Here is a 115,343-nt window from a genome sequence, read left to right as displayed (position 1 = left end):
ACCCGCGGCTTTCAACGCCGCTCCCAGGTCGCCCTTGTCTTCCAGCGCGGCGAGCACGAACAACTCGCTGGCGATGAACTGATCGCCACGCTGTTGGGCAAGCTTGTCGGTGAGATTGAGTACCCGGGTCAGATCGTTGCCGGCGTGGATGTTGCCTTCCTGCCCGCTCACTTTCGGCAGACGTTCAAGTATTTCACCCACGCGCTGGCGAAACGCCGGCACATTGACGTGAGCCTGGGTCAGCAGCGGCCCGGTGGAGCCGCCTTGCTGGTCGAGCAGCGCCGCCATCACGTGCACGGGCTCGAGCATGTTGTTGTCGCGTCCCACCGCCAACGATTGCGCGTCGGCGAGCGCTTGCTGGAAACGCGAAGTCAGTTTGTCCATTCGCATCGGAGTATCCCCAAAAAGGTTTGGCGGACACGCCGCCACTGCCCGGAGAGATGCGGACAGCGCGGAACGATTCAAGCGAAATCGAGCATGGCACCCTGCCTGGCTTCAGCCAAGAGCAGGGCTGCCGGTTCTTAGCCTTCGGCCAGCCAGATCAGGCTGGCGAAGCGGCCGCTGCGGGCGCCTTCCCGGCGGTAGGAATAGAAACGCGCATCGCTGCGAGTGTCGAATCCGCCGCCATAAATCCGGGTCACCCCGGCCGCTTCCAGACGCTGCCGAGCCAACAAGGCAAGATCGCAAAACCAATGACCGGGACGGGTAGCCACAAAGGCGCCTTCAACCGCAGTCTTTGAATGATGGAAGGCTTTGTAGACGTCTTCGCCTACCTCATACGACGCCGCACCGATGCAAGGCCCGATCCATGCCATCAGATCGGCGGCGTGACACTGCATCTGCTCGATGGTCTCCTCAAGCACACCGGCCGCCAACCCACGCCATCCCGCATGCGCGGCACCGATCGCACTACCGTCACCGGCGCACAACAGCACCGGCAGGCAATCGGCGGTGAGAATCGCCAACACCGTGCCCGGCAGGCGCGATACCGCAGCATCCGCTTCCGGTTCTTCCGAGGTCGGCAACGGGCCAAGTTCCGCCACCACGGTTCCATGCACTTGCCGCAGCCAGCGCGGTTCGGCCGGCAGACCCAATGACTGTCGCAACGTGCTGCGATTGCCGCACACGGCCTGCGCATCGTCGCCACTGCGCAGGCCGAGATTGAATCGACCGAAAGGCGGCTGCGATATGCCCGGACCATCGCGCGTGGTGACCGCCGCGTGCACGGTGCGCGGAGCGGGCCAGTCGGGGAAGATCCATGCATCGTTCATACGTATCAATACTCGTCCGGCCCATTGGCGGCCAAATCCGCGCGGAGCGTGGCAATGAGTGCATCTATATCCGCCGGGCGCGGTGATTCGAACGTCAAGTTTTCACTACTGACGGGATGTACGAACGCCAAGCGCTCCGCATGAAGCGCCTGGCGCCGGAAGCTTCTCAGCGCGGCAGCGAGCTCGGGTGTCGCTCGCTTGGGTAACTTCAAACCGCCGCCGTACAAGGGATCGCCCACGAGCGGATGCCCGACGTGCGCCATGTGCACGCGAATCTGATGCGTGCGCCCGGTTTCCAGATTGCATTGAATCAGCGTGTGCGCGCGAAAACGCTCGCGCAGGCGGTAATGCGTAATCGCATGCTTGCCGTCCTCTTCATCCCTCACCGCCTGGCGCAGGCGATCGCCGATATGTCGACCGATGGGAGCATCCACCGTGCCGCCTGCGATCAGTGTGCCGATCACGATGGCCTCGTACTGCCGCTCCACTTCGTGACGGGACAGCATGTCGACCAGGGCGGTGTGCGCGGGCAGCGTTTTCGCCACCACCATCAGGCCGGAGGTGTCCTTGTCCAGCCGGTGCACGATGCCCCCGCGAGGCAGTTCGGCCAGCTTCGGGTCGTGGTGCAGCAAGGCGTTCAGCAGCGTGCCGGCCGGGTTGCCGGCCCCCGGATGCACGACCAGGCCGACCGGCTTGTTCAGCACCAGCAGGTGCGGATCCTCGTGGACGATGTCCAGCGCGATGGCCTCGGGCGCGCTGGTGACCTCCGTTTCCAGTTCCGCCTCCAGCCGGACCTTCTCGCCGCCCCGCAACAGGTGGCGAGGGGCTGCCGGCACCCCGTCGAGGGTCACCGCCCCGGCCTTCACCCACGCGGTCAGGCGCGAGCGGGAATAGTCCGGGAACATCTCGGCCAAGGCCTGGTCGAACCTTCGACCGGCGGCCGACAGAGGCACCACCGCCTCGTGACGAATGATGGTCATGCCGAGACCCCCGGCTGGGGGCCGGTTTCGGCTATCATCCCTTTTCTTTCAAACATCTGAACCCCTTAACTCATGCGCGTAACCAAGCTGCCGGCAACCCCGACGCCTGTTTTGAAAGTACTCATCGTGCTCGTCCTGGCTTTGACGATGAGCGCCTGCTCGTGGTTCGGGCACCGCGGCGATCCGCTCGACACCTTGCCGCTGCCGCAGCTTTACGCCCTCGCGCACAATGATCTGATGCATTCCGATTATTCGGCAGCCGAGAAAGCCTACCAGCGTCTGATCGCCCGTTTCCCGTCCGGCCCGTTCAACGAGCAGGCACAGCTGGAATTGGCCTACGCGCAGTACAAGAACAACAAGCCGGATGACGCCTATTCCACGGTCAACCGCTTCATCAAGTCCAATCCGCTCAACAATCATGTGGATTATGCCTATTACCTGCGCGGTCTGATCAACTTCGATCGCACCACCGGCGTCTTCGAGCGCGCTTTTGCGGGCGAGCACCGGAGCGCGCAGACGCGCCGCGACCAGGGTTACAACCTGAAGGCGTTCGACGATTTCTCCGAACTCAGCCGCCGCTTCCCCGACAGCGCCTATGCGGCCGATGCGCGCCAGCGCATGATCTATCTGCGCAACGTGCTGGCACAGTTCGAAATCAACGTGGCCGAGTTCTATATCCGCAACAAGGCTTATGTGGCCTCCGCCGATCGCGCCCAGTACGTGATCGAGCACTATCAGGAATCGCCGCAGACGGGTGATGCGTTGGCCATTCTGTGCCGCAGCTATCTGGCACTGGGCCAGAAGGACCAGGCCACGCAGGTGCGCCAGGTGCTCGCACTCAATTATCCGGATCATCCGTACCTGAAAGATCCCAAGTGGCCGCACTCGCCGTCGATCCTGCGCAAGATGATTCCGTTCTCGGGTCACTACTGATCACACGAGAACGTCGCGAACAAAAAAAGCCGGCGAGCCTCAGGGCCGCCGGCTTTTTGTTTAGGGGCGCGGCACTATCGGCGCATGACCTGGGCGCCTGGCTCGCCCATCACTTCCATCCTGAAGTAATCGGATAGCGTCGCTCGCGGCCGAACGCACGCGTGGTGACGCGAGGCCCCGGCGCCGATTGTCGGCGCTTGAATTCGTTCACCAGCACCAGCCGCACCACGCGATGCACGGTTTTTTCGTCAAAACCTGCCGCGATGATCTCCGCCTGCGACTGCTCCTGCTCGATAAAGCGGGCGAGGATGGCATCGAGTTCGTCGTAGGGCGGGAGGGAGTCCTGATCGGTCTGGTTGTCGCGCAATTCGGCCGAAGGCGGACGCTCGATTACTGCCGGCGGGATGATCCAGTCGCCGGCATGGCCCGTGGTGCGCGCCTCGTCCTCGTTGCGCCAGCGCGACAGACGATAAACCTCGGTCTTGTAGACGTCCTTGAGCGGCGCGTAAGCACCGCACATGTCGCCGTACAGCGTGGCGTAGCCCACGGCCATCTCGCTCTTGTTGCCGGTGGCCAGCAGCAGGCGACTGTGCTTGTTGGACAACGCCATCAGCATCACGCCGCGCGTGCGCGATTGCAGATTCTCTTCGGTGATGTCCGGCTGCTTGCCTTCGAACAGCGGTGTGAGCGCGGCAATGAAGGCGTTGTAAGTCGGCTCGATGTCGATCACGTGATACGCCACGCCGAGACGCTCCGCCTGCGTTCGCGCACCATCGAGCGAGAGCTGCGATGTGTAACGCATCGGCATCATTACGGCGGTGACGCGATCGGGCCCCAATGCGTCCACCGCCAGTGCGAGCGTCAACGCCGAGTCGATGCCGCCGGAAAGCCCCAGCAACACCCCGCCGAAACCGTTCTTGTCGATGTAATCGCGAATGCCACGCACGAGCGCCGCGTACAGCGTTGCCTGGCGCGAACCATCCGCCACGGCCGGCCAGTCGCGGGCATGCAAGCTGCGGTCGGCGGAATCGAAGTCGGCCCACAGCAAGGCATCGACGAACGCAGGTGCGCGCGCGGCAATCGTGCCGTCGCCATTCACCATCAACGATCCGCCGTCATAGACAACCTCGTCCTGGCCACCCACGAGATTGAGGTAGACCAATGCGCAACCGGTTTCCCGGGCACGGGTCACCAGCACTTCTTCGCGCGCCGCCTGCTTGGCATCGTCCCAGGGCGAGGCGTTGATCACCACGATAAGCTCCGCACCTGCGGCCGCCGCATGGGCAGCAGGCTCGGCCTGCCAGATGTCTTCGCAAATCAGATAGCCCACGCGAACGCCATCGATCACCGCGATGGCACTGGTGCGGCCCGCGCGAAAATACCGCTTGTCGTCGAATACGCCGTAGTTGGGCAACGCCTGCTTGTGCGTGATCTGCTCGATCTCGCCACCCTGCAGGAACGCCGCGGCGTTATAGACCTCACCCTGGCTGTGGGGAAAACCCACGATGGCGGTCAATCCATTGGTTTCGGCGGCCAGCGCCTGGATGGCCTTCTGGCAGGACGCAAGGAAGCTGGGGCGAAGCAGCAGGTCTTCGGGCGGATAGCCGCTGATGGTCAGCTCCGGAAAGACCGCGAGCGCCGCGCCACCCGCACGCGCCTGGGCCATCAGGTTCCGCACTTTGGCGGTGTTGGCGGCCACGGCGCCGACGGGAAAATCGTGTTGGGCCAGTGCCAGGCGAATGACAGCCATCGTTGTATCGATCCAGGGGCGACGGGGGCTAAATGGTAGTCGAACGGCGCTGCCACAAGCCCTCCTCCCTATCGCTAAACCGAGACAGGCAAAGACACCCCGTTTTCTCCTACCCGGCCGGCTCGAAATTTGTTGCGCAGGAGTTGCAAGGCCGGTGCTACCATCCTCTGACGCAGACTGGCAGAGGGGCAGCTTTGCGCCATCACACGCACGCGCCGGAGTTCGCGTCGTCGCGGTCGCTTGGCCGAGGCTGGGCAGGACTGCTTTTATTTCTCGTAAGCATGCTCGTGGGTTCAGCCTGCCGCGCGGAACAGCCGTTTCCGTTGTTCGGCCCCGCCGCACAGGAACCCTCCCTCACCACCTACAAGGCAGCGCCCGGCGAGCAAGCGCCGCAAAGCTATGCCGAGCTGAACGCATGGCTCGCCCAACGCACGCAGGTGCCGCAGGTCAGCATGCTCGGCGGCAGTTTCTGGCTCGTCTCGCCATTCAGCCCCACGCAGCGCGACTCCGATTGGGTCGTCGCGTTCGACAACACCTATTACGGCCACGCCCACATCGTTGTGCTCGGCGACGATGGTCTGCACCAAACCTTCGACACCGGTAGCGATCTTGGTACGAGCGACGTCCCGCGCGGCGCGGCCGCCGTGACGCTTGCACCGGGCCATCACTACGCAGTGATCATTCACGTCACCTCGACCTTTTTCACCGCGATGCCGCGCATCGACGTGCAGACGCGTACGCAGTTTCGCAAACGCCGCATCAACGAATCCGCATTGATGCTCGGATCGCTGGGTGTGCTGTTTGGCCTGGGCGTATTCATTCTGTTCGTGGGTCTATGGATCCGCGATCGCAGCTACACCCTCTACGGCTGCCAGGCATTGATCCTGGTGCTGGGATGGGGTTTCTTTTTCGACCTGCCGCAAACGTGGCTGGGCATCAGCACCGGGCCGATCAATTTCACGCAGTGGTTCATCCTGCTGCCGGTGGTGCATGCACGGTTCACCATTCGCTTTCTCGATCTGTGGCGGCATGCACCGCAGATGGCACGCGTCGGCCATGGCATCGTGGCGGCTTCGATCATCGCACTGCCGTTTTCGCTGTTCTTCCCGTCACTCGCTTTCCTGATCGCCACCTTCGCGGTGTCGATCATCGTGTTCTATTCGGCATGCATGGGCTGGTGGGCGCTGGTGCGGGGCGTGCGGCGAGCCCGTTTCTTCACGCTGGCGTACATGGCGGTGGTGATACCGGGGATGATCATACTGCCCGTCAATTTCGGACTGGTTCCCAGCGCCGTCGACAACGCCGACCTGCTTACGCTGATGGGCAACAGTTGCGAAGCCATGCTGTTGGCCTTTGCGCTGGCCGATCACGTGAAACTGGTTGAAGACGGCCGCGAACGCTTCCGCCGCGGCATGCAGGAAGCCATTGCCAAAGCATCCATCGACGCACTGACCGGACTGGGCAATCGCCTCGCCTTCAACGTGATGATCGAGGAGATCACGCGCCGCGAAAATTCCGATCCCGCGCAAGGCACCTGGCAAATCGCCATGATCGATCTGGACGGACTCAAACTCGTCAACGACAGCCAAGGCCACGAACGCGGCGATGAGCTGTTGCAAAAGGTCGGTGAAGGACTCGCGCGGCTTGGCGATCTGATTCGCGCCTTCCGCCTGGGCGGCGACGAGTTCGCGGTGATCGCCTACGGCGACGAACTCAGTCAGCAGCGTCTCGCGCGTTCGCTTGCGGAATTGGACAAGTCGCTGTGCGAAAGCGATTTTCTTGGCGCCGGCGTCAGCTACGGCATCTGCAGCGCGCCGGTCGACCAGCGTCGTTTCAGCAACGCGGACTTCGCGGAACTGGTGCGTGAAGCAGATCGCTCCATGTACGCGCACAAATCGCGCCGCCGCATGGAACGTGTCGCCGAACAGCCGCTGCCTGAAGTGGGCAGCGGCGATTAGCGCTGCCGATCATCACCAACCGTGCTCGCCCTGAATATTTTCGGGCAACCCGCAGATCGCCCTGCTCGCCTGCATCCCGCCCATGACGGCCGCTTCCACGCATCCGGCGTCGAGGCCGGTCTTCAACCAGTCGCCGGCAAGAAATAGATTGGCGAAACCGGATTGATCGGCATGCAAGCGATAACGGCTTGTGTCGACCAGCGACAGAACGTAGCGTTCGGAGGGATCGATGTTCGCGCGCCAGAACTGGCTGTCGAAACGCGTGACGCCCGATCCGCCGGCGGGATCGACCAGCCACGACCACGGAAAAGCATTTGCCTCGACATTCGTCCACAACGCCTGAATCTGCGCATCCAATTGATGGATGGCAGCGACCTTCACCAGCTCCGCGCAGCGTGCCGGAAAACCGTGATCGTCCGGCGACGGATAGGCGGCAAGCGATAACGCATTGCAGAAGTACCCGATGTTTTTCGGCTCGCTGCCGGATGGCCAGGTTTCCCTGCACAGCAATTGATCCATCGAGGCCCAGGTATCGAAGGGCTCGGTGAAACCCGACAACACCGGCTCTTCGCCGTGCTCGCTCGGATAGTTCCAGCCGATGCCCTTGAGATCCTGATTCAGCCACACCTGATACGCCTGTGTCGCAACCGCCGCCACGTTCTCACTGCATTGCCGCAGCGGCGCGTTGATGGCGAGCAGCGGTTTCGCAACATGCTCCAGGCTCGCCACGGACAAACCAAATACGATCTGGTCGAAATCCACACCGAGACGCAACGTTTTGCGCGGCAGCGCAGTGCCGAAGGCTTGCCGATAGACGTCCGGCCAGTCCGACCAATGGCATTCCAGATTGATCCGGTGCTGCTGCAACAGCGCTGCCTGACGCGGATCGATCTGTGCGTAAAGCGGTTGCGATGGCCAGCATGGCAAGCCGTTGACGTCGACCAGCGGATCGTACGCATCGCCGATCAAAGCTGCCTGTTGCTCAAGCTCGATCTCGCCCACGTTGCGGCCTGCCGCATCCGGACGCAGCTCGCAGAGCTTGTTGAAATAATGAAAACGCACACCGCGTCGCTTCAGCACTTCGTATAGCGGTCCGAACACCACATCGCCCATGCCGGCCTGCATCTTGTACATCAGCGCGCCGCGATAGCTCAGACCGACCTTGAGCATGCCGCGCAACATCGTGCCCGCCTCGATGTCGGGCTGCATCGGATCGCCGTCGCGGTACGCAAAGACCAGATCGTAGAAGCCGCGCACCGGCGCACTGTCGACGCTCACCGGCTGCGCACCATGGCGTGCGATCCAGGCGCGGAAGTCGATGTGATTGATCGCTTCGAAACCGTCGCCGATCACATCGTCCACCAACATGCCGATGCCCACGGCGAGCGACAAATCCATGGCGAGATAAAGCCTGCGCCAGTCGTCCGACCATGTATCGGGATTGCCGAACGGGGCGGCGACGTCGTGCAGCGCATGCTGCAGATCCTGGAGCAGCTTGAGCACGGCCGGCCAGTCCGCCGTCGACGCGCCTTTCGCCGATGCCGATCGCGACGACGATCGCGCCAGATCGCGCGCCTTGCGCGCCACGACCAGCGGATCGCCCACGTCTTCGAAAGCGGTCAATCCAGCACGTGCCGCAGTGAGAATGTCGTGCAGCCGGCTTTCGCGGTGCTCGCCCATGCGAAACGGCGAACCTTTGTGCTTGAGATAAGTGAGCGCCCAGGATTCTATCCACGAGCGCTGCCACTCCATCAATTCGGCAATCGCTGCGCCGGGTGTTTCGGGCTCGCGCGGGGTGCCCGGCGTGCCGGGCAGTTCCGGCGTCTCGACCGGCCACACGCGCCAGTCGCTTTCGATCAACTCCGCCAGACATACGTAGTGCTGCGGCTTGAACGCATCCGTCCATGCCGCCAGCGGACTGCCAGGAGGCCGGCCCAGTTCCTTGTACGCCTGCTGCATCACGTTGAAGGCGTTGTCGTAAAAACCGAACCAGATATGCAGGCCGTGTTCTTCGATGCGCTGGGCGATCTCGGCATTGCGGCCGCTCGCACCTTTGCCACCCAATCGCCAACCCATTTGATAGACATCGATCTGATAGCGTTCCTGCCAGTTGTCGCCGCTTGTCAGCCAGAATGCCGCCGTCATGGCACCGACACCGCCACCGAGGATGGCGATGCGCTTTGGTTGGTTCACCATCAATCTTCCTCCGTGACGATGGAATTATTGACGAGTTCGACGCCGCCCTCGACGTTGAAATCGAAATCGATGCGGAACCCGCAATGCGCCGGCTGCTCGCCGATGGCCCAGCCGAGCGTGCGGTGCAACGGAAAACTGTCGAACGCGTGCAGCCGCAGGTCGTATCGCCCCGTCAGCAGGGACAGTGCGCGAATTTCCTTGACCTTCGCCGGTGCGGCAACGATGGCCTGATACACCGCGCGATGACCGCTGCCATCGGGAAACTGCTTGAGAAACACCTGGTCCACGCCCGGAAAAAATTCGAACCATTGGTCGAAGGTCTTGCGCCACGCAGGATGCGTATCCCAGAAACCTGGGGTTTCGTGCATGCAGGCGACCAGTCCGTCACGCCATGCAGTGACATCGGTCGTCGGTTCGTCCTTGAGGCCTGGCTTGGCATCCAGATCGATCAGTGGATGCATCGCCAATTCCGTTCTCGGCGAAAACGGCTGGAAGCCTTTCGCGGCAAGACGAAATGTCGTGGGCAATTCGTCGGGACCGGGCATCGCATACAGGCATTCGTATTTCGGATATCCGTACAGCTCGCGGCCGTTGATCAACGCCATGCAGTCGTCGACCCAGATGTGCAGCGGATACGCATAAAACGTGGGCCACACTTCGCCGGGTTTGGTCGCTCCCACCATCACCCAGGTGACGATGTCGATCTCCTTGCCCCACCCCTTCACGATGTCCATGGGGTAGGCGCTGTGCGCGTGGCTGATCTCGGCAAAACTCAGCAGCACGTAATGGGTTAACACGGTGAAATGCAATTCTCCGCGACTGCATGCATTGAGCGTGTGATCGACGCTGGTCTGCAATGCGGTGAGATCGCCGGCGACCCAGAAACCGTAGAGGCGCGCTTTGTCCAGCGCCAACGGCGGATGCATCAGCGGCGAACCCGGCGGATACAGGAAAGGCGGACGTGACGAAGCGGTCATGCGAAGCACCCCCCAATGCCAATCATGCGCAGACCTTTACGCTGGCACGAAATCCTGCGCTTGTCGATTTCCTTTCGATGTCAGCTGTGTTTCAGCACCTATCGGCGTCGTGCAGCGCTTCAGGGCAAAAAGAAAGGGCCGCGTTTCCGCGGCCCTTCGCAGATCGTTCGAAACGACCGGCTTACTTCTTCTTGTTGAGCAGACCAGCCAGCGTCTTGCCCAGGTCGGCCGGCGACTTCACGGTCGTCACGCCAGCCTTTTCCAGCGCCGCGAACTTGGCCGCGGCCGTGCCCTTGCCACCGGAGATGATGGCGCCGGCATGACCCATGCGCTTGCCGGCCGGAGCCGATGCGCCCGCGATGAACGACACCACCGGCTTCTTGACGTATTCGCCAATGAATTCAGCGGCTTCTTCCTCGGCGCTGCCGCCGATTTCGCCGACCATGATGATGCCTTCGGTCTGCGGATCGTCCTGGAACAGCTTCAGGCAGTCGATGAAGTTCAGGCCGTTGATCGGGTCGCCGCCGATGCCGATGCAGGTGGACTGGCCCAGGCCTTCATTGGTGGTCTGGAACACGGCTTCGTACGTCAGCGTGCCGGAGCGCGACACGATGCCGACCTTGCCCGCCTTGTGGATGTGACCCGGCATGATGCCGATCTTGCATTCGTCCGGCGTGATGATGCCGGGGCAGTTCGGCCCGATCAGCACGGTTTCCGGATGCTGGGCCAGCACGTTCTTCACGCGCAGCATGTCGAGCACCGGGATGCCTTCGGTGATCGTGACGATGACGCGCACGCCGGCGTCGATCGCTTCGAGGATCGAGTCGGCCGCGAACGGCGGCGGCACGAAGATCACCGACGCATCGGCGCCGGTTTCGTCGACCGCTTCGGACACGCTGTTGAAAACCGGCAGACCGATGTGCTCGGAGCCGCCCTTGCCCGGGGTCACGCCACCGACGATCTTGGTGCCGTAGTCGATCGCCTGTTCGGCGTGGAAGGTGCCCTGCTGGCCGGTGAAGCCCTGCACGATCACCTTGGTGTTCTTATTGACGAGAACGCTCATGCTCGGTTGCTCCTCACTTCGACTTCGCGGCGGCCACGGCTTTCTTCGCCGCGTCGTTGAGATCATCGGCCGACGTAATCGCCAGACCGGAGTTGGCCAGCAGTTCGCGGCCCTTTTCGACGTTGGTGCCCTGCAGGCGCACCACCACCGGAATCTTCAGGCCCACTTCCTTCACCGCGGCGATGATGCCGTCGGCGATGAGGTCGCAGCGAACGATGCCGCCGAAGATGTTGACCAGGATGGCCTTCACCTTGTCGGAGGAAAGAATCAGCTTGAACGCTTCGGTGACGCGCTCTTTCGTAGCGCCGCCGCCGACGTCGAGGAAGTTGGCCGGCTCGCCGCCCGCCAGCTTGATCACGTCCATGGTGGCCATGGCCAGGCCCGCACCGTTGACCATGCAGCCGATGTTGCCGTCCATGGTCACGTAGTTGAGGTTGTGCTGCACGGCAGCTGCCTCAGCAGCGTCTTCCTGCGTGAGGTCGCGCATCTTGGCCAGGTCCGCATGGCGGAACTCGGCGTTATCGTCGGAGTTGACCTTGCCGTCGAGGGCAGCGAGGTTGCCGTCTTCGAGAATGGCGAGCGGGTTGAGCTCGACCAGCGAAAGGTCCTTCTCGTTGAACAGCTTGTACAGGCCCAGCATGATCTTGGTCAGCTGCGCCACCTGCTTGGCGTTCAGATCCATCGCAAAGCCGAGCTGGCGGCACTGGTACGGCTGCAGGCCTTCCACGAAATCCACCACGATGGTGTGGATGTCGTCCGGCGTTTCCTTGGCCACCTGTTCGATGTCCACGCCGCCGTGCTTGGAAGCGATGAAGGTGACGGCCTTGCTGTCGCGGTCGACCAGGATCGACAGGTACAGCTCCTTGGCGATGTTCGTGGCATCGGTGACCAGCACCAGGTTCACCGGCAGCGCGCGGCCGGCGGACTGGTACGTTTCCATGTTCTTGCCCAGCATGCCCTTGGCGGCGGCATGGACGTCATCCAGGCTCTTGCAGAACTTGACGCCACCGGCCTTGCCGCGGCCACCAGCGTGGATCTGGGCCTTGACCATCCACTGCGAACCGCCAAGGTGCTTGGCGGCGTCGACGGCGGCGTCGGGGGAGTTGGCGACTTTGCCCGGCGGTACGGCGATGCCGTAGTGCGCGAACAGCTCTTTAGCCTGGTACTCGTGGAAATTCATTCGATACCTCGAGTGAATGGGGGAAGATCGGGCCTGCGCGATGGCAACAGCACAGGCAGGGGAAGAACGAACGGCGGTGTACGGCACTGCCGGCTTGCAGTGCGCCGCACGCATGCCTAGGCATGACGAAAACCGCGCAATACGGCCCGGTATTTTCGCAGCAGCCGGACCCGATGGAAAGGGGCCATGAAGAAAGGCTTTTGCGTTCGCCTCCTCTCCCCTTGGGGGAGAGGATTGAGGTGAGGGGCCAATCTTGCGAAAGTGGCGCATCGAAGTCCGCTTCAAGCTAGCGATTTTCGCAAGATTGGCCCCTCACCCCGACCCTCTCCCCGGAGGGGAGAGGGAGAAAGTGGCTAATGCCTCCTTCCTATCCTGCTGCCGAGTGCCCACAACCGTGTCCAGCCGCGCGATGTCCGACTCGCCCAACAGCACGACGACCCGCCACGAATTGTTGTTCCTGAATTATTTCAGGCTGGCTCAGGCATTGGTTTACGTGGGGCTGGCCTTCACCCCGGCCGGGATGGGCTGGCCTCACCTGGACAGCGCCGGCCTGGCGCGCCTGGTCGCGGTGGTCTATCTGCTGTTTGCGATCGCCATCGTGTCGATCAACCACATGACCCGCGCGCTGGGTTGGCTGGCGATCCTCGGAACGCTGTTCGTGGATATCGGCGCCGCGGTTCTGGCGATTGCCGCCATGAACGACGCGCGCATCGGCATCGCGATGATGCTGGCGGTGAACCTGGCCGCGGGCGCGCTTCTATTGCCTCTCCGGCTCGCGCTGTTCCTTGCCGCCCTGGCCACGTTGGGGGTACTGGGTCGCACCTTGCTGTCCTTGCCGCACATGGCCTCCGCCGATGACCGCGATGTCCTCGAGTCGGGCTTGTTCGGCATAGCCTATTTCTCGATCGTCGTACTGTGTAACGTGCTTGGCCGCCAGCTGCGCGCCAGCGAGGCGCTGGCCGAGCAGCGCAGCATCGATCTGGTCAACCTGTCGCAGGTCAACGAGCTGATCATCCGCCGCATGAAAACGGGCGTGATGCTGGTGGACGATGCCAATCGCATCCACCAGATCAACGAATCGGCGTGGATGCTGCTGGGCAATCCGTCTTCCGATCAGCGCGATCTTGGGCGTGTCGCGCCCGAACTGTCGCGCCGGCTGTATCACTGGATCACGTCGGGCAAATTGGACGAGACCGCCACGCAGCTGGCCGACGGCATGCCGGAAGTGATTCCGCGCTTCAGCCGCCTGGCGCCGAATGACGATTCGCTGGTGCTGATCTTCCTGGACGATACCTCGCTGGTTTCCCGTCGCGCGGAAGAACTCACGCTCAGTTCGCTGGGACGCCTGTCGGCATCGATCGCGCACGAAATCCGCAACCCGCTCGCCGCCATTCGTTACTCGGCGCAGTTGCTGGCGGAGTCGACCGACATGAATCCCACCGATTTGCGCATGGTGGAGATCATCAACAACCACTGCAGCCGTCTCAATGAAATCATCGAGAACATCCTGCAGCTGTCGCGGCGCGAACGGTCGCGGCCGGAAACGCTCAATCTCGGCGATTGGTCCCACTCCTTTGTCGAGGAATACAAGCAAGGCAACGACCTGGGCGCCGATTCGCTGCGCGTGATCGACAACAGCGCCTCGCCGGTCGTTGCGGTGGCCGATCCGCAACAGCTGCAGCAGGTGATATGGAATCTGGTGCAAAACGCGCTGCGCTACGGACGCATGCCGGGCGAGTCCGCGCGCGTGATGGTGGTGGTGCGTCACGGTGAACACGGCGTGCCGATCCTGGAAGTGATCGATCGCGGCCCCGGCATTGCGCCGAAAGTGGCGGCGCAGATTTTCGAACCGTTCTACACCACGCACGAATACGGCACCGGTCTCGGGCTTTATCTGGCGCGACAGATGGCAGAGGCCAATCAGGCTGCGCTGGAGTACGTGCGTGTGGCAGGTGGCGGGAGTTGTTTCCGATTGGTGCTGACGCCACCCGCGCGCATCGAGCCGGCCGTCTAAATGTTTAGAACAGCGCCAAACAATCTTGATGTCCCATCTGTCATACCGGCGAAGGCCGGAATGACGAGAAACGCTTAAGTTGACCTAACCACCAGCGTCGTCGCCATCATCTGCGACGTCACGGGCTGATTGTGGATCATCGCCAGCACTTTGCGCGCCAGCAGAATGCCGCCTTCCTGCCAGTTCTGCCGCACGGTACTTAGCGGCGGCAGGAAACTCGCCCCCAGCGGCGTGTCGTCGTAACCGATCACGGATACATCGTTGGGCACCGACAAACCCAGTTCGACCAGCGCGCGTATCGCTCCCATCGCAAGCAAGTCGCTGCAAGCGAAGATGGCATCGAAGCGCACCTTGCGTTCATGCAGGGAACGCACCGCGTCGATGCCCGATTCGAGCGTGAAGTCGTCGCGACGCAGCAGCAGCGGCTTGATGCCGTGCCCCGCCAGCTCGTCGACAAAACCGAACAGGCGCTGTGCCATTTCCGGATGGTCCGGGTTGCCGATGAAGACCGGATTGCGCCGCCCGATCGACAGGAACCGCTCCGCCACGCTGATGCCGCCCTGGCGGTTATCGCTGCCGACCACGATGTGATTGTCGCCGCCCTGCCCCGCGGCACCCCACACCACCATGGGCAGCCCCACTTTGTCGTAGAGGCGAACCGCATCCTGGCGCACGCCCTGGCCCAGCAGAATCAGGCCGTCGGCTGCCTGCACGGACGCATCGGCCGCTCCCTGGCGCGTGGTAAGCAGCACGCTGTACCCGGCCGACGTCAGCTCCTGCGAAATGCCGCCCAACAAGGACAGCGGGTACGGATCCCACATGGTGCGGCCCGAGGACGGCTTCATCTCCACGATCACCGCCACGGTATGGCTGCGGCGCAATCGCAAATTGCGGGCGCTGACATTGAGCTTGTAGCCGTGCTTGCGCGCCAGCGCCTGCACGCGTTCCCGCGTCTCCACATTGACCAGCGGGCTCTCGCTCAGGGCGCGCGAAACCGTGATCTTGGAGACCCCCGCCAGCTCGGCCAGGTCCGCCATGGTGAGGCTGGGGCGGTGCGCAAGGGGCTGTTTTTTCTTGGCGTTCGTCAAGATGCGGCCCTCAAAAAGGCGATGGCGGAGTGAATCGGCGCGGCACCTCCAGTTTCACCCGCAATCACCTTTTCCTCCAAATGCAACGACGTTCCCGACACAACCCAAGGCGCAGAATGGTGCAATGCGGCAAATGATATCGATATCTTGATATCGATATCATTCGCTTTTATGCTCGCCCCAGCCACAGGCCCCAAGGGCCGAAGAGAAGACCAAGCAGTCATGCCAAGGGGAGAATGCGTGCACAGCCACGATGCGCCAACGCCAGCCAAGGATTCGGCGCTCCATGGATCTTCGGACCCGTGGCGTCTGGTGTACTCCCGGCGTCCGACCGAAAACGACCGGGCGACGCTCGAGAGCCTGTTCGCGCTTGCCAACGGCGTCCTGGGTGTCCGCGGCGGACTCGAAGAGGGCGGCAGCCGCACGCAGGGCACCTTCCTGACCGGCGTCTGGGAACGCACTCCCATTGAATATCACGAGCGATTCCCGGGTTTTGCGCGCAGCACCGATACGCGTCTCCCCGTTGCCGATGGCACGCGCATCGGCCTGCGCCTGGGCGAAACCCTGGTCGATCTCGACGAGGGCGAATGGCTGGCCTTCGAGCAGGCTTTGGACCTGCGGAACGGTTATCTGCAACGAACGCTGCACTGGCGCTCCCCCACGGGCGTCACCCTGCAGATCGACGCGGAGCGGATCGTACCCCTGCACACCCCGAACCTCGTGTGCATCCGCTTTCGCGTCACCTCTATCGACTACAGCGGTCCGATCACGCTCGAATCCGCGTTAGTCGCCAACGCCACCGCCGCCGAGCAAGGCGACGATCCGCGCATCGGCGCGCGTGTCGCGGGTGGCCTGAGCATCACCGCGTCCGATTCGGACCAAGTGCTGGCTACGATCTGCCAGCGCACCCAGCACAGCCACATCCGCCTGGCGAGCGGCCAGCGCCATCACCTGCCGCAACCGGGACTGACGTTTGCGCGCGCCATCATCGAAGACGGCCAGGGCGTGCAGCAGCACTATGCCGGAGCATTGCGTCCCGGGCAGAGCGTTGCGCTGGAAAAATATGTTGCGTACGCGTGGAGCATGCCCGAGGGCGGCGACGCGGAAGCAGCACTTCTGAATACGGTCGCCACGTCGCTCGAAGATGCCTTGAATCACCGCTTCGACGCACATCGCGCGCAACAGGCCAGCGCATGCGCGAGCTTCTGGCGCGAAGCCGATCTGGCGATCGATGGCGACCCGTCGGTCGAACAGGCACTGCGCTTCAATCTGTTCCACCTGCTTCAGTCCACCAGTCGCGACGGCAGCGGCAGCGCGGCGGCAAAGGGCCTCACGGGCGAGGGTTACGAAGGCCATTATTTCTGGGACGCGGAGGCGTTCATCCTGCCCGTGCTTGCGCTGGCATCGCCGCAGCAGGCGCATGGCATGCTCCAGTACCGCGTACGGACACTCGATCGCGCCAGGGCGCACGCACGCGAAATGAACCATCCGGTCGGCGCGCTCTACGCATGGCGCACGATCAGCGGCGACGAATGCTCGGCGTACTTTCCTTCCGGTTCGGCGCAATATCACATCAACGCGGCGATCGCGTTTGCGATACGGCTATACGTCGACGCCACCGGAGACACCGATTTTCTCGTGCACGGCGGCGCGGAGGTGCTGTTCGAAACGGCACGGCTCTGGCATCACGTCGGCTTCTTCAACCCGCGCCGCAACCACGCTTTCTGCATCTGCCAGGTGACGGGTCCCGACGAATACACCGCGCTGGTGGACAACAACTATTACACCAACCACATGGCGCAGCAGCATCTGCGCTATGCGGCGGCGGTCGCCGCGCAATTGGCGGACGAACGCCCACAGGATTACGCGCGCATCGCCGAAGCGATCGGCCTCACGGAAAAAGAAATCTCCGCGTGGCTTGCCGCCGCCGATGCCATGTATCTGCCGGTCGACCCCGAGCTAGGCATCTTCCCGCAGGACGACGACTTCCTCGACAAACCGCGCCTGCCGGTCGCTCACTCCGGCGAGCACGGTCATCGTCCGTTGCTGTTGAAGATGCATCCGCTGACGATTTACCGTCACCAGGTCTGCAAACAGGCCGACGTGCTGCAAGCCTTCGTGCTGGCCGGCAACGCGATCGACAAAGACAGCAAGCGGCGCAACTTCGATTACTACGAAGGCGTCACCGTGCACGATTCCACGCTGTCGGCATCGACCTTCAGCATCGTCGCCTCGGAAGTCGGCTATGCCGACAAGGCCTACGGTTATTTCCGCGACACGTTGCGCGTCGACCTGGACAACTTGCACGGCAATACCTCGCATGGCGTGCACATGGCGGCGATGGCCGGCAGTTGGCTCGCACTCATGTGGGGCTTTGGCGGCATGCGACCCATGAACGAACGCCCCGGCTTCGCTCCGGCGCTACCGGGCGCGTGGAAGAGCTACCGATTCGGATTGCGCTGGCGCCATGCGCACATCCGCGTGTCCGTCGATGCAGCCGGCGTGGAATACACGCTGACCGACGGCGCACAAACGGAAATCCTGCATCATGGTCAACCCGTGCTGTTGCGCAACGGTCAATCCGTCAAGCTGCCGTTGCAGGCGCACGCTTCCGGGCCACTCTCTCTCAAGGGCGTGATCTTCGATCTCGATGGCGTGATCGCCGATACAGCCGTCGTGCATCACGCGGCATGGAAAAAACTCGCGTCCGAAATAGGCATTCCTTTTGACGACACCGTGGGCGAACGACTCAAGGGCGTGGATCGGCGCGCATCGCTCGACATCCTGCTCGAACAGTCGCCCCGCGCATTCACCGAGCCCGAAAAAGAAGCCCTCGCGACCCGCAAGAACGACTACTACCGCCAACAGATCGAACGCTTCGGTCCGCAGAATCTGCTGCCTGGCGCCAAATCGGCGATCGAATCGGTCCGTCGCGCGGGACTGAAAACCGCGCTGGCCTCGGCCAGTCGCAACGCACCGCTTTTGCTGGAAAAACTCGGCATCGCCGATTTGTTCGACTACGTGGTCGACGCCAACCACATCAGTCGCGCAAAACCCGATCCGGAGATTTTCCTGGCCGCCGCGCGCGGCCTCGGCCTGGCACCGGGCGAATGCCTGGGCGTGGAGGACGCCGCAGCGGGTATTGCCAGCATTCATTCCGCGGGAATGACAGCAGTGGGGATAGGCCAGCACCAAGCATTGGCCGAAGCGGATCTGCTTTTGCCGAACGTCGCCGCGTTCGACATCAGTTTGTTTACGGGACAAAGCGGCTAACAGAGAGACGTGGCTTACGCCACGCATTCACAAACAAAACCGTTGGGGAGAACGATTGATGAACAGCAAGCCACTCACACGATTGACGCTGTCGGCGGCGATTGCTGCGACGCTTATGTCCGGCGTTGCCTATGCGCAGCAAACACCTCAGACCCAGCCGAGCCCGGCACCCGCCACGACGACACCGCAGCAAAGCCCCGGCGCCCAGCAACAGGCCAACGCCAAGAAGGCCACGACGCTGGAACAGGTGGTCGTAACCGGCACGGCCACGTTTGGCGGTATCAAGAAGATCGACGCCAGCTATTCGATCACCTCGATGACCGCACAGCAGATCAAGGAGGCCAACCCCAAGAGTGCAGCGGATCTGCTCAAGGCCTCGCCCGGTATTTATCCGGAATCCTCCGGCGGCCAGACGGGTGCGAACATCGAAGTGGCGGGCTTCCCCGGCGGCGGCGACGCACCTTATGCCACTTACCAGTTGAACGGTATACCGCTCTATCCGATGTCCACGCTGTCGTTCATGGAAAACTCCTCCTTGTTCCGTCTGGACGACACCATCGATCGCGCTGAAATCGTGCAAGGCGGTCCGTCCGTGCTGTACGGCAACGGGCAGCCTGGCGTCACGGCGAACTTCCTCTTGCGCGAAGGCACGGACGTTCCTTCCGGTGACATCGGTTTCACGTACGGTTCGGAGGGGATGGAACGCCTGGATGGCTTCATCGGTTTCAAGGTCGCCGACAATTGGTACGGCAGCATCGGTGGCTGGTGGCGTCGCTCCGACGGTGTACGCGACCCGCAGTTTCCCGCCGATAACGGTGGTTCGCTGACCGCAACGCTGACACGCGACTGGGATAGCGGCTCGCTGATGTTCTACGCGCGTACGCTGAAGGATCACAATCAGTTCGTCACCGACACGCCCATTCTCAATCCTAGCCAGGGCAACTTCTCGAACTATCCTGGCTTCAGTCCGTTGACCGGCACGTTCGGAAGCAAAGCCGACCAGTACGAAACCATCCAGACCACACCCTGCTTCACCGCAGGCTGCACGCCCGGTGGCATTCCGGTGAACCTGGCCAAGGGTCGCGGCGCCGATATCCACATCCTGGGTGCAAACTTCGACTGGGACTTCGGCAACGGCTGGTCGATCTCCGACAAGCTTGGCTTTACGGGCGGTGAGATGAACACCGTTTCGTTTTTCAGCACAGGCAACAACCCCACCACGCTGGCTGGGTACATCGCCGGTGAGGAAACCGCCGATAAGCTCCCTGCCGGCCTGACCGCCACGGCCACGTACACCAATAATGGCGCGGCGGCCGACATGAACCAGAACGTCACCACCCAGGGCTTGTGGTACGTGCACAAGGTTATCCAGGCGATCAGCAACGAATTCCACGTCAGCAAGGAATTGTTCGACGGCAACACGTTGACCTTCGGCAACTACACCGCCGTCTACAACGACCACGACACCTGGTACCTGGGCAACAACATGCTGCTGCAGGCCCAGAACAATCCCAACCCGATCGCGGTGACACTGACCAACGGCACCAATACATGGGATCTGAGCAGCCCACAAGGCTTCGTGAGCGGCGCTTCGACGGCTGTTCGCGAACGCTGGAACGGATTCAACACCGCGTTCTTCCTGACCGATACGTGGAAGTACAACGACTGGACGTTCGACGGCGGCATGCGCGTAGAGCGCCAAAAAGCCGACGGCGCTATCGGCAATACCACGACGGGTGACCTGGATGCGAATCCGTATACGCTGTACAACAACGGGGCACAGTACTTTGCGCCGGGACAGAGCTACATCAATTATCTGAAAACGGCGAAGTCGTGGACGCTGGGTGCGAACTACGAGTTCAATCCGAACATGAGCGCCTATATCCGCGTGAACCAGGGCATCCACTTCCCCGGCTTCGACGATCTGCGCGGCTTGCCCAGCACGCCGGTGCAGAAGATCAAGAACTATGAAATCGGCTTCAAGTACCAGTCCGACTGGATCTACGCCGACCTCAGCGCGTATCGCCGCTTGTTCTACAACGTTCCGTACACCATCACGACCGACACCGGCCAGCAGACCTTCGTGTACGGCTCGCAGTCGAGGGGTGTCAACTTCACGACGACGGTCAAACCGATCGAACACACCTCGGTGACGTTCTCCGGCGACTACATGGACGGTCACTACTACCGTTACATCGGTTGCGTGACATACACCGCTCAGAACGGAACCACGCAGTGCGCGAGCATCAACGGCATGGAGTTGCAGCGTCAGCCGAAGTTCCAGTTCCGCCTGACGCCCGCCTACGAACTGCCCACGAGCTGGGGCAGCATCAAGGCATGGATCACGTACGAGTACGTGGGCAATCGCTACGGCGACCTGATCCAGCAGCAGCCGCTGGGCAATTTCTACGACCTGAGTTTCGGCGTGCTGGCGAACGTCGGTCAGCACTGGTCCTACAGCGTCCAGGGCACCAACTTGACCAACCAGATCGGCATCACCGAAGGCAACGCCCGCTTGTTCGGCTTCGCCAGTTCCAATGGCGTGATTCTGGCTCGCTCCATCGAAGGTCGCGAGGTGAACGGGCAGATCAAGTACAGCTTCTAAGCCGTTAGTCGCCCTCCCCTCCCTAGGGCACCCATGGCCGGGTGCGAAACACCCGGCCATGGACTTTCAGCTCGACGGACGTTGTAGAGTGGCCTTCGCCATGCGTGACGGTGATCGAATATCGGTCGGCATCCGCCGTGCAAGGCTCATCGGCTCCATGCGGCGTTGACGTTTCGCGTTTTCGCCCACGCACCTATCCAAGCAGGTCGCCATGAATCGATTCCGCATGACCGCTGCGTTGGCCCTGATCTACATGGTCTTCGCGATTCTGCTCAACAGCGTCGGCACGGTCATCCTGCAGTCGATATATACCTTCGGCGTCGACAAGCCACAGGCGAGTTTGCTGGAATTGTTCAAGGACCTGCCGATTGCGCTGACGTCCTTTCTGGTTGCTTCGTTTCTTCCCCTGCTGGGCTTTCGGCGCGCGATGATGATCGCACTGGGCATTGTCGCCTTCGCGTGCGCGCTGATGCCGTTGTATCCGGGTTTTCACACCACGGAACTGTTGTTCACCTGCGTGGGCGTCTCGTTCGCGCTGACCAAGGTATCGGTCTATTCGTCCATCGGCCTGCTCACCAACGACCGGGCCGAACACGGTCGTCTCACCAACACCATCGAAGGCTTGTTCATGGTGGGCGTGCTGATCGCCGGCTGGCTGTTCAGCGCGTTCGTCGATCGTCAGTCGCCTGCGAATCCATCCTGGCTCAACGTGTACTGGGTTCTTGTTGTCGTCTGCGTGCTGGTGATCGCGCTGCTTGCCACGTCGAACCTCGACGAATCCGCGGCACGCACGGAAGAAACCAAGTCGATGCACGGATCGCTGCTCGAGATGTTGCACTTGTTTCTGCGTCCGCTGGTCTACGTGTTCCTGGCTTCCGCTTTCCTCTATGTGCTGATCGAACAAAGCTTCAGCACCTGGCTGCCCACCTTCAACAACGAGATCCTCAAGCTGCCCAACGCCATGAGCATCCAGCTGGCGACGATCCTGGCCGCGGCATCGGCCATCGGCCGGATCGTGGCGGGGCAGCTGCTTCGCCGTCTGCCCTGGTATGCGCTGCTGAATCTTTGCGTTGTCGGCATGGGCCTGCTGGTCATGCTGACCCTGCCGCTTGCGCACGGCGTGACGGCGCGTGCGAACGTCGGCTGGTTCAATGCGCCGGTCGCTGCCTACCTGATCCCGCTGATTGGCCTGTTGATGGCGCCGATCTATCCGGTAATCAACTCGGTCGCGCTGAGCTCTCTGCCGAAACCTTCGCATGCCGCCATGACGGGCCTGATCGTCATTTTTTCGGCGCTGGGTGGAACGCTCGGCTCACGCATCACCGCCATCGTCTTCTCGCGCTTCGACGGGATTCACGCGTTCTATTTTTCGCTGGTCCCCATGTCGCTGATTCTGATCACCCTGTTCTTCTTCAAGCGCGAGACCGACCGCGCGGGAACGAAAACGGCGAGCATCACAAGCCTTATCGCCAAATAGCGTTGCGTGAACCGGAGAGTGCAACGCGTGTCATTGCTGGAGCTTCCATGACTTTTCGCAACATCGGCTTTGCCGCACTGTTTCTTTTCGCCGCCAGCTCTGCGCCGCTGGCGCACGCCGCGACGGACCCGAGCTTTACGCTCACGGCATCTTCCAAGGATTTCGGCACCTACTTTCCCAGCTATCTGGCGAACGGCTATTTCTCCACGATGACCTCGCCGCGCGGCACCGAGCCTTCCCGCGCCTACATGGTCGCGTTCATGGATTACAGCAAGGAGGACGTTTCACGTCCCGCCGCCATTCCCGGCTGGAGCGAGATCGACTACAACCCGGGCGGCGGCTGGATCAATTCCACGCGACTGGACAGCAAGATCTTCGCGGATTACTCGCAGACGCTGGACATGCACGACGGTACGCTGACCACGCGCTATCGCTTCGACTACGCGAACAAATCGACGGACGTGCAAGTCGTCACCTTCGTCAGCCAGGCCGACGCTCATCTCGCTGCCACACAAATCTCGATCACGCCGCACTTCGACGGGAGCGTCGAACTCACCTTCCCGATTCGACTGTGGTCCGAATATCAGCCGCGCCTCCCGATCGGCAGCATGACCGGCGATCAGATGATCGCCGCGGTCATTGCCAGCGGACAAAATCTGGACAACAAACCGGCACCGACGCCCGACCGCGCCGCCGTCTGGTATCCCGGCTACACGCAGGTGCTCTCAAGCGATGGCGACACCAGGACGTTGACACTATGGCTCGATGGCCGCGCCAAGGAAGGTCTCAGCATGGCGGAAGCCGCAGCCATCGCATTGCCGTCGGCGCTGACCGTTGAAAACGTGCAACTGGAAAAGACCAGCCATCTGCTCTCGCTGCACATCACGGCCAAGGTGACGAAAGGCACCACCTACACATTCACCAAATACCTTGCCGCATCTCGCCAGGACTGGGGTGGCACAGCCAAAGACGATGTGGCGCTCGCCAAGCAGGCGCGACAGACCGGCTTTTCGGCCTTGCTCGCCCGGCATCAGGCCGCATGGCACGAACTTTGGAAGTCGGACATCGTGGTGGATGGCGATCCGCAGGTGCAGAAAGCCATTCACTCCGATCTTTACTACCTGCTTTCCAACAGCACCGTGGGCACGGCATGGCCGATGGGCGCCTGTGCGCTCACGCCCAACTACGCCGGCCACGCGTTCTGGGACAGCGACTCTTGGGTATTCCCTGCATTGCTTCTGCTCCACCCCGAACGCGCCAAGCCGATCGTGATGTTCCGCAACCGCACCATGCAGCCTGCGCGCGAACGCGCCATCCAGTACGGCGCCAAAGGCACGATGTATCCGTGGGAAGCCGATCCGCAGACTGGCGTCGACAACACGCCACACTTTGCGTACGGCGTGTACCGCGAAATTCACGTCAACGCCGACATCGCCATCGCGCAGTGGCAGTACTACCTTGCCAGTGGCGACGATGCGTGGCTGAAGCAATACGGCTGGCCGGTGATCCGCGAGGTCGCGCAGTTCTGGGCCAGTCGCGTCACCTACGATCGGGCCAAGGACCGCTACGAGATCCTGCACGTCACCTCGCCCGACGAGGCCTACGACGACGTTCCCAACGACTCGTTCACCAATGCCGCTGCACGCAAAGCGTTGCAAATCGCTATCGAAGCGGCAAAGAAAGTCGGCGAACCGGCGGACCCGACATGGGGCGACATCGTGGCCAAGATGTACGTACCGTTCCTCGACCAGGAACAGCGCCACCTCGATTTCGATGCGTCCGTGCCGCACGACAAGATCACTTGGATGGGATCTTCGCTGGCATGGCTGATGTATCCGAATCTCGACTTGCCGATGTCGGAGGCAGTGCGCCGCAACGACTTCGACTTCCAACTGCACGAACTAAAGGTCCACGGCGACGATCCGAACGAAATGATGATGGTGATGCTCGCCGTCGGCGCTTCGGAGCTGGGCGATGCAAAAGCCGCCGGCGACTGGATTCAGCGCAATCTGGTGGGCTTCCTAAAGCCACCGTTCAACGTGCGCACGGAAACCGTGGCCAATAATGCCGGCTACATCCTCGCCACATCCGCGGGCTTCCTGCAGAGCATGCTGTACGGATTGACAGGCTTGCGCATCGACGACAAGGGTCTAGATCAGGCGTATGCACCGACGCTGCCTCCCACGTGGACATCGCTGACGCTGAAACGCGTCAGTTTCCAGGGCAAGCAGTACGACATCACCGTCCAACGCGGCGCCGATGGAAAGGCAACATTGGTTCGCAAGACGCTGTAGCGCGAAAACGCTGCATCACGCGGCCGACTACCGCCCACCACCATCGCCGACCGCCATGAATGGGGAACAGACATGAAAAACATCCAGCACACTGCCTGCATGAACGCCTCTCCATTTGCTTCGACGCACCGCACCGGATGGCGCCTTGCCACCTTGTTGTTGTCGGCAACCCTTGCGTCAACCGCCATGGCGGCAAAGCCCGATCCCGCCAAGACACGCGCCTATATCGACAAGGCCTGGACCACGTTGACGCGCTCCATGGACGATTGCGCATCGCTGGCGGACCCCAAGCTGCTGACGCGCCCCGTGCTTTATGTCCCGTCGCAATTCCCCATGTCGGCCGAGCTTGGCCAGATAGGCAAGCGCTGCAATGTCGACGTGCGCGCGTTACCGAAAGCCATCGACCAGCTTGGCGATATCGACGCAACCACGCTTCCGGTGCAAGGCCTGCTTTATCTACCTCATCCGTATGTCGTGCCCGGCGGCTTCTTCAACGAAATGTACGGCTGGGACAGTTATTTCATCATGCTCGGCCTGGTCGCCGATCATCGCATCGATCTTGCGCGCGACATGGTCGACAACGCGCTGTTTGAAGTGCAGTACTACGGCGGTGTGCTGAACGCGAACCGCACTTATTACCTCAGCCGCTCGCAGCCCCCCTTCCTCTCCGCCATGATGGTGGCGCTGCTCGACGATCCCGCCAGTTTCCATAACACCGAAGAGAAGCGTGCGTGGCTGGAGAAAGCGTATCCGCTCGCAGTGCGCAACTATGAGATATGGACGCGCTCCGAACACCGGGCGGGCGACACCGGATTGGCTCGCTACTACGATCTGGGCAGCGGTCCGGTGCTTGAGGCGCAGGACAGCGAGTTCTATCGCGGTGTGATCAAGTGGCTGATCGCGCATCCATCCGAAAATCCCGGCTATCTGCTGAAGGCATCCGAGCACCCGGACGATGCCGAGGCCGCTCGCCTGAAGACGGAGAGTTGCGATGTGCGCGCATCGAAAGTGTGCGCCGGCAACTGGGTGGATGGTTACCGGCTGACGGCCGACTACTACCACGGCGATCGCGCGATGCGCGAATCGGGCTTCGATACCAACTTCCACTTCGGCCCGTTCGGCGGCTCCACGCACCACTACGCAGCGGTGGGCCTGAACAGCCTGCTGTATCGCTACGAACTGGATCTGCACGATTTCGCCGTGCAACTGGGCAAGACAGCAGATGCCGAACGCTGGAGCCAGGCCGCCGCCGCGCGCAAAGCCGCGATGAACAAATACCTGTGGCGGCCCGAATCCGGCATGTATCGCGATTACGACTTCGTTGCGGGCAAACCTTCCGATGCGCCGTATCTCACAACGTTCTACCTATTGTGGGCAGGCGCGGCATCGAAGGAACAGGCGGCATCGGTTCGCGGCAAGCTTCCCCTCTTCGAATTGCCGGGCGGCCTGGCGATGGACAATCTGCCGAGCGGCGTGCAGTGGAACAGTCCCTTCGGCTGGGCGCCGACCAACTGGCTCGCGGTGTCCGGGCTGGATGCCTACGGCTTTCACGACGATGCGCAACGCATCGCAAAGAAATTCGATGCGACGATCGATCGCAGCTTTGCCGCCGACGGCACCATCCGCGAGAAGTACAACATGAAGCTGGGCAACGCCGATGTGAAGGTGACTGCCGGCTACTCGCAAAACGTCATCGGTTTCGGTTGGACCAATGCGGTGTACTTGAAGATGCAGGGAGTGCTTGACGGCGCAGCCGAAAAATCTTCCGCCGCCGGCAAAGCGACTGGAACCACGCCATAACCTGCCATCCCCTCACCGTCATTGACCCGCTTCGCTGTTGTGAAGCGGGTCAATGACGAGTAGAGGGAGCGCGGCGTTTCGCTGTCACCGAATCAAGGAAAAGGCATCATGCATGCATTACGCCTGTCGCTTGTTGCATCGTCCATCCTGCTATGTGCCGGCCTGATCGGCACAACGCTCCGCGCGCAAGAGGCATCGCCAACGCTATTTCACGCCGATGGCAGCGTCACGTCGCCTACAGGCACCATTCCGTATTCAAGCCTGGCCTCGCCCGAAGCACGCGCCTTCTTCCCGAAAATGCTGGCCGCAGGGAGCAAGGCTCCGCCGATCACCGCCCCCATCGAGCAGAGCCGCGCGTTCTACGACCGCATGAACAGCGACCGTGCCGCGCGCATGGAAAAGCTCTACCCGGTAAAAATCCGCAGCGAAACGATAGCCGGCGTCGGCACGGACGTCGTGATGCCAGCGCAAGGCGTGTCGCCAGAGAATCGCGACCGTGTGCTGATCAACTTGCACGGCGGCGGTTTCCTGTGGGGAGCACACAGCGGCGGCCTGGTGGAATCCATTCCGATTGCCAGCATCGGCCGCATCAAGGTGATCAGCGTGGATTACCGGCAGGGGCCCGAGCATACGTTCCCGGCCGCCAGCGATGACGTCGAAGCGGTCTATCGCGCGCTGCTCAAGCAATACAAAGCTGCCGACATCGGCATCTACGGCTGCTCGGCCGGTGGCATCCTCACGGGCGAGGTGGTCGCACGCCTCGTCACCGACAAACTCCCGACGCCCGGCGCCATCGGAATGTTCTGCGGTTCGCTCGTCGATGTGAAAGGCGACTCGGCCTACTTCTCCCCCGCGCTGAATGGCCAGGGTGTGCCCACGCACCCGACGGGCCTGGCAGACCTGCCCTACTTTCATGGCGCCAACCCGGATGATCCGCTGGTGCAGCCGGGGCTGTCGCCCGCCCTGCTGGCCAAATTCCCGCCCACCCTGCTGATCACCGGCACGCGCGACATGACCATGAGCTCGGTGATCTACAGCCAGCAACTGCTCGACAAGGCCGGAGCCGAGACGGAACTGCATGTCTGGGAGGGCATGTGGCACTCCTTCTTCTCCGACCCGGAGCTGCCGGAATCGAAAGATGCCTATCGCGTCATCGTCCACTTTTTCCTACATCACCTGGGTCGTTGACGCGACGCACACACTTCATGCTTTGCCACTTGCGAGTGCCGCGAGTATCCTGAACGACAACCCACCCTCGCCTCTGAATCATGAGCCAACAGACCGTACTGGTCATCGACGACGAACGCGATATCCGCGAACTGTTAACCATCACGCTTGGCCGCATGGACCTGAAGGTCGATGCGGTAGGCACTGTGGCGGAAGCCCGCCACGCACTGGCCGAGCGCCACTACGACCTGTGCTTCACCGACATGCGCCTGCCCGACGGCAGCGGCCAGGAAGTCATCGAGCTGATTGCCGCCGACTACGACCAGACGCCCGTGGCCATGATCACGGCCTACGGCAACGTTGACGCGGCCGTCACGGCATTGAAGGCAGGCGCTTTCGACTTCGTCTCCAAGCCGGTCGATATCCAGATGTTGCGCCGGCTGGTTCGCACCGCGCTGAAACTTGCCGAAGAGAAGCGCACGGGTGCGACCGCTGGCGGTCCGGCAACGGGCTTCAGTGATCGCCTCATCGGCGATTCCGCCACGATGCAGCAGGTGCGCAGCACCATCGGCAAACTGGCCCGCAACCAGGCGCCGGTCTACATCGCCGGCGAATCGGGCGTGGGCAAGGAGCTGGTCGCTCGACTGATCCACGAACAAGGGCCGCGCGCGACCGGCCCATTCGTGCCGGTGAACTGCGGCGCCATCCCTTCCGAACTGATGGAAAGCGAATTCTTCGGCCATCGCAGAGGCAGCTTCACCGGCGCGGTCGCCGACAAGGAAGGCCTGTTCCAGGCCGCCCACGGCGGTACGTTGTTCCTGGACGAAGTGGCCGAGCTGCCGCTGCACATGCAAGTAAAGCTTCTGCGTGCGATCCAGGAAAAAGCCGTGCGGCCGATCGGCGCGCGTGAAGAAATCGCCGTGGACGTGCGTATCCTTTCGGCGACGCACAAGAACCTGGCGGCGCTGGTCGACCAGGGACAGTTCCGCCAGGACCTGTTCTATCGCATCAACGTCATCGAGCTGCGCGTGCCGCCACTGCGCGAGCGCCGTGGCGACGTGCCGCTGCTCGCCGACTTCGTGCTCAAGCAGTTGGCTAACAAGAGCGGCGGGACGCCGGTGCGCCTGCTGCCTGAAGCACGCCAGGCGCTGGAGGATTACGACTTTCCGGGCAACGTGCGCGAGCTGGAAAACATTCTCGAGCGCGCCGTCGCCATGTGCGATGGTGATCGCGTCGATGCCAGCGACCTGATGCTCCCGCAACGTACACCGCGTCAAGCCGCGGAGCCTTCCGTAGCCATGCATGGGCACTCCGCGGTGTCCGGCGCGGCACACGGCACCATCCCCGCTTCGCCACCCGCGCATGCACCCGCCAGCGACGTGGGGTTGGACGACTACATCAGCAATCTCGAACGCACGGCGATCATGAAAGCGCTGGAAGAGTCGCGCTACAACAAGACCGCCGCGGCGCGAAAGCTGGGAATCACGTTCCGCGCCCTGCGCTACAAGCTCAAAAAGCTCGGGATCGACTGACCGCCGCTAAAAGGCGTCGCGGTGGCGGTGCTGTTTCGCTGCGTCGGCACGCAGCGATTCCCGCACGGCTTGCAGCAGTGCACGTGTGCTCACGGGCTTGTCCAGGCGACGCAATTGTCCGGGTATGGGCAGCAGTCCGGCATGGGGCGGATCATCCGCCCGGCAAAGCATGAGCACGCCGTTGTGATAGCCGTATTCGCTCAGCGCCGCCAGCGTGCGTTCGCTGGAGAAAAGGCTCATGTCGCCGTCCATCACCACCAGGTCGGGCAGACCGCAGGCTTCGATCCACTGCAGGGCCGCGGTGCCGCTCTGGCTGGCGTGCACTTCATAGCCCCAGGTATCGAGCGTATCCGTCAGCAGCGTGAGCTGGCCCGCCTCCTCCACCACCAGCAAAACGTGCTCGGCATTGCCATGCAGGCCGGCATCGACCTCGCCCCGTTCCGATGCGTCGACCACAGGGCGCGTCAGCGGGATATAGATATCGAAGCAGCTCCCTTCGCCAAGGATGCTATCCAGGCGCATCACGCCGCCGTGACTGGCCACGATACGCCGGCATGACAACAGCCCCAGTCCCGTACCGCCTTCCTTGGTAGTGAAAAACGGCTCGAACAGTCGCTTGCGCACTTCTTCGGACATGCCCTGTCCGGTGTCGGTGACCGACAATCGGGCGAAGTCGCCGGGCAGCGCTTCTTCGCCGTCCTCGAAAAAGCCGCCATCCAGATGAACACGACTTGTCACGACACGCAGCACGCCACCCTGGGGCATGGCCTGGATGGCGTTGAGGCAAAGATTGAGCAGGCATTGCTGCAATTCGGTGTGGTTGCCTTCGAACGCGAGTTCGGCATCGGCCACTTCGATATCCAGATGTACGGAGCGCGGCACGCTCCCTTGCAACAGCAGGGCAAGCGCGTCGACCAAGGCCCGCGCCCGCACCTGTTCGGCACGCCGCGCACCCCGCGCGAACGAGAGCATGGACTGCACCATCTCGATGCCGCGCCGCCCGCAGTCGCGCACCAGGGCACCCAGTCGTGCCAGACGCGGATCGTCCTGGTAATCCAGCAGGCTGTCTCCTGCCAGGAGCAGCGGCTGCAGCAGGTTGCGCAGGTCGTGGCTGAGACCGCCGGCAAGCATCGCAAGGCTTTCGAACCGCTGGACGCGGATCAGTTCGGCCTCGGCATAGGCGCGTGCGCGCTGCTCTTCGGCCTCGCGCAACGCGCGGCGCACGGCGCTCGCCAGGCGCGCCGGATTCTGCTTGAGGATGTAATCGGTGGCGCCTTCGCGCAACGCTTCAACGGCCGCTTCTTCGCCGAGCGTGGCCGATACGTAGATGAAGGGGATGCCCGCGCCATGATCCTGCAACAGCTCGAGCGCACGCTGGCCGGAAAAGCCGGGCATGCTCAGATCCGACAACACGATGTCCGGCCTGAACCGTTCCAGCGCCTGCAGGTAGGCCGGCTCGTCGTCGACCAGACGGACGTCGTAGTCGATGCCATCGGCCTGCAGCTCAGTGAGGATCAGCTCGGCGTCAAGCGGACTGTCCTCGACCTGCAGAATCCGTATGCGAGACAGCGAACGTTGATGGTTGGACTTGTCCGGCATCCTGCGGGCCTTCTTCGGTCACCCTAGCCATCATATTTCAACGCGCCGTGCCCGGTAGAACCCTACCTATTCCGAGTCCGGCGCCTGGTTGAGCACCCCCCAGAACTGGCCCAGCGTACGCACCGCCTGGAAAAACTGCTCGACATCGACCGGCTTGATGACATAGGCGTTCACGCCCAGATCCCAGCTGTGCACGAGATCGCTTTCCTCGCGCGAGGAGGACAGGATTACCACCGGCGTGCGTCGGAACCGATCGTCCGCGCGCATCTGGGTGAGGACTTCCAGGCCGTTCATGCGCGGCATCTTGATGTCGAGCAACACCACCGCCGGATCGTCTCCCTGGCGGTGAGCGAATGCGCCGCGCGCATACAGCCAATCCATGCAATCGACACCATCCTCGACATGAACGACCGGATTGGCGAGGTTGGCGTCGCGCAACGCATCCACCGTCATCTCGGCATCCACCGGGCTGTCTTCGACCAGCAAAATCGTGCGCAATGGACCGTGCCTCATGGTGATAACCATCCGTCAGCCGTCGGTGGATCGATCCCCGACAAGGTGAAGTGGAACTTCGCGCCCTGCCCGGGCTCACCTTCCGCCCGAACCTGGCCGCCATGACGCATGACGATGCGCCGGACGTTGGCAAGGCCGATTCCGTTGCCCGGAAATTCGCTGGCCTTGTGCAGGCGTTGGAATACACCAAAAAGCTTGTCAACGTAGCGCATATCGAAACCCGCGCCGTTGTCGGCCACGGTGAATTCGTAGTCGCCGGCACCATCCCGCTGGACCGACACATCGATCTGCGCCACATCGCGCTGGCCGGTGTACTTGACCGCGTTGCCGATCAGGTTCTGCCACACCGTGCGCAACATGCTTTCGTCGCCCACCACGACCGGCAGCGACTCGATGTTCCACTCGATACGGCGCCCATGCGCCTCTGCTTCGGCCAACAGGCGCGCCTCCTCGACCAGCGCCTGCATGTCGACCGCCTGTAGGCGCAACGCACCTCGCCCGAGGCGCGAAAAGACCAGGAGATCTTCAATCAGCTGCGCCATGCGCCGGGAGGCATCGCGAATCACGCCCAGGTAATGGCGCGTGGTCTCGTCGACGCCGTCTCCCAGGTGATGCTCAAGCTTTTGCGCGAAGGCCGTGATGTGCCGCAGCGGCGCGCGCAGATCGTGGGATACGGAATAGCTGAAGGCCTCCAGCTCGCGGTTGACGTCGGAAATCTGCGTCACTTTGCTTTCGAGCTGGTGATTGAGTTCCTTGATCTGCTGCTCGACCAGTGCGCGCGCGGTTACGTCGCTCACGGTCAGCAGCAAGGCCGGACTTTCGCTGTCTTGCTGCTGCAGGCGACGCGCATTGATCACGACATGCCGCTCGACGCCGTCAATGGTGCGCTGGGTGAGTTCGAAATCCCAGAGTTCGCGGTCGCGCGACAGCACGTCGCGCAGGCGCTGTTGCAGCACTTCGTCGGCCCACGCGCCCTGCCCGATATCGTCGAGGTGTTCCGTACGGCTGTCTTCGGCCACGCCGTACAGCTCGCTGAAAGCCGCGTTCACCAGCAGCGTGCACAGGTTGTTGTCGAGCAGCGCAATGGGTTCGCGCACGGCCTGAAGAATCATCTGCGAACGCTGCACGGCTTGCCGCTCGCGGATTTCCGCCTGCAGCCGCCTGCCGATCTGACGCTCGGACACCACCACTACGATGGTCAGCATCAGCAACTGGGCCGCAGCGGTCAGCGCCAGCACCAGGCGATTGTTGACGGACTGCTGCTGGGCATCCAGGTGACGCTTCTGCAGTGTCTGTTCCGCATTGCCGACGATCTTGTCGACGAGACCGTCGATCTCGTACAGCTCGCCGGCGTCGCGCAGCGCCTGCTCGGCACCGGCGCGGTCGTCCTGCCGATAGCGCTGCAGCGCCTGCTGCACCAACGCCAGACGGCCTTCCTCCACCTCGCTCAGACGCTCGACGAGGTGTTCCTGCTCCGGGGAATCGACGGCCAGGCGGCGCAATTCGTCCAACAGCGGCGGCACGGTTTTTCCCGTGGCCTGGGCAACCGTCTCGGATTGCTTGTAGGGATCGCCGGCCACGAGATGCTGCACGGCCGATTCGCCGTCGTGCGTCTGGTCGGCGATGCGATAAACGAGGGTCTGCACCTGCGCCGCACGGGTGACCAGTTCGCCTGCGGCAAGGGATTGCTGCGAGCCACCACGCGTAATCATGTACGGCAGGGCGACAATCACAAGTACGGCAAACAACAGCCCGCCGGTGCGCCAACGTAACGCTGCTACTTGTCGCACCCCCGCGCGGATCATTGATGGCCCCTGACCGACATGCGCATCCGGCATGATGCATGCATTCTGAGCATGTTCGCCCAAACTGACCAGCCCGTCGATGCCGGTGCGGCATCAACGGGCCGTAGAGCCTGTCCTCATAGTCCGCGTGGCCCGCGCCGGGAGCTGTTTGCCCGCAAGCCAAGGAGGAGCGAGGGAGCGTATGTCGATACGTAACCGAGCGAGGACGCAGGATGACGGGCAAACAGACCCGGCCCTTCGGGTTGTGTCGGAGTGGCCGCCATGCGGCAGCGCGCGGCTTGACCAGACAGCCAGTCTGGCGCTGCGCCACGCGCTACCACCTGACGGCCATTCGGTGACAACGCGGGCTACGTGGACTATGAGGACAGGCTCTTCTATCGTGCCAAATTCAGCGCGAATACGGGCTCATCGACGTCGGACGCGCGGAAATCGCCTGCCCCCAGCTCTTGTTGGGGTCGGCCTGCATCGTGAAATGCAGCTCACCGCCGGCAAGGATGTCGGCATGCTTCAGATAGACGCGATCGAGCGGCTTGCCGTTGAGCGTGACCTCGCCCACGTACGGATGCGCCGCGTCCATCGGCGAGGCGGTGATGGTAAAGGTGTGCCCGTTGTTCAAGTGGATCGCGGCACGCGGCACGAAGGGCCGGCCGATCGCGTACTCGTCGCTGGCCGGCGTGACCGGATAAAAACCGAGCGCGGTGAAGATGTACCAGGCCGACATCTGGCCAAGATCGTCATTGCCGATCAGGCCGGCCGGACCCGGACCATATTCGTTGTCCATGATCTGCTTGAGCCGCTGCTGCGTTTTCCACGGCTCGCCGGCGTAGTCGTACAGATAGGCAATGTGATGGCTCGGTTCGTTACCGTGCGCATACCAGCCGATCAGCCCGGTGATGTCTTCCACATTCTTGAAGATGGACGGATCGACCTTGGCATCGAACATTTCATCGAGCTTGTGATCGAAGGCCTGGTCGCCGCCCATCGCGGTGATCAGGGCGGCCACGTCCTGCGGCACATACCACGAGTACTGCCAGGCGTTCGCTTCGGTGTAGTCATCGCCATAGCCCGCGCTGGTGGGATCGAAGGGCTCGCGGAACTGGCCGTTGCTCAGTTTGGCGCGCATGAAGCCGGTTTTCGGATCCCACACGTTGCGCCAGTTGGTGGCACGCTTGTCGAACGTCGCCGCGATGTCGTTCTTGCCCATCGCCTTGGCCATCTGCGCGATCGCCCAGTCGTCATAGGCATATTCCTGGGTCTTGGAGCCGCCCTCCACTTCCTTGTCGATCGGCACGTAGCCGAGCTTCATGTAATCGGCCAGATCGCCGTAATCGCCATAGGTGGCGGTCGACACCATCGCCTTCATCGCCTTGTCGGCATCGAAGCCGCGAATGCCCTTGACGTAGGCATCGGCAATGATCGCGACGGCGTGGTAGCCCGTCATGCACCAGGTTTCCAGGCCTTGATACGCCCACACCGGCAACATGCCGAACGGACTGGCCTGCTGCGACGCAATCAGCGAGCGCACGAAATCCACGGTGCGATCAGGATGAAGCAGGATCAACAACGGCTGTTGCGCGCGATAGACATCCCACATCGACCAGCTGGAATAGAAATCGAAGCCGTCCGCGTGATGCACCTGATGATCCGGACCGCGGAATTCGCCGTTGACGTCCATGCTCAGGTTCGGCGCGATCATCGCGTGATAGAGCGCGGTGTAGAACTGCGTGCGCAAGGTCTGCGATCCATCGACATCGATGGGGGCCAGCGCCTTGTTCCATGCCACGGTGGCATCCGCGCGACGGGCATCGAAATCCCAGCCCTTGCCGTCCTGATCGAGATTGGCGATGGCATTGGCTTCGCTGACCGAGGACACCGCGACCTTTACAAGTAGCGGCTGCCTCAGATCGCCGAAATCGAAGACGCCGACCAGCGCGCGGCCGTTCTGCGCGTTCTGGTCCTGCGGCTGATTGCCGGGGCCCTTGAAGCCCTTGTAGACGAGATCGGTTTCGCGGTTGTAGAGCTCGCGCGAGGTCATCGGCTGGTTGAAGCGCATGGCAAAGCACAGCTCGCGGCCGGGAGCCCAACCGCGCGTCGTGCGGCAGCCGGTGACCGTGCCATCGGCCCGGACCTGCAGGTTCGACCACAGGACCTTGCCGGCGTAGTCGTAGATGCTGGGACGCAGATCCAGCAGCAGATGGGCCGGCTTCCCGACGGGGAAGGTGTAGCGATGCCAGCCCACGCGGCGGCTGGCCGTCAGTTCGGCGCGCACGTCGTAGTCGCTCAGGGTGACGGCGTAGTAGCCGGGGTGTTCCACCTCGGTCGCATGATCGAAACGCGAGCGATAGCCGCTGCCTGGCACCTTTTCGTCGTCCGGATCGAGCTTAACGTCCCCGGCGATCGGCATGACCAGGACATCCCCCAGGTCCGAATGGCCGGACCCGGAAAAATGGGTATGCGAGAAGCCCATGATGGTGGGATCGCCATACTGGTAGCCTGCCGCCCATTTATAGGCATGCTTGAAGTCCGGCATGGCCGTATCCGGCGAGAGCTGGATCATGCCGAAGGGCACCGTCGCACCCGGAAAGAGATGACCATCTCCCCCGGTACCTATGCGAGGATCAACCTCTGCCGCATGCTGCTCGGCGGCGTGGGAGGGGGTGACGAGCAACCCGCCGAGCGATGCCGCCATAAGTACGGAAAAACAGGAACAAATCGGGCGAAAGATCATGGGGAGGGGCCGATAGATGGTTTTGGATCGTTCTAAACGCGGCACGCTAGCATTGCCGGGTATTCTTGGCATGTTGCAGTGCGTGATCGTAAAAATGCCAATTCAGGTAAATTTGGATCGTTCCAAACGCAAGGATCAGGCATAAATGGGGAACATACCGCCGGTCGGCCGAAAGGTCACCCTTAGCGACATTGCCGCGGGTTGCGACGTCTCCCGCGCGACTGTCTCATTGGTCCTGCGGGGCAGCCCGCTGGTCAACAAGCACACGCGCGCCCGCGTGGAAGAAGAATTGCGCCGGCAGGGCTACGTCTACAACCGTGCCGCGGCGAATCTGCGCCGTCGCACCTCCTCGAGCATCGCCCTGGTGCTCAACGACCTGGCCAACCCGTTCTTTGCGGAGTTCGCGGCCGGTGTCGATGAAATCCTGGGCAACACGGGCTTCGTCACCCTGCTGGGCAGCACCGGCGAATCGACCGAGCGCGAACTGGCCGTGCTGGGTTCGCTGATGGAGCACGGCCCCGCCGGCATCATTCTTTCGCCGGCGGAAGGCAGCGACGCGGAACAAATCCTCGGCGCCGTCGGCACGCAGACGCCGCTGTTGTTATTCAACCGCGAAGTGAGCGGCGATATCTCCGCCTGCGATCACTGGGACCGCCTTTTCCTGGACAACCAGCGCGGTGCGCGCATGGCCACCGAACATCTGATCGCGCAAGGTCATCGCCGCATCGCGTTCTACGGCGGGCATCTGGGCTCCAGTTCCTGCAAGCAGCGTCGCGCCGGTTATATGGAAGCGATGCGCGCGGCAGGCCTGCCCGTGGAACCGCAATGGATGGTGGAGTGCATTCCCAATCGCCTGGATGCGGTGGCGCAATGCGATCAGCTTTTTACCGGCGCAACGGCACCCACGGCAGCGGTCTGCTACAACGATGCGGTGGCCTTGGGTCTGATGCTCGGCTTGCATCAGCGCGGGCTGCAGCCGGGGCGCGATTTTGCACTCACCGGCTTCGACGACATCGCCGAGGCTGCCGTCAGCGCGCCACCGCTGACCACCTTGGCCGTTACGCCACGCGATCGCGGTCGCCAGGCGGCCGAGTTGATCCTGCAGCGTGTGAAGGAACCTTCCGCCTCGCCTCGCCAGACCATCGTTCCCGTGCAATTGCTGGTACGCGACAGCAGCTGCCCGCCACACGCCGCCTGAGTCTTACGGAAAACCACATGGCATTTACCGCACCGCCGCCTACGCCGTCTTCCGCATCGTCATTGTCGGGCGAGCGCTACACGTATTACCCGATGGCATTGACCGTGATTACCACGGTCTTCTTCATGTGGGGTTTCCTGACGTGCCTCAACGACATTCTGATTCCGCATCTCAAGGCGGTATTCGAACTCAACTACGCGCGGGCGATGCTGGTGCAGTCCACGTTCTTCGGTACGTACTTCCTGATGTCGCTGCCGGCGGGACGGCTGGTGGCGCATCTGGGCTACAAAAAAAGCATCGTCGCCGGGCTGATCATTGCCGGCATCGGTGCAATCGGCTTCTGGCCAGCGGCAGGAATGCGCCTTTACCCGGCTTTTCTTGGCGCCTTGTTCGTACTGGCTACCGGTATCACGGTGTTGCAGGTCGCCGCCAATCCCTATGTCGCACTGCTGGGACCTGAAAAAACCAGCTCGAGTCGACTCACGCTGGCACAAGCACTGAATTCCCTCGGCACAACAATCGCGCCAAGGTTCGGAAGCCTGCTGATTCTGTCCACTCAAGTAAAAGGCGCGAGCGATATCGCGCAGATGTCCGCGCGGCAGCAAACGCTCTACCGCCTGCAAGAAGCACAATCGGTACAACTGCCGTATATCGGCTTGGCCGTGGTACTGATCCTTCTCGCCATCTTTGTCTGGTTGTTTCATCTGCCCTCACTGGACGAAAGCACCGAGAAGGCCGACAAGAGCCATCACACCTTGCTCGACGCACTGCGCTATCCGCACGTGCTATTCGGTGTGCTGGGCATCTTTTTCTACGTGGGCGCAGAAGTGTCGATCGGCAGTTTCATGGTCAACTATCTGTCGCAGCCGAACATCGGCCATATAAGCGAACAAGAAGCCGCCAACTATGTATCGCTGTACTGGGGCGGTGCGATGGTCGGCCGTTTCTTGGGTTCCTGGCTACTCGCCGCTTTATCGCCGCGTAAATTGCTGGCGATCTTTTCTCTGGTGAATATCGCGCTGCTACTGACCACCATGACCACCAGCGGCGCGCTCGCGATGTACAGCATCGTCGCAATCGGCCTGTTCAACTCGATCATGTTCCCGACCATTTTCTCGCTCGGTATCGAGCGCATGGGGCCGCTTACCGGCAAGGCGTCCAGCTTGCTCATCATGGCCATTGTGGGTGGCGGCGTGATGCCCTACCTGCAAGGTTTCCTGGCCGACAACATCGGCGTGCAACATGCGTTCCTGCTGCCTTTGCTGTGCTACGCCTACATCGTCTTCTACGGTTTGCGCGGCTCGCATATCCGCACTGCTCCAGTCGATGCGCAGCACGGATGACGTATCCGTGACGGTCGTGCAATCCATCCGCCGCCCATGCAAGCGGCATTACGAAGTTCCGGGGTTTAATTGATGAAACGTTCCGTCCTCTGCTTCGGCGAGGCTTTGATCGACATGCATGGCGAAGGCAACGACGGCCATGGCTTTGCGAAACATTTCCTTCCTTTTGCCGGCGGGGCGCCGGCCAACGCAGCGGTCGCGGTGGCGCGGCTTGGCGGGCATGCGCGCTTTGCAGGCATGCTGGGCGAGGACCGTTTCGGCGATTTCCTGCTGCACAGCTTGAAACATGCGGGCGTCGACACCGCCGATGTGGTCCGCACCGGCGAGGCCAACACGGCACTCGCGTTTGTGACGCTGGACGGGCACGGCGAACGCAGTTTCAGCTTTTATCGCCCTCCGTCCGCCGATCTGCTGTTTCGCGCGGAACATTTCCGTCCCGATGCTTTCGACAGCACGTCCGCGTTCCATGTGTGCTCCAACAGCCTGACCGACCCGAATCTTGCCGCGGCCACGATGGAAGGCATGCACCGTGCACGGCGCGCCGGCACGCTGGTCAGCTTCGACCTGAATCTGCGCCCCGCACTTTGGCCGCGCGACAGCGAACCACGACACTACGCATGGCCGGCGCTGCATCTTGCCGATGTGGTGAAACTCAGCGCGGAAGAATTCGACTGGCTTGCAACCGACGGCGCACAGGCCGTGCTCGATCGTCTCTGGAACGGTTGCACGCGCCTGCTGGTGGTCACTGACGGCGCAAAGCCGCTGCGCTGGTATCACCCGGATGCGGAAGGCGAACTGCCCTGCTTCAGCGTCCCCATGGTCGACAGCACCGGCGCGGGCGATGCGTTCGTCGGCGGCCTGCTGTTCCAGTTGGCCGCCCAGGACATCACACCCGCCAACCTCGATGCATGGGTGGGTGCACTACCTCGCCTGCACGCCACGCTGCGCTATGCCAGTGCCTGTGGTGCCTTGGCGGTATCGCGGCACGGCTCGTTCGCGGCCATGCCGAGCGCCAGCGAGGTAGAACGCTTTATGGAGACACACGCATGACCCAACCTGCCTCACCCGATTTCCGTTCCGAAGCCTTCCTGCGCGACCACATTGCGAAAACGATGGCGTTCTATCACCCCCGCGCCATCGACCCGAACGGCGGCTTTTTTCATTATTTCCGCGACGACGGCACCGTCTACGACGCCAGCCATCGGCATCTGGTGAGCAGCACGCGTTTCGTTTTCAACTACGCGATGGCATCGATCGAGTTCGGCAAGCCCGAATACATCGACGCGGCTCGACACGGCCTGCGTTACCTGCGCGATGTGCACCGCGATGCGACGACGGGCGGCTATGCGTGGACGATCCGCGACGGCAAACCCGAAGACCGCACCAATCACGCCTACGGCGTCGCGTTCGTGCTGCTCGCCTATTCCACCGCGCTGAAGGCAGGTATTCGCGAAGCCGCCGCATGGATGGACGAAACCTGGCAGCTGCTCGAACAGCGCTACTGGGATGCCGATGCCAAGCTTTACCGCGACGAAGCCGACGCGAACTGGCACTTCAGCACCTATCGCGGCCAGAACGCGAACATGCACATGTGCGAAGCGATGCTGGCGGCCTATCAGGCCAGCGACGAACCGCGTTACCTGGAGCGAGCACTCACGCTCGCGGACACGATGACCCGCCGCCAGGCCGCGCTCGCCGATGGCCTGGTGTGGGAGCACTACCACGTCGACTGGTCGGTCGACTGGGATTATCACCGCGACGATCCCAAGCACCTGTTCCGTCCCTGGGGCTTCCAGCCCGGGCACCAGACGGAGTGGGCCAAGCTGCTGATGATTCTCGAACCGCTGCTGCTCGAACGCGGTCGCGAGGAATCGTGGATCGTGCCTACCGCACGCCACTTGTTCGATACCGCACTTGCACGCTCGTGGGACAACCAGTACGGCGGCATGTGCTACGGCTTTGCGCCGGATGGTTCAATCTGCGACGACGACAAGTATTTCTGGGTGCAGGCCGAATCGCTGGCCGCAGCGGCGCTGCTGCACGCGAACACGGGCGACGCCAGCTACGACCAATGGTATGCAAAGCTGTGGACCTATGCATGGGAGCATCTGGTCGATCATCGCCATGGTGCGTGGTTCCGCATCCTGACGCGCGACAATCGCTCGTATAGCGACGAGAAAAGTCCGGCGGGCAAGACCGATTACCACACCATGGGTGCGTGCTACGAAGTGCTGGCGCTGATACGCGCCGGTGGCGTGCCCTGATACGTCCCGACGATCGTCATTGACCTCGAGGCAAGGAACCTTCGCCGCCCGGCTCGGGCGGCGTACGGATCGCGCGCGAGAAATCGTCCTGTGGGCCGGTTGCCCGCGCACGCGCGGTGATATCGCCCTGCTGGGTCAGCATCGCAAGCGTGTAGCGCGTATCCAGCGCGCCAATGCGATACAGATAGCTCGGCAAGTATGCCGTCAGCAGCAGGCGATAGTCGTAGGGAAGCCCGGGATCGATCTGCTTTGCCATGTTGTACACGATGGTGACGCAGTTCGATGTCGCCGTATTGTAGAACGCCGGCTTGGCCGCAAGCTCATTGGCTTCCTTGACGTAGGCGAGGAACAGCGCATGCATGGCTGGTTTGCTCATCTGCAGCCGATAGAGATGATCGTCTTCGCCGCGTACGTTGGTGCGTACACGGATGATGTCCCCCTCGTCCGCAGCGACGACGGTGCGCTCGAACTGTTTGAAGAACCCGCCCAGCGAGGAAAACGACTGTCCTCGCTGCTTGCGGATCTCCACTGAGAACACCACGTGGGAACCGTCGTCGAACCCGAACGACATCAGCGCATGCGAAATACCCGGCATGCCCCACGAAGAAAGAACGATGTCCGCGCTCGCGAGCTGTTCGAGGTTATAGCTGCGCGTTTCCCAGCGTGCGTCATAATCCTGGTCGGATCGCCAGTGGAAGTTGCGCACGTTATACAGCGTGACGCGATCGCCATCGACGCTGCCCGTCAACATGCGTGCGACATCATCGGACCAATCGCGATGATTGGATGGCGCAATCGTGCCCCACCACGCCAGCAGCACGGCGACGGCCAGCAGGTAGACGAACACCGGCACGCCGCCTCCGCGGCGGGACCACATCAACACCAACACGGTCAGCACCATGGCAGCCCAGGCGATGGCGACTATCGCGCGAATCGCGACGCTCGCACCCGCCTGATACCACAACGCCAGTGCCCCCCAAGTGCCGGAGATGGCGATAATCAAGGTCATCAGGATGTAGAAAATCCATCGCACGATCACGGGATACCTCACGAACCGCCGACCTTTGGATAATAGAATAGCAACGACCGCTCATCCTGCTTTCTTGCCAGGGAAGAATCGATGAAGGGCCGCCACCCCATCTGGATCATCCGAGTCGTTGCACTGGCAGCGTTATTGCTGGCGGCTGGCTGCGACATCGTAGGCGTGCGGCATATCACGCCGAAGGAATACGCCACTCAGCGTCGCAGCGACGTATTGAGCAACCAGGCGTTGAGCGACAGCACCGTCCAGACGCTCAATGTCGTGGCGCTGAGCCGCGACGACTGCGCCGCGAATTTCCCCCGTTGTACCAACACCATTCTCTATACCGACGGACTGGACGATGAGCGCCGTCTTTCCGCGTTATCGGAATTGTGGCTCGCCTACGCGCTGCAGACCGATCGCAACGCCAAAGGCCAGCCAGCCAGCGACCAGGCGCTGGATGAGTATCTGCAGTCGGCACGCTACGCCTATGCGTATCTGTTTTTCACCGCGCGCAGTCCGGGCGAGCGAGCGTTCGAGATGCGTCAATCGCAGGTGCTGGATTTCTACAACTACGCCGTGCAACAGGCGGTCGAGGGATTTTTCAAAAGACTTCCCGAGCTGGGCACCGGCTGGAACAGTGTCCCTGTAGCCGGATGGAACGTGCTCAGGCCCAGCACCGATGTCTACATGGGCTCCAGCGATTACATCCCCAAGGAACTGATTCCTGCCGAAGGCTTGCGCTTTCGTGGTCTGCGCAACATTTATCGGCGCGATGGATTCGGCTCCGAATTCGTTGCCATCGGCGCCATGCCGAGCGATACCGATCAGCCTTGGCGCGAACCGAACTACGTGCCGCTGACGGCCGTGCTCGAATTTCCCGGCGACAGCTTGAGCAGCGTGCTCATGACCAACGACGTACGCGTATACGCCAAAAATCCCTATCTTGACGGCGCCATCACGCTCGATGGCCAGTCGATCCCGCTCTCGGCCAATTTCACCGCACCTTACGGCGTATGGCTGGCTCGCTCGGGCTTCGCACGGCAATCGATACGCTCGCTGTTGGGACGTGGCGGGTTGACGAAGCCGGAAGTGTTGCTGATGCAACCCTACGACCCCAACCGACTCACCGTCATCATGCTTCACGGCCTGGCGAGCAGCCCGGAAGCATGGATCAACGTGGTCAATGAAGTGATGGGCGACGCGCAATTGCGGCGCACCTATCAGGTCTGGGAGGTGTACTACCCCACGAACGTGCCGGTGGCGGCGAACCTGGCGCAGATCCGCCGCGCCATCGACGACACCTTGCATCACTTCGACCCATCGGGCAACGCTGTCGCTTCCAACCATATCGTGCTGATCGGGCACAGCATGGGCGGTCTTATCGCGCGCCTGCTGGTGTCTTCGAGCGATGACAAGCTGTGGAGCGTGGTTCCTGCCCGCCCCGATCTTTCCGATGCCGACAAACAGAAACTGCGGCAGCGCCTCGCGCCGTATCTGCAATTCAGTCCGATGCCGCAGGTAACGCGCGCGGTGTTCCTCGCCGCCCCCCATCGCGGTACACCGGTGGCGCGATGGAAACTGGCACGCTGGATCGGCAACCTGATCCGCCTGCCGATCACGCTATTGGAAGAAGGCAAAGGCATCACCGACAACATGCAGGGCAAAGACACCATGCCCGGCAAACCGTCGCGCTTGCCCAACAGCATCGACAACCTCAGCGACGCCGACCCTTTCATCAAGGCCGCCAGCACGTTGCCCATGTCGCCCGACGTGCGCTATCACACCATTGTCGGCGTGTATAAGCCGGGTGTGCCGTTGTCGGATTCCGACGACGGCGTGGTGCCTTACGCCAGCGCTCATCTCGATGGTGCCGATTCGGAGCTGGCCGTTCCTTCCTGGCACGATGTGCAGGAAACGCCGCAAGCGATCATCGAACTGCGCCGCATCCTGCGCCTGCACGCGGCGGCGTTGAATTGCCTTCAGCCTGAAGGCACGCAACGGACACCCTGTCTTGCTCCGCCGCTTGCACATCCATGAAAAGAGCCGTCCCGCACGCGGCTAAGGCGTTGCACTGCTCGCGACATCGTGCGGCTTGTCGTGCTCGCGCAGGATTTTCAATGTGTCCGCAATGGCCTCGGGCTTTTCCGGCACCTTGTGATCGGAGCGAATGATCAAGGTCGTCGTGGAACCGGGCAGCAGCGCGCTGCTCAACGGCACGAAGCCATCTCCCGGCGGTTTGACGCCCGGAAGCACGCCGGCGATCGTGTCGTAGCGCACGCCAGCGGCTGGCATCAGCTTCTCGTCTGCGAGTGTGACGGGCTCGTCGGGCCGCAGGCTGGTGATGCTGGTGATGCGGCCGGTTTGAAGCAGCGATAACACTGCGGGTTGAATGGCTTTCGGGTTTTGCACGGCGATGCGTGCAAATCCCGCCAGCTCTTCGATGTGATGCCACGCCAACAGCCCCACCACACGTCCCAGCAATCCTTCCGCTGCGGGGCTGCCGCGCTGCGGCGCGGCCATGAAGATGATCTCATCGACACCTGGATACGGTTTGAACTGGAAAACGTTCTTGAGTGCGTCCAGATCGTTCGCATCGGCATGCAGACTTTCCACCGGAACGGAAAAAGCCGCGTTCCATACCTCCGGCGTGCTTTGCGCACAGAGCAATCGCGCAATCACACCGCCCATGCTGTGCCCGATGAGCACGACACCCTGCCTTGCCGGCGCGCGGCCGTCCGGATCGAGGATGGCCCAGGCTTGGTCGATGTAGTGCCGGACGCGATAGCGCTCCACCAACAGCGGCGCATTGGACTGATACACGATATGCCAGATCTGGTAGCGCCGATGAAGTTCCGGATCGCCCATGATCGCGTTGCTCAATTGCGTCCAAATCACAGGGCTCCCGGCAAGCCCATGGATCATGATGATGGGCGTCTTGTTCGGATCGTAGTCGTCCAGAAGAAACAGACCCGAACGCTTTCCCATTTCCGCACCGCCGAGCATGCCCCACCACGCTAGCCGCTTGAGGCTCGTCCGCTCCCGCAGCTGCGCAAACGGCGCCGATACGTCTTCGGCAAGCTCGTAGTGGTTTGCGCCCGCGACGTGCTCAGGCTCGACCACGGGGTTCTGCAGCACCAGGACAGGCGCGTCGTCATGATCACCGGAACCGGACGGCGCCTCCAGCCACATGGTTACCGGGCGAAAGACACCCTCCGGCGGATAGAGACGACAGATGGGTCGATCGGAGCATGGCAACGCAAACGCCACGAGCGGAACGCCAAAGCCGGTGTGCTGATGGCGAACGCCGTCCAACGCTGCCATCGGCACCTGATCGGCAGGCTCCAGATAAACGCTCTTGCCGAGGCTATCGGGTACGCCTCGGAATTCGACGTGGATAGCGAAGCCTCCCAAGTACGATTTACCCAACGTCACGGTGATCGGGTCACCTTGCGCCACCAGATCGAAGTAAGCGCGACTGCATTGCGTCGCGAGCAGCCCGGCCGCCGTTTCCGTCGCCGCTTTGTCGGCGGCCATGGCTTCGTGCGCCGACATGGCGCAATGCATCCAGGCATCCACTTGAGCGCGCACCGACTGTCCGCGGATGGCCTGGGCCTGCCAGTTCTGTGCTTTTTCGAGCAGCGCTTCGGCGGAAGGCCGCGAAAGATGTCCACCACCCTGCGATGCGCAACCAGGCAAACAAGCCACGCACACCATGCATGCGAAAACCCGCATGGCCGAAAGCCAACCGGATACGCGGACATGCTTCGTACGATCCGCCATCACCCGACTTTCTCCGTTCGCGAAGAATGTCCATCCACGACATGTGGCTATCGAACGCCGGCCGATAACGTCTCACCCCTGTCATATCCGGTCGGTGTAGCACAGGCAGTCTACTCCGCGCAGGCGTCAACCGCTTTTCACCGAGGTGATGCAAGGCGTGATCATGAACATGGTCCACAGCATCGGGCGCGTCTTGTGTAACGACGCCAGCATCAAAAAGCCCGCTCAAGAGCGGGCTTTGTCGAAAGTCGTCTGGTACCCCATCCGTCAGAACGGAATATCGTCGTCATCGAACTGGTTGCCGCTTTCCACCGGCGGAGCCGACTGGCGCTGGGGAGCGCTGCCGTAATCGCCACCACCCTGGCGCGGAGGACCGCCCTGCGGGCGCTCGCGATAACCGCCGCCACCACCGCCGCCCGTGCCGCCACCTTCACCGCCGCCGCCCAGCATCTGCAGGTCGTTGGCGATGATGTCGGTGGAGTAACGTTCGATACCGTCCTTGTCGGTGTATTTGTCGGTGCGCAGGGAGCCCTCGACATAAACTTGGCGACCCTTCTTCAGATACTCGCCGGCGATCTCCGCCAGGCGACCGAAGAGCTTGACGCGATGCCACTCGGTACGCTCCTGCTTCTGGCCGCTCTGCTTGTCGGTCCACTGCTCGGAGGTGGCGATCCTCAGGCTGGCGATCGCGGTACCGCCGCCGGTGTAACGGACTTCGGGGTCGGCGCCAAGATTGCCGACCAGGATGACTTTGTTGATACCGCGTGCCATGAAATAACCTCGAACGATGCCTTATTGCGGGCTGGTTTGGCATCCTAACATAGGGTCCCGGGGCCGATGCCGGACGGCGCCACGGCGGGTTGCCGTCCATCGCCTCACGCCGGCGGGAGAAAATCCGCCCGGAGTCACACGTAACGCGGCTGGCGCCTCTATAATCTGGGGTCTATGTCCAGTACCCGCCGCATGAGCACTTCCGTTCTCCAGACCATCGACCCCGCACTCGACTATTCGGGTGTACGCGCGCTCGCCGAAGGCGATATGCAGCGCATCGATGCGTTGATCCGTCAGCGGCTGGCTTCCGACGTAGTGCTGATCAACCAGATCGCCGACCACATCATCGCCGGCGGCGGAAAGCGCCTGCGTCCCATGCTGCATGCACTGGCTGCCCGGGCGGCCGGGTATGCGGGCGACAAGAACATCAAGCTGGCTGCGGTGATCGAGTTCATCCACACCTCCACCTTGCTGCACGACGACGTGGTGGACGAATCGGACCTGCGCCGCGGCCGCAAGACGGCCAATGCCCTGTGGGGCAATGCGGCCAGCGTGCTGGTGGGCGATTTTCTCTATTCGCGTTCGTTCCAGCTGATGGTGGAACTGGATGACATGCGCATCATGCGCATCCTCGCCGATACCACCAACACCATTGCCGAAGGCGAGGTTCTGCAGCTGCTCAATATCGGCAACGCCGACGTGAGCGAAGCCGCCTACCTGGCCGTGATCGAACGCAAGACCGCCGTGCTGTTCGCCGCCGCCACCGAACTTGGCGGATTGCTCGGCGGACTGCCCGACGCCCAGGTTGCTGCCCTTCGCCGTTATGGCATGCAGTTGGGCTACGCCTTCCAGATCGCCGACGACCTGCTCGATTACGTCAGCGATTCGCGGACGCTGGGCAAGAACATTGGCGACGACCTCGCCGAGGGCAAACCCACCCTGCCCTTGATCTACGCCTTGGAAAAAGCGGCACCTGAACAAGCGCAGTCGCTGCGCCATGCGGTTGAGCACGGCGAACTGGCCTCGCTCGACCGCATCATCGCGACCATCCGCGATTCAGGCGCCCTTGAGCGCACTCATCAGCGCGCCGCATCGCACGCGGCTGCGGCGCAGGCGGCATTGAGCGAGATTCCGGATTCGCCCTACCGCAGCGCCCTGATGGCGCTTGCGTCATACGCCGTGGATCGCACGCACTAACGTTCAGCGCGCCGTACAAACGTCTGCTTTAACACCACCCGATGGCAACGTCGTGAGAAAGGCGACAACGCGGCATGCGCCTTTCTCCGTTTACCCACAACGACGTTTACTTGCTCGACTCGGCTTCCGGCGGAATACTCTCGCGATATTCGATCCTTCGCAGAATATGCGACGTCGTTGAAACCAGAAGGTATTCGTTTTCTTCGCCCCGCACCCACATATAGCCGTCCATCGGCTTGTCGAGATGGTAGTGGCGATAGTTGGTGATGCGATGGTCGTCCGCGAGGTAGTTGGGCGGAACGGGGTGGCCCGTGCGGTAATGGAACTCGCCGGCATGCGACGCCGTCTCTGGAAAAGGATCCGCAGCAGCGGCGACCGAGGCCAGCATAAGGCCTGCCATCAATACCCTGGCATACATGTTCATGAAATACGCCTCCCTGTGTTTGTCATGACGTGACGATTGTCGAATCGATCCGGCAAAACCATTCAAACGGCTATTGTTTGAACTTCGGCGTCCTTGCCTGCGAATAGGCAAGCAGAACGCACCGACTCATCACGAGAAACGCTGCAACCCTCCCCATTCGAGCTGCAGACTTCCCTGGCACGGGCGCGGAGCCCGTCCGCGCGGTTATCGCACGGACGGGTTTGGGGATACAAGCAAGATTGTTTGGGTCACCCGTTCAGGGGGTATCGGCGAAGGCCGCATGCAACCAGTCGTGCATGAGTCGATAGCTCCTGGCAGCCGCACGTGCGTCGTACTTGCAGCCGGCGGAATTCTCACCCACCTCGGTGAAACAGTGGACGGCATTGCCCAGCACCACGAACTGCCAATCGGCCGGACTCGAACGCATTTCGTCCATGAATTTGTCGGCGTCGGGCATCGTGCCCTTGTCGTCGGCACCGTTCATCACCAAAACCCGCGCCTTGATGTTTTTTGCCAGGGCGGGATTGTCGGTGGTCAGGCCGCCGTGGAAGGACACCACGGCCGCCACATCGGCACCGCTGCGCGCCAGATCGAGCACGGCCGTACCGCCGAAGCAAAAGCCGATGGCCGCCAGCTTTGAGAGATCGATCGGTGCGGTGCCCGCTTGCGCCTTCAACTGGGCAAGTGCCGCGTTGATGCGTTTGCGCATCAGCTCACGATCGCCGTAGAGCGCCTTGGTGGCCGCTTGCGCCTGGTCGGCATGACCCGGCTGCGGACGCACATTTTCGCCGTACATATCGGTCAGCAGGATCACGTAATCCTTGCCGGCGATCATGTCGGCCTTCTGCACGGCCCCATCATTGATGCCATACCAGTTCGGCACCATCACCAACCCCGGACGCTTGGCGCTGCTTGCGTCGTCGTACACCAGAACGCTCTTGAAATGCGTCCCGTCCACCGTCCATTCCACCGGACGGTGAACCATCTTCGCCTGGGCGGCGAAGCTCAACCCTGCCAGCAATGCGAGACAACCCAGCCGAACAAAACGCATGACGTGATTCCTCTGCTTAAGGCCATGAAACAGGATCCGCCACGCGGGCGGATGCATGAAAGACGGTTAGCGCCCCGCGGCGTGAGCGGCGAGGCGTCGCTTCAACGGTGCAAGACGATCAAGGATGCGTACACCCAGACCACGCGCGGCAACGAGCGGCGTGGATTGCCAGCTGTAAATGCGCGCCAGTGTGTCGAAGCCGTAGGCGTCCAGCGTATCGGCACTGCGTCGCCTGCGCGCGTAACGCCGAAGTACGTGCGCCTCGGCCATGTCGCGCCCCTGCTCGCGCGCTTCGACAAGCGTGTCGCGAAGCTCGGCCACATCGCGCAATCCCAGGTTTACGCCCTGACCGGCGAGCGGATGCACCGTATGCGCGGCATCGCCAAGCAACACGAAACGTTCGGCCTGGTAGGTGTCGGCAAGTTGCAGTTTCAGGGGAAACGCAACGCGAGGCGTGGCAGCCGTGATTCGGCCGAGTCGAAAATCGCTGGCGATGCCCAGTTCGTTGAGAAACGCCTGGTCATCCAGCGACTGCACGCGACGCGCCTCCGCTTCCGGCAGCGACCACACGACCGAGCTGCGTCCATCCGCCAGCGGCAACAAGGCCAGCGGCCCGGTCGGCAAGAAGCGTTGCCAGGCAGTGCGGGCATGGGGACGTTCGGTGGTGACATGGGCCACGACAGCACGTTGCGCATAATCGCGCCCCCGCGTGGCGATGCCGGCGCGCTCGCGTAGCGGCGAACCGGCACCGTCGGCGGCGACCAGCAATCGCACCGCAACGCTCTCGCCGTCGGCCAGCTCGAGCATGACGCGATCGGATCGCACCTCGTAGTCCTTCACCGTCGCCGGGCACAGGCGTCGCACACCAGCCGCTTCCAGCGACTGCCAAAGCGTCCACTGCACCAGATTGTTTTCAACGATGTAGCCGAGCAGGTCGCGAGCTTCGTCGGCAGCGTCGAAGTCGATCGCGGCACCGTTTTCGGCATCCCATACGTGCATATGCGAATAGGGGCATGCTCGCGCCTCGCGAATGGCCGTCCAAACGCCCAATTCCTGCAACAAGGCAATCGACGAAGGCGCCAGCCCGACCACGCGAAGATCGACATCGTCGCTGGCGTTCCAGGCCGCCGGCGGCCTGGCTTCCAGCAAGGCGGTGCTGAATCCGGCACGGCTCAGTGCAAGTGCCGCGGCCGCACCCACCATGCCGCCACCCACCACGGCGACATCCAGTCCGGGACCACGGCGAAGGCTCGACGGGACCGTTCTCATGACAAACGCTCCAGCACGGCGCGTGGCGGTTCGCCGCGGAAACCCATGCCGCGCCGCGCCAGCACTTGTTGCAGCGGCGGGACTCGGTCGTAAGCGAGCAAGGCCAGCGAACGCAGCGGCGCAAGCAAGGGCTGTTGCATGCAAGCGAAACGCACCAGATCGTGACTCATCGCCATGGTGCCCTCGCGATCGGGAGCGCGGCGCGCGGCATAGCGCTCGAGCAGCGTCGATGAGCCCGGATCGGCGGCCTCGGCGACTAGCTCGGCGAGTGTCAGTGCATCGCGCAAGCCAAGATTGAAGCCTTGCGCACCGATGGGGTGCACGGTCTGCGCGGCATTGCCCACCAGCACCGCGCGCACCGCCGTCAAGCTGCTAGCAGCGACGCGGCGGATGGCATACGGATGACGTTTGCCGGGCCGGCTCAGCCGACCCAACTGCCATCCGAAGCGCTGCTGTGCGAGCGCGATGAATCCCGCATCGTCGAGTGCGGCGACTTCTGCGGCGGATTCCGACGGGACCGTGAGGACCAAGCCGCAGCGGCGCTCCGTCAACGGAAGCATGGCGATCGGTCCGTCGTCGGAAAAACGTTCCCACGCGCGGTGCGCGTGATCGCGCTCGGGTGTAACGGTGCAAACGAACAAAGTCTGCTCGTAGTCGTACGTTTCGGCCTGGATGCCGAGTTGCTTGCGCACGAACGACTCGGTGCCGTCGGCGCCCACCAGCAAGGCGGCGTCGATATGCTGCTCGCCGTGTTCCGTCCTGATCTGCGCACGCCAGCCATCGGTGTGCTTTTCGAGACCGGTCAGGCTTGCCGGCGCGAGGCGCATCAGGCGTTCGCAGGTGTTCAAACGACGCAGCAAGGCGCTGCCCAGTTCGCGGGCGGGAAGCGTCCAGCCAAGCGCATCGACGCCATGCCGTGCGGCATCGAGTCGGGCACTGCCGAATTCGCCGGCGCGACTCACATGAATATGTCGAATGGGCGTCGCCTGCGCGGCAACCAGCGGCCAGACACCGATGGCGTCCAGCCCGTTGACGGTGGCGCGCGCCAGCGCAAGGTTGCGCTCGTCGTAACTGGGCTGCGCGTCGGCGCGCGGGGCGGCCGCTTCGACCAGGGTGACGCGACAGCCGGCGATGTCGAGCGCAATCGCAAGGCTGGCGCCAACCAGGCCGCCGCCGATGATGAGCACGTTGCCGTTGGCGTCGAAGGGAGTAGGGGCAGTCATGCGCGGGATGATACGCGCAGAGCCTCACGGATGCGTCTGCCGGGTCCGCATTGGGCTAAACTGGGCGTCTTCTTTAGCCGTCAGCCTTTCACGGAGCTCTTCATGGCGATGACACAAACCCGACGCCTTGGCATTTTCGCCGCACTTGCCCTGCTGATGGCGCTTACCCGCGTGCATCACTCGATCCTGCATCACTTCGATGCGCTGCCGGATGCCAGCTGGGGGGTGTTCTTCCTTGCCGGATTCTGGCTGCGTGGTTCGGCTCGCTGGGCCTTTCCGCTGCTGATGGCCGAGGCCGTGGTGGTCGATTACTTCGTCATCACCGGCATGGGCATCGATTTCTTCAGCCACTACTGCGTCTCGGCGGGTTACTGGTTCCTGATCCCGGCCTACGGTTCACTGTGGCTGGGTGGCAGCTGGCTGGCGAAACACCAGGCAGGTCTGCGCCTGTCCACGCTGGCGCTGGCCGTCGTCGCGCTGCTGGTCAGCGAGAATCTGTGCTACCTGATTTCCAACGGCAGCTTCTACTGGCTCAGCAGTTCGGTCCCGTCACCACGCAGCTTCGGCGCCTGGTTCGAAAACCTGGGTGACTGGTACCTGCCGTTCCTGCAGACCACGGCGCTGTATGTGGGCCTTGGCGCGGTGCTGCATGTGCTGGCTGTCACCATGTCGCGCGCCGTCAAGCGCAGCGGACAGATGCAGCACTGATCGTGGGCAATCGGCTATCCAAGATCTACACCCGTACCGGCGACGACGGCAGTACGGGCCTCGGCGACGGTTCGCGCGTGGCCAAGGATTCGCTTCGCGTATCGGCTTACGGCACCGTCGACGAACTCAACAGCACGATCGGCATGGTGCTGGCCTGCGAGGGTGTCGACGACGCCATGCGCGAAACGCTGACCCAGGTGCAGCACGAGCTGTTCGATCTCGGCGGCGAGTTGTGCATTCCCGGCATGGCGATGATCGACGACGCCGACATCACGCGTCTTGAGCAGTCGCTCGATGGATTCAACGATCCGTTGCCGCCGCTGAAGGATTTCATTCTTCCCGGTGGCGGCATGGCGGCATCCTGCTGTCATCTTGCGCGCACGGTCTGCCGCCGGGCCGAGCGGGAAGTCATTGCGCTGGGACGCGAGGAATCGATTCGCCCACAAGCGCAGCGCTATCTCAATCGATTGTCGGACCTCCTGTTCGTGCTGTGCCGCGTCCTTGCGCGCGCCAGCGGTCACGGCGAGGTGCTTTGGCAGCACGAGCGTCGCCGCAAACCCAATCCCTGAATCATCGCCGATGATGGTGCAGCTCTTTACCCATGCCGTTTGCCTGCAACACGACCCGGGTCCGGGGCATCCCGAATCGCCGGCTCGCCTGCGCGCGGTGCTGCAAGCCCTGGACCAGGATCGTTTCGCCGCCCTTGATCGGGTCGAAGCGCCACGCGCGACGCGCGAGCAACTGTTGCGCGTGCACACGTCTGCACATGTCGACCGGATTCTCGGCATCTGTCCCGAATCAGACACGGTGCGGCTGGACGAAGACACACTGATGTCCCCGGCATCGGCCGAGGCCGGCCTGCGTGCTGCCGGCGCGCTGGTGGCTGCCGTGGATGCCGTCATGCAGGGCACGACAACGCGCGCGTTCTGCGCGGTCCGTCCGCCGGGGCACCATGCGACGCCCGATAGTGCGATGGGCTTTTGCCTGTTCAACAACGTCGCCGTCGCGGCGGCGCACGCGATCGCGGCTCATGGCCTCAAGCGCGTGGCGATCGCGGACTTCGACGTGCACCATGGCAATGGCACGCAGGATATTTTCCAGCGCGAACCGCGTGTGCTGTTCATTTCCAGCCACCAGTCCCCGCTGTACCCGGGAACGGGGACGACCGAAGAACGCGGCGTGGGCAACATCGTGAATGCCCCCCTCTCGCCCGGCGAGGGTTCCTACGAATTCCGGGCGTTATGGAATGACGCACTGCTTCCGCGCCTGCATGCGTTCAAGCCGCAACTGGTGCTGGTTTCAGCCGGCTTCGATGCACACAGCAATGACCCCCTGGCCGACATACGCCTTCAAGCCGAGGACTATGCCTGGATCACCGAGCGCCTGGTCGAGCTGGCCCGGGCACACGCCGGAGGTCGACTTGTATCGACGCTGGAGGGTGGCTACGACCTCAACGCGCTGGCGGTCAGCGCGAGCGCGCATGTCGGCGCGCTGCTCGACTGACTCACCCCTCACTTCATCGGCACGAAATCCAGCGCCAGCGAATTGATGCAGTAGCGCAGGCCCGTCGGCTTCGGACCGTCGGGAAACACATGACCGAGATGTGACTCGCAGGCCGCACATCGCACTTCCGTGCGATGCATGCCGTGGCTCTCGTCCGGCACAAGATTGATCGAGATGCGGGTTGCCGGCTGGAAGAAACTCGGCCAGCCCGACCCGGAATCGTATTTAGCTTCGGACGCAAACAGCGGCGCCCGGCAGGCCGCGCAAACGTAGGTCCCTGGCTCCTTGTGCCGATACCACTTGCCGCTGAACGGTGGCTCGGTGGCCGAGCAACGGCACACTGCGTATTGCTCGGGGCTCAGGCTTTCACGCCATTGCTCGTCTGTCTTGCCGGTCTTGGGTTGATTCATGCCAACTCCTCACTCGAACTGCGTGCCGTCCGAAGGGCCTTTCTGTTAGCTTAACGCCCTTCATTGCCGATTGACTGTCCTGTCCTCCGTGAAGACTACGCCGCCCTTGCGCTCCATGCCTCCACGCCGCTTACTGGCAATCGCCGCCGCCGCTGCCCTGATGAGCAGCCCGGGGGTCCAGGCTGCATCCCAGACCAAGCATCCCAAGGCCAGCCTGGATGGCTCTGAGGTGGTTTGCCCGCTGGGCACGTTCATCTGCCCCCCGCGCCCCGACAACTTCGCGCTATGCCGACCCAACGGCCAACTGGAATTCTACGACCCCTTCCTGAGCAAGGATTCGTCGCTGCGCAGCACGGCCAAGACCTTTGTGTGGGCCGACCACGTCCAGAGCCCGGACCAGACGGTCTACCACCTGACCGGCCACGTGAAAACGGTTCGCGCCGACCAGGAGCTGCACGCGGACGTCGCCGACTACAACAGCGATACCACCGACTACGATGCGCGCGGCAACGTGCACTATCAGGAAGCCATACATCTGCTCTCCGCCGACCACATCGTCGGCAACACCAACAACAGCACCGGCGTTGCCACCGGCAACGTGCGCTTCCAGATGCTGGACTCGCACGGCAACGGCACCGCCGTTCGTGCCGAAATGATCGATGAAAACCGCAATCGCTACAGCGTGGTCACCTATTCCACGTGCGACATCGGTCGCCACATCTGGGAAATCCGCGCGAAGAAGCTCGAGACGGACCAGACCACGGGAAGAGGCATTGCGCGCGATGCCACCATGAGCATGTACGGCGTGCCGTTCTTCTACTCGCCGTACATGTCGTTCCCGCTGAACAACGATCGTTCCAGCGGTTTCCTGTATCCGTATTTCGAGCACACGGGCAATGCCGGTTACCAGTTCCGCATTCCCTATTATTTCAACCTCGCGCCGAATTACGACGCGACGCTCGATCCCCGCTATTACTCCCTGCGCGGCGTCATGCTGAGCGGCGAAGTCCGCTACCTGTTCCCGAAGACCAACGGCACGTTCGAATTCGACTTCCTGCCGAGCGACAACTACAACGACCAGAAGATCACGCCTAGCGCGCCGGATACGCAAGGCCAGCAGCGTTATTCCTACAAATTCATCAACAACACGATACTTTTCCCGGGATGGTCGCTCAATACCAACATCAACCGCGCGTCTGATCAGAACTATCTGCACGATTTCGGTGACGACCTCTACAGCGTCTCGACGACGATCCTGTACTCCAGCATTTATCTCAACGGGTCGGGCAATTGGTGGAGCGCGCAGGTAGGCGGCGACATATGGCAGAACGTCGACCCATCGCAGCCCAACAGCGTCGAACCCTACAAGCGACTGCCACGTGCCACGTTCAATATGGATATCCCGTTCTGGCACTGGTACGACGCGGGTCTGACCAGCGAAGCGGTATCGTTCCACAAATCCAACAGTGTGGAAGGCAGTCGTCTGGATCTCTACCCCTATGTCGATGCGGACTACCAGGGCTCCTGGTGGTTCATCAGGCCGAAAATCGCCTATCGCTATACGACCTATGCGCTCGATGCGGGATATCAGGATTACTACACCGCCAACACGACCTCCACGACAACGACGATCTATAAGTTCAATGACGCAAGCCCGACTCGATCTTTGCCGATCTTGAGCCTGGACCAGGGCTTAATCTTTGATCGCAGCACGTCGTTATTTGGCACGAACTATACCCAGACGCTGGAACCGCGCCTGTATTACCTCTACGTGCCCTATCGCAACCAGAACAACCTGCCGCTTTTTGATACGTCGCTGATGAACTTTGACGACTGGATGTTGTTCGCGCCGAATCAGTTTTCGGGTGCCGACCGCCAAATGAATGCGAACAACCTCACCGCTGCGGTCACTACCCGACTGCTCGACGACGGCGGTGTGGAGCGGCTGACGGCAACCTTCGGACAGATCCGTTATTTCACGCCGCAGCTAGTGCAGGATGCGTTCACTCCGCCCACCTACTGGGCTGGTTCGGACTATGTGGCCGAATTGGGCACTCAGTTAAACGACCAGTGGACGATGAGCACCGAATACCTCTGGAATCCGAACACCAAGAAAACCGAGCTAGGCACATTCACGGTCCAGCGCCGCCTCGGATTCGATGGCGTGCTCAATTTCTCATACCGCCTCCGCCAGAATCTGGCGCTGACAGCGCTCAACACGGAGACCTACCAGAAAACGGTGGAACAATACGATATCTCTGCGGTCTATCCGCTCACAGACCGTTGGCGCCTGATCGGCGACTGGACCTACTCCGTGATGGACCACGAAACCGTGGAGGCAGTCGCTGGCGTGCAGTACGAGGGCTGTTGCGTGAAGGTCAGCCTGGTGGCTCGCCATTACGTGACCGGCTACGACGGCGTCGTCAGCAGCCTGCTCCCCGGCCAGACCACCCCAGGCAAAGACACTGCGGTCATGTTTGAGTTGGAATTCAAGGGCATGGGTTCGTTCAGTGGCCAGACGGACAGCATCCTGCGGCGTGATATCCTTGGCTATCAATAAGCGCTCCCAGGAGGTTTGGGGCGCCCTCAGCAAGGTGGCCGCCTAGGCCATTTTTCGAGACTACCGTTAATTCCTCGCCATTGGCGATAGAAGGCTGTTCACTGATGAAGCAGATTTTTGCATTGTTCCTGCTGACAATCGTATTGGCGATTCCGTCGCTGGCCCAGGCCCAGTTGCTCGCGCCGCAGGATTCGGCTGCCGCCGCAGGCCAGCAGCCGATCGACCGGATCGTTGCTGTCGTCGAGGACGATGTAATCCTGCAGAGCGAGCTGAACGACGCGGTCGCATCCATCCAGCAACAGTATGCGGGTCAGCAGGGGCAGCTTCCTCCGATCGACGTTCTGCGCCGGCAGGTGCTCGACCGCCTGATCCTGATGAAACTGCAGTTGCAGCGCGCGGACGACCAAGGAGTTCGCGTCTCCGACTCCGACGTCGACCAGGCGGTGCAGAACGTGGCCGCACAGAACAAGATGACCCCGGACCAGCTGCGCGGTGCCGTGGAACAAAGCGGCCTGAGCTTCAACGCTTTCCGCCAGCAGTTGCATGACCAGCTGGTCGTGCAGAAGCTGCACCAGAGCGTGGTGCGCGATTCGGTGTCGGTCACCGACAGCGAAATCAACAACCTGCTCAACAGCCCCAATTACAAAGCCGGCGAAGTGCACCTGGCGCATATTCAGGTCGGCATTCCCAGCGGCGCCAGCGCTGCCGATATTCAGGCTGCGCAGAACAAAGCCGAACAGGCGCTTGCGGCCGTCAAGGGCGGCATGGATTTCAAAGCTGCCGCCATCCGATTCTCCGACGCACCCGATGCGCTGGATGGTGGCGACCTGGGCTGGCGCCGTCTGGACGAAGTGCCGCCGGCCTTCGTTGACACCATCAACGGCATGAAGGCTGGCGAAGTGAGCGGCATCCTGCACGGTCCGACGGGCTTCCATATCATCCAGCTGATCGGCCAGCGCGAGCCGTCCAAGCAGATGGTGACCGAATACCATGCCCGCCAGATCCTGATCCGCCCGAGCGAACTGCTCTCGCCGGCGCAGGCCCAGCAAAAGGCGCAGGATCTCTACAACAAGATCGTCAATAAGCACGGGGACTTCGCCAAGCTCGCGAAGGACAGCTCCAGCGACGACACGACCGCCAATGCCGGCGGCGACATGGGCTGGTTCCAGCAGAACGATTGGGGCTCGCTGCTCGGCCAGAAAGTGAGCGAGCTGAAGGATGGTGAAATTTCCCAACCCTTCCAGAGCGAAGCCGGCTGGCACATCATCCAGCGCCTCGGCACGCGCAGCAGCGACATGACGACCCAGCTCGCCCGCGACCAGGCACGCCAGGCGATCGGCAACCGCAAGGCCGACCAGGCGTACGACGACTTCCTGCGTCAGCTGCGCTCTAGTTCTTACGTCAAGATTCTTGCGCCTGAGCTCGAAGACGCCAGCAACTCGGACAACAAGGTGTCCTCGTAATGGCATGGCGACGCGCAAGTAGGTCGTGAACACGCTCGCGCTACCTCGGCTCGCCCTCACCGCCGGCGAGCCGGCAGGGGTCGGCCCCGAACTGCTGGTCCGATTGGCCGCCACATCCCTGGCGGCCAATTTCGTTGCGGTTACCGATCGCGCCTTGCTCGAACGCGCGGCGGCACGATGCGGCGTCATGATCGAACTGATCGACGATGACGGCCACGACGCAGCTAGCCGTCCAGCGGGTACCCTGCGCGTCCGGCACGTCCCGCTCGCGGTGGAGGAAGTCCCTGGCCACCCCGACCCTCGCAACGCCGACCACGTGCTCGCCACGCTGACGGAAGGGGCCGATGGCTGTCTGCAGGGACGTTACGCGGCGGTGATCACGGCACCGCTGCAGAAGTCTTCCATCAACGACGCCGGCATCCCGTTCAGTGGCCACACCGAATTCTTCGCCGCGCACAGTCGCGCCGAAGTGGTCATGATGCTGGCCAGCCCCGAGCTGCGTGTCGCGCTGGCGACGACGCACTTGCCGCTCCATGCGGTGTCCGCCGCGATCACGCCTGCTTCGCTGGAACGAACGCTGCGTATCGTGCACAACGAGTTACGCACCAAGTTCGGGTTTACCGAGCCGCGCATTGCCGTACTGGGTCTCAACCCGCATGCCGGCGAGAACGGCCATCTCGGGCGCGAGGAAATCGACACCATCATTCCCGTGATGGAGAAACTGCGTGCGCAAGGAATGCACTTGCTGGGACCGGTTCCCGCCGACACCGCATTCGTACCCGCGCAGCGCGAACGCTACGATGCCGTCCTTGCGATGTATCACGACCAGGCGCTACCGGTACTCAAGAGCGAAGCCTTCGATCGCACCGTGAATCTCACGCTTGGCCTGCCCTTCATTCGCACATCGGTTGACCACGGCACGGCGCTGGATATTGCCGGCAGCGGCAAGGCGGACCCATCCAGCCTGATTGCGGCGGCGAAGATGGCTCTGGATCTGGTGGCACGCAGAGCAGTGAGTTCGCCCATGGACGGCGATCGGCAGGACGAACAGGCAACACCGCAAGGCCATCCATGAGCGCCCGTCCCAAGAAAAGTTTCGGCCAGCACTTCCTGCACGAGCGCAGCTACATCGAGCGCATCGTCAAATCCATTTCGCCCCGCCCCGATGATTTTCTAGTCGAAATCGGACCGGGCGAAGGTGCGCTGACCTTCCCCCTGCTGACCGCGGCCGGCAAGCTCACCGCGATCGAGCTGGATACCGATCTCCTTCCACATTTGCAGGCGAAGGCTGCGGGCATCGGCGAGCTCTCCATCATCCATGCAGACGTGCTGAAGGTAGACTTCACCGCGCTGGCGCAACGCCATGGCGTCTCGCGCCTGCGTATCGCGGGCAACCTGCCCTATTACATCTCCAGCCCGATCTTGTTCCATTGCATCGATCACGCGGCCGCGATCGCGGACATGCATTTCATGTTGCAGAAGGAAGTGGTCGATCGCATGGCTGCCGAACCCGGCAGCAAAGTGTATGGACGGCTGTCTGTCATGTTGCAACTCGCCTGCCGGGTCGAGCCGCTGTTCGACGTCCCGCCGGGTGCTTTCCGACCACCGCCGAAAGTCGACTCGTCAGTGGTGCGCCTGATACCGCTCACCGCGGAAGAGCGCCACGACGCCGACCCCGAGCGTGTGCATGCCATCGTGAAGGCCGCTTTCGCGCAACGACGAAAAACGCTCAGCAATGCGTTGCGCCAGTTGATGGACGCCGACACCATCCGCCTCGCCGACGTCGATCCGAAGGCGCGCGCGGAAACCCTGGCTCCACATGATTTCGTGCGCCTCGCCAAGACGCTGCCCTGACTTGGTCGAGGCCCCAGCCCGCGCGCTGCGGCGTCCGCGTGCGCTGCCTTTGCGCTCGGTTACCGCTTACAATCGCGCCATGAACGAGAAATCCCCCTACACGATCGACGTGCACGTGCAAACACGCTTCGTGCCCGATCAATCCGTGCCCAGCGAGAACCGTTACGTCTTCGCATACACCATCAAGCTGCATAACGCCGGTCACATTCCCGCGCGCCTGCTCACCCGTCATTGGGTGATCACGGACGCCAACGGCAAAGTCGAGGAAGTGCGCGGCGAAGGCGTGGTCGGCGAGCAGCCATGGATGCGACCGGGCGACGATTTCGAATACACCTCGGGCGCCGTGCTGGAAACAGCCGTGGGCACCATGCAAGGTAGTTATCAGATGGTGGCGGACGACGGCACCCGCTTCGAGGCGCCTATTCCGGCGTTCACCCTTTCCATTCCCCGCACTCTCCACTGAGGGCCGCACATGAACCACGCGCAGCAGGCTCCTGAGGCACGCTGCTGATGGCTACCTACGCCATCGGCGACGTTCAGGGCTGCTACCCGGAACTGCAGCGGCTGCTGGAAAAGCTGCGCTTCGACCCTGCCCATGACCGGCTCTGGTTTTGCGGTGACCTCGTCAACCGCGGCGGGCAGTCATTGGACACGCTGCGTCTTGTGCATTCGCTGCGCGATAACTCCATTGTCACGCTGGGCAATCACGACCTGAGCCTGCTTGCGATTTCCCTGCGCGGGAAAGATGCGCAGGAGCGCGTGAATCCGGAACTGCGCGAGGTTCTGTTCGCCGACGATGCACCCACGTTGTTCGAATGGCTGCGCTCACAGAAATTGCTGCATCACGACGAGTCGCTGGGCTGGGCGATGGTGCATGCCGGTCTCGCCCCGGTCTGGACGCTCAGGCAAGCACAGAAGTGCGCTTTGGAAATCGAGCGCGAACTGTCCAGCCCGCGCCATCCTCGATTGCTGAAACACTTGTTCGGTAATCGACCCGCGGCGTGGTCAAGCCGCCTGCAAGGCATCGAGCGCATGCGCGCATCCATCAATACGTTGACCCGCATGCGTTTCTGCGACGTCAACGGCCGCATCGATTTCGAAAGCAAGGGCGCTCCGGGTACGCAGAAGCCCGGCATGTATCCATGGTTTGAAGTACCCGGCATGCGTCGCCGCGACACGCGCATCGTGTGCGGCCATTGGTCGGCCCTCGGACGCTTCGCCGGCATGGACGTCTACGGCATCGACACGGGATGCGTGTGGGGCGGCAAGCTCACTGCACTGCGCCTGGACAGCGACGAGCCGCAGTATGTGACCGTGGACGCCGAGCCACATCGCACACGCCCGCCGGGCGGCGGCGACTGATCAGCGGATCAAGGGTTTGCTCGCCCCTGTTGTTGCGTGAGGGGCGATGACGTTGGTTTGAGCGATCAGCGCCTGAAGCCGAAGTGCCAGCGGTCAGGTCAACTGACCGTGGCAATGCTTGTACTTCTTACCGGAACCGCAGGGGCACGGATCATTGCGGCCCACCTTGGGGCCACTCACCGCAGGCTCGGCAGCCGCGGCCGTTTGCGACGGCGCCTCCAGACCCAGTGCTCCGCCAGCCGGCGCACCGCCGCCACTGGCCTGCATCTGACGCTGCATACGCTCGGCAAGGCGTTGCTGTTCGGCTTCCATCGCGGCGACTTCTTCTTCGCTGCGAATGCGGATGCGCGCCAGCATCTGCGTCACTTCGGTCTTGATGCGCGCCAGCATCTGCTGGAACAAGTCGAACGATTCGCGCTTGAAGGCCTGCTTGGGATCCTGCTGGGCATAACCGCGCAGATAGATGCCCTGGCGCATGTAATCCATGCTGGAGAGATGTTCCTTCCACGCGTTGTCGACCACGCTCAGCATGATGTGCTTCTCGAGCTGACGCATGGTTTCCGGACCAATCTGCTTTTCCTTGGCCTGGAACATGTCATTGACCAGCGTGCCTACATGCTCCTTTACAGCACGGGCATCCGCTTCCTGCTGACCGTCGAGCCAGTGCTTGAGATCGGCCGACACGCCGAAATCGCTTTCCAGCTCGCGCTCGAGACCGGCGACATCCCATTGTTCGTCGATGCTGTCGGCCGGTACGTAGCGGTGCACCACATTCTCGACGACGTCGTCGCGGATGTCCGATACCGTGGCCGAGACGTCGTCGCCTTCCAGCAGCTCGTCGCGCTGGCTGTAGATTACCTTGCGCTGGTCGTTGGCGACGTCGTCGTATTCCAGGAGATTCTTGCGGATGTCGAAGTTGTGCTGCTCGACCTTGCGCTGCGCCTTTTCGATCTGGCGGCTGATCATGCGGTCTTCCAGCGCCTCATCTTCCTTCATGCCGAAGCGCTTCATCCAGCGCACCAGGCCTTCGCCGCCGAAGATGCGCAGCAGGTTGTCCTGCAGCGACAGATAGAAACGCGAGGAGCCCGGGTCGCCCTGACGACCCGAGCGGCCGCGCAGCTGGTTGTCGATGCGGCGCGACTCGTGGCGTTCGGTGCCGACGATATGCAAACCGCCCGCGGCCAGCACTTGCTCGTGACGCTTCTTCCATTCCGCCTTGACGCGCGCGCGATCGGTTTCGCTGGCGTCTTCCGGCAGCGTCGCCAATGCGGCTTCCAGGCTGCCACCCAGCACGATGTCGGTACCGCGGCCAGCCATGTTGGTCGCGATGGTCACCGAGCCCGGCATGCCGGCCTGCGCAACGATGTGCGCTTCGCGCTCGTGCTGCTTGGCGTTGAGCACTTCGTGCGGAATCTTTTCTTTACGCAGCAAATCGGACAAAAGCTCGGATACGTCGATCGAAGCGGTACCCACCAGCACGGGCTGGCCGCGCTTGTGGCAGTCCCTGATGTCTTCGATCACAGCCTTGTACTTCACATCCTGGCTCAGGAACACCATGTCCGAGTTGTCCATACGGATCATCGGCTTGTGGGTGGGGATCACCACCACTTCCAGGCCATAGATCTGCTGGAACTCGTAGGCTTCGGTGTCGGCCGTACCGGTCATGCCGGCCAGCTTCTTGTACATGCGGAACAGGTTCTGGAACGTCACCGTGGCCAGCGTCTGGTTTTCACGCTGGATCGGCACGCCTTCCTTCGCTTCCACCGCCTGGTGCAGGCCGTCGGACCAGCGACGACCCGCCAAGGTGCGGCCGGTGAATTCGTCGACGATGATCACTTCGCCGTCGCGCACGATGTAATCGACGTCGCGCTGATAGATCGCGTTGGCGCGCAGCGCGGCGTTGAGATGATGCACGATCGCCAGGTTGCGCGCGTCGTAGAGGCTGCTTTCTTCGTCGATGACCTTCGCCTGACGCAGCAATTCTTCGGCGTGCTGCATGCCCTCTTCGGAGAGGTGCACCTGCTTCTGCTTTTCGTCGACCCAGTAATCGCCGGCGCCGTCTTCCACTTCCTGGCGCGTCATCTTCGGCACGAGCTTGTTCACCGCGATATAAAGCTGCGGCGAATCTTCGGCGGGGCCGGAAATGATCAGCGGCGTACGCGCTTCGTCGATCAGGATCGAGTCCACTTCGTCGACGATGGCGTAATGCAGGCCGCGCTGGCAGCGTTGTTCCTTCGACAGCGCCATGTTGTCGCGCAGGTAGTCGAAGCCGAATTCGTTGTTGGTGCCGTAGGTGATGTCCGCGGCGTAGGCGGCGAACTTGTCGGAGTGCTCCATCCCCGGCCATACCACCCCCACGGAAAGACCGAGGAAGTTGTACAGCTTGCCCATCTGGGCCGCGTCGCGCTTGGCAAGGTAGTCGTTGACCGTCACGACGTGCGTGCCCTTGCCTTCCAGTGCGTTGAGATACACGGGTGCCGTCGCCACCAGGGTTTTGCCCTCGCCGGTGCGCATTTCCGCGATCTTGCCCATGTGCAACACCATGCCACCGATCAGCTGCACGTCGTAGTGACGCATGCCCAGCACGCGCTTGGCGCCTTCGCGCACGACGGCGAAGGCTTCCGGCAGCAGCTTGTCCAGCGCCTCGCCGTTGGCAATGCGTTGCTTGAACTCGGCGGTCTTGCCGCACAAGCCCTCGTCGCTGAGCTTCTCGAACTCAGGCTCGAGCGCGTTGATGCGCGCGACGGTCTTGGACATCTGGCGCAGCACGCGGTCGTTACGGCTGCCAAAAAGGCTCGTCAGGGCACGGTTGAGCATCGATCTTCCGGATCAGGAAACTGAAGGACGCCCGCCGGCAAGGGGCCGGACGGGCAAAGAACCGATGATACTAGGGTCCGCCGGGTATCCCAAACGCGAGGCACCGGCGGTACACCCGGTCACACCGGACGTTCTGGTTAGGGGAGTGGCGGTATGGCGCCCGGCTTTCAAGGGCGCCGCCGCGAGCCGCTCAGCGATGGTTCTTCACGTACGCCAGCGGATTGACCACGCGGCCGTTGTACCAGACCTCGAAATGCACGTGCGAGCCGGTGGAACGGCCGGTGGAGCCGGCCTCCGCGATCTCATCGCCAACGCGCACGTGCTGGCCCGGATGCACCAGCAGTTTGCTGTTGTGGGCGTAGCGAGTCATGTAGCCGTTGCCGTGGTCGATTTCGACCACGTTGCCATAACCGCTGCGGACGCCGGCGTAGGTCACCATGCCTTCGGCCACGGTGCTCACCCGACTTCCGTAAGGCACGGCGATGTCCAGGCCCGTATGGCGCGCGGCAGAGCCATCGAACGGATCCGCGCGCACACCAAAGTAAGAAGAGATGTATCCGTCTGCCGGCATGCCCGTCGGCTTGAGGTTGGAGTCGATGCGGGCGTTGAGCAACAGGCTTTGCATCGCGCTGAGCTGTGCCTGCTGCGTGTCGAACTGGTTGGCCAGCTGATCGATGCTGGAGTCCAGCGTCTGCGGCAACGCATACGCGCTACCGCCAGCACTGACTTCCACGCCACCTACCGGCGGAGGCTGGTCGAAATTGAATTCATTGCTATTGAGCTTGCCGACCTGGACCAGGCGTTCGCCCAGTGCATTCAGGCGCGTCGACTGGGCTTGCAGCTGGCCGAGCCTGATCGCGAGGGCGTCGAGCTGGCGATGCGCGTCTTCACGCAAATCGCCCAGCTGCTTGTCTTGTTGTGTGACCTGCTTATGCAACGCATTGATTTCGGCAACCGCGCGATCACGAGGACTGGCGACGGCCAACGCCACGCCGGCGCCGAGGCTGCCGAGCGCCAGCATCGCGGCTGCACCGATACCCAGGACACGCCAGCGGAGTCGCTGGTTGGTGAGGTCCAGTGTTTTTGGCACCTTCCCTGCGCGTGAGACGAGTATGATTTGCATGTCGTTACCAATTCGAAGTTTTTACTGATGCAGCGCGACGCACCCGCCGCCTCCAGCCGCACCGGCCATGGACCACAATCCCTTGCCGATATCGGACCCGTCGCTGCACTGGCAGATAAAGCCGGCAAGCTCGAGGCCTTGGACCGCGCATTGCGCCAGACGTTGCCGTCGCCACTGCGAGAGCAGGTCAGATTCGCGAATCTACGCGACGATCGTCTTGTATTCCTGGCTTCCTCGCCGGCCTGGGCATCGCGGCTGCGCCTGCAACAAACGCAAATCCTCGCTGCCGCACGCGCCATTGGCGCGAATGCCGGCTCAGTTATCGTGAAAGTGGCCCCCCTTCCTCCGCCCGATCCCCAGCCGGAGCAATCAAAACCGCTTTCCGCCGCAGCGGCACTTCACCTGAAGGCTGCTGCGAAGTCGATCCAGGACCCTGAATTAAGGGCAATGTTTCTGGAGCTGGCGTCCGTCGCCGTGAGTGCGAATTCCAATCCCAACGGAACGCCCTGAGCTGAAGCGTCACAACCGGCAGATAGGCGGATAGCAGCCCACCCCCGGCACGGGATTCGGTTTTATACCACGCAATACCCCGTCGCAGTCTTTAGGCCACGTCGTAATAACGTGAATCGGAAGGCGACAAAAGTGTGATGTTCATCACATAAATGAACAAACCGGGCCAAAAGGCCCGGTTTGAGGGTGATGCGAGAGGCGAAATCAGATCGCCTGGGCGGGATGCGCGTAGGAGATCGGGGCCGTGGCCGGATCGTCCTGATAGCTGACTTCTTCCCACGCCGTGGCATCGGCCATCAGCGCGCGCAGCAACTTGTTGTTCAACTCGTGACCCGACTTGTGCGCGTAGTACGCACCGATCAGGCTGTGACCGAGCAGATAAAGATCGCCGATCGCGTCGAGGATCTTGTGCTTGACGAATTCGTCTTCGTAGCGAAGACCGTCTTCGTTGAGCACACGGTAGTCGTCGAGCACCACGGCGTTGTCCATCGAGCCGCCAAGCGCGAGATTGTGTTCGCGCAGCATTTCGATGTCGCGCATGAAACCGAAGGTGCGTGCGCGGCTGACTTCCTTGACGAACGATGTCGTGGAGAAGTCGATCTCGGCGCGCGAGGTGCGCTTGGAGATGATCGGGTGATTGAACTCGATCGAGAAACCGACCTTGAAACCTTCAAACGGCTCGAAACTGGCCCATTTGTCGCCTTCCTGCACTTTCACCGGCTTTTTGATGCGGATGAAGCGCTTGGCCACCGACTGCTCTTCGATGCCAGCCGATTGCAGAAGAAAGACAAACGGACCGGCGCTGCCGTCCATGATCGGCACTTCGGGTGCGGAGAGATCGACATAGGCATTGTCGATGCCCAGACCCGCCATCGCCGACAACAGATGTTCCACCGTTGAAACACGTACGTCGCCATTGACCAGCGTCGTCGACAAACGAGTGTCGCCAACGAGATCGGGACGCGCATGAATTTCAACCGGCGGATTGAGATCGGTGCGACGAAAAACGATGCCGGTATTAGGAGCCGCCGGACGCAACGTCATGTAGACCTTGTCGCCGGTATGCAGACCGACTCCGGTGGCACGGATGATGTTTTTAAGCGTACGCTGCTTGATCATTTATTTGGTACCTGTAGGGGCAGCAGCCAATTCGAGCTGGGATGCTAACACAGTCTTAACCTGCGGGAAAACAAACCGTACCGTACAGTCCGGCCAATCCTTCATTTTCCTTTCATCAACAAATGCGAATCATTCGCATCCCATTGCTGCAAGCACTACAGATAAATCAAGTACTTGCGATCCGACACAAAACCCCGCGCCGGGGACGGGAAGGTCCGGCAACGGGATTTTGGACCGGCAGGGCGGCAAGTCCACACCACACTGTCAATCGTGCGCCATCCTAAGGCGGCACTGTCTCTATCGCATTTAACGCACGAACGCGACGTCAGCCGACATAGCAATGTCGCCTTGCCGCAACCCATTATCGGAGGCGGCGAGGCAGCGGACATAGAGAGTACGCCTCCTCGTCCGGCACAGGGAACACTGACAAGTTAATACGGCGTCAGTTCATCAAATTCACAATTCTTTACGTATTAATCTGCCTGCCGGCGCAAGAAAGCGGGGATATCCAGGTAGTCGAAGCTCGGATCGGCACTCTTGGCCGAGCCGTCCCCGCCACGCGGATTGTTCGCCACCACCTCCGGCTGGGCGTAATCGACCACTTCGTTGCCGGTACCGGTACGCAGCACCATCGGGCGGGGACGCTGGCGCATCTCCACCTGTTGGGTCGCGACCGGACGGATCGGCTGGCGAGCAGCGACGCGGTTGAGGCCCGTGGCCACCACCGTCACGCGGACGTCATCCTGCATTTCCGGATCGAGCGAGGTACCGATCACCACCGTGGCGTCTTCGCTGGCGAAGTCGTGGATGATGCGGCCGATTTCGTCGAACTCGCGCATGGTGAGGTTCGGACCCGCGGTCACGTTGACCAGGATGCCGCATGCACCGTTGAGGTTGACGTCCTCCAGCAACGGATTGTTGATGGCGGCTTCGGCGGCTGCCTGCGCGCGGTCGTCGCCGCGGGCGGTGCCCGAACCCATCATCGACAGACCCATCTCGCTCATGACCGTGCGCACGTCGGCAAAGTCGACGTTGATCAGGCCCGGGCTGGTGATGAGATCGGCAATACCCTGCACTGCACCCTGCAGCACATCGTTGGCCGCCTTGAATGCATTGAGCAGCGTCACTTCGCGACCGAGCACCGAGAGCAGCTTCTCGTTCGGCACCGTGATCAGAGAGTCGACGTGCTGCGACAGGTCCTCGATACCCTTCAACGCGACCTGCATGCGACGGCGGCCTTCGAACGGGAACGGCTTGGTCACCACCGCGACTGTCAGGATGCCCTTCTCTTTGGCCAGCTGCGCGACTACCGGTGCCGCACCCGTACCCGTGCCGCCACCCATGCCGGCGGTGATGAACACCATGTCCGCGCCTTCGAGCATTTCCTCGATGCGCTCGCGATCTTCCAGCGCGGCCTGACGGCCCACTTCCGGATTGGCGCCTGCGCCCAGACCTTTGGTGACATTGGCGCCAAGCTGCAGGTGCATACGGCCACCGCAACCCTTCATGGCCTGCGCGTCGGTATTGGCGACGACAAAGTCGACGCCGTCAATGTTGGAGTTGAGCATGTGCGCCACGGCGTTGCCGCCGCCGCCGCCCACGCCAATGACTTTGATCACCGCATTGGGTGCCAGTTTTTCGACCAATTCAAACATTTCCCGTCCTCCGTAGAGCTTTCGTTGTCGTTGTAACCGCGGGACGACTCCTGTCATCCCTTGGTGGTGAGCGAACCTCCATTCGCCCGTACCGCGCCTCCTGCGCAGTCAAAACTTTTAGAAATTCTTGGTGATCCAGCCCCGCAGCTTGTCGACCAGACCGCCCATGCTTCCGCCCGCCGGACCGCTCGCGCGCATGCCGCCGGAACGCGCGCCATGCAGCAGCAAGCCGACACCGGTGGAATGCAAGGGATTGGCGATCACTTCGCCGAAGCCATTGACGTGTTGCGGCGTACCGATGCGCACCATCTTGTGGAAAATCTCTTCGGCCAGTTCCAGCGCACCTTCCATGCGCGACGCGCCGCCGGTGAGCACCACGCCCGCCGCGACCAGGCTGTCGTAACCGGAGCGGCGCAGTTCGTCCTGCACCATTTCGAAGATTTCCTCGTAGCGCGCCTGCACGCTCTGCGCGAGCGACTGCCGCGCCAGCCGACGCGGCGGACGATCGCCCACGCTCGGCACCTGGATCGTTTCTTCCGCATGCGCCAGCTGCGCCAATGCGCAGGCATATTTGATCTTGATTTCTTCGGCGTGCGCGGTCGGCGTATGCACGCCGTAGGCAATGTCGTTCGTCACCTGATCGCCACCGACCGGCAGCGATTTTGTGTAGCGGATCGAACCCTGCGTGTAGATCGCTATATCGGTGGTACCCGCGCCGATATCGACCAGGCATACGCCCAGCTCGCGCTCATCATCAGTGAGCACCGCCTTCGCGCTGGCGATGGCCGATGGCACCAGTTCGTCCACGGACAAGCCGCAGCGCTGGATGCACTTGCTGATGTTCTGCACGGCCGCGGCCGCACCTGTCACCAGGTGCACCGAAGCCTCCAGGCGCACACCGCTCATGCCGACCGGCGAACGGATGCCGTCCTGACCGTCGATGCGGTATTCCTGCGACTCCTTATATAAGACCTTCCGGTCGGCCGGGATCGCCACCGCGCTGGCCGCTTCCAACACCTGCTCAAGATCGCCGGGCGCCACTTCGCGATCGCGGATCGCCGCCGTACCGTGCGAGTTGCGCGTCTCCAGGTGGCTGCCCGAGATCGAAGCGAACACCGAGCGGATATCGCAGCCGGCCATCAGCTCGGCCTCCTCCACCGCGCGCTGGATCGAGTGCACCGTGGATTCGATATCCACCACTGAACCGCGCTTCATGCCGCGCGACACATGCGAACCGATGCCGATGATGTCGATCGGCTCGCCCGGCTCGTACTCGCCCACGATCGCCACCACTTTCGAGGTGCCGATATCGAGGCCGACGACCAGCTGCTTTTCTGATTTGCCTTTCATGTGCGGGGCGTGCCTCCGGCGATAGGAGCGGTCGGGGCGGCCGGCGCTTGCGGCCATTTCACGGCGAAACCGTTGGTGTAACGAAGATCGGCGTACTCGAAGCCTTGGTCGTGGCCGGCCATCACTTGCGGATACACATCGAGGAAGCGGCTCAGACGACGCCCGGCCTGATTGCGGTCGCCGATCACGATCTGCGCACCGGAATCGGTCGCCACGCTCCAGCTTCCGCGCTCGGTCAACGCCACACCGGTGATCTTCAGATGCGTGCCGGCAAACGCCTTCTGTACTTCCGCGAAGAAGCTCACCACTTCGGCGAGATGATCGTCCGGTCCGTGGAGATCAGGCAGTTGCTTGTAATCGGCCGCGTCAGGCACGGTGAACACCTTGCCCTCGCCGCTGATCAGTTGGCTGTTGTTCCAGCGCGCAAAGGGCTGACGCTCGTACACGCGTAACAGCAGCGTGTCGGGCCAACGCTTGCTCGCCTCGACCGACTCGACCCACGGCAATGCCGCTACCGCCATCTGCACCGCATCCAGATTCAATGCGAAGAAGCCCTTGCCCAGGCGCGGTTGCACCGCGGCGCGAATCTGATCCGCGCTCACATGCTTGAACTCGGCCTGCACCGTCAACTGAGTCACCGGCCAACGGTCGGCGGCAAACCAGCCGCACAACACGCCGACGATCGGCAGGACCACCAGGGCGATGGCCAGACACCAGGCGACGAGGCGGATGCTTCCCCTCATGTGTCCTCCCTGAAACTGGTCTCAAGCACGCGCCAGCACAACGTCTGGTAATCGATGCCCGCTACGGCGGCGGCCTTCGGCACCAGCGAATGCGAGGTCATGCCCGGCGCGGTGTTCACTTCCAGCAGCCAGTTGCGGCCTTCGCGATCGCGCATCACGTCGACGCGGCCCCAGCCGTAACAGCCCAGTGCATCGAAGGCTTCCAGCGAAAGCGCGCGCAGCGTCGCTTCCGCTTCGCCTTCCAATCCTGGACAGATGTAGCGCGTATCTTCGGCGATGTACTTCGCGTTGTAGTCGTAGAACGCGCCCTTGGGCACGATGTGGATGGTCGGAAGTACCTGGCGACCAAGGATGCCTACGGTGAGCTCGTCGCCTTGAATCAGCGTTTCCATCAGCAGATCGCCGGGATATTTCTCGGCCAGCGCCACGGCGGCATCGAGGTCCTTCTCTTCGAATACGCGCGTGACACCTACGCTGGAACCTTCGCAAGCCGGTTTCACGATCAGCGGAAAACCGATTTCCTTCGCCGCCGCGTGCACATCCGCACCGCGCGGCAATGCGACGAACTTCGGCGTCGGCAAACCGAGCGATTGCCACACGCGCTTGGAGCGCGTCTTGTCCATCGACAAGGCCGAACCGAGCACGCCCGAACCGGTATAGGGCACGTTGAGCGACTCCAGTGCGCCTTGCAGCACACCGTCTTCGCCGCCGCCGTGCTGACCGTGGAGAATGTTGAACACGCGGGCGAAATGACCGGCGCGCAGCGCATCCAGCAGCGCCGGGATGCCGTCGATCGCATGCGCATCCACGCCGCGCGCTTTCAACGCGGCAAGCACATTGCGGCCGGAGTCGAGCGATACCTCGCGCTCGGCCGAACTGCCGCCCATCACCACGGCGACACGACCAAATTGTGCGGGGTCCTGGATCTTCATCACTCGTTCGTCCTCAAATGACCGGCCTGCGCCAGCTCCACCGCCGCCGCGCCGATATCGCCGGCGCCCAGCAGCAACAACAGATCGCCGTCGCGCAGCAGCGCCGGCAGCGTGTCTTTCAATTCGCGCGGATGTCCGATCAGTACCGGATCGACCTTGCCGCGCGCACGCACCGCACGCGCCAGAGCACGACCATCCGCACCGGCAATCGGCGCTTCGCCGGCCGGATAAACCTCCGTCAGCACCAGCACATCCGCTTCGGCCAGCACGTTGGCGAAGTCGTCCAGCAAATCGCGCGTGCGGCTGTAGCGATGCGGCTGGAATCCGACCACCAGGCGCCGATCCGGCCAACCGCCACGTGCCGCTGCAAACACGGCGGCAAGCTCGCGCGGATGATGACCGTAGTCATCGACCAACATCGCCTTTCCTTTATCCAGCGCAATCTCGCCGCGACGATGGAAGCGACGACCGACACCCTGGAAGTGCGCCAGCGCATGCGCAATGGCGTCGGCTTCCACGCCAAGCTGCCAACCGATCGATGCCGCCGCCAATGCATTGAGCACGTTGTGGCGACCAGGAAGGTTGAGCGTGACCGGAATCGCATCCTTGACGCCTGGCAACAGCAAGTCGAAATGCATTTCGAAGCCGCGCTGCACGACGTTGGCGGCGCGCACGTCGGCATCGACCGCATCGATGCCGTAGGTCATCACGCGGCGCGCGGTGATCTTGGCGAGCTCGGCCACTTCCGGATCGTCCACGCACAGCACCGCCAGCCCGTAGAACGGAAGGCGATGCAGGAAGTCACTAAACGCCTTGCGCACCAGCGCGAAGTCGCCCTGATAGTTCTCCAGGTGATCGGCGTCGATGTTGGTGACGACGGCGATCACCGGCGACAGCAGCAGGAACGACCCATCCGACTCGTCCGCTTCCGCCACCAGATACTGACCAGTACCCAGACGCGCATTCGCACCCGCGGCATTGAGCTGGCCGCCGATCACAAAAGTTGGATCGTAATTGGCTTCTGCCAGCACACTGGCAGCCAGGCTGGTGGTGGTGGTCTTGCCGTGCGTGCCGGCAATGGCGATGCCGCGGCGGAAACGCATCAGCTCGCCGAGCATCTCCGCGCGCGGGATCACAGGGATGCGCGCTTCTCGCGCCGCGACCAGCTCAGGGTTGTCATCCTTGATCGCACTCGATGTGACGACCACGTCGGCATCGCCGATATGCGCCGCGGCGTGACCGATATGCACGTCGATACCGAGCCCGCGCAGACGCAGCGCGGTTGCCGACTCGCTGCGATCCGAGCCGGATACGGCATAACCGAGGTTATGCAGCACTTCGGCGATACCGCTCATGCCCACGCCGCCGATGCCGATGAAGTGCACGCGACGGAAGGTGCTCATCAAGTCTTCGTGCGCAAGGAGACGACGCGGCGTCATGCGGCCACCTCCACGCAGGCGCGCGCGATATCCGCGGCCGCATCCGGTTTGGCCAGCGTGCGTGCCGCTTCGGCCATGGCAAGCAGCGCCGCGCGATCGCCGAGCAAGGTCGTCAATCGCTGCGCCAGGTCCTTCGTATTCAGATCTCGCTCCTGTATCAATTCGGCGGCGTCGGCTGCGACGAGCGCCTCGGCGTTGCGCGTCTGATGATCGTCCACCGCGTGCGGGAATGGCACCAGCACGGCACCCAGGCCGCAGGCCGTCAGCTCCGCCAGCGTCAACGCACCCGCGCGGCACAGCGCCAGATCGGCCCACGCATACGTGCCGGCCATGTCTTCGATGAACGGCACGATGCGCGCTTCGACGCCCGCATCGGCGTAAGCCTTGCGCGCCTCGTCGATGCCGCGGCTGCCGCACTGGTGAAGCACTTCCGGGCGCTGGTCTGCCGGGATAAGCGCCAACGCCTGCGGCACCGATTCGTTCAACGCGCGCGCACCCAGGCTGCCGCCCAGCACCAACAGACGCGGCTTGCCGGTACGCCCGGCCATGCGTTGCGCCGGCGCCGGCAGCGACGCGATCGCGCCGCGCACGGGATTGCCCACCCATTCCGCGTTCGGAAGGCTGTCCGCAAAGCCCGCCATCACGCGCCGTGCGTGCATGGCCAACTTGCGATTGGTGAAGCCGGCAACACGGTTCTGCTCGTGCACCAACAGGGGGCGATGCAGCAAGCGCGCTGCGATACCGCCGGGACCTGCCACGTAACCGCCCATCGACAACACGCTACGCGGCTTGATCCGATACAACGTGGCAACCGAGGACAGCAATGCACGCAGCAGCATCCACGGCGCCAGCAAGCGCGTCTTCAAGCCTTTGCCTCGCAAGCCACCCACCGCAACCGTATGAAGCTCGATGCCATGTGCCGGTACGACTTTCGTTTCCATGCCGCCGACCGCACCGAGCCACACCACCGGCACGCCTTGCGCGCGCAGCGTTTCGGCGACGGCAAGGCCAGGGAAAATGTGGCCACCGGTTCCGCCGGCCATGATCAGCACGGGCGCTTGCGTACTCATGCGGCCACCGCCTCGCGCTCGCGCGGCGTTGCCGGCGCATTTGCGTCCGGCACCGCCACGGCAGGTATGCGCGTAGCCATGTGCCGCGCATCGAGTGCGCGATTGATTTCGAAGGTAGCGCGCAGCAATACACCGGCCATCGCGCAAGTCAGCACGATCGAAGAACCGCCGTAGCTGATCAGCGGCAAAGTCAGACCCTTGGTGGGCAGCGCGCCCAGGTTCACGCCGATCGACACCATCGTCTGCAAGCCGATCATCAACGCGATGCCGAACGCGATGTAGCCGGCAAAACGTTGCCCGACTTCCACACCCTTCAACCCCACATGCAGACCGCGCCACACCACCAGCGCGAACATGCTCATGACGGCGACGATGCCGAACAATCCCAGTTCCTCTCCGATCACGGCGAAGATGAAGTCGGTGTGCGCTTCCGGCAGATACGACAACTTCAGCACGCTCGAACCCAGGCCGACACCCGTCCATTCGCCACGGCCGATCGCCATCAGCGACTGGGTGAGCTGGAAGCCGTCGTCGAACGGGTGCTCCCACGGATGCAGGAACGTGGTGAGACGCTTCATGCGGTAGCTTTCGCTGGTCGCCGCGATCGCCAGCAGCGGCATCAGCGGCAAGCCCATCAGAAACAGGAAGATCGGACGCGAACCGCCGAGCCACACCATCGCGATGGTGACCGCAATGACCAGCGTCGCCGAACCGAAATCGGGCTGCGCAAGCAGCAACAGCACGATGATGCCCGACACGGCAATCGGCTTGATCAAACCGAGGAACCGCGTCTCGATGCTTTCGCGATGACGCACCAGATAGCTGGCGATGTACACCACCAGTATCAGCTTCACCGCTTCCACAGGCTGGAACGAGGTGACGATGAGATTGAGCCAGCGCCGCGCACCGTTGAGTTTCATGCCCAAGTGCGGCACGAACACCGCAAGCAGCATGATGAAGGCCACCAGCATCAGGAAGAAGGCGTACTTCTCCACGACCTTCAGTTCCGTGCGCATCGCCACGCCCGCGGCGACCACGCCGAGCAGGAGATACATCAGGTGATGCTTGAGGTAATAGAACTGCCCCATGTGCTGGCTATCGGCCACGGCAATGGAACTGGACGCCACCATCACGACACCCACGCACGCAAGGCCGACCAGGGCCACCAGCAACGGCAAGTCGAACTTGCCGCGCGGGCCCTGCCGCCGCTTTGCTTGCGATGTGTCGAAGCCAAACATCGATCAACGCACCTTCAACGTTGCCAAACCAATGAGCACCAGCACCACGCTGATGATCCAGAACCGCACGATCACCCTAGGTTCGGGCCAACCTTTCAATTCGAAGTGGTGATGAATCGGCGCCATGCGGAAGATACGCTTGCCGGTCATCTTGAAACTGGCCACCTGCAGCATCACCGACGCCGTTTCCATCACGAATACGCCGCCCATGACCAGCAGCACGATTTCCTGCCTGACGATCACGGCAATGGCCGCCAGCGCCGCACCGATCGCCAGCGCACCGACGTCGCCCATGAACACTTGCGCGGGATAGGTGTTGAACCAGAGGAAGCCAAGCCCGGCACCGGACAGCGCACCGCAGAAAATCGCAAGCTCGCCTGCGCCGGGAATCGCAGGAATGCTCAAGTATTCGGAAAACACCTTGTTACCGGCCAGGTACGCGAAGATGCCCAGCGCGCCGGAAACCAGCACGGTCGGCATGATCGCAAGGCCATCCAAACCATCCGTGAGATTCACCGCGTTGGAGAAGCCCACGATCATGAAGTAGGCGACCACGACGAAGAACGCGCCCAACGGCACGGCCACGTGCTTGAACACGGGCACGTACAGCGCGGTTTCCGCCGGAAGGATGGCACTGTGAAACAGGAACCACGCCGCGCCCAGACCGAACACCGACTGCCAGAAATACTTCCAGCGCGACGCCAGGCCGCGACTGTCCTTCAACACCAGCTTGCGGTAGTCGTCGTAGAAGCCGATCGCGCCGAAGCACAGCAGCACAGCCAGCACCAGCCACACATAACGGTTGGCGAGATCCGCCCACAGCAAGGTCGCGATCGTCACCGCAAACAGGATCATCACGCCCCCCATGGTGGGCGTGCCGGCCTTGGACAGATGCGTCTGCGGACCATCCTTGCGCACCACCTGCCCCGCCTTGAGCGCTGCGAGCTTGCGGATCAACGCCGGCCCGAACAACAGCGACATCGCCAGCGACGTCAGCGCGGCCATGATGGTGCGGAAGGTGATGTAGGAGAAAAGATGCAAGGCGGTGAAATGCCGTGCCATCCAATCCGCCAGTTCAAGCAGCATGAGGGGCGCCCTCCTGTGGCTGCGCGTTCTTCAGCGCAGCGACAACCTGTTCCATACCCGCCGAGTGCGAGCCCTTGACCAGTACGGTGACTCCCGCGCGCACCTGAGCACGCAGCGCTTCGATCAATGCCGTCTTGTCGGTGAAATGCGTGCCGCCCACGCCGAACGCCTCGACTGCGGCTGCGTTCAACGGGCCGACCGCGAACAGTTTCTGGATACCGCGTTCGCGTGCATGACGGCCGACGCCGGCATGCAGCGCACGCGCATCCGCGCCGAGTTCCGCCATGTCGCCCAGCACCAGCCAGCGCTCGCCTTCGGCCAAGGCGAGTGTGTCGATCGCCGCGTGCATGGAACTGGGGTTGGCGTTGTAGCTATCGTCGATCAGCGTCCAGCCATTCGGCATGGCGACGCGCTTGAGGCGCCCTTCCACGGCGGATGCCTGCTCGAGTCCGGCGACGATGGTGTCCATCGGAACATCCAGAGCCAACGCGATCGCACTGGCCGCCAGTGCATTGGCGATGTTGTGACGTCCCGGCAGAGGCAGCGACACTTCGGCATCGCCGTGCGGCGTACTCAACACGAAGCGCGAACCGTCGAGGCGTTGCTCCAGGATGTCGGCGCCGATGTCGGCCTTGTGATCCAACCCGAAGCGCAGCACTTTGCGTCCACCGGCGAGGCCCGTGAAGAAACTCGCGAAGGCGTCGTCGGCATTGATCACCGCCACGCCGTCCGCCGGCAACGCGCGATAGATCGCGCCTTTCGTTTCCGCCACCATTTCGATCGTACCCATCCGCTCAAGATGAGCCGGGGCGATGAGATTCACGAGGCCGATTTCGGGCCGTGCGATGGCAGCGAGATAGTCGATGTCGCCAGGCTTGCCGGCGCCCATCTCCAGCACGGCGTACTCGGTGTCTTCCGGCATCCACAACAGGGTCAGCGGCAGACCGATTTCGTTGTTGAAGCTGCCCGTGTTGAAGTGGGTGCGGCCGTGGAGAGAGAGGATCGCGGCGGTGAGCGTCTTCACCGTGGTCTTGCCGTTGGAGCCCGTGATGCCGATGACGCGCGCGTTGCGCTGCGCGCGCACGGCACTGGCGAAGTCGCCCAGCGCCAGCTCCACGTCACTCACCAAAACCTGCGGCAGATCGATCTCGACTTTGTGCGCAACCAGCGCAGCAGCAGCCCCGCGCGCTTTTGCGTCGGCGAGATAGCCGTGGCCATCCACGCGATCGCCTTTGAACGCGACGAACAAATCGCCCGCCTTCACCTTGCGCGAGTCGATCGTCACGCCGGTCACATCGGCATCGGCGCCGAGCATGCGGCCATGTGTCCACAGAGCGATGGCGCTCAAGCGCATCATGCGTGCCCTCCCAGGGCGGCACGCGCCACGGCCATGTCGTCGAACGCGCGCTTTCCGCCCGCGCCTTCCTGATACGTTTCGTGTCCCTTGCCGGCGATCAGCACCACGTCGCCCGTGCGTGCCATGTTCAATGCGGCGCGGATGGCGGTTTCGCGATCGCGCAGCACGGTGGCCGCTTCGGGTTTCGTCATGCCGGCGAGGATCTGCGTCACGATAAGGTCGCCATCCTCGCCACGCGGATTGTCGTCAGTGACGATGGCGACGTCGGACAGACGCTCGGCAATCTCGCCCATCTGGGGGCGCTTGCCGGCATCGCGCTCGCCGCCACAACCAAACACGCAGATCAGTCGTGCCGAGCAGTGAGCACGCAATGCGGCCAGCGCCTGTTCCAGCGCATCCGGCGTGTGGGCGTAATCCACCACGACCAGCGGCAGGCCTTGCACGCCGCCGATGCGGTTCATGCGGCCGTTGACGGGTTCGAGCGCCTCGACGGCATCCACGATGCGCTCGAACGATTCACCCAGCGCACCGAGGCAGCCCACCACCGCGAGAAGGTTGGCAACATTGAAGCGCCCCAGCAGGCGGCTGCGGATCTGTCGCGTTCCCCACGGTGTACGCAGTTGGAAGGCAACGCCCTCCGCCGACGTCACAATCTCGCTGGCGGAAATCTCGGCATGCGCATCGCCCGCGCTGCTCACGCGCAGCGTCTGTACGCCGGGCGCAAGCTTGCCAACCAGCTCGTGACCGAATGCATCGTCGATATTGATGACGGCCGCCTTCAGATCCGGCCATGCGAACAGCTTCGCCTTGGCGGCGCCGTAGGCCTCCATGCTGCCGTGATAGTCCAGATGATCGCGCGTGAGGTTGGTGAACGCCGCGACGTCGAAAGCCGTGGCCGCCACGCGTCCCTGTTCCAGCGCATGCGAAGACACTTCCATCGCAACGTGCGTCGCGCCGTCGCGACGGAATTCCGCGAACAGCTGCTGCACGGCGATGGCATCGGGTGTCGTGCGTTCTCCTTCGCGCAACTGGCCGTGAAGGCCGGCGCCCAGCGTACCGATCGTCGCCGTGCGATGGCCGAGCGTTTCCAGCGCCTGCGCCAGCAACTGCACGGTGGATGTCTTGCCGTTGGTGCCTGTCACGCCGATCACGCGCATCGACTCGGATGGACGTCCGAAGAAGCGCGATGCGATCTCGCCGACAAAGGTGTGCAGACCGTCGATCCACAGCACGGGTACGTCCACATCCTCGAACGCGCACGCCGGCGCTTCGGCCAGCACCACGCTCGCGCCGCGCTGCGCCGCGCCGGCCACGAATTCGATGCCGTGCCCGCGCGTGCCGCGCAATGCGAAAAAGGCATCGCCCGCGCGCACCCGGCGCGAATCGAGCGCGAGGCCGGATACGACAATCGGCCCGGCGGCCGTCGTCTCGGCGATGCCCTGCAGCAGGTGGTCGAGGCGCTGGCCGGTCATGGCTCTGCCACCTCCTCGGCGGAGGTGTCGGCTTGGGACGACTGTGGCGGAGCATTGCCCGCCAGTCCGCCACCCGCCTGCACGGGCCCGCCGACATACCAACGCCCGATGTTGTCGGGGGGAATATCGAGCAAACGAAGCGCACCATCCATCACGCGCTGGAATACCGGCGCGGAGACGTCACCACCGAAATAACCCTTCTTCGGATTGTTGATCACGATGACGCCGACGAGACGCGGATCGGTGGCGGGCACGATCCCCGCGAACAGCGAGTTGTAATTATTCTTTGCGTAACCACCGACGGCGGCCAAGTGCGCCGTACCGGTTTTGCCCGCCACGGCGTAATTGGCGATCTGGGCGTGCGTTGCCGTGCCGCCGGGCGCCGTCACGGTTTCGAGCATCGTCACTAGCTCATGCGCAATTTGCGGCGACACGATCTGCTTGCCCGGGTTGTCGGCACCCTTGATGAAGGTCGGCGAATGCATGACGCCGTCATCGGCCAGCGTTGCATACGCGTTGGCCAATTGCAGCGGCGTCAAATTCATGCCATAGCCGTACGCGACGATCGCTTTTTCAAGCGGACGCCACGTGTGCCCCACTTTCAGAAAGCCCGCCGATTCGCCGGGAAAACCACTGCCGGTGCTGTCGCCGAAGCCGAAGGCACGATACGAATCGTAGAGAAATTGTGTGTCGAGCTGGATCGCGATTTTCGCGGCGCCGACGTTGCTCGACTTCGTAAGCACGCCGGTCGGCGTCAGCACGCCATTCGCACTGTCGTCATGGATATCGTGGCCGTAGTACATGAAATGACCGTTACCCGTATCGATCAGCGGACTGGTCGGCGTGAACTTGCCGCTCGATAGCGCGGCCGCCATGGTGAACGGCTTCATCGTCGAACCGGGCTCGACCACATCCGTCACGGCGCGATTGCGGCGCTGCGAACCATTCGTACCCGTTACGGCATTCGGGTTGTACGTCGGCAAGCTCACCATCGCGAGGATTTCGCCGGTGCGAACGTCAAGCACCACCATTTCGCCCGAATCGGCTTGCACGTCGTCGAGCTGTTTTTTCAGCTCGCTATAAGCAAGGAACTGGATGCGGCGATCGAGGCTGAGCGTGAGGTTCTGGCCCGGCTGCGGCGCGCGCACCTGCTCCACATCTTCCACGGTGTGGCCCATGCGGTCGCGAATGACGCGCTTGGCGCCCGGCTTGCCGGAAAGCCAGCTGTCGAACGCAAGCTCGAGACCTTCCTGACCGTGATCGTCGATGTTGGTGAAGCCAAGCACATGCGCCGTCACTTCGCCCGAAGGGTAGTAGCGCTTGTACTCGCGCTGGCCGTTCACGCCCGGAACGCCGAGATTGAGCACGGCCTGCGCTGCGTCCGGGCTCATTTGCCGGCGCAGATATGCGAATTCGCGATCGGCGCGCTGCTCCAGATACGATTTGAGGTCGTCCGTCGTGGTACCCAGCGCTTGCGCGAGCGCGGGAATGCGATCGGCGTTGTCCAGCACTTCCGACGGCACGGCGGTGATGGACACCATGGGTGTCGACACGGCGAGCGGCTCGCCGTTGCGGTCGAGGATGGTGCCGCGCGACACCGCGATCGGTACCTCGCGCAGGAAGCGCGCATCGCCCTGGTCCTGGTAAAACTGCTTGCGCACGACTTGCAGATCGAACGCGCGCGCCATCAATCCCACCGACGCGGCACCGAGCACGCCGATCACCAGCAGCATGCGACGACGCGCGCTCGGACCTGCACCCTGACGGCGCGCAGCGGGCTTGGCGGGGATGCGCGGGCGCGGATTCATCGCTGCACCAGCCGGATGTCTTGCGGACGCGGCATGAACATGCCGAGCTTGGTGCGCGCTTCGTCGTCGATGCGGCGCGGTTCGGCCCAGGTCGCCTGCTCGAGTTCAAGCTGGCCGTATTCGATGTTGAGCGCGTCGCGCTGGCTTTGCAGCTGCGTGAACTGCACGAACAGCACACGACTCTCGTGACGCGTCCACACCACCGCGATGGCGCTGACCATCACGGCGGTGAGCAGGATGAGCAGACCGAAGACGCCGATCGCCTTCATGCCCGCACCTCGCCCGGTAATTTTTCCGCCACGCGCAGCACCGCCGAACGTGCGCGCGGATTGGCCGCCTGCTCCGCCTCGGAGGGAAACTGCGCCTTGCCGACAGGGGCCAGGCGCGCCGGCGCAGCCGCTACCGGCGGACCGCGACGACTGCCCTGCACGCGGCCAGAGTGATCGCGGATGAACAGCTTCACCGCGCGATCTTCCAGCGAATGAAAACTGATGACCGACAGACGGCCGCCGACATTGAGACGTTCCAGCGCGGCGTCGAGTCCACGTTGCAACGCATCCAGCTCGCCGTTCACGCGAATGCGCAACGCCTGAAAACTGCGCGTCGCCGGATGCTTGCCCGGCTCGCGGCGACCGACAACGCGTTCGATCAGCGCCGCCAGTTCGCCGGTGCGGGTGATCGGCGATTCGGTGCGGCGCTCGACGATGGCGCGAGCGATCTTGCGGCTGAAGCGCTCTTCGCCGAAGGTCCAGAGCACGTCGGCGATCTCGCGCTCGTCGGCGTGTGCGAGGAAATCCGCCGCGCTTTCGCCCTGCGTCGTATCCATGCGCATGTCCAGGGGCGCATCGGCCATGAAGCTGAAACCGCGTGCGGCTTCGTCGAGCTGCGGCGAGGACACGCCGAGGTCGAGCAGCACGCCATCGAGACCGGCGGCGGTCTCGTCCCATTCGGCCAGCGTGGAAAAGTTGCCGTGACGGATCGACACGCGCGGATCGGATGCAAATTCCTTTTGCGCCGTGGCGATGGCCTGCGGATCGCGATCCATCAGCAGCAGGCGACCCTCGGGACCGAGGCGCGACAGCACGGCGCGGGCGTGACCGCCGCGTCCGAACGTGCCATCGAGATAACGCCCGCCTTCCCGCACGGCGAGACCCTCCACCGCTTCATCCAGCATCACCGGGATGTGCCGCAATGCTTGCTCGGCCATGCCGCACTCCCGCTCTTATGTCCGCAATTACCCCGCCTCTGGCCGTTGCCGGTCAGAGCCGCAAGTCCGTCATGTCGTCGCTGATCTCGTCTTCGCCGATGGTCTGGCGGATCTTGGCCAGGTGGGCCTGTTCGCTCCACAGCTCGAACTTGTTGCCCATGCCCAGCAAGACCGCTTTTTTCTCGATGCCCGCCGCAGTGCGTTGACTGGCAGGGAGCAGGATGCGCGCCGCGCTGTCCGGCTCCACTTCGGCGGCCGCGCCGACCAGCTTCATCTGCAGCGCGCGATGCACCGCCTTGACGCTGGGCAACGCATTCACCTGGTCGCGCACCCGCTCCCACTCCGCATGCGGGAACAGCCAGAGGCAGCCCTGCTCGAAGGGGTTGTAGGTGATCACCAGCCGATTGGCGCAGGCGTCCGTCACCAGCTCCCGATACGCAGTCGGGATAGCCAGCCGGCCCTTGTCATCGACGGTGATGGCGGTTTCGCCCTGAAACACGACCCGTGAACTCCCACGAAATCCCACGATTTCACACTGGAATCCACGATAGTCTCAGCCCCTGAGACTGTCAAGGGATTTTTGCTTGTGAATCAATGAGAAAGGCAACAGTGTGGCCAAATTTCCAGCGATTTCTAGCAAGTGCTCCAAGGTGCTTGATCGCTGTGGATTTTTTGTTCACACAACCATTGCCAATGCCTACTTCGTCACGCCTTTCGAGCCGCGCTCGCATGAACCACGCGTTCATGTGAACCGCCCCCGGCAGATGTCACCTATCCGACAGCAGCGGACAGGTGACACCGACGGTGGGAAGAGGTGGAGTCGGCCTGTAAGCCGGGTTCTGTACGCCTTGCGGCGCGACAGTCATTCCTCTCGGCCAGACGTCACCGTCTGGCTCCAGCAACCTACCCGGGAACAACGCGGGCCGCGTTATCGTTCCCCTATTCGGTCTTGCTCCGGGTGGGGTTTACCGTGCCACGCGGCGTTGTCCCCGCGCGCGGTGCGCTCTTACCGCACCGTTTCACCCTTACCTGTGCCCTTGCGGGCCATCGGCGGTTTGCTTTCTGTTGCACTGGCCGTCAGCTCACGCTGCCCAGGCGTTACCTGGCACCCTGCCCTGTGGAGCCCGGACTTTCCTCGATGCGCTCGCGCGCGACGCGACTGTCCGGCCGACTCCGACGACTATTGTAATCGGTCGGTCATGGGCGAGTCATGGCAAAAATGCGGCAATGTCGATCCGTCTCTTGACGCTGACCCTGAATGCGCGTCATCAGACGTCCGGATCAGCTAAACCTCGTAAAGCGCCTTGCGCGGCGCGCCGGTGATCGCCGCAGCGAGCTTTGCCGCCTTGGCTGCAGGCAGCTCCTGGCGCAATAACGCGAAAACGCGCTGACCTTCCGCAAGTCGATCATCCACATCATCGCCGCGACCCGCGACCAGGATGACAAATTCACCGCGCTGCTGATTCGCATCCGACGCGACGCGCTCGACGAGATCGCCCAATGGTTCGCTCAACACCGTCTCGAACAGCTTGGTCAATTCCCGCGCAACGACAGCTGCGCGACCTGCGCCAAAAACATCGCGCATATCTGTGAGGCTTTCCAATACGCGATGCGACGATTCGTAGAAAATCAACGTGCGCGAATCACCCGCAAGTTCCTGTAGCCGGGCACGCCGCGCCGCCGACTTGGCCGGTAGAAAACCTTCAAACACGAAACGATCGCTGGGCAATCCCGCCACCGACAACGCCGCAATGGCCGCGCACGCACCCGGCACCGGCGCACAACGGATGCCCGCTTCACGGGCGGCTCGCACCAAGCGAAAACCCGGGTCGCTGATCAACGGCGTACCTGCATCGGAAATCAACGCGACCGATTCGCCCTGCTCCAGTCGCCGCAGTATGGCTGCGACGGCTTCACGCTCGTTGTGTTCATGTAACGCAATCAACGGCGTGCTGATGTTGTGCTGGAGCAGCAGCGGCTTGCTATGCCGGGTGTCCTCGGCAGCAATGACCGTGACGTTACGCAATGTTTCGATGGCGCGTGCGGAGATATCGTCACGATGGCCGATCGGCGTGGCCACCACCCAAAGGCAGCCGGTCTGATGGGATGACATGCTTGAATCCGTCCGCCACGGCCTGTCGATACGATCGGCTATGATCGCGCAATTGGACCGTTTTGACTAAGAATTGAGGAAGCCCATGCGCCTTTGTCGTCTTGCCGCCTCAGGATTGCTGATTTCGGTGGCATTGAGTGCTTGTGTATCTTCGATGGTCCCGCGCTCGCCCGCCGAAATCGCCGCGGCGCAAAGCGCATCCAACCTGGCCAATCAGGGGCAATACGACAGGGCCGCGCAAGCCTACCTCGCGCTCGCTGCGCAAACGCCCGGCCGCGCAGATCACTACAACCTGCTCGCCGCTGAAGCCTACGGCCAGGAAAATGCGCTGGACCGCGCGATGCCGATCGTCGCAGGCATTCATCGCGACAACCTCACCGATGACGATCCGCTGCGCCTGGATCTTCTGCGCGCCGACATTGCCCTGCAGCAGCACAACGCACCGCTTGCGCTTCAGCTCACCACGTCATCCAACGTCACGGTACCCGACAGCTTGCAGCCGCGCCTGCTGGATCTGCGCGCGCAAGCCATGGCCGATACCGGCGACTTGTGGGGTGCGGCGCGCACGCGCGTGCAAATGGACGGCATCTTGCAAGGTCCAGCCCGCCAGAAGAATCGCGACGAAGCCATTTCGCTGCTGGCGCGACTGGGTGTCGCGCCGCTCAAGCAACGCGCGGCCGCCATGCAGTCGGGCGATCCGATGCTGCCATGGATCAACGAGGCATTCGGTCGCCTCGGCATCACCGTGGCACAAGCGCAGCCCAATCTGGAGCAAGCGGTCGGCACGCTCGTTCCAGGCAGCAATGCCAGCGTGCGCGAAGGCTACAAAATGCCGGCGCGCATTGCCTTGCTGCTACCCAATTCCGATGGCCTGGTCGCGGCCAGCTCGGCCATTCGCGAAGGCTTCTTCGCCGCTTATTTCCAGGCTTCCGATACGCACGCACCGCGCGCCGCCATTCGTGTTTACGACAGCGGCGGCAATGCGGCGAGCGCGATCAAGGCCTATGACCAGGCCGTCTCCGATGGCGCGCAATTGGTGGTGGGTCCGCTGACGCGCCCCGAGGTGATGGGCGTATTGGGCCAATCGTCGCTGCCCGTTCCGGTGCTGGCGCTCAATCACTCGGAAAACAAAAGCCTCCCCGCAGGCACCACCAGCGAATTTGCGCTGATGCCGGAAGACGAAGGCGCGCAAGTCGCCGATCACATGATCGATCGCGGCATCCACAGCGCGTACGTGGTGATCACCAATGACGATTTCGCCAAGCGCTCGGCCACGGCCTTCAAGACCGAGATGCAGGCCAAGGGCGGCCAGATCGCAGGCGAAGCACAGATCGCATCCGGCAACGTCAACTACGGCGATGCGATCAATGCGCTCAATGCCGGCAATGCCGGCGCCGATGCAGGCATCTTCATCAGCATGCGTGCAGAGCAGGCACGCCTGCTGCTGCCGCAGCTGCGTGTGGCGCGCATCAGCCTGCCCGTGTTTGCGACCTCGCATATTTACGGCGGCACCGAGAATGCAGCGGCGGACCGCGATCTTGAGGGCGTCGAATTCTGCGATGCGCCGTGGCTGTTCGACGCACAGGCCGGCCTGCCCAGCTACCAGGACATCGCCTCGCAATTGCCTGCCGCACGCGGCGCCACGGCGCTGCTGTTCGCCTTCGGCATGGATGCATGGAATCTCGTGCCGTACCTCGACTGGCTGCGCAGTCATCCGGGCAGTTATCTGCCCGGCGCCACGGGGCAACTTGCTGCCGACACCTTCGGGCATGTGAATCGCGTACTGACCTGGCTCAAGTTCCAGGATGGCGTGGCGCACCCGATGACGGGCAGCCTGCAAATGGACAACGCACCAGCGCCTTCGAGCAGCGCGCCAACGCCCGCCAGCGGCGCTCCCGCTCCTGCCGGTAACTGATGCGCAAAGCGGGAGCGGTCTTCGAAGAGCGCGCGCACGGTGAGCTGACGCGCGCCGGGCTGAAGCTGCTCGAACGCAACTACACCACGCGCTACGGCGAGCTTGATCTGGTGATGCGCGATGGCGAGGTCATCGTGTTCGTCGAAGTGCGCCATCGCGTACGTGCCGGCCATGGCGACGCCATCGCCTCGATTACCGCGACCAAGCAATCTCGCCTGATCCAAACGGCGCAACTGTGGCTGGCCGCCCATCCGCAGCATGCGCACCGGGCTTGCCGTTTCGATGTCGTCAGCTACGACGGCCCTGTCGACAACGCCAGCATGAACTGGCTGCGGAGCGCCTTCGAAGCAGCCTGACGGCGGCCAACCCCAGGTGGGATACTGTGCCGATGAAACTCCCTGCCCCTCTGCTCGAATTGCTGAGCACGACCTTTGGCCCGCACGGTTGCTTCACCGATGAAGCCGAGCGCATCGCCTATGCGTACGACAACTCGCGTCGCAACGCGATGCCGGACGCGGTGGTGTTCGCGCAGGACCATGCCCAGATCGAAACGCTGATACAGGCATGTCGCGAACATCACGTGCCGGTGATCGCACGCGGACGCGGCACCAACACCACCGGTGCCACCGTACCGGTGGATGGCGGCGTGGTCGTGAGTTTCGAGCGGATGAATCGCATTCTGCGCATCGATCCGGACAACCGTCTCGCCGTGGTGGAACCCGGCGTCTTGAATGGCGATCTGCAACGCGAGTTGGCACCGCATGGGTTCTTCTGGCCGCCCGATCCCACGTCATCGCCATGGTGCAGCATCGGCGGCAATCTGGCCTGCAATTCCGCCGGCCCTCGCACCGTCAAATACGGCAGCCCGCGCGAGAACACCTTGGGCCTGCGAGCCGTCGCAGGCACCGGTGAAGGTTTTCGGTGCGGCACATACACCAGCAAAGGCGCCACGGGTTACGACCTTACGCGTTTACTGATCGGCTCGGAAGGCACGCTCGCGCTGATCACCGAAGCCACGCTCAAGCTCACACCGAAACCTTCGGGCCTTCGAACGTTGCGCGCCACATACCGCAACGTAAGCAGCGCGGCCCATGCCGTAGCGCGAATCATGGCGCAGCCCGTCACGCCATGCGCGCTTGAATTCATCGACGACGTTGCGCTGAAACTCGCTCACGATCACGGCGGCGAAAACGTACCGCTGACCGGCGCGATGCTGATGATCGAAGTGGATGGAGAACCGGACACCCTGGCCTCCGCTGTCGATGCCGTCTCGCGCGCCGCGCAAGGCGAAGGACTGGAAGAATTGCGTGTCGCGCAGACCAGCGAAGAAACGCAAGCGCTATGGTCGGCGCGCAAGGCACTTTCACCCGCGCAACGCACGATCTCGCCGAACAAGATCAACGAGGATGTCGTCGTACCCGTCAACCGTCTTCCGGATCTGGTCGAAGGCATCCGCCGGCTGTCGAAGAAACACGACGTACTGATCGTCACCTTCGGCCATGCCGGCAACGGCAATCTGCATGTGAACCTGCTGCCGCGCGACGATGCGGAACGCGAACGCGCACATGCTTGCCTCGCCGAAGTCTTCGCGCTGGTGATTTCGCTGGAGGGCACGCTGTCCGGCGAACATGGCATCGGTCTGGTCAAACGCGAATTCATGCCGCTGGCCTTGCAGGCCAGCACACTGGGCCTGATGCGCAACGTGAAAGCTGCCTTCGACCCGGATGGGATTCTCAATCCCGGCAAGTTGTTGCCGTGAGCCATCGCGATTCGCTCGACGCCCTGCTCACGGATATCCGCGCGTGCCGCTTATGCGAGGCGTATCTTCCGGAAGGGCCGAGACCGGTCGTGCAGGCGACGGCTTCGTCGCGGCTGTTGATCGTCGGGCAGGCGCCGGGCCGGAAAGTGCACGCCAGCGGCATTCCGTTCGACGATGTCAGCGGCAATCGTCTGCGCAGCTGGCTCGGCATCGATCGCGATACGTTTTACGACGCACAGCGCATCGCGATCGTTCCCATGGGTTTCTGCTTTCCGGGCAGCGGCCGAGGCGGCGATTTGCCGCCACGCCCCGAATGCGCACCAACATGGCACCCGCGCTTGATGCCAAAGCTTAAGCATGTGCAATTGACACTCGCGATCGGGCAGTACGCGCAGGCTGGCCTGCTGGGGGCGCGCTGCGGCCCGACACTCACCGATACCGTATCGGCCTGGCGCGAGCATCTTGCGAACGGCGTGCTGCCTCTGCCCCACCCAAGCCCGCGCAATCAGCTGTGGCTGAAGCGCAATCCCTGGTTCGAACAGGCATTGCTACCCGTCTTGCGTCGCGAGGTTGCTCAAGTGCTGCGCTGAGAAAAAATCAGATGCAAGCCGAACAACATGAATACCGCGCCCGCGCAACCATCGATCCAACGGCTGATGCGCAGATAACCGCGACGCATCACCGGCAGCGCAAAGCAGCCGGCTACAAACGAGAACCACAGGAAGGTCTCGACCACCACCAGCGCCCACAGCCCCCAGCGCGCGCTGGACGAAACACCTTCGCCGACAAACGCCGAAAAGATACTGCCGAAGTAAATCACCACCTTCGGATTGGCGAGGTTGGTGAACAAGCCATTGCGCAGCGAACGCAGCGCTCCCGCGTAAACCTGCACCGTCGGCTCGGCAGCACCGGGTGCCGGCTTGGCCAGCGCGCCGCGCAACATCTTCACACCCATCCAGCACAGGTACAGGCCACCGCCGATCGTAATCAAACGCTCCAGCCAGATCAGCCGATGCAGCAGAAGCTGCAGCCCGAGCAACGCCAGCGCCGACCACATCGCGACGCCCAGGGTAATGCCAACCACCCCCGCCATCGCTTCATGTCGCGAGCGACTTACGGCGGTTTGCGATACGAAGAAGAAGTCCGGTCCGGGACTCATCAGGGCGATGATCTGGACGATCGCGATGGTGATGAACAGGCTCATGGGCTGACTCCGGCAAACTGGAGCGCAGTGTAAAGGCACTGCGGGCCTGCAAGCACCCGTCGCAGCGAGCCTTGCCGGCCAGCCGGGGCTTCCTCTACGCTGCCCAGGTTTTTGGCGTGGGCACGGCCTCCCGGCCTTGAAGCGTTCAGACATCCGTGTATTTCAGCAGCTTGTTTGCCGTCAATCTGGCGAAGGCCGGAATCCAGTTTCCATAGCGCGTGCGAAGCACTCAAAAATCGGTTTTGGGTCCTTCGGACGCGTATCCAGACTGGATTCCGGCCTTCGCCGGAATGACGATGGTGCGCTGATCGTGCTCAACCATACCCGGATGCTTGCGGCCTGATACAGGAAAAAAATATGCGGGACACCAGCCCATGAGCCTCAAGCTGCGACTTATCGCGATGAACTTCCTGCAGTTCTTCGTGTGGGGTTCCTGGCTGATCACCATCGGCGCCTATTGGTTCCAGAATCGCCATTGGTCGGGCGAGCAGTTCGGCGCGATCTTCTCGACCATGGGCATTGCCTCGCTGTTCATGCCGTCCATCACCGGCGTGATCGCCGACAAATGGATTCGCGCCGAGCGCCTTTACGGATGCCTGCATATCGGCGGCGCCATCGTGCTGTGCATCGTGCCGATGATCGACGATCCGCGCACACTGTTCTGGGTGATGCTGATCAACATGATGTGCTACATGCCGACCATTGCGCTGGCGATCACCGTGGCCTACAACGCGCTCAAGCGCGATGGCGCGGACGTGGTGCGCGTGTATCCGCCCATCCGCGTGTGGGGCACGGTGGGTTTTATCGCCGCGATGTGGACCGTGAGCCTGATGCACCTGGAAACCACGACCGGCCAGTTCTACGTGGCTGCCGCGGCGGCGCTGTTGCTCGGTGTTTATGCCTTTACGCTTCCGCCCTGTCCGCCCCGGCTGCGCGGGGCAGACCACCGCTCGTGGCTCGATGTATTCGGACTCACCTCGTTCGCGCTCTTCAAGAACGGCAAGGTGGCGATCTTCTTCATCTTCGCGATGCTGCTTGGCGCCGCGCTCCAGTTGACCAATGCCTATGGCGATACCTTTCTGCACGACTTCGACAAGGTCGATGCGTACAAAAACCTGATCGCCGTGCGCTATCCGGCGATCATCATGTCGATTTCGCAGGTGTCCGAAACGCTGTTCATCCTGGCGATCCCATTCTTCCTCAAGCGATTCGGCATCAAGATGGTGATGCTGATCAGCATGCTGGCGTGGACGTTGCGCTTTGGCTTATTCGCTTTTGGCGATCCCGGCGCGGGGCTGTGGATGATCGTGCTGTCGTGCATCGTCTACGGCATGGCCTTCGATTTCTTCAACATCTCCGGCTCGCTGTTCGTGGAGGGCCAGAGCGATCCGGCGATCCGCGCCAGCGCGCAAGGGTTGTTCATGCTGATGACCAACGGTATTGGCGCAGTGCTCGGCAGCTCGATCAGCGGCGTGATCATCGACATGTATTTCACTCGCCCCGACCGCAGTCTGGACTGGCATGGCATCTGGATGACCTTCGCCACCTACTCGCTGGTCGTCGCCGTATTGTTCGTCTTCCTGTTCAGGCATAAGCACGAACCTGAAGCGTTGCGGAGCCTGCCCGTGCATTAACCCCTCCCCTGCTGCACGTAGGGGGAGTCCGATCACGGCTACAATAGCCGGATGTTCATCGGACCCTACCGCATCGATCCGCCCGTGGTGCTGGCCCCCATGGCCGGCGTCACCGACAAGCCTTTCCGCCTGCTCTGCAAGCGGCTGGGTGCGGGTCTTGCCGTGTCCGAAATGACCGCGTCCGATCCGCGCCTGTGGCGCACGCGCAAATCGATCAAGCGCATGGACCACGAGGGCGAACCCGAGCCCGTCAGCGTGCAGATCGCCGGTTACGATCCGGCCATGCTCGCCGAAGCGGCGCGCTTCAACGTGGCAAACGGTGCGCAGATCATCGACATCAACATGGGATGTCCGGCGAAGAAAGTCTGCAACGTGTGGGCAGGCTCGGCGTTGCTGCAGGACGAACCGCTGGTGGCGCGCATCGTCAAGACGGTGGTGGACGCGGTCGATGTGCCAGTGACGCTGAAGATTCGCACCGGCTGGGATCGCGAACACAAGAACGCGCTCACGATCGCGCGCATCGCCGAAGACAACGGCATCGCCGCCCTCGCCGTTCACGGACGCACCCGCGCCGACAAATACGAAGGTGAGGCCGAATACGACACCATCGCTGCCGTGAAAGCAGCCGTGCGCATTCCGGTGCTGGCCAACGGCGATATCGTCACGCCGCAGCAGGCGAAACATGTGCTCGATGTCACTGGCGCCGACGCCGTGATGATCGGCCGCGGTGCGCAGGGTCGTCCGTGGATTTTCCGCGAGATATCCCACTATCTCGCCACCGGCGAATGCTTGCAGGAGCCCTCGCCCGTCGAAGTATCGACCATCCTGCTCGGTCATCTTGAGCATCTCTACACGTTCTATGGCGAGCATGCAGGCGTGCGCATCGCGCGCAAACACCTGGGCTGGTATGCGAAAGACCGCTCGGAAAACGCCGCATTCCGCGATGTGGTGAACAAGGCAGAAAGCGCGCACGATCAGCTGCGCCTGACCCGCGATTATTTCGACGCCCTGCAAAGCGGACTGCGCCTCGCTGCCTGATGCTTACGCATCCGCAAAACCTTGCGACGCCGTTGCGTGCATCATCGGCATTTTGAAAGCTCCGACGTCGATGGCCGCATCGCCTCCATTCCCTACTTGTTTCCGCTGGCTGATCGTACTGGCCATCATGCTGCTGCTCAGCGGCTGCGAAGCAAGCCTGTTTGCCGGGCTCAACGCCACGGATCGCCATGCCGGCATCGAGACGCAACGAGACATCGCGTTCGACGCGCAACACCAGTTGGAGCTGGATGTCTATCGCCCTGCCGACGTTACCCATGCACCGTTGGTTGTATTTTTCTACGGCGGCAGCTGGGTGCGCGGCGAACGTGCGTGGTATCGCTTCGTGGGAACCGCGCTGGCTGCGCATGGCGTGATCGTCGTGATCCCCGATTACCGCAAGTATCCGCAGGTAAAAATGGACGGCTTCATGCAGGATGCGGCGCGGGCCGTGGCCTGGGCTCGCGATCATGCCGAGGCACTCGGCGGCACACCTGACGATGTCTTTGTGATGGGTCATTCCGCCGGCGGGCAGATCGGCGCATTGCTCGCCACCAATCCATCCTGGCTGGAACCTTATGGCCTGCAACCCAACGATCTGGCCGGCTTTATCGGCCTGGCAGGCTGCTACAACTTCATGCCGATTCCCGCGAGCGAGAAAGACATGCTCGGCATGTTCGGGCGCGATGCGGCCTCGCAGGCACGCGCGCAGCCGGTGCGCTTCGTGCGCGGCAAGGAACCGCCGATGCTCTTGCTGCAGGGTACCGCCGATCACGAAGTGGAACCGTCCAACGCCGTGTCGCTCGCGCACGCTCTGCAAGCACAGCACGAGGATGTGACGCTGGATCTGTACCCCGGCGTGGGACATAACGCGCTGGTCTTTGCGCTGTCCCGCCCGTTCCAGCACGATGCGCCCACCTTGGACGATGTCCTGCGTTTCATTCACGCGCATCCTGTGGCGTCGAAAGTCACAGCCACGCACTGACATCGGTCTGCACTCCCCTCTCTACGCCGAGCGGAGTATGTTGGAGGACGGACACGCGCTCTCTTCCATGGTTCCCTGCCACCTAGGCCATCCAGGCCATGAGCAACATCGCTGCCGGCGATTTTCAGTACATCCACGGCTTTTCCGCGGACGAGCAATCGCGCCTGATACGCCAGGCGCGCATGTTCGAAACCACACTCTTCAGCCATATCGACTACAGCGACGCCACGCGCCTGCTCGAGGTCGGCTGTGGCGTGGGCGCGCAGACTGAAATTCTGCTGCGTCGCTTTCCGCAGTTGCACGTCACGGGCGTCGATCGATCCACGAATCAGCTTGCCGCCGCCGAACGCAATCTCGAGAAAACCGCATGGTGCACGGCACGCTATGAACTCAAACAGGCCGACGCAACGGACCTTCCCTTTGCCGAGCGCAGTTTCGACGCCGCTTATTTATGCTGGGTGCTTGAGCACATGCCGAGCCCGTCTCGCGTACTCAGCGAAGTCCGGCGCGTGCTCAGCCCCGGCTCCACGGTCTATGTGACGGAAGTGCTGAACTCCTCGTTCTTCCTCGATCCGTATTCGCCCAATGTGCTTCGCTACTGGATGGCGTTCAACGATCACCAGTACGACAGCGGCGGCGATCCGTTCATCGGAGCCAAACTCGGCAATCTGCTGCTGGCGGGCGGCTATCGCGATGTGCAGACCGAGGTGAAGACCATCCATCTGGATAATCGCCAGCCGGGACGCCGCAAGCAGATGATCGAATTTTGGGAGGAGGTGCTGCTCTCCGCCGCCGAACAGCTGATCAAAGCGGGAAAAACCGACGTTCCCACCGTGGAAGGCATGCGCCATGAACTGCAGGCGGTTCGCAACGACCCGAACGCGGTGTTTTTCTTTGCCTTTGTGCAGGCCCGAGCCACAGTCTATTGAAAGCCGCCAAATCGGCGCCAGATGGGCATCTCGAGCCTTTGCGCGATCGTTCGGCCACCTGAATCCGGCCTCACTGTCATCTGGATATGCCAGACTGGGCGGTGAAAATCCGCGGGTGTGCATGTATCATGCGCAATCCCTTTCCATCTCTTTATCCGTAAAGAAGGATATTTGCTGCGATGAGCAACTACCTCTTCACCTCCGAATCGGTCTCCGAAGGCCATCCGGACAAGGTCGCCGACCAGATCTCCGACGCCGTTCTCGACGCCATCCTGGCGCAAGATGCCCGCGCCCGCGTGGCCTGCGAAACCATGGTGAAGACCGGCGTGGCCATCGTCGCCGGCGAAGTCACCACCAGCGCCTGGATCGATCTGGAAGCGCTGACCCGCAAGGTGATCCTGGACATCGGCTACAACTCCAGCGATGTCGGCTTCGACGGCGCCACCTGCGGCGTGCTGAACCTGATCGGCAAGCAGTCGCCCGACATCAATCAGGGCGTGGACCGCAAGAAGCCCGAAGAACAGGGCGCTGGCGACCAGGGCCTGATGTTCGGTTATGCCACCAACGAAACCAAAGATTTCATGCCGGCAGCGATCTACTACTCGCACCGCCTGGTGGAACAGCAGGCCAAGGTGCGCAAGGCGAAGAAGTCGCCGCTGCCGTGGCTGCGTCCGGACGCGAAGAGCCAGGTCACCCTGCGCTATGAAAACGGCGTGGCGACGGCGATCGACGCTGTGGTGCTCTCCACCCAGCACGATCCGAGCGTCAAGCACAAGGATCTGGTCGAGGGCGTGCGCGAGCACATCCTGAAGCCGGTGCTGCCGTCCAAGCTGCTGCACAAAGGCACCAAGTTCCACATCAACCCGACCGGCAAGTTCGTGATCGGCGGCCCGGTGGGCGACTGCGGCCTGACCGGCCGCAAGATCATCGTCGACACCTACGGCGGCTGGGCCCGTCATGGTGGCGGTGCGTTCTCGGGCAAGGATCCGTCGAAGGTGGACCGTTCGGCCGCCTACGCAGCCCGCTACGTGGCCAAGAACATCGTGGCCGCCGGCATCGCCGACCGCTGCGAGGTACAGGTGAGCTACGCCATCGGCGTGGCCGAGCCGACCTCGATCTCGGTCACCACCTTCGGCACCGGCAAGATCAGCGACGACAAGATCGAGAAGCTGATCCGCAAGCACTTCGACCTGCGTCCGTACGGCATCATCAAGATGCTGGATCTCATCCACCCGATGTACCAGCAGACCGCCAGCTACGGTCACTTCGGTCGCACGCCGTACGAAGTGAAAGGCCCGGATGGCAAGACCTTCGCGGCCTTCTCCTGGGAGAAGACCGACAAGGCTGCCGCGCTGCGCGAAGATGCCAAGCTGAAGTAAGCGGCCGGCTACGTTCTACCGATACGAAACCCCGCGGCGCACCGCGGGGTTTTTGTTTGCGGGATCCCCTGACAAATGCCGCTGGCGCCGTTAGCATCGGTCGCACATCAGGGGACCCGTCAGATGCCATCAGCGAATCGACGCCCCATTGCCGTTCGCAGCAGCGGCTGGGCTCAAAGGATTGCGCGCGTCCTCGCGCGCAGCAAGATCACGCCCAACCAGATTTCATGCCTGAGCGTTTTGTTTGCGCTGCTTGGCGCCTACGCACTGCCGACATGGCCGGACTGGCACGGCATGCTGCTCTGTGCGATCTGCATTCTGCTCCGACTGTTGTGCAATCTGTTCGACGGCATGGTTGCCGTAGAAGGCGGGCGCGGTACGGCAACCGGCTCGCTCTACAACGAGGTACCTGACCGCATTGCCGACGTTCTGTTCTTGCTGGCCCTGGGTTTTGTCGTCAACTTGCCCTGGCTCGGCTGGCTCAACGCGCTACTGGCGGTGCTAACGGCATACATTCGGCTGCTCGGTGACGCGCTGGGCCAGGCTCAAGACTTCCGGGGACCCATGGCCAAACCGCACCGCATGTGGCTCATGGGGTTGATGCTGGTTCCCGCGGCACTGTTGCCCGACTGGTCGCATAGGTTGCTGCTGATCACTGCGATCATCATCGCAACGGGCAGCGCCCTCACCTGTGTGTTGCGATTGCACGCCATTGCCAGGCGCCTGAAGGATGGCTCGGCATGATCACCTCTCGCGTGCTGGTAGGACTGGTGCGCCTTTTGGTCGGTGCGCACGCGCGCTGGATCAGTAGCACGCCCTCGTCCGCTCAGCGCGTCTACTTCGCCAATCATTCCAGCCATCTGGATGCGCTGGCGCTGTGGTCCGCGTTGCCGCCGGCACTTCGCAACAGCACGCGACCCGTCGCGGCACGCGATTACTGGGGCAAAGGCGGCGTCCGCGGCTTTATCGCCGACCACGGTTTTCGCGCTGTTTACATCGAGCGCGACATCGCCAAGCGCGAGGGCGATCCGTTGCAACCGCTGATGGATGCCTTGGACGCTGGCGATTCACTGATCATTTTTCCGGAAGGCACGCGCAGTCAGGAGCGGCTGCCGCAAGCGTTCAAGGCCGGGCTCTATCACTTGGCCAAGCGCTATCCGCAAGCGGAATTCGTGGCGGTGTACCTGGACACCCTGCATCGCTCGATGCCTAAAGGCAGCTTGCTGCCGGTGCCGTTGATTTGCACGGTGCGTTTCGGCCGCGTTTTGCACTTGCAGCCAGACGAAGAGAAAGAAACATTCCTGCAACGCGCCCGCGAGGCGGTGGTGGAGCTGGCATGAGCGAGCAGCACAAGTTCTGGTGGGTGATGGCCGGCATTCTGGCGCTGCTGCTGGTCGCCAGTGCGATCGGCGCCGTGCTGCACTACCGCACCGATCCCGGTCGACGCGGCGTCGTGGACAACCTCAACGCGCGCATCAGGGCCTGGTGGGTGATGGTGGCGCTGCTTTGTGCCTGCTTCGAGCTTGGCCGCATCGCCACGTTGGTCTTCTTTGCACTGGCGTCATTTTTCGCCTTGCGTGAATTCACCACGCTCACGCCAACTCGGCGCGGCGACCACTGGCCGCTGTGCCTGTGTTTTTACGTGGCGATCCCGCTGCAGTACTGGCTGATCGGCGTCGACTGGTACGGGCTGTTTGCGATCTGCCTGCCTGTCTACGGCTTTCTGCTGCTACCGGCGATCTCGGCGCTCACCGGCGACGTGGAAAGCTTTCTCGAGCGCACCACCAAGATGCAGTGGGGCCTGATGCTGACGGTCTACTGCATCAGCTACGCGCCCGCCGTTCTGCTGCTCCACATTCCGGGTTACGAAGGCCAGAGCCTGCTGCTGATGCTGTATCTGCTGTTGGTGGTGCAGATCAGCGACGTGCTGCAGTACGTATTCGGCAAGCTGTTCGGCAAGCGCAAGCTTGCTCCGGTGGTGAGTCCTTCGAAAACCGTGGAAGGATTGGTCGGCGGCGGCCTCTGCGCCACCTTGATCGGCGCATGCCTGTGGTGGATCACCCCGTTCACGTTCTGGGGCTCCGCCGGGATGTCAGCATTGATCGTGATGGCCGGTTTTCTGGGCGGCCTTGCCCTTTCCGCCGTGAAGCGCAGCCTGGGCGCCAAGGACTGGGGCAGCATGATCGAAGGTCACGGCGGCATGCTGGACCGACTCGACTCGGTCAGCTTCGCCGCGCCGATCTTCTTCCATATCGTGCATTACGCGTTCACGTAGCCGGAGCGATCCGGCATCAGGACGACCGGCTTACTCGTCGTCCTGCGAAGCCTTGCGTTTGGCCATCACCGGCTGCGGGCAGGCCGCACCTTTCTTGCGCGCCGTGCAGCCGGTGTGGGCAACGGGTGCCGCGCGCTTGCGCTTGCGGCAGTGATGGCAACGAGGAGCCGGTGCCGGCGACAGCGAAACCGTTTCGGCTTCGGCACTGGAGATCGGCGAGAGCGCCGCCAGCAGGCGGCGCGCAGTGCCGTTGCTGTCGCGGCCGGCCGCGGCAACCAGGACGGCGGGCGTCTCGCGATTCTGGAAACCATCGTCCAGCAAGCGGGCCATCAGCCGGTCGCGGATGCCAGCCGTGCGTCCCGCCAGGACCACGCCAAACAGACGGTGACCATCCCGCTCGGCGGTGGACGCGAGGTTGTAGCCGGCGACATTGGTGAAGCCGGTTTTCAGCCCGTCCATGCCCGGATAGTGGTTCATCAGGTTGTTGTGCCCGCGTACCAGGCGTCCGCGGAAGACGAATTCCTTGGTCGCGAAGTACTGGGTGTACTGGGGAAAATCGTGATAGAGCGCCATCGCCAGCGTGACCATGTCGCGCGCCGTGGTGGTGTCTGTCGGGTCGGGCAACCCCGAGGCGTTGGCGAAGTGGGTATGGGTCATGCCCAAGCGCGTGGCCTGGGCGTTCATCATGTCGGCGAAGCCGTCCTCGCTGCCACCGATGCCTTCCGCGGCGACGGTAGCCGCATCGTTGGCCGACTTGGTGATCATGCCCAGGATGCAGTCGAGCACCGTGATGTTCTGTCCGGCACGCAGGCCGAGCTTGGTCGGCGCCTTGCTGGCCGCCCAGGCCGAGACCGGCAGCGATTGGTCGACCTTCAGCTTGCCAGTCTGCAGCTGCTGGAAGGTGATGTAGAGGGTCATCATCTTGGCCAGCGAGGCCGGATGATTGGGTTGGTCAGCGTTGACGTCGGTGATCACCTGGCCGGTGGCCTGGTCGATCACGATGGCCGCATCGCCGGCACGGGCAGCGGTCACGAAGGAAACGCAAAGACCGGCCAGCGCAACCGCCGCTAGCAGGCTTCGAAGCCGGGTCCACACCCCTTCTTGCTTTATGGACTTGATGGCCAAACTGGTCTCCTCGCACCCCTGGCAACACGACCCTGCATGACGCGACGTTGGGGTACCTCGGCCGCGACTAGACAATACTTGAATTAACCCAACTAAGTCTATGTTATTTTTACGTAATTATGCTAATGAACTGCTGGTCGAAGCAATACACCTCTCCACCCGCTCCAGAACTATCGGCGCGGTCAGCATCCTGCTTTAAGGGGTTTGTATCGGTGCCAGGCTGGTAAACCCACCCGGGCGAACGCGGCATCCTTCACAATGCGTTGCCTCAAGCACCACTGTAGTGTAACCAAGAGATCGCAAAATCGGGCGGTTTTTCTGACCGCGATGCGCAATCTGCTGATTGCTCCGCAGTCCATCGACACCGGCGCCGCGTACGCGCCCATGCATCACATAAAATAAGCAAATGTCCCTGATCCAGCTTCAACGCGTCGATTTCAGCATCGGCGGCCCTCTCCTGCTCGAACACGTCGACCTTTCGATCGAAGCGAACGAGCGCGTGTGCATCGTCGGCCGCAACGGCGAAGGCAAATCCACATTGATGAAACTCATCGCCGGCGAGTTGCGTGCCGACGATGGCGAAGTCCGCGTGCAGAACGGCGTGATCGTGGCGCGCATGGCGCAGGAGGTGCCGCAGGGCACGGCCGGCAGTGTGTTCGATGTCGTCGCCGATGGTCTCGGCGACCTGGGCCATCTCCTGGCGCGTTATCACCATCTGATTGCCGAAGGCGACTTCGATGCGCTGGGCGACGTGCAGCATCAGATCGAAGCGCAACACGGCTGGGATCTGGATCGCCGCGTAACCGAAGTGCTGACCAAGCTGGAGTTGCCGGCCGATACCGATTTCGCGGCGCTTTCCGGCGGCATGAAACGCCGTGTGTTGTTGGCGCAAGCGCTGGTGCGCAAACCGGATGTACTGCTGCTCGACGAGCCGACCAATCACCTGGATATCGAAGCCATCGGCTGGCTCGAAGGTTTTCTCAAGCAATTTGCCGGCAGCATCGTGTTCGTTACGCATGATCGAAGCTTTCTGCGCGCGCTCGCGACACGCATTGTCGAAATCGATCGCGGCCAACTCACCGACTGGCCCGGCGACTACGACAACTACCTGCGTCGTCGCGAAGAACGCCTGCATGCTGAAGCACAAGCCAACGCGCTGTTCGACAAGAAGCTGGCGCAGGAAGAAGTGTGGATCCGGCAAGGCATCAAGGCTCGCCGCACGCGTAACGAGGGGCGCGTACGCGCCCTAAAAGCGCTGCGCCGCGAACGCGCCGAGCGACGCGAGCTGGGCGGCAACGCCAAGATGGCATTGGCCGACGCCAAGGCATCGGGCAAGAAGGTGATCGACGTCGAGCAGGTGCATCAGGCCTATGGCGGCCGCGTGCTGATTGGCGATCTCACCACGACCATCATGCGTGGCGATCGCGTCGGCCTCGTCGGTCCGAATGGCGCCGGCAAGAGCACGCTGTTGAAGATCCTGCTCGGCGAACTGAAGCCGCAGCGCGGCGACGTCACGCTCGGCACTGGCCTGCAGATCGCGTATTTCGATCAGCACCGCACTCAGCTCAACGACTCGCTCAACGCACTGGACAACGTGGCCGAAGGCCGCGAGTACATCGAACTCAACGGCCAGCGCAAACACATCATCGGCTACCTGCAGGATTTCCTGTTCTCGCCCGAACGCGCACGCGCACCGATCACGCGGCTCTCCGGCGGCGAGCGCAATCGTCTTCTGCTGGCGAAACTCTTTGCACAGCCGTCCAATCTATTGGTGATGGACGAGCCGACCAACGACCTCGACGTCGAGACGCTGGAGCTTTTGGAAGAATTATTGACCGAATACAAAGGCACGCTGCTGCTGGTCTCGCACGACCGCGAATTTCTCGACAACGTCGTGTCCAGCACACTGGTTCTGGAAGGCGACGGCAAAGTCGGCGAGTACGTGGGCGGATACAGCGACTGGTTGCGGCAAAGACCTTCAGGACGGCGCGCACAGGATGCGCAAGCATCTGCAGACGTGTCCACCCAAACCACGACGACGGCGGCATCAGCCTCTGTGGCGGAGAAGCCGAAACGCAAACTCAACTACAAGGATGCTCGCGAACTTGAGCAACTTCCTGCGCGCATCGAAGCATTGGAAACAGACATCGCCACGCGCAGCGAAGCGATGAACGATCCGGCATTTTTCCAGCAAGACAACGCGGCCATACTGAAAGCCAATCAGGAGCTGGCTGCCTTGCAAGCCGAGCTGGATAACGCTTACGCCCGCTGGTCCGAGCTGGACGGCTAAAAATCAGCCCGTATTCTGCAATCCCTGGGCCACACCGTTCACGCAAGCAACCAGCGCTCGCAGTAAATGGTCATCGTTGCGATCGGCTGCGCGCCAGCGCTGCAGCAGATCGACCTGCAACAGGCTCATCGGGTCGACGTAGGGATTGCGAAGACGAATCGACAGGGCCAGACGCGGATCGTCGCGCAGCAGCTCTTCGGTACCTTTCAGGCGTACCAGCCAGTCGCGCGTGCGCTCGAACTCCGCGCGGATCATGGCGAAGAAACCGTCATGCAGCGGACCAGCGAGTTTCGAGAACGCTTCGGCGATATCGAGATCGCATTTAGCGAGCACCATTTCTACGTCGTCGAGAACGTTAGCCAAGAACGGCCATTCGTGGGCCATGTCCGCGAGTGCTTTCTCACCGTACCTGGCAGCCGCATTCTCAAGCGCCGTGCCCAGGCCGTACCAGCCGGTAATGATGGAGCGGCACTGCGTCCACGCGAACACCCACGGGATCGCACGCAGGTCTTCTACACCGCGCATGCTGCGCCGACGCGACGGGCGCGAGCCCAGCGCCATCTGTTCGATCACGTCGATCGGGGTCGCGGCGCGAAAGTACTCCACAAATCCTTCGCGATCGACCAATTGGCGATACGCGCGCCGACTGTCAGCGGCCAGCTCGGTCATCAACTCGCGCCATTCCGCCTCGCGCGGCTCCTCTTCGCGCGGACGCAGGCTCGCGCGCAAGACGGCACCCACCGTTTGCTCAAGATTGCGTAGCGCGAGCGCACGAATGCCGTACTTGCGATGGATGACTTCGCCTTGTTCGGTAACACGCAACACGCCACCCACCGATCCACGCGGCGAGGACATCAAGGCCGGTGCGACACGCGCACCGCCGCGACTGGCCGAACCACCGCGACCGTGGAAGAACGCCAGGCGAATCCCGGCCTGTTGAGCCATCTCGAGTAGTTCCACCTGAGCCCGCTGCAGCCCCCAGCGCGAGGCCAACGTGCCGCCGTCCTTGCCGCTGTCGGAGTAACCGAGCATCACCCACTGCCGATCGCCGCGCGCACGCAGGTGTGCGCGATACACAGGATCGTTCAGCAGCGCGCGCAACGTGTCGGGCGCATTCTTCAGGTCATCAACGGTTTCGAACAACGGGGCGATATCCAGCGGAACATGGGCTTTGTCGCCGCCACCTTCCGTTGACGACTCGACGAACTGGCCGTATCTCGCAAGCGCAAGCACCGCAAGCACGTCCGCTGCGGAGCGCGCCATACTGATGATGTACAGGCCAATCGCATCAGTACCGTAGTGATTTCGCGATGCGTGAAGTGTTGCGAAAACGGCGCGCAACGATCCTGCCTGCGCATCATCGACATTTTTCAAAGCCTGTTCGCCGCTGGCATAGGGACGAAGCCGCGCCACACGCTCCGATGGCGCGCACTGTGTCCAGCCTTCGTCGCCCAGCAGCGCACCCAGTGCATCGTCGTGCACGCGCGAATCCTGCCGCACGTCCAAACGCGCGAGGTGAAAACCAAAGGTGCGAACGCGCCAGATCAAACGGCGCACGGCGTACGCGCCGGCATTCAACCCGCGGTGATCGATTAAACCGTGCACGATCAACAGCAGATCGTCGATCAACTCACCGGCTGTCGCATAACCCTCGGCGTGGCCTTCTTCGAGCGTGGCCTCCAGTCGCGCACGTATCAGTGTCATCAAGCATCGATAAGGCATATCCGCGTGACGGGGACGGATCGCCGCAGCGGCACGTGGAAACTGTTCGCGATAGGTAGCGAGGCGTTGCAGCAGCGAAGGATCGAAGTCGACACGATCGTCGGTCTGGCTTAGCAACCGCGCGAGACCGTCGATGTCGGCAATGTAATGCTCCAGCACGTGCGCACGCTGCGTGGCAAGGCTGTTGGCGATGGTATCGGCACCCACGTTGGGATTGCCGTCCATGTCGCCGCCCACCCAGGTGGCGAAGCTGAGCAGCCGCGGCAACGGCACGGCGACGCCGTAGACACTCTGCAAGGCATCGGCGAGCACTTCGTAGAACGCCGGGACAATGCGATAGATGGGATTGGCAAGATAAAAGCCGACGTGATGATGTTCGTCCTGCACGCTGGGACGAATAGGCGATGCCTCGGCCGTCTGCCAACCGGCGGACAGCGCCATGAAGATGCGGTCGTCGTCTTCCTTGCGTTCCTGCGGCGTGCGCGTCGGGTCGAAGTTGTCGACCAGCGCGCGCACGATCGCCTGCTCTTTTTCCAGCAGCGAACGTCGGATGGCTTCGGTCGGATGCGCCGTGAAGACCGGCTCGACCTTGAGCTTGTACAGCCACTCGAGCAACTCGTCCGCGCCAACACCCTGCGCCCTCAGCTTTTGCAGCACATCGAGCAAGGATTCCGGCTGCGGCGCGCTGCCTTCGCGTTGATAATCCCGACGACGCCGAATGCGATGCACGCGCTCGGCCGTGTTGACGGCCTGGAAATACGCCGCGAATGCGCGCGCCAGTGCTTCGGCGACTTTCGCATCCAGCCCGGCCAATGACTCGGCCAGGTCGTCGACCGCGCGCCCCTCGCGCCGCCTGCGGATCGACGCCGTGCGAACGTGTTCGACGCGCTGATAGAAGCCCTCGCCCTCCTGTTCAGCCAGCATGCGCCCCACCATCGCGCCCAGCCGGTGCACGTCTTCGCGCAGGGGGCCGTCGTGGGGCAAAAATTCAGGGTCGCGACTGGCTTCCATGGGGCCTCCGGTGATGAACGCCCTAGCGTACCCAATTTGTGAAGACATGCCCCCTTCCAAGTCGTCATAAGCTTGGTTCTGAGGCTAGAATAGGCAGCTTCCCCGAGGGGCGCTGCGACTGTATTGGGCGCGGATCCTTCCGCAAAAGCCTGCACATTCCCGTGCAGATGCCTTACCAAGACAGCCAGGCTCGGTGGATGCTTCGACTGCAACGGCGCTCATGACGCGAATTTCTCGCGTCGATCCGGCTTTGACGCCGGATTTCCCCAATGAGACCCGGAGACATCCTCAATGAACGCTGTCACCCAAGATTCCTCCACGCACGATTACAAGGTCCGCGACATCTCGCTGGCCGATCTGGGCCGTCGCCGCATCCGCATGGCCGAAGAAGAAATGCCCGGCCTGATGCAGATCCGCGCGCGCTATGCGCAGTCCAAGCCGCTGAAGGGCGTGCGCCTGTCCGGCTCGCTGCACATGACCAAGGAAACGGCCGTGCTGATCGAGACGCTGTCCACGCTCGGCGCTTCGGTGCGCTGGGCCTCATGCAACATCTTCTCGACGCAGGACGACTGCGCAGCCGCCGTCGCCGCGGCCGGCATTCCGGTGTTCGCCTGGAAGGGCGAGACGCTGGAAGAGTACTGGGATTGCACGCTCGACATGCTCACCCATCCCGGCATGAAGGGTCCGGAGCTGATCGTCGACGACGGCGGCGACGCCACGCTGCTGATCCACAAGGGCGTGGACATGGAAAACGGCGACGACTGGGTCAACACGCCCAGCGGCAACCATGAAGAACAGGTCATCAAGGATCTGCTCAAGCGCACCGCGAAGGAGCGTCCCGGCTTCTGGAAGAAGGTCGCTTCCGAGTGGAAGGGCGTTTCGGAAGAAACCACCACCGGCGTGCACCGTCTGTATCAGATGATGGAAGCGGGCAAGCTGCTGGTGCCGGCCATCAACGTCAACGACTCGGTCACCAAGAGCAAGTTCGACAACCTCTATGGCTGCCGCGAATCGCTGGCCGACGGCATCAAGCGTGCGACCGACCTGATGGTCGCCGGCAAGGTGGCTGTGGTGTGCGGTTACGGCGACGTGGGCAAGGGTTGCGCGCATTCGCTGAAAGGCTTCGGCGCGCGCGTGATCGTCACCGAGATCGATCCGATCAACGCCCTGCAGGCCGCGATGGAAGGCTTCCAGGTCACCACGATCGAAGAAACGCTCGGCACCGGCGACATCTACGTCACCACCACCGGCAACAAGGACATCATCACGCTGGAGCACATGGCGGCAATGAAGAACAACGCGCTGGTGTGCAACATCGGCCACTTCGACAACGAAATCCAGATCGATCGCCTGAACGGCGCCAAGGACGTGACGCGCGAAAACATCAAGCCGCAGGTGGATCGCTACACCTTCGGCAAGACCGGCCGCAGCATCTACATGCTGGCGGAAGGCCGTCTGGTGAACCTCGGTTGCGCACACGGCCATCCGAGCTTCGTGATGTCCAACAGCTTCTCCAACCAGACGCTGGCGCAGATCGACCTGTGGGCGAACAAGGACAAGTACCAGAAGACGGTGTATCGCCTGCCGAAGAAACTGGACGAGGAAGTTGCTCGTCTGCATCTGGAGCAGATCGGTGTGAAGCTCACCAAGCTCACGCCGGAACAGGCCGCTTACATCGGCGTGCCGGTGGAAGGTCCGTACAAGCCGGATCACTATCGCTATTGATGCAATCCAGCCTTCTCCCCGAAGGGGAGAAGGAGCAAGGCAAAAGAAAAGGGCGCCAGTGGCGCCCTTTTTCTTTGCATCGCATCCGCGGACTCAGACCGGTTCCAACCAACCCCATTTGTCCTGGGTCTTGCCGTTGAACAAGCCAAAATAGAGTTCCTGCAGACGACGCGTCACGCGTCCGGCCTTACCGCTGCCGACCTGCTTGCCATCCACTTCACGAATCGGCGTAATTTCGGCCGCGGTGCCGCACATGAGGATTTCATCGGCGAGATAGAGGAATTCGCGCGGGATGTCGCGCTCGACCACATCGATGCCGTCTTCGCGCGCCAGAACCTTGATCGTGTCGCGCGTGATACCGGTTAGGATCGACGCACTGGCCGGCGTGGTGTGCAGCACGCCATCGAACACCAGGAACAGATTCTCGCCCGCGCCTTCGCTCAGCAAGCCGTTGGCCGCCAGGGCGATGCCTTCGCCGAAACCCAGACGACGCGCTTCGCGCGCGATCAGCTGACCGGAAAGATAATTGCCGCCTGCCTTGGCACCGGCGGGAATCGTGTTCGGCGCAAAACGCTGCCAGCTCGACACGCACGCGGTGATGCCCACTTCGAGCGCTTCCGGCCCGAGATAGGGACCCATCGGCCACGTGGCGACGGCGACATCGATCGGCGTCTCGGCGGACAAACCGAAACCGCCCAGACCGCGATAGGCCACGGGGCGTAGATACGCCGCGCTGAAGCCGTTCTTACGGATGATTTCGCGACATGCGGTGGCCAACTCGTCCTGCGTGTACGGCAACACCATGTCGTAGATCTTGGCCGAGTGATACAGGCGCTTGAGGTGATCGGTCAGACGGAAAATCGCCGCGCCTTCCGGCGTGGCATAGCTGCGTATCCCCTCGAAGACCGACGAACCATAATGCAACGCATGCGACATGACGTGCGCGGTAGCTTCCTTCCACGGCTTGATGACGCCGTTCTGCCAGATCCATTCGGGGTACTGTTGGGCCATGGGGGACTCTCCGTTGGGGACCGCCCATGATACCGCCTGAGTCCTACATACGCCCGGGAATGCTCAATACTGGGGATGCAGCCATAGGCACCCGTCATGGCGCACGACATCGAATCGGGTGTCCTGCGTGGCTCCGCTGCCGTCTTCGGCTTCGGTTCGCACCACCAGCGTTTCCCCTTCGGAAGGTCCCGGGCGGGGAGCTGACGTCGACGACGCAACGGGGGCATCGGGCGTCGAGGCCGCCGACGTCGGTCCCGTCGTGATATCGATCAGCGGCTGCGCCATCAGCCGGTTAAACAATTGAATGTCGCTGACAACCGCCCCCTGCCCATCACCGTCCCACAACATCAAACCGGCGAGGCGATTCGCATTACGGACCGCGAACGCGTCGACCACGGCCTGCTTCAATTGCTTCAGATCGGCCGCGCAGAGCACGGCCGGCGGCTGGGAAGTGAGACTGCCGGGCACGGCGACGATCACGCTTGATGTCGGAGCGGGCGGCGCAACGGGCGCGGCGTTGATATCCGAGCAAACCCTGTCCGTGAACACCGGAACGCCATCCGCACCCACACAACGGTGAATATCGCCCTGCGCCCGGACAGCACCGACAGGTAACAGCACTAGCAGCAGAATGGCGAGGAGACGCATCGGGCAAGCATAGCCCGATGCATCCGAGACGATCAGCCGAGTTGGTCAAGCACCGCGCGCGTCGCTTTCGCGCGATTCAGCGTGTAGAAGTGCAGTCCCGGCGCACCGCCCTCGAGCAAGCGGCGACAAAGCTGCGCGACCACTTCTGCGCCCATCGCGCGGATTGACTCGACATCGTCGTAGTACGCCTGCATGCGCTTGGACATCCAGCGCGGAATTTCCGCGCCGCAGGCGTCGGAGAAACGCTTGAGCTGTGCGTACTGGGAAATCGGCATGATGCCCGGCACGATCGGCACCGTGACGCCGAGACGACGCGCGTCGTCGACAAAACGGAAGTACGCATCCGCGTTGAAGAAGTACTGCGTGATCGCACCATCCGCGCCGGCATCCACCTTGGCTTTGAAGTGGCGCAGGTCGGCGTGGACATCTTCGGCCTGCGGATGCATTTCCGGATAGGCCGCGACTTCGATATGGAAATGATCGCCGCTGTGCTCGCGGATGAAACGCACCAATTCGGCGGCGTAGCGAAAATCACCCGGCGTGGCCATGCCCGAGGGAAGATCGCCGCGCAGCGCGACGATGCGTCGATATCCCGCGGCCCGGTAGCTGTCGAGCAACCCCGCGATCTCCGCCCTGGTGCCGCCCATGCACGAAAGGTGCGGGGCCACGTCCAGCCCGTGCTGCTGGTGCAGGTGCGCCACGGTATCGCCGGTGTAGCTGAGGGTGGAGCCGCCGGCGCCGAACGTCACCGAGACATATTCAGGTTTCAGGCCTTTCAGGTCTTTGGCGGTCCTATCTAATTGGGCGCGCTGTTCATCGGTCTTGGGCGGGAAGAATTCGAAGCTGATTGCCGGCATTGCTCAGGTCCTTGGCGACGGTAAGGCGAAGTATATATCTCCTATTCTCGATGAAGCGATATATGCCGCAATCTCACCACCAGAACCGCTCCAGATGGCCGATGCCGTACTCCCTTTTAGGACGCCGACCGGCTGACACTACCCGCACCGGTCTGTCATCATCGCCCGCTTATGCCGCTGATGGCGGCCCCGCTTTGCTTCAGGGAATCCGCATGTCTTCTTCCAACTCCATTCGCCGCGATGTTGGCCCCTTCGCCCTCATGCTCACTGGCCTGGGTTCGATCATTGGCTCTGGCTGGTTGTTCGGCGCGTGGAAAGCCGCCGGTCTGGCGGGTCCCGGCGCTGTATGGGCCTGGGTGCTGGGCGCCGCGATCATCATGACCATCGCGCTTACCTACGCGGAGCTCGGCGCCATGTTTCCCGAGTCCGGCGGAATGGTCCGATATGGCCACTACTCCCACGGCTCGCTGGTGGGCTTCATTGCCGCTTGGGCGAACTGGATCGCCATCGTGTCGGTGATCCCGGTGGAAGCCGAGGCCTCGGTGCAGTACATGGCATCTTGGCAATGGCAGTGGGCGCAGGATCTCTACCACGTCACCGCTGGCCAGGGTGAACTTAGCCACACAGGTCTCGCCATCGCGGCAGTGCTGGTGATCATCTATTTCCTGCTCAACTTCTGGAGCGTGAAGCTGTTCGCCCACTCCAACACGGCAATCACTGTGTTCAAGCTGATTGTGCCGGCAGCAACGGGCTTGGCGCTGATCGCTAGCGGATTTCACGCCGAAAACTTCTCGGTGGGCGTGCATGGCGAAAGCCACGCCATCGATTTCGCGGCAGTACTGACTGCCGTAGCCACGGCAGGCATCGTGTTCAGCTTCAACGGATTCCAGAGCCCGGTGAACCTTGCCGGCGAGGCGCGCAATCCGGGGCGCAGTATTCCATTCGCCGTGGTTGGCTCGATCCTGCTGGCCACCGTGGTGTACGTGATCTTGCAAGTGGCCTACCTGGGCGCGGTACCACACGACATGCTGATCAAAACCGGCTGGCACGGCATCGATTTCCGTTCGCCGTTCGCGGAGCTGGCTATTATCGTCAACCTGCACTGGCTGGCGATGCTGCTTTACGTCGACGCCTTCATCAGCCCGAGTGGCACCGGTATGACATATACCGCTACCACCGCACGCATGATCTACGGTATGGAACGCAATGGCACGTTGCCGAAAGTCCTCGGCCAAGTGCATCCGAAGTGGGGTGTACCGCGTCCAGCCATGTGGCTCAACCTGGCGGTGTCGTTCCTGTTCCTGTTCTTCTTCCGAGGCTGGGGTACGCTGGCCGCCGTGATCTCGGTGGCGACGATCATTTCCTATCTCACCGGCCCGGTAAGCGTGATGACGTTGCGTCGCACCGCTACCGAATTGCATCGCCCGCTGCGTATCACCGGATTGCCGGTGCTGGCGGGTGTCGCCTTTATCATGGCGACGGAATTGCTTTACTGGGCAAAGTGGCCGCTGACCGGTGAAATCATTTTGCTGATGGTCGTGGCCTTGCCGGTGTATCTCTACTATCAGGCGAAGTCAGGCTGGCACGACTTTGGCCGGCAGCTGAAGGGTGCACTGTGGCTTATCGTTTATCTACCCGTGATTGCATTCGTATCTTGGGCGGGCAGTACGACGTTTGGAGGTCGCGGGTATCTCTCCTACGGCATCGATCTTGTCGTCGTCGCCGTGATCGGATTGGTGTTTTATCTCTGGGGCGTGAAGTCCGGCTGGCGCACACCCGCTGTGGAAGCTGCGCGAGACGAGGCACATAAGCATCCCGATCTACCGCTGATACCGCCCGATGAGGAAGCAGCAGAGCGTGCTGCGGCTCGCTGAGGGTAGGCACAAAGAAGGTTGACGCGTGTCGCGCGTCAACTCAGTGCGAGAATGTCGCCAAGCAACGCCTGCGCCGTGACTTCGGGCCCTGCGCCCGGTCCTTGAATCACCAGCGGCTGGGTGTGATAACGCGTGGTGGTCAGCGCAAACTGATTGTCCGTGCCGTACAGGCGTGCTGCAGGGTGTGTGAGCGGCACTTCCGTCAAACCCACTCGCGCCCGACCGCGCTGGTTGATGCGCGCAAGAAAACGTAAAACGTTACCGCGCACGCGCGCCTCTTCGTGCAAGGTGGCAAGCGGCTCATCAAGCTCTTCGAGTCGATCCAGGAATGCTTCGGTGGCAATGTCGCGCAAAGCTTCCGGCACTAGGCTCTCCACCACCACTTCATCGCTGCCGAGCGCAAAACCGGCATTGCGCGCAAGGATCAGCAACTTACGTGCTACGTCTTCACCGGAAAGATCGGCACGCGGGTCAGGTTCGGTGTAACCAAGCTTGCGCGCCTCGCGCAGCAACGCAGAAAACGGACGACTACCGTCGTACTGATTGAACAGATACGACAGCGAACCGGAGAACACACCTTCCAGCGTCAACAAGCTGTCACCGCAATCGCAAAGCCGACGCAACGTGGAAAGCACCGGTAGCCCTGCCCCAACCGTAGCGGAATCACCGTAGCGGCCGCCCGCCGCACGCGCCGCCTGCAGTGCTCGCCAGCCGGACAGCTGGCCACCGGCCAGCGATTTGTTGGCGGTGACAACGTGATAACCGCGCGCAAGCCATTCTGAATGGCGAGAAGCCAGTTCGATCGACGCGGTAGCATCCACGATGACCTTTAACGTTGCTTGGTGCGCATCCAGTGCATCCAGCAACGCGGCATCGTCCCGCGCCGCACCCTCTCGCTTGAGCCGCTCGCGCAGATCGCGCGCAGCCAGTTGCGTGGCTTCGGTCTGCTGCTTTCGTGAGTTCGCGGCACCGACCAGATGCAATCGACTTCCGGCCGGCGTACAGAGCAATTTAAGAAAAGCGCCACCCACTACGCCCGTGCCGAGCAACACTAAAGCCACTTCGGATTTCGTCGTCTGTGCTGTTTGGCGGGCAGGCGCCTCCGCAAGCACCGCGCTCATGCAATCACCCTGCGTTTGGATGCGCCCTCAACGGCCTGCGCGCGCGACAAGGCAGCATCCAGATCACGCAATAAGTCATCGCCGTCTTCGATACCTATCGAAAGACGCAGCAAGGTATCGGCAATGCCGGCCGCGCGACGCGCTTCGGGAGCCATCGCAGCGTGCGTCATCGACGCGGGGTGCGCGATCAAGCTCTCCACGCCACCAAGCGACTCGGCCAGCGAGAAGTAATTCAAGCCATCGACAAACGCTTCGATCTCCGGAACACCACCGTGCAGTTCGAAACTCAACATCGCACCGAAGCCCTGCTGCTGACGCGCTGCGAGCGCATGCCCTGCGTGATGCTCCAGGCCCGGGTAATAGACTTTTCGCACTGCATCGTGCCGATCGAGCTGCACGGCGACGCGCTCCGCGTTCTCTTGATGCTGGCGCAAGCGCACGCCAAGCGTGCGCAGCCCCCGCAGCGTAAGGAAGCTGTCAAAAGGTGCACCGGTAAGACCATTGCAATTGGCCCACCATTTAAGCTGCTCGAAAACGGCTGCATCGCGAGCCACCACGGCGCCACCCACCACGTCGCTATGGCCGTTGATGTACTTGGTGGTGGAATGCACGACGACATCGGCACCCAGCGCCAATGGCTGCTGCAGCGCTGGCGATAGGAATGTGTTGTCCACGACAACCAGCGCACCGACCGCATGTGCGGCCTGCGCGACATGACGAATATCGGTAATACGCAGCAGCGGATTAGAAGGCGTTTCCACCCATACCAGGGAAGGCTTGTCGGCCAGGCCTTCACTCAAGGCATGATTGTCGGTGAGATCGATAAAGCGAACCTTGAAACGACCCTTCTTTGCCCATGCGTCCAGCAAGCGCCATGTGCCGCCATAACAATCGTGCGCGGCAAGAATCGTCGAACCGGCGGGCACCAGTTCCAGTGCCACGGCCACGGCAGCCATGCCACTGGCAGTGATCACTCCGCCGACGCCCTGTTCGAGTTCTGCGAGCGCATTGCCAAGCAAATCGCGCGTCGGATTGCCGCTGCGCGAGTAATCGTAAGCGCGCTTCCCGCCCAACCCGTTGAAACTGTAATTGGTGGACAGGTGCAGTGCAGGCACTACGGCGCCATGCTGCGTATCCGATTCAATGCCTGCACGTACAGCGAGGGTGCTGGCAGCGGTTTGATTCACAACGTCAGCACACATGATTCAAGCTCCACAACGACTGGGGATGACTTGGCGCAACAACGGCGCCAATTGCTGGGTTTCTTTGAGGAACGCATCGTGACCGTAGGGCGAATCGATTACTTCCAGCGTGGCGGAGCCACGAAGGCGACGCTGGAGCTCGCACAGATCAGCCAGAGGCACCAGGCGATCGGATGGAAAACCGATCAGCGTTGCGGGCACGTTGACGGTTTCCGGTGCTACGTCGTGCAAATCAATCGACTCCGACAATGCGAGAAAGCGTTCGAGATCGAAACGCTCCACAAAACGGCGACCAGCGTGCTCGAGGTAATCCTCGACGGGAAAGTGAAACCTTCCTTCACGGTAATCAGGAGTGCTGGCAAAGCGGCGTGCAAATTCCTCGCTGCCGCGATACGTGGTCATCGCCAACTGACGGGCCAGCGACAATGCCTGCTCCACCTGGCCCGACGATTGACCCAGCCGCAGAATCTGACGCTGAATCGCGCGCTGCGCGGTCGAAAGCGGGTGTGCACGGTGCGCGCCGGCGAGAACAACGAGCTTTTCGACCTTGTCGGCGTGACGTGCGGCAAAAGCCAGTGCCGTCATGGCTCCATAGGACGAGCCAACAAAAGCGGCGACACGACCGATACCCAGTGCATCGACAAGCGCTGCCAGTGCGTCTGCCTGGTCTTCGCTGGAGATCGCGCGCGGCGCGTTTTCGAAATCGGCAGGTGTAAGCCAATCGATGCTCAGTACACGGCAATGCGCAAGATCGATGGCCTGCCCATTACCGACCAATTCCGACCACCAACCCGCATTTCCGTGTTCTGTTTGAGCGACGAACCGATCGGCGGAGATGCCACCTTGCACGATGACCGTCGGCGCATCGGAAGCGCCCGTCCACTGATAACGGACATCCACCATGCTGGCGCCGTGGCCGTACTTCGGCTGCAGATTCAAACGACGGCTGCTGCGCTGTTCGGTGAGTGCCGCACGCGAATGCAATGACACAACCACGGCGGTGTGGCGTTCGTCGGAGGCGGAATTGGCGAGTCGGGGCATCTTGGTTCTCCATTTGCATCGCCCTGCGGAGAACCTGCGAAGAGTTGTCGCCAGACCACCCATGCTGCGCATGGATTGACGACATCCCATCTACCGGTTGACGCCGAAGCGCCCCGCAGGAGTTGGCACCGTTACAGGGTTGATCCTGTAGGTTGCCCCGGCTTCAAAGGGCCTGTCCCTCAGCCGGTCTCGATGAGTGGAATCGACTATACCTATGCGTTTTTTTGGCGTCAATGGACGTTTAGACGTCTAAACGTAAAAACACCTCGAGATGATGGGAAATTGCTGACTTATGGGAAATAGCCATATGCTCGAATCACCCTTCCGGGGACTTAGATGGCAGGCTACCGAGCCGGGCATTAACCTCCTCCCGAAGCCAATTCAGGTCCCGGATTTCCCAGCCATGAGCGTCTTACCCGATCTATCCGCCGCTGTTGGCCATACCCCCCTGCTCCGCCTGCGACAGGCCTCGGCACTGACGGGCTGCGAGATTCTGGGCAAGGCGGAGTTCCTCAATCCCGGCGGCTCCATCAAAGACCGTACGGCGCTAGGGTTGATACTGGATGCCGAGAAAAGCGGGAAGCTACGTCCAGGTGGCACAATCGTTGAGGGCACCGCCGGTAATACCGGGATAGGACTGGCCCTGATCGGCGCTAGTCGTGGGTACCGATCGGTGATCTTCATGCCCGATACGCAGAGTCGGGAGAAGATCGACGCGCTGCGCGTTGCCGGCGCAGAGGTTCGCTTGGTTCCAGCGGCTCCGTTCAAAGACCCGCGCCACTATGTACATATTGCGCGAGCCTATTGCGAAAGCCTGAACGAGGCTTCCCCGGGCAGCGCCTGGTTCGGCAACCAATTCGATAACACGGCCAATCGCGACTGGCATGAGGCGACCACCGCCGTTGAGATCTGGGAGCAGACCAAGGGCAGGGTCGATGGCTTCGTATGTTCCGCAGGCACAGGCGGAACCCTTGCAGGTGTAGGTCGCGCGCTCAAGGCACGTAAGTCGGGGGTAAAAATCGCGCTTTCAGATCCTACTGGCTCCGCGCTCGCCAACTACATCAACCGCGGCGAGCTGGTTGCCGAAGGCAGCTCCATCAGCGAAGGCATCGGCTCCAGTCGCGTTACCGCGAATTTTCAGAACGCACCCATCGATCTGGCGTGGTCGATTTCTGACCAGGAGTCGGTTCCGCTCCTGCATCAGCTGCTTCGTGAGGAGGGTTGGTGCGTGGGAGGATCTAGCGGCGTGAATCTCGCCGGTGCCATTCGTCTTGCGAGAGCACTGGGTCCAGGACACACCATTGTTACTGTGCTCGGCGATGCGGGAACTCGCTATCAAGCGAAACTGTTCAATCCAGCCTTCCTTCGTGAGAAAGGTATTCCGGTTCCTGCGTGGCTCGATCAGGCATTTCCGAGCTGACCGGGCGCAGTGGTGTCGCTGACCACTGTGCCGCAGTGGCCGGAAGTTCTCGATTGCTCGCTCGATGTGGGCCGCTTGGCGCTACTCAGCGCTTCTGTTTCGCACGGCCTCGTCGGCACGAGCCGAGCATCACCCTCAATGGAGGGATTTGTCAGATTCTAAAAAGCCAAACGCCTTCCCGATGAGGGAAGGCGTTTGAGGGATAAAGCCCCTGGCGGTGACCTACTCTTGCATGCGAGTGCACACTACCATCGGCGCGGCTGCGTTTCACTTCCGAGTTCGGGATGGGATCGGGTGGGACCACAGCGCTATAGCCGCCAGGGAAAGGGTGGGAGCAGCGCTTTGAAGCGCCGGCTCCGCAAAGGGGTAAACGAGTGACAAGCGTCTGGTGAAGTGTTTCGAGATGGTTCGCTGAAGGGTCGCTCTTTTGACGAGTCCAGCCGGGATGGCCGGGTTCGTCACAGAAGGACCTGTATACGAAGCGTCTTGGGGTTATATGGTCAAGCCGCACGGCTCATTAGTACGCGTTAGCTCA

General features: G+C 62.4%; 90 protein-coding genes, 1 rRNA gene, 1 other RNA gene and 2 riboswitches (1 of these 94 running past the window's edge). Of the genes, 42 read left to right on the top strand and 50 right to left on the bottom strand.

The genetic code is table 11. From position 1 onward, the window contains the following. From clpB to rluD, 3 genes are all read right to left on the bottom strand, one after another. A protein-coding gene (gene clpB / locus DWU99_RS06825) for an ATP-dependent chaperone ClpB (RefSeq protein ID WP_115477287.1) crosses the window boundary here: on the bottom strand, positions 1-390 show its 5' end (the start). Its footprint begins 2,187 nt before the window's first position; 390 of the gene's 2,577 nt are visible here — the first part of the coding sequence; it begins with the start codon at positions 388-390; the stop codon falls past the left edge of the window. 131 nt (positions 391-521) lie between these two features. Next, the gene (gene pgeF / locus DWU99_RS06820; RefSeq protein WP_115477286.1) at positions 522-1,271 is read right to left on the bottom strand and encodes a peptidoglycan editing factor PgeF; all 750 of its coding nucleotides are present in this window, start codon (positions 1,269-1,271) and stop codon (positions 522-524) included. Positions 1,272-1,276: 5 nt separating this feature from the next. Then, positions 1,277-2,251: a 23S rRNA pseudouridine(1911/1915/1917) synthase RluD gene (gene rluD / locus DWU99_RS06815; RefSeq protein ID WP_115477285.1), complete on the bottom strand. Its 975-nt coding sequence runs from the start codon at positions 2,249-2,251 to the stop codon at positions 1,277-1,279. Positions 2,252-2,323: 72 nt separating this feature from the next. On the opposite strand from rluD, the gene DWU99_RS06810 reads away from it, so the two are divergent. Continuing rightward, on the top strand, positions 2,324-3,184 hold the full coding sequence (locus DWU99_RS06810; protein ID WP_115477284.1) for an outer membrane protein assembly factor BamD: 861 nt from the start codon (positions 2,324-2,326) through the stop codon (positions 3,182-3,184). Positions 3,185-3,293: 109 nt separating this feature from the next. Here DWU99_RS06810 and DWU99_RS06805 read toward each other — a convergent pair whose 3' ends face one another. Next, positions 3,294-4,934 (bottom strand): NAD+ synthase, encoded by a 1,641-nt coding sequence (locus tag DWU99_RS06805; RefSeq protein ID WP_115477283.1) that lies wholly within the window; start codon positions 4,932-4,934, stop codon positions 3,294-3,296. A gap of 287 nt (positions 4,935-5,221) precedes the next feature. On the opposite strand from DWU99_RS06805, the gene DWU99_RS06800 reads away from it, so the two are divergent. Beyond that, positions 5,222-6,892 (top strand): GGDEF domain-containing protein, encoded by a 1,671-nt coding sequence (locus DWU99_RS06800; protein WP_158543244.1) that lies wholly within the window; start codon positions 5,222-5,224, stop codon positions 6,890-6,892. Between the two features lie 12 nt (positions 6,893-6,904). On the opposite strand, the gene DWU99_RS06795 is transcribed toward DWU99_RS06800, so the two are convergent. The 4 genes from DWU99_RS06795 to sucC all read right to left on the bottom strand — a co-directional run bounded on the left by DWU99_RS06795 (position 6,905) and on the right by sucC (position 12,308). Next, on the bottom strand, positions 6,905-9,088 hold the full coding sequence (locus DWU99_RS06795; protein WP_199535726.1) for an NAD(P)-binding protein: 2,184 nt from the start codon (positions 9,086-9,088) through the stop codon (positions 6,905-6,907). Continuing rightward, complete coding sequence (locus DWU99_RS21090; RefSeq protein ID WP_199535725.1) at positions 9,088-10,065, bottom strand: acetoacetate decarboxylase family protein; 978 nt, start codon at positions 10,063-10,065, stop codon at positions 9,088-9,090. Before DWU99_RS21090 ends, DWU99_RS06795 begins: the two co-directional genes overlap by 1 nt. Before the next feature lie 181 nt (positions 10,066-10,246). Next, positions 10,247-11,128, bottom strand: a complete 882-nt coding sequence (sucD, locus tag DWU99_RS06790; protein WP_115477281.1) for a succinate--CoA ligase subunit alpha — start codon at positions 11,126-11,128, stop codon at positions 10,247-10,249. 13 nt (positions 11,129-11,141) lie between these two features. Continuing rightward, a complete protein-coding gene (gene sucC / locus DWU99_RS06785; RefSeq protein ID WP_115477280.1) occupies positions 11,142-12,308 on the bottom strand; it encodes an ADP-forming succinate--CoA ligase subunit beta in 1,167 nt (388 codons plus the stop codon). A 409-nt stretch (positions 12,309-12,717) separates the two neighbouring features. Between sucC and DWU99_RS06780 the strand changes: the two genes are divergently transcribed. Further along, positions 12,718-14,322, top strand: coding sequence for a sensor histidine kinase (locus tag DWU99_RS06780; RefSeq protein ID WP_115477279.1), 1,605 nt, complete (start codon positions 12,718-12,720; stop codon positions 14,320-14,322). A gap of 74 nt (positions 14,323-14,396) precedes the next feature. Here the strand turns inward: DWU99_RS06780 and DWU99_RS06775 are convergent, their stop codons facing one another. Next, entirely contained in the window at positions 14,397-15,359 is a 963-nt protein-coding gene (locus DWU99_RS06775) for a LacI family DNA-binding transcriptional regulator (protein WP_115477689.1), read from the bottom strand. A gap of 291 nt (positions 15,360-15,650) precedes the next feature. Between DWU99_RS06775 and pgmB the strand changes: the two genes are divergently transcribed. The 7 genes from pgmB (at position 15,651) to DWU99_RS06740 (ending at position 29,558) form a co-directional block, all read left to right on the top strand. Continuing rightward, entirely contained in the window at positions 15,651-18,683 is a 3,033-nt protein-coding gene (gene pgmB / locus DWU99_RS06770) for a beta-phosphoglucomutase (RefSeq protein ID WP_233510938.1), read from the top strand. 58 nt (positions 18,684-18,741) lie between these two features. Continuing rightward, a complete protein-coding gene (locus DWU99_RS06765; RefSeq protein WP_115477277.1) occupies positions 18,742-21,288 on the top strand; it encodes a TonB-dependent receptor in 2,547 nt (848 codons plus the stop codon). A 211-nt stretch (positions 21,289-21,499) separates the two neighbouring features. Beyond that, positions 21,500-22,765, top strand: a complete 1,266-nt coding sequence (locus DWU99_RS06760; protein WP_233510937.1) for an MFS transporter — start codon at positions 21,500-21,502, stop codon at positions 22,763-22,765. Between the two features lie 47 nt (positions 22,766-22,812). Then, positions 22,813-25,059 carry a glycosyl hydrolase family 95 catalytic domain-containing protein gene (locus DWU99_RS06755; protein WP_115477276.1) on the top strand — a complete coding sequence of 749 codons (2,247 nt, stop codon included), beginning with the start codon at positions 22,813-22,815 and terminating at the stop codon, positions 25,057-25,059. A gap of 186 nt (positions 25,060-25,245) precedes the next feature. After that, positions 25,246-26,859 carry a trehalase family glycosidase gene (locus tag DWU99_RS06750; RefSeq protein ID WP_233510999.1) on the top strand — a complete coding sequence of 538 codons (1,614 nt, stop codon included), beginning with the start codon at positions 25,246-25,248 and terminating at the stop codon, positions 26,857-26,859. A gap of 108 nt (positions 26,860-26,967) precedes the next feature. Beyond that, positions 26,968-28,047, top strand: coding sequence for an alpha/beta hydrolase (locus tag DWU99_RS06745; protein WP_115477274.1), 1,080 nt, complete (start codon positions 26,968-26,970; stop codon positions 28,045-28,047). A gap of 80 nt (positions 28,048-28,127) precedes the next feature. Then, positions 28,128-29,558, top strand: coding sequence for a sigma-54-dependent transcriptional regulator (locus DWU99_RS06740; RefSeq protein ID WP_115477273.1), 1,431 nt, complete (start codon positions 28,128-28,130; stop codon positions 29,556-29,558). A gap of 6 nt (positions 29,559-29,564) precedes the next feature. Here the strand turns inward: DWU99_RS06740 and DWU99_RS06735 are convergent, their stop codons facing one another. From DWU99_RS06735 to DWU99_RS06720, 4 genes are all read right to left on the bottom strand, one after another. After that, a complete protein-coding gene (locus tag DWU99_RS06735) occupies positions 29,565-31,157 on the bottom strand; it encodes a hybrid sensor histidine kinase/response regulator (RefSeq protein ID WP_199535724.1) in 1,593 nt (530 codons plus the stop codon). A gap of 66 nt (positions 31,158-31,223) precedes the next feature. Then, complete coding sequence (locus DWU99_RS06730; RefSeq protein WP_115477272.1) at positions 31,224-31,670, bottom strand: response regulator; 447 nt, start codon at positions 31,668-31,670, stop codon at positions 31,224-31,226. Further along, entirely contained in the window at positions 31,667-33,475 is a 1,809-nt protein-coding gene (locus DWU99_RS06725) for a sensor histidine kinase (RefSeq protein ID WP_115477271.1), read from the bottom strand. The genes DWU99_RS06730 and DWU99_RS06725 overlap by 4 nt, the downstream gene beginning before the upstream one ends. 388 nt (positions 33,476-33,863) lie before the next feature. Continuing rightward, complete coding sequence (locus DWU99_RS06720) at positions 33,864-36,164, bottom strand: GH92 family glycosyl hydrolase (RefSeq protein ID WP_115477270.1); 2,301 nt, start codon at positions 36,162-36,164, stop codon at positions 33,864-33,866. 184 nt (positions 36,165-36,348) lie between these two features. Here DWU99_RS06720 and DWU99_RS06715 point away from each other — a divergent pair, with 184 nt between their 5' ends. From DWU99_RS06715 to DWU99_RS06700, 4 genes are all read left to right on the top strand, one after another. Beyond that, on the top strand, positions 36,349-37,401 hold the full coding sequence (locus DWU99_RS06715) for a LacI family DNA-binding transcriptional regulator (RefSeq protein ID WP_115477269.1): 1,053 nt from the start codon (positions 36,349-36,351) through the stop codon (positions 37,399-37,401). Positions 37,402-37,493: 92 nt separating this feature from the next. Further along, positions 37,494-38,744 carry an L-fucose:H+ symporter permease gene (fucP, locus tag DWU99_RS06710; protein ID WP_233510997.1) on the top strand — a complete coding sequence of 417 codons (1,251 nt, stop codon included), beginning with the start codon at positions 37,494-37,496 and terminating at the stop codon, positions 38,742-38,744. Positions 38,745-38,816: 72 nt separating this feature from the next. Next, positions 38,817-39,794 (top strand): carbohydrate kinase family protein, encoded by a 978-nt coding sequence (locus DWU99_RS06705; protein WP_115477267.1) that lies wholly within the window; start codon positions 38,817-38,819, stop codon positions 39,792-39,794. Next, on the top strand, positions 39,791-41,008 hold the full coding sequence (locus tag DWU99_RS06700; RefSeq protein WP_115477266.1) for an AGE family epimerase/isomerase: 1,218 nt from the start codon (positions 39,791-39,793) through the stop codon (positions 41,006-41,008). The genes DWU99_RS06705 and DWU99_RS06700 overlap by 4 nt, the downstream gene beginning before the upstream one ends. A gap of 16 nt (positions 41,009-41,024) precedes the next feature. Here DWU99_RS06700 and DWU99_RS06695 read toward each other — a convergent pair whose 3' ends face one another. Continuing rightward, positions 41,025-42,017, bottom strand: a complete 993-nt coding sequence (locus DWU99_RS06695) for an Lnb N-terminal periplasmic domain-containing protein (protein WP_115477686.1) — start codon at positions 42,015-42,017, stop codon at positions 41,025-41,027. A gap of 111 nt (positions 42,018-42,128) precedes the next feature. Between DWU99_RS06695 and DWU99_RS06690 the strand changes: the two genes are divergently transcribed. Continuing rightward, positions 42,129-44,069: an esterase/lipase family protein gene (locus tag DWU99_RS06690; protein WP_115477265.1), complete on the top strand. Its 1,941-nt coding sequence runs from the start codon at positions 42,129-42,131 to the stop codon at positions 44,067-44,069. 21 nt (positions 44,070-44,090) lie between these two features. Here the strand turns inward: DWU99_RS06690 and DWU99_RS06685 are convergent, their stop codons facing one another. Together DWU99_RS06685 and ssb are read right to left on the bottom strand one after the other, a co-directional pair. Further along, positions 44,091-45,812, bottom strand: coding sequence for an esterase/lipase family protein (locus DWU99_RS06685; protein WP_115477264.1), 1,722 nt, complete (start codon positions 45,810-45,812; stop codon positions 44,091-44,093). A 267-nt stretch (positions 45,813-46,079) separates the two neighbouring features. After that, positions 46,080-46,583 (bottom strand): single-stranded DNA-binding protein, encoded by a 504-nt coding sequence (gene ssb / locus DWU99_RS06680; RefSeq protein WP_115477263.1) that lies wholly within the window; start codon positions 46,581-46,583, stop codon positions 46,080-46,082. A 192-nt stretch (positions 46,584-46,775) separates the two neighbouring features. Here ssb and DWU99_RS06675 point away from each other — a divergent pair, with 192 nt between their 5' ends. Then, positions 46,776-47,780 (top strand): polyprenyl synthetase family protein, encoded by a 1,005-nt coding sequence (locus DWU99_RS06675; RefSeq protein ID WP_115477262.1) that lies wholly within the window; start codon positions 46,776-46,778, stop codon positions 47,778-47,780. A 106-nt stretch (positions 47,781-47,886) separates the two neighbouring features. On the opposite strand, the gene DWU99_RS06670 is transcribed toward DWU99_RS06675, so the two are convergent. The 4 genes from DWU99_RS06670 to ubiH form a co-directional block, all read right to left on the bottom strand. Continuing rightward, positions 47,887-48,204 carry an RcnB family protein gene (locus DWU99_RS06670; protein ID WP_115477261.1) on the bottom strand — a complete coding sequence of 106 codons (318 nt, stop codon included), beginning with the start codon at positions 48,202-48,204 and terminating at the stop codon, positions 47,887-47,889. A gap of 256 nt (positions 48,205-48,460) precedes the next feature. Beyond that, on the bottom strand, positions 48,461-49,255 hold the full coding sequence (locus DWU99_RS06665) for a dienelactone hydrolase family protein (RefSeq protein WP_115477260.1): 795 nt from the start codon (positions 49,253-49,255) through the stop codon (positions 48,461-48,463). Between the two features lie 66 nt (positions 49,256-49,321). Then, on the bottom strand, positions 49,322-50,524 hold the full coding sequence (locus DWU99_RS06660; RefSeq protein WP_115477259.1) for a UbiH/UbiF/VisC/COQ6 family ubiquinone biosynthesis hydroxylase: 1,203 nt from the start codon (positions 50,522-50,524) through the stop codon (positions 49,322-49,324). Further along, complete coding sequence (gene ubiH, locus DWU99_RS06655; protein ID WP_115477258.1) at positions 50,521-51,747, bottom strand: 2-octaprenyl-6-methoxyphenyl hydroxylase; 1,227 nt, start codon at positions 51,745-51,747, stop codon at positions 50,521-50,523. Before ubiH ends, DWU99_RS06660 begins: the two co-directional genes overlap by 4 nt. Positions 51,748-51,849: 102 nt before the next feature. Between ubiH and DWU99_RS06650 the strand changes: the two genes are divergently transcribed. From DWU99_RS06650 to DWU99_RS06640, 3 genes are read left to right on the top strand one after another with little or no spacing between them, the layout of a single operon-like run. After that, positions 51,850-52,455 carry a hypothetical protein gene (locus tag DWU99_RS06650; protein WP_115477257.1) on the top strand — a complete coding sequence of 202 codons (606 nt, stop codon included), beginning with the start codon at positions 51,850-51,852 and terminating at the stop codon, positions 52,453-52,455. 2 nt (positions 52,456-52,457) lie between these two features. Beyond that, the gene (locus DWU99_RS06645) at positions 52,458-53,024 is read left to right on the top strand and encodes a cob(I)yrinic acid a,c-diamide adenosyltransferase (RefSeq protein ID WP_115477256.1); all 567 of its coding nucleotides are present in this window, start codon (positions 52,458-52,460) and stop codon (positions 53,022-53,024) included. Positions 53,025-53,040: 16 nt separating this feature from the next. Further along, positions 53,041-53,958, top strand: a complete 918-nt coding sequence (locus DWU99_RS06640; protein WP_199535743.1) for a histone deacetylase family protein — start codon at positions 53,041-53,043, stop codon at positions 53,956-53,958. Positions 53,959-53,966: 8 nt separating this feature from the next. Here the strand turns inward: DWU99_RS06640 and msrB are convergent, their stop codons facing one another. Continuing rightward, positions 53,967-54,368, bottom strand: coding sequence for a peptide-methionine (R)-S-oxide reductase MsrB (gene msrB, locus DWU99_RS06635; protein WP_115477255.1), 402 nt, complete (start codon positions 54,366-54,368; stop codon positions 53,967-53,969). 160 nt (positions 54,369-54,528) lie between these two features. On the opposite strand from msrB, the gene DWU99_RS06630 reads away from it, so the two are divergent. The 6 genes from DWU99_RS06630 to DWU99_RS06605 all read left to right on the top strand — a co-directional run bounded on the left by DWU99_RS06630 (position 54,529) and on the right by DWU99_RS06605 (position 61,607). After that, complete coding sequence (locus DWU99_RS06630; protein WP_233510935.1) at positions 54,529-56,928, top strand: LPS-assembly protein LptD; 2,400 nt, start codon at positions 54,529-54,531, stop codon at positions 56,926-56,928. Positions 56,929-57,032: 104 nt separating this feature from the next. Further along, positions 57,033-58,391, top strand: a complete 1,359-nt coding sequence (locus tag DWU99_RS06625; protein ID WP_115477253.1) for a peptidylprolyl isomerase — start codon at positions 57,033-57,035, stop codon at positions 58,389-58,391. A 25-nt stretch (positions 58,392-58,416) separates the two neighbouring features. After that, a complete protein-coding gene (pdxA, locus tag DWU99_RS06620; RefSeq protein ID WP_115477252.1) occupies positions 58,417-59,466 on the top strand; it encodes a 4-hydroxythreonine-4-phosphate dehydrogenase PdxA in 1,050 nt (349 codons plus the stop codon). Further along, positions 59,463-60,245, top strand: a complete 783-nt coding sequence (rsmA, locus tag DWU99_RS06615; protein ID WP_115477251.1) for a 16S rRNA (adenine(1518)-N(6)/adenine(1519)-N(6))-dimethyltransferase RsmA — start codon at positions 59,463-59,465, stop codon at positions 60,243-60,245. Before pdxA ends, rsmA begins: the two co-directional genes overlap by 4 nt. Before the next feature lie 79 nt (positions 60,246-60,324). Then, entirely contained in the window at positions 60,325-60,708 is a 384-nt protein-coding gene (gene apaG / locus DWU99_RS06610; protein ID WP_115477684.1) for a Co2+/Mg2+ efflux protein ApaG, read from the top strand. 47 nt (positions 60,709-60,755) lie between these two features. Further along, a complete protein-coding gene (locus DWU99_RS06605; RefSeq protein WP_115477250.1) occupies positions 60,756-61,607 on the top strand; it encodes a symmetrical bis(5'-nucleosyl)-tetraphosphatase in 852 nt (283 codons plus the stop codon). 93 nt (positions 61,608-61,700) lie between these two features. On the opposite strand, the gene secA is transcribed toward DWU99_RS06605, so the two are convergent. Next, positions 61,701-64,424, bottom strand: a complete 2,724-nt coding sequence (gene secA / locus DWU99_RS06600; protein ID WP_115477249.1) for a preprotein translocase subunit SecA — start codon at positions 64,422-64,424, stop codon at positions 61,701-61,703. 190 nt (positions 64,425-64,614) lie between these two features. Continuing rightward, positions 64,615-65,547, bottom strand: a complete 933-nt coding sequence (locus tag DWU99_RS06595) for a M23 family metallopeptidase (RefSeq protein ID WP_115477248.1) — start codon at positions 65,545-65,547, stop codon at positions 64,615-64,617. A 27-nt stretch (positions 65,548-65,574) separates the two neighbouring features. On the opposite strand from DWU99_RS06595, the gene DWU99_RS06590 reads away from it, so the two are divergent. Continuing rightward, the gene (locus DWU99_RS06590; RefSeq protein ID WP_115477247.1) at positions 65,575-66,057 is read left to right on the top strand and encodes a DciA family protein; all 483 of its coding nucleotides are present in this window, start codon (positions 65,575-65,577) and stop codon (positions 66,055-66,057) included. A gap of 204 nt (positions 66,058-66,261) precedes the next feature. Here DWU99_RS06590 and lpxC read toward each other — a convergent pair whose 3' ends face one another. The 17 genes from lpxC to rsmI form a co-directional block, all read right to left on the bottom strand. Beyond that, positions 66,262-67,176, bottom strand: a complete 915-nt coding sequence (gene lpxC / locus DWU99_RS06585; protein ID WP_115477246.1) for a UDP-3-O-acyl-N-acetylglucosamine deacetylase — start codon at positions 67,174-67,176, stop codon at positions 66,262-66,264. 473 nt (positions 67,177-67,649) lie between these two features. Beyond that, positions 67,650-68,831 (bottom strand): cell division protein FtsZ, encoded by a 1,182-nt coding sequence (gene ftsZ, locus DWU99_RS06580; RefSeq protein ID WP_115477245.1) that lies wholly within the window; start codon positions 68,829-68,831, stop codon positions 67,650-67,652. Positions 68,832-68,948: 117 nt separating this feature from the next. Continuing rightward, a complete protein-coding gene (ftsA, locus tag DWU99_RS06575) occupies positions 68,949-70,181 on the bottom strand; it encodes a cell division protein FtsA (protein WP_115477244.1) in 1,233 nt (410 codons plus the stop codon). Then, entirely contained in the window at positions 70,178-70,924 is a 747-nt protein-coding gene (locus DWU99_RS06570; RefSeq protein WP_115477243.1) for a cell division protein FtsQ/DivIB, read from the bottom strand. The genes ftsA and DWU99_RS06570 overlap by 4 nt, the downstream gene beginning before the upstream one ends. Then, a complete protein-coding gene (locus DWU99_RS06565; RefSeq protein WP_115477242.1) occupies positions 70,921-71,856 on the bottom strand; it encodes a D-alanine--D-alanine ligase in 936 nt (311 codons plus the stop codon). The genes DWU99_RS06570 and DWU99_RS06565 overlap by 4 nt, the downstream gene beginning before the upstream one ends. Continuing rightward, positions 71,856-73,295 carry a UDP-N-acetylmuramate--L-alanine ligase gene (murC, locus tag DWU99_RS06560; protein WP_115477241.1) on the bottom strand — a complete coding sequence of 480 codons (1,440 nt, stop codon included), beginning with the start codon at positions 73,293-73,295 and terminating at the stop codon, positions 71,856-71,858. Before murC ends, DWU99_RS06565 begins: the two co-directional genes overlap by 1 nt. Further along, on the bottom strand, positions 73,292-74,365 hold the full coding sequence (murG, locus tag DWU99_RS06555; protein ID WP_115477240.1) for an undecaprenyldiphospho-muramoylpentapeptide beta-N-acetylglucosaminyltransferase: 1,074 nt from the start codon (positions 74,363-74,365) through the stop codon (positions 73,292-73,294). Before murG ends, murC begins: the two co-directional genes overlap by 4 nt. Continuing rightward, positions 74,362-75,603, bottom strand: a complete 1,242-nt coding sequence (gene ftsW, locus DWU99_RS06550) for a putative lipid II flippase FtsW (protein ID WP_115477239.1) — start codon at positions 75,601-75,603, stop codon at positions 74,362-74,364. Before ftsW ends, murG begins: the two co-directional genes overlap by 4 nt. A 3-nt stretch (positions 75,604-75,606) precedes the next feature. Continuing rightward, a complete protein-coding gene (mraY, locus tag DWU99_RS06545) occupies positions 75,607-76,689 on the bottom strand; it encodes a phospho-N-acetylmuramoyl-pentapeptide-transferase (protein WP_115477238.1) in 1,083 nt (360 codons plus the stop codon). Beyond that, entirely contained in the window at positions 76,679-78,046 is a 1,368-nt protein-coding gene (locus DWU99_RS06540) for a UDP-N-acetylmuramoyl-tripeptide--D-alanyl-D-alanine ligase (protein WP_115477237.1), read from the bottom strand. The genes mraY and DWU99_RS06540 overlap by 11 nt, the downstream gene beginning before the upstream one ends. Continuing rightward, positions 78,043-79,518, bottom strand: coding sequence for a UDP-N-acetylmuramoyl-L-alanyl-D-glutamate--2,6-diaminopimelate ligase (locus DWU99_RS06535; RefSeq protein ID WP_115477236.1), 1,476 nt, complete (start codon positions 79,516-79,518; stop codon positions 78,043-78,045). The genes DWU99_RS06540 and DWU99_RS06535 overlap by 4 nt, the downstream gene beginning before the upstream one ends. Then, positions 79,515-81,326, bottom strand: a complete 1,812-nt coding sequence (locus DWU99_RS06530) for a peptidoglycan D,D-transpeptidase FtsI family protein (protein ID WP_115477235.1) — start codon at positions 81,324-81,326, stop codon at positions 79,515-79,517. Before DWU99_RS06530 ends, DWU99_RS06535 begins: the two co-directional genes overlap by 4 nt. Next, the gene (gene ftsL, locus DWU99_RS06525; protein ID WP_115477234.1) at positions 81,323-81,595 is read right to left on the bottom strand and encodes a cell division protein FtsL; all 273 of its coding nucleotides are present in this window, start codon (positions 81,593-81,595) and stop codon (positions 81,323-81,325) included. Before ftsL ends, DWU99_RS06530 begins: the two co-directional genes overlap by 4 nt. Next, positions 81,592-82,533 carry a 16S rRNA (cytosine(1402)-N(4))-methyltransferase RsmH gene (gene rsmH / locus DWU99_RS06520; RefSeq protein ID WP_115477233.1) on the bottom strand — a complete coding sequence of 314 codons (942 nt, stop codon included), beginning with the start codon at positions 82,531-82,533 and terminating at the stop codon, positions 81,592-81,594. Before rsmH ends, ftsL begins: the two co-directional genes overlap by 4 nt. Positions 82,534-82,585: 52 nt before the next feature. Beyond that, complete coding sequence (gene mraZ, locus DWU99_RS06515; RefSeq protein WP_115477232.1) at positions 82,586-83,032, bottom strand: division/cell wall cluster transcriptional repressor MraZ; 447 nt, start codon at positions 83,030-83,032, stop codon at positions 82,586-82,588. Between the two features lie 313 nt (positions 83,033-83,345). Continuing rightward, positions 83,346-83,708: RNase P RNA component class A (rnpB, locus tag DWU99_RS06510), an RNA gene on the bottom strand. Positions 83,709-83,818: 110 nt separating this feature from the next. After that, on the bottom strand, positions 83,819-84,646 hold the full coding sequence (gene rsmI / locus DWU99_RS06505) for a 16S rRNA (cytidine(1402)-2'-O)-methyltransferase (protein WP_115477231.1): 828 nt from the start codon (positions 84,644-84,646) through the stop codon (positions 83,819-83,821). Positions 84,647-84,731: 85 nt separating this feature from the next. Here rsmI and DWU99_RS06500 point away from each other — a divergent pair, with 85 nt between their 5' ends. Genes DWU99_RS06500 through DWU99_RS06485 form a run of 4 tightly spaced genes read left to right on the top strand, consistent with a single transcriptional unit; the run spans position 84,732 to position 88,910 of the window. Then, positions 84,732-86,561: a penicillin-binding protein activator gene (locus DWU99_RS06500; RefSeq protein WP_115477230.1), complete on the top strand. Its 1,830-nt coding sequence runs from the start codon at positions 84,732-84,734 to the stop codon at positions 86,559-86,561. Next, entirely contained in the window at positions 86,561-86,917 is a 357-nt protein-coding gene (locus tag DWU99_RS06495) for a YraN family protein (protein ID WP_115477229.1), read from the top strand. Before DWU99_RS06500 ends, DWU99_RS06495 begins: the two co-directional genes overlap by 1 nt. 32 nt (positions 86,918-86,949) lie before the next feature. Further along, positions 86,950-88,320, top strand: coding sequence for an FAD-binding oxidoreductase (locus DWU99_RS06490; RefSeq protein WP_115477228.1), 1,371 nt, complete (start codon positions 86,950-86,952; stop codon positions 88,318-88,320). Next, the gene (locus DWU99_RS06485; protein ID WP_115477227.1) at positions 88,317-88,910 is read left to right on the top strand and encodes a uracil-DNA glycosylase family protein; all 594 of its coding nucleotides are present in this window, start codon (positions 88,317-88,319) and stop codon (positions 88,908-88,910) included. The genes DWU99_RS06490 and DWU99_RS06485 overlap by 4 nt, the downstream gene beginning before the upstream one ends. Here the strand turns inward: DWU99_RS06485 and rhtC are convergent. Next, positions 88,895-89,524, bottom strand: coding sequence for a threonine export protein RhtC (gene rhtC / locus DWU99_RS06480; RefSeq protein WP_115477226.1), 630 nt, complete (start codon positions 89,522-89,524; stop codon positions 88,895-88,897). The genes DWU99_RS06485 and rhtC overlap by 16 nt on opposite strands. Positions 89,525-89,898: 374 nt before the next feature. Between rhtC and DWU99_RS06475 the strand changes: the two genes are divergently transcribed. The 8 genes from DWU99_RS06475 to DWU99_RS06440 all read left to right on the top strand — a co-directional run bounded on the left by DWU99_RS06475 (position 89,899) and on the right by DWU99_RS06440 (position 97,761). Then, positions 89,899-91,158 carry a nucleoside permease gene (locus DWU99_RS06475; RefSeq protein ID WP_115477225.1) on the top strand — a complete coding sequence of 420 codons (1,260 nt, stop codon included), beginning with the start codon at positions 89,899-89,901 and terminating at the stop codon, positions 91,156-91,158. 51 nt (positions 91,159-91,209) lie between these two features. Continuing rightward, entirely contained in the window at positions 91,210-92,196 is a 987-nt protein-coding gene (dusB, locus tag DWU99_RS06470) for a tRNA dihydrouridine synthase DusB (RefSeq protein WP_115477224.1), read from the top strand. 70 nt (positions 92,197-92,266) lie between these two features. After that, positions 92,267-93,178, top strand: a complete 912-nt coding sequence (locus tag DWU99_RS06465) for an alpha/beta hydrolase (protein WP_115477223.1) — start codon at positions 92,267-92,269, stop codon at positions 93,176-93,178. A gap of 98 nt (positions 93,179-93,276) precedes the next feature. After that, positions 93,277-94,107 (top strand): class I SAM-dependent methyltransferase, encoded by an 831-nt coding sequence (locus tag DWU99_RS06460; protein WP_115477222.1) that lies wholly within the window; start codon positions 93,277-93,279, stop codon positions 94,105-94,107. 179 nt (positions 94,108-94,286) lie between these two features. Then, a complete protein-coding gene (metK, locus tag DWU99_RS06455) occupies positions 94,287-95,486 on the top strand; it encodes a methionine adenosyltransferase (RefSeq protein WP_115477221.1) in 1,200 nt (399 codons plus the stop codon). Between the two features lie 123 nt (positions 95,487-95,609). After that, on the top strand, positions 95,610-96,230 hold the full coding sequence (locus DWU99_RS06450) for a CDP-alcohol phosphatidyltransferase family protein (RefSeq protein ID WP_115477683.1): 621 nt from the start codon (positions 95,610-95,612) through the stop codon (positions 96,228-96,230). Then, positions 96,227-96,826, top strand: a complete 600-nt coding sequence (locus DWU99_RS06445; RefSeq protein WP_115477220.1) for a lysophospholipid acyltransferase family protein — start codon at positions 96,227-96,229, stop codon at positions 96,824-96,826. The genes DWU99_RS06450 and DWU99_RS06445 overlap by 4 nt, the downstream gene beginning before the upstream one ends. Then, positions 96,823-97,761, top strand: a complete 939-nt coding sequence (locus tag DWU99_RS06440; protein ID WP_115477219.1) for a phosphatidate cytidylyltransferase — start codon at positions 96,823-96,825, stop codon at positions 97,759-97,761. Before DWU99_RS06445 ends, DWU99_RS06440 begins: the two co-directional genes overlap by 4 nt. 30 nt (positions 97,762-97,791) lie before the next feature. Here DWU99_RS06440 and DWU99_RS06435 read toward each other — a convergent pair whose 3' ends face one another. Further along, the gene (locus tag DWU99_RS06435) at positions 97,792-98,793 is read right to left on the bottom strand and encodes a D-alanyl-D-alanine carboxypeptidase family protein (RefSeq protein WP_233510934.1); all 1,002 of its coding nucleotides are present in this window, start codon (positions 98,791-98,793) and stop codon (positions 97,792-97,794) included. A 499-nt stretch (positions 98,794-99,292) separates the two neighbouring features. Between DWU99_RS06435 and DWU99_RS06430 the strand changes: the two genes are divergently transcribed. Then, positions 99,293-101,176 carry an ATP-binding cassette domain-containing protein gene (locus DWU99_RS06430; protein ID WP_115477218.1) on the top strand — a complete coding sequence of 628 codons (1,884 nt, stop codon included), beginning with the start codon at positions 99,293-99,295 and terminating at the stop codon, positions 101,174-101,176. Positions 101,177-101,179: 3 nt separating this feature from the next. Here the strand turns inward: DWU99_RS06430 and ppc are convergent, their stop codons facing one another. Further along, positions 101,180-103,909 carry a phosphoenolpyruvate carboxylase gene (ppc, locus tag DWU99_RS06425; RefSeq protein WP_115477217.1) on the bottom strand — a complete coding sequence of 910 codons (2,730 nt, stop codon included), beginning with the start codon at positions 103,907-103,909 and terminating at the stop codon, positions 101,180-101,182. A gap of 98 nt (positions 103,910-104,007) precedes the next feature. Continuing rightward, positions 104,008-104,136, top strand: a riboswitch (S-adenosyl-L-homocysteine riboswitch). Positions 104,137-104,200: 64 nt separating this feature from the next. Here ppc and ahcY point away from each other — a divergent pair. Continuing rightward, a complete protein-coding gene (gene ahcY, locus DWU99_RS06420; RefSeq protein WP_115477216.1) occupies positions 104,201-105,634 on the top strand; it encodes an adenosylhomocysteinase in 1,434 nt (477 codons plus the stop codon). A gap of 93 nt (positions 105,635-105,727) precedes the next feature. Here ahcY and DWU99_RS06415 read toward each other — a convergent pair whose 3' ends face one another. From DWU99_RS06415 to metF, 3 genes are all read right to left on the bottom strand, one after another. Further along, a complete protein-coding gene (locus DWU99_RS06415; protein ID WP_115477215.1) occupies positions 105,728-106,645 on the bottom strand; it encodes a branched-chain amino acid transaminase in 918 nt (305 codons plus the stop codon). A 63-nt stretch (positions 106,646-106,708) separates the two neighbouring features. Then, the gene (locus DWU99_RS06410; RefSeq protein ID WP_115477214.1) at positions 106,709-107,293 is read right to left on the bottom strand and encodes a DUF4124 domain-containing protein; all 585 of its coding nucleotides are present in this window, start codon (positions 107,291-107,293) and stop codon (positions 106,709-106,711) included. 32 nt (positions 107,294-107,325) lie between these two features. Then, positions 107,326-108,150, bottom strand: coding sequence for a methylenetetrahydrofolate reductase [NAD(P)H] (gene metF / locus DWU99_RS06405; RefSeq protein ID WP_115477213.1), 825 nt, complete (start codon positions 108,148-108,150; stop codon positions 107,326-107,328). 212 nt (positions 108,151-108,362) lie between these two features. On the opposite strand from metF, the gene DWU99_RS06400 reads away from it, so the two are divergent. Further along, positions 108,363-110,024 carry an APC family permease gene (locus tag DWU99_RS06400; protein ID WP_115477212.1) on the top strand — a complete coding sequence of 554 codons (1,662 nt, stop codon included), beginning with the start codon at positions 108,363-108,365 and terminating at the stop codon, positions 110,022-110,024. 35 nt (positions 110,025-110,059) lie between these two features. On the opposite strand, the gene DWU99_RS06395 is transcribed toward DWU99_RS06400, so the two are convergent. The 3 genes from DWU99_RS06395 to metX are packed head-to-tail and all read right to left on the bottom strand — an operon-like array spanning position 110,060 to position 113,388. Beyond that, positions 110,060-111,145: a homoserine dehydrogenase family protein gene (locus DWU99_RS06395; RefSeq protein WP_115477211.1), complete on the bottom strand. Its 1,086-nt coding sequence runs from the start codon at positions 111,143-111,145 to the stop codon at positions 110,060-110,062. After that, positions 111,142-112,347, bottom strand: coding sequence for a cystathionine gamma-synthase (gene metB / locus DWU99_RS06390; RefSeq protein ID WP_115477210.1), 1,206 nt, complete (start codon positions 112,345-112,347; stop codon positions 111,142-111,144). Before metB ends, DWU99_RS06395 begins: the two co-directional genes overlap by 4 nt. Positions 112,348-112,350: 3 nt before the next feature. Beyond that, positions 112,351-113,388 carry a homoserine O-succinyltransferase MetX gene (metX, locus tag DWU99_RS06385; protein WP_115477209.1) on the bottom strand — a complete coding sequence of 346 codons (1,038 nt, stop codon included), beginning with the start codon at positions 113,386-113,388 and terminating at the stop codon, positions 112,351-112,353. An 83-nt stretch (positions 113,389-113,471) separates the two neighbouring features. Then, positions 113,472-113,587, bottom strand: a riboswitch (SAM riboswitch). A 204-nt stretch (positions 113,588-113,791) separates the two neighbouring features. Between metX and DWU99_RS06380 the strand changes: the two genes are divergently transcribed. Next, positions 113,792-114,808, top strand: a complete 1,017-nt coding sequence (locus DWU99_RS06380; RefSeq protein ID WP_115477681.1) for a cysteine synthase A — start codon at positions 113,792-113,794, stop codon at positions 114,806-114,808. A gap of 209 nt (positions 114,809-115,017) precedes the next feature. Here the strand turns inward: DWU99_RS06380 and rrf are convergent. Beyond that, a 5S ribosomal RNA gene (rrf, locus tag DWU99_RS06375) occupies positions 115,018-115,130 on the bottom strand. Between the last annotated feature and the right edge of the window lie 213 nt (positions 115,131-115,343).

The sequence above is a fragment of the Dyella psychrodurans genome (assembly GCF_003363265.1).
Lineage (GTDB): Bacteria > Pseudomonadota > Gammaproteobacteria > Xanthomonadales > Rhodanobacteraceae > Dyella_B > Dyella_B psychrodurans.
The sequence above is the reverse complement of the archived record's forward strand: the minus strand, read 5'-3'. Positions and strand labels throughout refer to the sequence as shown.

Bases quoted from the DNA above. Each gene is read 5' to 3' on its own strand.
- DWU99_RS06395 (WP_115477211.1), bottom strand. From the start codon at position 111,145: ATGAGCGCGGTGCTTGCGGAGGCGCCTGCCCGCCAAACAGCACAGACG.
- DWU99_RS06605 (WP_115477250.1), top strand. From the start codon at position 60,756: ATGGCTACCTACGCCATCGGCGACGTTCAGGGCTGCTACCCGGAACTG.
- murC (WP_115477241.1), bottom strand. From the start codon at position 73,295: ATGACGCCGCGTCGTCTCCTTGCGCACGAAGACTTGATGAGCACCTTC.
- DWU99_RS06570 (WP_115477243.1), bottom strand. From the start codon at position 70,924: ATGAGGGGAAGCATCCGCCTCGTCGCCTGGTGTCTGGCCATCGCCCTG.
- murG (WP_115477240.1), bottom strand. From the start codon at position 74,365: ATGAGTACGCAAGCGCCCGTGCTGATCATGGCCGGCGGAACCGGTGGC.
- rhtC (WP_115477226.1), bottom strand. From the start codon at position 89,524: ATGAGCCTGTTCATCACCATCGCGATCGTCCAGATCATCGCCCTGATG.
- DWU99_RS06490 (WP_115477228.1), top strand. From the start codon at position 86,950: ATGAAACTCCCTGCCCCTCTGCTCGAATTGCTGAGCACGACCTTTGGC.
- ubiH (WP_115477258.1), bottom strand. From the start codon at position 51,747: ATGACTGCCCCTACTCCCTTCGACGCCAACGGCAACGTGCTCATCATC.
- DWU99_RS06735 (WP_199535724.1), bottom strand. From the start codon at position 31,157: ATGCCGGACAAGTCCAACCATCAACGTTCGCTGTCTCGCATACGGATT.
- rluD (WP_115477285.1), bottom strand. From the start codon at position 2,251: ATGACCATCATTCGTCACGAGGCGGTGGTGCCTCTGTCGGCCGCCGGT.
- ftsZ (WP_115477245.1), bottom strand. From the start codon at position 68,831: ATGTTTGAATTGGTCGAAAAACTGGCACCCAATGCGGTGATCAAAGTC.
- DWU99_RS06535 (WP_115477236.1), bottom strand. From the start codon at position 79,518: ATGACCGGCCAGCGCCTCGACCACCTGCTGCAGGGCATCGCCGAGACG.
- DWU99_RS06810 (WP_115477284.1), top strand. From the start codon at position 2,324: ATGCGCGTAACCAAGCTGCCGGCAACCCCGACGCCTGTTTTGAAAGTA.
- DWU99_RS06700 (WP_115477266.1), top strand. From the start codon at position 39,791: ATGACCCAACCTGCCTCACCCGATTTCCGTTCCGAAGCCTTCCTGCGC.
- DWU99_RS21090 (WP_199535725.1), bottom strand. From the start codon at position 10,065: ATGACCGCTTCGTCACGTCCGCCTTTCCTGTATCCGCCGGGTTCGCCG.
- secA (WP_115477249.1), bottom strand. From the start codon at position 64,424: ATGCTCAACCGTGCCCTGACGAGCCTTTTTGGCAGCCGTAACGACCGC.
- msrB (WP_115477255.1), bottom strand. From the start codon at position 54,368: ATGAATCAACCCAAGACCGGCAAGACAGACGAGCAATGGCGTGAAAGC.
- rsmI (WP_115477231.1), bottom strand. From the start codon at position 84,646: ATGTCATCCCATCAGACCGGCTGCCTTTGGGTGGTGGCCACGCCGATC.
- DWU99_RS06775 (WP_115477689.1), bottom strand. From the start codon at position 15,359: ATGGCGGACCTGGCCGAGCTGGCGGGGGTCTCCAAGATCACGGTTTCG.
- DWU99_RS06730 (WP_115477272.1), bottom strand. From the start codon at position 31,670: ATGAGGCACGGTCCATTGCGCACGATTTTGCTGGTCGAAGACAGCCCG.
- lpxC (WP_115477246.1), bottom strand. From the start codon at position 67,176: ATGATCAAGCAGCGTACGCTTAAAAACATCATCCGTGCCACCGGAGTC.
- apaG (WP_115477684.1), top strand. From the start codon at position 60,325: ATGAACGAGAAATCCCCCTACACGATCGACGTGCACGTGCAAACACGC.
- fucP (WP_233510997.1), top strand. From the start codon at position 37,494: ATGGCATTGACCGTGATTACCACGGTCTTCTTCATGTGGGGTTTCCTG.
- DWU99_RS06400 (WP_115477212.1), top strand. From the start codon at position 108,363: ATGTCTTCTTCCAACTCCATTCGCCGCGATGTTGGCCCCTTCGCCCTC.
- DWU99_RS06795 (WP_199535726.1), bottom strand. From the start codon at position 9,088: ATGGTGAACCAACCAAAGCGCATCGCCATCCTCGGTGGCGGTGTCGGT.
- DWU99_RS06650 (WP_115477257.1), top strand. From the start codon at position 51,850: ATGGCGATGACACAAACCCGACGCCTTGGCATTTTCGCCGCACTTGCC.
- DWU99_RS06765 (WP_115477277.1), top strand. From the start codon at position 18,742: ATGAACAGCAAGCCACTCACACGATTGACGCTGTCGGCGGCGATTGCT.
- ftsA (WP_115477244.1), bottom strand. From the start codon at position 70,181: ATGAAAGGCAAATCAGAAAAGCAGCTGGTCGTCGGCCTCGATATCGGC.
- DWU99_RS06660 (WP_115477259.1), bottom strand. From the start codon at position 50,524: ATGAGAACGGTCCCGTCGAGCCTTCGCCGTGGTCCCGGACTGGATGTC.
- pgeF (WP_115477286.1), bottom strand. From the start codon at position 1,271: ATGAACGATGCATGGATCTTCCCCGACTGGCCCGCTCCGCGCACCGTG.
- DWU99_RS06780 (WP_115477279.1), top strand. From the start codon at position 12,718: ATGTCCGACTCGCCCAACAGCACGACGACCCGCCACGAATTGTTGTTC.
- metB (WP_115477210.1), bottom strand. From the start codon at position 112,347: ATGTGTGCTGACGTTGTGAATCAAACCGCTGCCAGCACCCTCGCTGTA.
- DWU99_RS06440 (WP_115477219.1), top strand. From the start codon at position 96,823: ATGAGCGAGCAGCACAAGTTCTGGTGGGTGATGGCCGGCATTCTGGCG.
- DWU99_RS06665 (WP_115477260.1), bottom strand. From the start codon at position 49,255: ATGCGTTTTGTTCGGCTGGGTTGTCTCGCATTGCTGGCAGGGTTGAGC.
- DWU99_RS06500 (WP_115477230.1), top strand. From the start codon at position 84,732: ATGCGCCTTTGTCGTCTTGCCGCCTCAGGATTGCTGATTTCGGTGGCA.
- DWU99_RS06415 (WP_115477215.1), bottom strand. From the start codon at position 106,645: ATGGCCCAACAGTACCCCGAATGGATCTGGCAGAACGGCGTCATCAAG.
- DWU99_RS06450 (WP_115477683.1), top strand. From the start codon at position 95,610: ATGCCATCAGCGAATCGACGCCCCATTGCCGTTCGCAGCAGCGGCTGG.
- sucC (WP_115477280.1), bottom strand. From the start codon at position 12,308: ATGAATTTCCACGAGTACCAGGCTAAAGAGCTGTTCGCGCACTACGGC.
- metX (WP_115477209.1), bottom strand. From the start codon at position 113,388: ATGCCCCGACTCGCCAATTCCGCCTCCGACGAACGCCACACCGCCGTG.
- DWU99_RS06445 (WP_115477220.1), top strand. From the start codon at position 96,227: ATGATCACCTCTCGCGTGCTGGTAGGACTGGTGCGCCTTTTGGTCGGT.
- DWU99_RS06595 (WP_115477248.1), bottom strand. From the start codon at position 65,547: ATGCAAATCATACTCGTCTCACGCGCAGGGAAGGTGCCAAAAACACTG.
- rsmH (WP_115477233.1), bottom strand. From the start codon at position 82,533: ATGGCCGAGCAAGCATTGCGGCACATCCCGGTGATGCTGGATGAAGCG.
- DWU99_RS06410 (WP_115477214.1), bottom strand. From the start codon at position 107,293: ATGCGTCTCCTCGCCATTCTGCTGCTAGTGCTGTTACCTGTCGGTGCT.
- mraY (WP_115477238.1), bottom strand. From the start codon at position 76,689: ATGCTGCTTGAACTGGCGGATTGGATGGCACGGCATTTCACCGCCTTG.
- DWU99_RS06625 (WP_115477253.1), top strand. From the start codon at position 57,033: ATGAAGCAGATTTTTGCATTGTTCCTGCTGACAATCGTATTGGCGATT.
- DWU99_RS06720 (WP_115477270.1), bottom strand. From the start codon at position 36,164: ATGGCGGCATCGCTCGGCGGGTTGCTCGTCACCCCCTCCCACGCCGCC.
- DWU99_RS06755 (WP_115477276.1), top strand. From the start codon at position 22,813: ATGACTTTTCGCAACATCGGCTTTGCCGCACTGTTTCTTTTCGCCGCC.
- DWU99_RS06465 (WP_115477223.1), top strand. From the start codon at position 92,267: ATGGCCGCATCGCCTCCATTCCCTACTTGTTTCCGCTGGCTGATCGTA.
- DWU99_RS06460 (WP_115477222.1), top strand. From the start codon at position 93,277: ATGAGCAACATCGCTGCCGGCGATTTTCAGTACATCCACGGCTTTTCC.
- ftsL (WP_115477234.1), bottom strand. From the start codon at position 81,595: ATGAAGGCGATCGGCGTCTTCGGTCTGCTCATCCTGCTCACCGCCGTG.
- ssb (WP_115477263.1), bottom strand. From the start codon at position 46,583: ATGGCACGCGGTATCAACAAAGTCATCCTGGTCGGCAATCTTGGCGCC.
- DWU99_RS06725 (WP_115477271.1), bottom strand. From the start codon at position 33,475: ATGATCCGCGCGGGGGTGCGACAAGTAGCAGCGTTACGTTGGCGCACC.
- DWU99_RS06690 (WP_115477265.1), top strand. From the start codon at position 42,129: ATGAAGGGCCGCCACCCCATCTGGATCATCCGAGTCGTTGCACTGGCA.
- rsmA (WP_115477251.1), top strand. From the start codon at position 59,463: ATGAGCGCCCGTCCCAAGAAAAGTTTCGGCCAGCACTTCCTGCACGAG.
- DWU99_RS06630 (WP_233510935.1), top strand. From the start codon at position 54,529: ATGAGCAGCCCGGGGGTCCAGGCTGCATCCCAGACCAAGCATCCCAAG.
- DWU99_RS06430 (WP_115477218.1), top strand. From the start codon at position 99,293: ATGTCCCTGATCCAGCTTCAACGCGTCGATTTCAGCATCGGCGGCCCT.
- DWU99_RS06675 (WP_115477262.1), top strand. From the start codon at position 46,776: ATGAGCACTTCCGTTCTCCAGACCATCGACCCCGCACTCGACTATTCG.
- DWU99_RS06495 (WP_115477229.1), top strand. From the start codon at position 86,561: ATGCGCAAAGCGGGAGCGGTCTTCGAAGAGCGCGCGCACGGTGAGCTG.
- DWU99_RS06565 (WP_115477242.1), bottom strand. From the start codon at position 71,856: ATGAAGATCCAGGACCCCGCACAATTTGGTCGTGTCGCCGTGGTGATG.
- DWU99_RS06475 (WP_115477225.1), top strand. From the start codon at position 89,899: ATGAGCCTCAAGCTGCGACTTATCGCGATGAACTTCCTGCAGTTCTTC.
- metK (WP_115477221.1), top strand. From the start codon at position 94,287: ATGAGCAACTACCTCTTCACCTCCGAATCGGTCTCCGAAGGCCATCCG.
- DWU99_RS06750 (WP_233510999.1), top strand. From the start codon at position 25,246: ATGGCGGCAAAGCCCGATCCCGCCAAGACACGCGCCTATATCGACAAG.
- dusB (WP_115477224.1), top strand. From the start codon at position 91,210: ATGTTCATCGGACCCTACCGCATCGATCCGCCCGTGGTGCTGGCCCCC.
- DWU99_RS06540 (WP_115477237.1), bottom strand. From the start codon at position 78,046: ATGATGCGCTTGAGCGCCATCGCTCTGTGGACACATGGCCGCATGCTC.
- metF (WP_115477213.1), bottom strand. From the start codon at position 108,150: ATGCCGGCAATCAGCTTCGAATTCTTCCCGCCCAAGACCGATGAACAG.
- DWU99_RS06715 (WP_115477269.1), top strand. From the start codon at position 36,349: ATGGGGAACATACCGCCGGTCGGCCGAAAGGTCACCCTTAGCGACATT.
- DWU99_RS06760 (WP_233510937.1), top strand. From the start codon at position 21,500: ATGAATCGATTCCGCATGACCGCTGCGTTGGCCCTGATCTACATGGTC.
- DWU99_RS06380 (WP_115477681.1), top strand. From the start codon at position 113,792: ATGAGCGTCTTACCCGATCTATCCGCCGCTGTTGGCCATACCCCCCTG.
- DWU99_RS06805 (WP_115477283.1), bottom strand. From the start codon at position 4,934: ATGGCTGTCATTCGCCTGGCACTGGCCCAACACGATTTTCCCGTCGGC.
- DWU99_RS06530 (WP_115477235.1), bottom strand. From the start codon at position 81,326: ATGAATCCGCGCCCGCGCATCCCCGCCAAGCCCGCTGCGCGCCGTCAG.
- DWU99_RS06740 (WP_115477273.1), top strand. From the start codon at position 28,128: ATGAGCCAACAGACCGTACTGGTCATCGACGACGAACGCGATATCCGC.
- DWU99_RS06590 (WP_115477247.1), top strand. From the start codon at position 65,575: ATGCAGCGCGACGCACCCGCCGCCTCCAGCCGCACCGGCCATGGACCA.
- sucD (WP_115477281.1), bottom strand. From the start codon at position 11,128: ATGAGCGTTCTCGTCAATAAGAACACCAAGGTGATCGTGCAGGGCTTC.
- DWU99_RS06705 (WP_115477267.1), top strand. From the start codon at position 38,817: ATGAAACGTTCCGTCCTCTGCTTCGGCGAGGCTTTGATCGACATGCAT.
- DWU99_RS06695 (WP_115477686.1), bottom strand. From the start codon at position 42,017: ATGACCTTGATTATCGCCATCTCCGGCACTTGGGGGGCACTGGCGTTG.
- ahcY (WP_115477216.1), top strand. From the start codon at position 104,201: ATGAACGCTGTCACCCAAGATTCCTCCACGCACGATTACAAGGTCCGC.
- DWU99_RS06745 (WP_115477274.1), top strand. From the start codon at position 26,968: ATGCATGCATTACGCCTGTCGCTTGTTGCATCGTCCATCCTGCTATGT.
- ftsW (WP_115477239.1), bottom strand. From the start codon at position 75,603: ATGTTTGGCTTCGACACATCGCAAGCAAAGCGGCGGCAGGGCCCGCGC.
- ppc (WP_115477217.1), bottom strand. From the start codon at position 103,909: ATGGAAGCCAGTCGCGACCCTGAATTTTTGCCCCACGACGGCCCCCTG.
- DWU99_RS06670 (WP_115477261.1), bottom strand. From the start codon at position 48,204: ATGAACATGTATGCCAGGGTATTGATGGCAGGCCTTATGCTGGCCTCG.
- DWU99_RS06685 (WP_115477264.1), bottom strand. From the start codon at position 45,812: ATGGCGGATCGTACGAAGCATGTCCGCGTATCCGGTTGGCTTTCGGCC.